Below are 115,343 nucleotides of genomic sequence, written 5' to 3'. Positions count from 1 at the left end.
GACCTTCCATCGGACGTTCAATAAAGGTCTGACGGATATCTCCGAAGCGCATCTCGTCTTTTTTGGCTTTCTGAATCAGCTTCTGAATAGCCTTAATTCGGCCTTCATAGCTCCCTTTGTAGTACATTACATAGTTTTGAGACGGGTTTACAGACCTAAAATTAAAGTTATTGTCAGACACTCCAATTTTCTTAGAAAGTGGAATTCCGAGGAAGTAGGAAACTTCTTTATCTTTGTAATTGTCTGCATCAGTCATCAGAACCGGATACCCGAATTCATCGTCTTTTTTGCCAAGGTCCATCGTCACAAAATTATAGACTTTATTATAATTCATCACGATATTTTTGTACAGCGCATCCTTTTTATTGGCGGTACTTACATTGATTCCCAACAACAATTGGTCTTCTTCATTTTCTACTATCAGGCTGTCATATTTAATCGCCGCCATCTGATTGTCTTTTTCAACCTTATTTCCCAGTGAATTTTTAAGATTAACCATACTCTTGTTGATATTTTCAGCAAAACGGTCTTCTGTCCAAAAATTTTCTACTCTTCTCCAAACAGATAGTTTCGGCGTATGTACATACCACGTTATTCTGGTCTTTTCAGCAGAAACAGGCTTAAATTTAACGTCAACCAATGTAGGATTTTCATTTTCATCCTCAAAAAGCTGATATTTTAAAGTTTTATTGAGATTCTCATAGCGAATGAACATTTCACCATCAGTGTCATTTTGTTTGTCTACATAGCTGATGGCACTTCCCTGTCCTTCATAAGGCGTATAATAATCTATGTCCATAGACTGTGAACTGGTAAAAAAGTTATTCCATCGCGTAAAATTCTGAAGATTATTAAACTGTGCAAACACTTTATCTACCGGATAATCAATCTCTTTCTCCACAGTGAAATTCTTACTTTCATCCACAAAATAATACATGGAAGCAGCATAAGCACCTCCCAAAAGAATAATAAGAACAGTTAGATATTTAAAAATACGCATCGCACAAAAGTAATACAAATAAAAAAAGTGACCAATATGCTGATCACTCTTGTTTTATGTTTAACAATAATTAACCTAGTGAAAGGTAGGAAGCGGGATGATGGAAGCTGGAAATTCCCGTTACTCCAATGGTTAATAAAGGTTTGTTCATTGAAGTCCTTCTTCTTTGAGGCTATATCAACAAAAAAGCCGGAAAATTCCAGCTCATTTTTTTAAATTTTTATTTCAATAGGAATTATTTCAGTCCAAAATTCTTTGATATTCCAACACCGATTTCTTTACCAAAAGAGAAATTGAATCTGTTATTCGTAACATCAGCTCCACTTTCTTTCAAATAGCCATATCGGATGCCTCCAATATTGAAATTTAAGCCAAAGCTGTTCTTAAAGTTGATAAACAATGCTGGTGTAAAATTGGCGTAGAACCCATTCATTTTTCTCTCGCTAGAAGTAGTAGCAATGGTGTAGGTATCTTTCATATTCTGATATCCTGCTCCTAAATCCCCATACACAGCAAAAGTTTGACTCAATGGAACTGCATAACGTACAAATGGTCCAATAGCAAAACTATTTTCCTTTAACTGCCCTATTTCATCAGGTTTTTTTCCTGAAGTAATAGTAGAATTGATTCCTATTGTCCAATAATCGTTAAACTGATATCCTACGGTTGGGGTAAAACTAAAGGACTCCACTTCGCTTTTTTTACCGGAAACACTGGTGTTATCACTACTATAACCGATATTTCCTCCTAATAGTAAAGTATTTTTCTGAGCGCTCATCATTCCGAAAGCAGCAATAGCTACAATGATCATTTTTTTTTTCATAATTCAAATGTTTTTTCGGTTTAAATATATACATAAATAATTAATCCCATAAAAGTGATTATTATTTTATGCAACATCTCAAAATTCATGTATGAATGGGTATAAAAACAATAAAAAAGCATTCCAATATGAAATGCTTTTTTAAATATTTAGTAAAATATTCTTAGCTCATCTGAGTTGAAAAAGTTTTTTTTCACCCAAATGAGCATTTATTTATCAATTTCCTTATCCGATATGGGTCCCGGGAGCGAGAACAGCTCCTTTCTTCACTACTACAATTCCATCCTGCACCGAATAGGTTCCATAGTCTCCGTCTGGAAGGTGTTTCCCACCAATAATCTTTACGTTATCTCCTATATAACAGTTTTTGTCAAGAATAGCTTTTTCAATATAGCAGTATTTTCCGATCCCCATATTCGGACGTCCTCCTCTGTCATTCAGAACGATTTCTGTAGTATTTTGATAGAAATCGGCTCCCATAACATAAGAATTGACGATGGTACTGCCTTTATCTATTCGTGTTCGGTTTCCAATCACGGAGTTTTCAATTTTATCCGCCATAATGATGCATCCATCTCCGAAAACAGCCTTACTTACATAAGAACCATTGATTTTTGATGGTGGAAGCATTCTTGCTCTTGTATAAATTGGAGAAGAGGAAAACAGGTTGAATTGCGGAAGATCCAGACAAAGATCCAGATTGGCTTCATAGAACGACTCTATAGTTCCTATATCTGTCCAATAGCCTTCATATTGATAACTTAATGTATTATATTTACCAATAGAATTGGGAATAATGTCTTTTCCAAAGTCGTCACCAGCTCCTTCATCAAACATCTTTTTTAAGATTGTCTTTGTAAAGATATAGATCCCCATAGAGGCCAGAAACTCCTTTCCTTTATGTTTATTCTCTTCCGAAACCTCAGATTTCAGCCCTTCCAGCATTTCATAATCTGGTTTTTCATAGAAAGAGGTAATATTTCCGTCATCATCGGATTTTAATATTCCAAAACCGGTAGCATCCTTAGCATTAACAGGAATGGTGGCAATGGTGAGGTCACCCCCATTTTCAATGTGAAAATCGAGCATTTCTCTGAAATCCATTTGATACAACTGGTCTCCTGAAAGGATTAAGATATAATCATAATCATATTTTTCAAGATGTTTCATTGACTGGCGTACGGCATCTGCAGTTCCTTGATACCAGCTGTCATTTTCCACATTCTGCTCTGCGGCCAGAATATCTACAAATCCTTTGCTGAAGATATCAAAATGGTAAGAATTCTTAATATGCGAGTTCAGCGACGCTGAATTAAACTGGGTCAGTACCAGAATTTTATTTAATCCTGAGTTCAGACAGTTTGAAATGGGAATATCCACCAGTCTGTATTTTCCAGCGATAGGAACTGCCGGCTTTGATCTGGTATACGTTAACGGGAATAATCTTGTTCCTCTGCCTCCGCCCAATACAATAGAGATTACATTTGGGTTCATAAATATATTGCGTTTTTTATTTTATTAAAATTACTGTTCTGTTTTTGGTGTCTACCTGCATGATACAGCAGATAATTTTTTTATAATTCATATCAATATCGTATACTGTCACTTCATATACTTCAGAATTCCTGATTTGCTTGATTTCTTTATTTACTCCGTCAATTTCTATACTACAATTTTTAAGCTTTTCACGAAATGCCTTATTAACAATCAAGATATCCATGATATCAACTTGCTTCATTACAAAAGCTTCGATATCCTTTTCATATCTTATGTCCCAATCTTTTCCATACCTCTTTTCTAATGCAGCATATGTTTTTTTATTTTCAGCTGCTACACTATCCATAAGTTCATGGGTTACCTCACATCCTGCTACATCTACATTTTTTATTTTCCATTTTTCTGAAATCCCCTCGACTAATCTCCTTCTTTCCATGTTAGGAAAGCCATAGGTTAATATTGTATAGTAAGTCTCCTGAGATTGCTTTTGTTCTTTTTCAGAAGTTCCATTTCTGCGCTTATCACAAGAAACAGCTGTTATTATCAATATCCCCAAAAGAAGATTCTTTATCATTAGGATCAGCTATTATATAAAGCTATATATTTTTCTGCAGATTTCTCCCATGCAAAATCAAAATTCATATTGGCATGAATAAGTTCTTCCATGATTCCTTTCTGATGATAGATTCCAAGTGCTCTGTTCATCGCATGTACAATATCATCCACGCTTGGATAGGTGAAGTTTAAACCTGCTCCGCCTGTTGAAATATCTTCTACAGTATCTCTCAATCCACCTGTATATCTTACTATAGCCACCGTTCCGTATCTCATGGAATACATTTGATTTAAACCACACGGTTCTACTCTTGATGGCATTAACAGGAAATCTGCCGAGGCATAGATCTTATGAGAAAGATGTTCTTTATAGCCTAAATCCAGCGCAAAATTGGTATAAGTATAATCATATTCTTTAAGCTTATTCTCAATATAGGTGTTTCCTGAACCCAGGATCATGATATTTAAAGCACCATAACTTTGTTTGATGCTTTTCCATACCACATCCGGTAAAAAATCTGCTCCTTTTTCAGTTGCAAATCTTCCGATGAATGCAAATAAAGGAAGTTCAGGTTTTAAACCATATTCTTTACAAAGTTTCTCTTTATTCTTTTTCTTTTGCGCTACTGCATTTTTGATATTAAAATTAAAATCCAGCATCGGATCGGTTTCCGGGTTCCAGACTTCAGTATCAATTCCGTTAATGATTCCATAGGCTTTTCCGAATTCCTGACGAACCAGACTTTCCAGTCCTCGGAAACTGATGAAAAGCTCTTCCAGATAACCTTCGGAAACCGTAGTAAAGGCATACGAACATTTGATCATACTTGCCAATGGATTCATCAGCCCGTTCCAATCCATTAATCCCCATTTATAGGCATCAAAAGAAGGCATATAATTCGCCATATTCCAGCTCATCATTCCCTGGTATTCTCCGTTATGAATCGTTCCTATGGTTTTTACCCCTTTTAAAAAACTAAATTCAGAACAGTGCTCTACCATAAAAGGAACCAAACCGGTATGATAATCATGACAGTGCAAGACATCAGGTCTGATTTCCATAGCACATAACCAATGCAGAACTCCATGCTGGAAAGCCAGAAACTGAAAGCTTTCATCTTGATAACCATAAGGATTATCTCTATCCAACAGCCCGGGAATTCTCACCATATAAAGCTCAAAACCCAGCGCATTTGTTTTTTCCTTCATAACCTGAACCTGCAGCATATTGCCTCCCTGATGAATGAATCCATCAAACACCACCTCAAATTCATGTTCACGAACAAAGGGTTTGTTATACCATGGCATTACTACCTTAGCCTCTATTCCTTTTATTTTATTCTGATATTTCGGAAGTGCTCCAACAACGTCTGCCAGCCCCCCTACTTTGGCAACAGGATAACATTCTGTGCTTAAATGATAGATAACCATTCTTTATCTTTTGTGTTTAATTCTGTGTAATTTATACTTTTTATCTTTATGTTGTCTCAAAATAATCCCCGCCAAAGGAGGTAACTTGATGGTCATAAACTTTTGATGCTCTGTTCCATCTTCATATTTCTCTTCCAGCACCTCGGATACGACTCCGCTTCCACTATATTCTTCATCATCAGAATTAAAAATAATGTCCCAATGAGTTCCGTTTGGAATCTTTATTCTGTAATCCAATACTTTTGGAGCCAGATTTAATACAGTCATCAAAATATCGTCTCTTCTTTTTCCTTTTCTGAGATAAACGTACACTGAGTTTTCCAGATCATCCGCCTCTATCCATTCAAAACCATTTTTATTGAACTGATTTTCATAGAATGCAGATTCTGATCTGTATAAATGATTAAGACGCTTCACTAAATCATGCAATCCCTTATGGACAGGATATTTCAGCAGATGCCAATCTAGGCTTCGGGTAAAGTTCCATTCACTGGTTTGCCCAAATTCATCACCCATAAAAAGCAATTTAGCTCCCGGATGGGTATACATATAAACATACAAGGTACGAAGATTGGCAAATTTCTGCCATTCATCACCTTTCATTTTATAGATCAGACTTGCTTTTCCATGTACCACTTCATCGTGTGACAAAGGCATCATATAATTTTCATTATACATATACATGGAAGCAAATGTAAGTTTATGATGATGAAACTTCCTGTTGACAAAATCTTCTTTGAAATAGTCCAGTGTATCATGCATCCAGCCCATCATCCATTTCATTCCAAAGCCTACGCCGCCATCATGAACGGGTTTGGTAAGCATTGGGAAATCCGAACTTTCTTCAGCAATAGTCATAATACTATTCCCGAATTCTTTGTAAACAGCAGTATTAAACTCCTGCAGAAAGGCTTTGGCTTCAAGATTTACGTTTCCACCATATATATTAGGTTCCCACTCGCCTTCATTTCTTGAATAATCCAGGTGAAGCATTGACGTTACCGCATCTACACGAAGTCCATCTGCATGATAACGATCCAGCCAGAACATTGCATTGGAAATAAGGAAAGACTTCACTTCATTTCTTCCATAATTGAAAATATGTGATTTCCAGTCTGGATGAAAACCCTTTCTTTCGTCCTCATGTTCATATAAATGGGACCCATCAAAACGATAAAGCCCATTGGCATCTCCCGGAAAATGCGATGGCACCCAATCCAGGATAACCCCTATATTGTTCTGATGCAATTGATCAATCAGAAACATCAAGTCCTGTGGTGATCCAAAACGTGAAGTAGCCGCATAAAATCCTGTGATCTGATATCCCCAGCTTGGGTCATAAGGATATTCCATGACAGGCATAAACTCTACGTGGGTGAACTCCATTTCTTTGATATAAGGAACGAGCTTTTCAGCGATATCACGGTAGTTCAAAAATCGGTCTGGACTATCTCCTTCTCTTACCCATGAGCCTAAATGTAATTCATAAACAGATATTGGTGCATCCAGGTTGTTTTTCTCCCAGCGTCCATCCATCCATTTTTTATCATTCCATTCATACCAGGTTGTGGAGACTAATGAAGCTGCCTGAATATTCTGTTCCCAGCTTAAAGCATAAGGATCACTTTTTTCCAGGATCTCTCCTCCTTTTGTTTCAACAGCATATTTATACAAAGTACCCCAAGGCAATTCTTCGATAAAACCTTCCCAGATACCGGATTCATCCCATCTTGGAAACAAAATATGATCCTTATGATTCCAATTATTAAAATCTCCTATCACAGAAACTTTCTTTGCATTAGGAGCCCAAACTGAGAAATAAACCCCTTTTACCCCATCTTTCTCTACAGAATGCGCTCCAAATTTACCATACAGCTTATAATGTCTACCTTCTTTGAAAAGATACACATCATGATCGGTGAAAAGCGTATAGGTTTTAACAGAATTCATCAAGATCAGTTTCTATTTATATTTTGCCTGAAACTACGAAAAATACTGACATTAGCGGTTAATTATTCGTCAAATAATTATCAAGTTAGCTTTCTTCTTTCGTTTCCTATCAAATATATCATTTTTTAATTCACTTTTTTATGATTCTAAAACAATCTTTTTTATAAATTTAGCAAACTAATATTAATTAAACACTTATGATGAGGTTTGAACTTTATACTGATGAAAAAGATGACAGGCCCGTATTTATCACCGGGAATTTCAACAATTGGAATCCAAAAGATTATAATTACCAACTCAAGCAATCAGATTCGCGCCATTATTTCATAGAAATTGAAAATGAGAAACTTGCGGATGAAATTGAGTACAAATTCACCAAAGGTGGCTGGGAAAATGTAGAACTGGATAAATATGGAAACATCACTCCTAACCGAAAAATAAAAAAATCACTACAGAAAGCATCTGATACGATAGAAAAATGGAGGTTAAACTGGGGACCCTTCAAAGAAGAGTTTTTCCCTACTGCTGAGGTAATTTCTGAAAAATTCTACATTCCACAACTGGATCGTTACCGTAAAATATGGGCCGTACTTCCTTATGATTATCATACTTCGGGTAAAAGCTATCCTGTTTTATATCTTCAGGATGCTCAAAACCTTTTTAACGAAGGAAGCGGTTTCGGAAACTGGGAAATTGATAAAAAGCTCTCCATCCTTGCAGAATACGGACGTGGTGATGTTATCATCATTGCCATAGAACATGGAAGCGAAGACCGGATTAAAGAATATATCTTTGATAATGACAACGTAGCCAATGGCTCTGAAGGAAAAAAATATATTCGCTTTATCACTGATACTTTAAAACCTTATGTGGATGAAAATTATCGTACAAAAAAAGACCGAGACAACACAGGAATCGGAGGCAGTTCGCTGGGTGCATTAATCAGTATCTACAGCGGCTTTCTTTATCCTGAAGTCTATTCCAAATTATTAATCTTCTCACCTTCTCTTTGGGTAGAACCGAATAATAACTTTCCGATGATGAACTTCCGGGTTCCATTTAAAACAAAAATATATTTATATGGTGGTGGGCAGGAAGGTTCCAAAATGGTAAAAAGAATTCATATTTTCGAAGAATATCTGAAAAGATGGGAAAAAAAGAATCTTTTCGACTTTGAATTCAGAACCAGCATCAATCCTGACGGAACTCACAGTGAATTTTACTGGTCACAGGAATTCCCAAGAGCTATTGAATGGCTATTTTATGACAATACCGAAAACCCTGTCGAAGTTAAACCACAACAACAAAGCGCTAAGAACTAAATTTTATGAAACTAATCAACAAAAAAAATAAAAATTACACCCAAATATTCCATTTATTCACTGAAGAGGAATGGACGAAAACAAGTAAAAATTTCAATAAAAATATTGCTACATTCTTCACAGGAAAGAAGCATGAAGTATTCATCAATGCCCACGAAGAAGGAATCACTTATTTTATCGGGCTCGGAACATCTGGTTTACAGAATTTCGAACTCCAGCAGGTTGCCGTGAAATTTTCTCAAACCCAAAAGGAAAAATTGCAGCCAGTTTCTACTTTATTATTAGCCGACTTCCTTCATGAAAAGCAGTTTGAAGAGTTTATAAAAGGGTTACTCATAGGAACCTACAACTATCCTTTCGAAAAAAACCACCCTTTCTGGAATGCCGGATTTGATCTTCATTTTGAGAATTTAAGCCAGAAAAAATTAGACCATATCGAACAGAAAGCCGAAGCATTAAGTAACGGACAGATTGCCTGCCAGGAATGGATGAATAAACCTGCTAACTTAAAAAGAGCTGAAACTTTCAGTCTATACCTTAAAAATCTGGCCAAAAAATATGAATTAAAATATACGGTATTCAATCGTAAAAAATGTGAAGAACTTGGTCTTGGAGCCTACCTTGCCGTCAACCAAGCAAGCGCTCATGATGCCGCCTTCACGATTTTAGAATACAAAACCACAGTTAAAAATGCCAAAACATTCGGATTGGTTGGAAAATGTGTGCTATTTGACACAGGAGGAATTTCATTGAAGCCTTTTACCAATATGCATTATATGAAATCTGACATGGGTGGGGCAACAGCTGTTTTAGGAACTTTAATCTATGCGGCAGAAATGGAACTACCAGTTAATATCATTGCAGTGCTTCCAATTACCGACAACGCGATTTCTGAAAAGGCGCTGCTTCCTAGCGACGTCATTACAGCGTACAATGGTAAAACTATTGAAGTTATGGATACGGATGCGGAAGGCAGACTCATCCTTGCTGACGGACTTTCCTATTTGGCTAAGAACTACAAAACAGATTTCCTTATTGACCTGGCAACTTTAACAGGAAGCTCTGTAAGAATGTTTGGCGATACTTGTGGAGCCCTATTTTCCAATAACGAAGAATTGAAAAACCTTTTAATAAAAACCGGAGACTATACCAATCAAAGACTTTGGAATCTTCCGTTATGGGATATCTGGAAAGATGATATACAATCTGATGTGGCCGATTTAAAAAACATGTCCCTAAAGCCTGTTGGAGATTGTATTATTGCTGCTAAATTCCTAGAGCAATTCACTGAAAGCCACCCTAAATGGGCACATTTGGACATTGCTGGCGTAGCCTTTGGAAATGTAGGATATGCTAAAGAAAAAGCAGCGACCGGGTATGGGGTTCAATTGCTCACGGATTTAATCGAAAATTATCACTAAAAATTAGTTTATTACAAAAATTCTCTGTATACTTGATTAGTGATTCAGAAAAGCGCATCATATTTTTATTTTTGATATTAATCAAATAATAAAGAATTGCTTTTATTTTTGAAAATTCACTAAAACCTAAAAAACATTATATGGAGGAGAAAATTATAGTATGTATTTCGTGCTATTACAAGGGCTATGACTTCATGGATGAAATGAAGAGGCTCGGTAATAAAATCATCTTAGTAACATCAGAGAATCTTAAAGAAAAAAACTGGCCCTGGCATGCCATTGATGAGGTATTTTATATGCCTGAAATCAAGCCGTCTGTATGGAACCTGGAACATCTGATCCAAGGATTTTCACATCTGATGAAAACCAGAAAAGTAGATGCTGTAGTAGCTCTTGATGACTTCGACGTGGAAAAGGCTGCCCTGATTCGGGAAACCTTTCGTATTCCAGGAATGGGACAGACTACCCACCGCTATTTCAGAGATAAATTAGCAATGCGTCAAAAAGCAAAAGATTCAGGCATTAATGTCCCGGAATTTACAGCTGTTTTCAATGATGATACAGTCAATGAATTTGTCGATAAAGTTCCAGCTCCCTGGGTACTAAAGCCCCGCTCAGAAGCTTCGGCATCGGGGATCAAAAAGATCACAACCAAAGAGCAGCTTCATGAGGCATTAGAAGTACTTGGTGAAGAACGTCATCTTTTCCTGCTGGAAAGCTTTAAACCAGGAGATGTATATCATGTGGACAGCCTTACATTCGATAAAAATATCGTATTTACTTCTGCTTCAAAATATCTTGCTCCACCCATGCAGGTCTCTCATGAAGGCGGTGTTTTCAGATCCAAAACTTTAGGAAGATATTCTGATGAATTCAAAGCATTGGAAGAGATCAATTCCAGAGTTCTTTCTAACTTCGGATTGCTTAACGGGGCTACTCATACAGAGTTCATCCGGGGAAAAGAGGATGGAAAGTGGTATTTTCTGGAAACATCTTCAAGAGTAGGCGGCGCTCACATTCCGGACCTGGTGGAAGCATCAAGCAGCATCAATATCTGGAGAGAATGGGCTAAAATCGAAGATGCTCTTTTAAGAAATAATGACTATAGCGTATCCCCTCCTACAGGATATTATGCAGGACTTATTGTGGCCCTTATTAAGGATAAAGAACCAGAATATAGCAAATTTGAATGTGAAGAGGTCGTAAAGTTCCTTCCCATAGATTATCATGTAGGAATTGTTTATAAATCCAGTGATGCATCTGTAATAGAAGAAAGGTTGGACAGTGCCGCAGAAATGATCAATGCAGAGATGCTTAACATTCTTCCACCTAAGACCAGTAAGTTAAGGAGTTAATTATACATAACCATTAAAGTAAGAAATTACATGCCTCATATAGAACATACAGATTATTATTCCAATATATTGGGAACAAGTCTTAAAGTAGAAGTGACCGGACATTACGGCCATCCTATCATTATGTTTCCCACCTCCCAAGGACAATATACGCAGAACCATGATTTTCATCTTAACGGAAGCATCAATTGGTTTGTAGAACAGGGAAAAGTAAAGCTTTATAATATTCAGACTATCGACGCCTGGAGTTTTTATGATGAAAAAATATCTCCGCAGCAAAGAATCAAAAACTATGAGCGCTATGTGCAGTTTTTGATTCTGGAATTTGTCCCATACATCCAAAAACTTCATAAAACTCATCGTGTAGCAGTGGCTGGAGCCAGTTTCGGAGGGTATCATGCAGCCAACTTTGCTTTCAGGTTTCCAGATGTAGTTTCTCATTTATTTTGTCTCTCGGGAGCCTTCAGTATAAGAAATTTCATGAATGGTTACTCAGATGACCTTGTATATTTCAACTGCCCAAGGGAATTTGTAAGAAATGATGATGCCTGGAAATACCAACATATGCATATTGTCTTGAGCACTTCCGATCAGGATATCTGTAAAGACAAAAATATTGAAATGGCTGAAATTTTAAGAATAAAAGGAATCGATTTTTGGTATGATGAAAGAAAATGGATTGGCCACGACTGGCCATTGTGGAGAATGGTTTTTCCAACTTTTATCGGAGCTTATTTTTCATAAAAGCATTCCAATAAAACAGTTTATAAAATAGCATAATATAACTTACTTAAGTGTTTTAAATAAAGATTTTTAAATTAAAAAGAGAATCAATGTTTAAGCGCTTAAGTTTTAAAAATATGAAGAATCGCAGATTCTTTAAGAAAGTAATATAGAATATACACCCTCATTTAAAAAACAAAAATTATGACAAAAAAAGTAGGAATTCTATTCGGTATGGAAGATACATTTCCTTGGGCATTTATAGACAAAGTCAATGAACTGGGCGGAGGAGATATTATAGCTGAACCTGTTACCATTGATAAGCTTGAACAAGGTGCCGATTATGAATATGCAGTAATCATCGACAGAATTTCGCAGGATGTTCCCTTTTACAGAGCGTATCTTAAAAACGCAGCACTTAATGGCACTTATGTAATCAATAACCCGTTTTGGTGGAGTGCTGATGAAAAGTTTTTCAACAATGCTCTGATGAGTAAGCTTGGGATTCCGTTACCGAAAACAGTATTGCTTCCGTCCCATGAAAGACCAAACGACACTTCGGAAACTTCGTTCAGGAACCTTAAATTTCCACATGATTGGGAATATATCTTCAATTATGTAGGATTTCCTGCTTATATGAAACCTCATGATGGCGGAGGCTGGAAAAATGTATACCGAGTAGAAAATCCGGATGATCTATGGAGCAAACTTGGAGAGACAGGACAATTGGTAATGATGGTTCAGGAAGAAATTATCTTTGACGATTATTACAGAGTATATTGTTTGGGAAGAAAATATGTTCACATCATGCCTTACGAGCCTAGAAACCCACATCATCTGAGATATGCAACAACTCACCAGACAGAAGGTAAAGAGCTTGAAAAATTATTGAAAACCATTCATGATTACACGATCAAAATGAATGAAGCACTAGGATATGATTTCAATACTGTAGAATTTGCGGTTAGAGACGGAATTCCTTATGCGATTGATTTCTGTAACCCGGCTCCGGATGCAGACAGAAATTCTGTAGGCGAAGAAAATTTTGCATGGATCATAGAACATGCAGCTAAACTGGCTATTGAAAAGGCCAAGGAATACGTTCCTGGGAAACCCAATATCACTTGGGGAACCTTCGTGAAAGATTCCATAAAATAATATTGAAAAACAATAAAAAAACACAAGACAATGCATCATCAGTTTACTATTGGAATCGAAGAAGAATATCAGATCATTGATGTGGAAAGTCGGGATCTGATTTCTCACGTTTCAAAAATCATTGAAGGCGGAAAAGCAGTATTGAGTGAAAATCTAAAGCACGAAATGCACGAGTCCATGATTGAAATGGAAACCGGAATCTGCCAGAATATCCAGGAAGCCAGAGCAGAATTAACCAATTTAAGAAGACATCTCATCAATACAGCTCATGAACAGGGGCTGCGTGTTTCCGGAGGCGGAACACACCCTTTTTCTCACTGGTCAGACAATAGTATCACCCAGGGAGAAAGATACATCAAAATTGTTGATGATATGGGAGATGTTGCCCGTGAGAACCTTATTTTCGGACTTCACGTACATATTGGAATTCCTAACCGTGAAGAAGGGGTAAGAATTCAGAATGTAATGCGTTATTTTCTGCCTCACGTCTATGCCCTTTCTACCAATTCTCCTTTCTGGATTGGAAGATATACAGGTTTTAAATCTTACAGACAGGAAATTTTCGTTAAATTTCCCAGAACCGGTATTCCCAGCTACTTCAATTCATTGGCAGAATTTGACAGCTATGTTGACCTTCTGGTAAAAACAGGAACCATCGACAATGCCAAGAAAATATGGTGGGATTTAAGGGTTCATCCTTTCTATCCTACTATTGAATTCAGGATCTGCGATATGCCATTAAGAATTGATGAAACCGTATGTCTTGCAGCCATTATGCAGAGTTTAGTGGCCAAAATTTATAAACTCCATCAGCAAAACCTTAGCTTTAGAAGCTACAGAAGACTGCTATTGAATGAAAATAAATGGCGTGCTTCCAAAAGCGGTATTGAGGCTCATCTGATCGATTTCGGAAAAGAAGAATCTGTTCCTTACCCTCTTTTACTAAAAGAACTTTTAGAGTTTATTGATGATGTGGTAGATGATTTAGGATGTAGGAATGAGGTTGAATATGCCTGGAAAATTCTTGAAAACGGAACAGGTGCTGATCGGCAGCTTCAGATCTTCAAAGAAACAGGCGATCTTACCAAGGTGGTGGATTATATGATTTCAGAAACTGAGTATGGCATAACACATGGCGAAGCTGCTTCATAATATTTTTGGTAACTTTACAAAAAATATGATGTAATGAAAGATATTCGAATTGCTCTGCTGGACATGAACAACAACCATGTCAATCAAGGCTTTAGAAACATTAAAGAAATTTCTGAAACATTTCAGCAAAACTCTGAAGAAAATGTAATCATCAAAACATTTGATGTGAGATTTAAAGATGAAATGCCGGAGATCGGAGATTTTGATATTTTCATTTCTTCGGGCGGGCCAGGTACTCCACACCGTGAAGGTTTAGAGTGGGAAAACAGGTTTGCTCATTTTTTAGATTCCGTTTTTGAACATAATAAATACAACGAAGATAAAAAGTATCTTTTCCTTATTTGTCATTCTTTTCAATGGGCAAGCATTCACTGGAAATTAGGAAATATCTGTAAAAGAAAATCCTATTCTTTTGGAGTAATGCCTATTCATAAAACAAAGGAAGGCAGAGAAGAGTTTTTATTTAAGAATCTTCAGGATCCTTTCTATGCCGTAGATTCCAGAGCATATCAGTTCATTGAGCCGGATCATGACCGCTTTGAAGAACTTGGAATGACGGTTATGGCTATTGAAAAGTTTCGTCCACACATCAACCTGGAAAGAGCTGTAATGGCGGTCCGTTTTTCTAATGAAATATTTGGAACCCAATTTCATCCGGAAGCAAGTCCCGAAGCTTTAATAGAAAATCTTAAAGACAATAAAAACAGAGAAGCGATGATTGAAAACTTCGGAATGGAAAAATATCTTGAAACCATGGATAGAATAGACGATGAAGATAAAATCATCCTGACTAGACACCAGATTCTTCCGAGATTTCTTCAGTTCGCAAAAAAAAACATTTTGAAGGAAGCTGAGTCTTTGGCTTAAAAAGTTGGGAAGTTGGAAGAAGGAGGCGGGAAGTTACTGACAGTGATTAAACTTCTGGTAAATTTTTGATTTTAATTAACTGTAAGTAGCGTTAATTTAAAGCCCAGTCTTCAAGTACTTCCCTCTTCCAGCTTCACAACCATAATAATCGAGCAAAAACGCTCGATTTTTTACCATCACAAAAGAAAAAATATGATCCCAAAATACAGAAAACAGTTCAATCAGGAGTTTTCAGATGAAAAATATAAAAAGCTGAAAGAAATTTTACGCCAAAAAGGCCAGGTAGAACCAGGTTTCAGAATTTCAGAAAGTCCGATTTTCCTTACCAAAGAATTTGAGGGTAAATTATTGGATGCCAGCGAGAGTATTATCAGCCAAATCAAAGCGCTACCAGCGGAAACTCTTCAAAAAGCCATTCCTGAAAACTGCAGGGTTCCCAATGATACAAACCAACCCCACTTTTTTACTATCGATTTTGGGGTCTGTAAAGGTGAAAACGGAGACATTGAGCCACAGCTGATCGAGCTTCAGGCTTTCCCTTCATTGTATGCCTTTCAAAAGATTTATGAAGATACGTTTTGTGAAGTTTATCCTTTCCTTTCAGAGATCCGCAACCCCATGCCTCAGGAGAATTTTAGACAGTATTTAAAAGATCTCATTATAGGTGATGAAAATCCGGAGAATGTCATTCTTCTTGAAATTTTTCCTGAAAAACAGAAAACAGCTATAGATTTTGCTTTAACCGAAAAGGTATTGGGAATTAAAACGGTATGCCTTACAAAGGTAAAGAAGGAAGGTAAAAAACTTTATTATGAAAATGATGGTAAGCTTGTTGAAATCAAAAGAATCTACAATCGTGTTATATTTGATGAACTGGACAGAATTCCTAATCTTAAAATTGAGTTTGATTTCCGCGAGGATGTGGATGTAAAATGGATTACTCATCCGAACTGGTTCTTTAAAATCTCTAAGTTTCTTTTACCATTATTAAAACATCAATTCGTCCCTAAAAGTTATTTTTTACATGAATTTCCTGAAAATGAAAAACTTGAGAATTTTGTATTAAAACCATTATTTTCATTTGCAGGAAGCGGAGTTAATCTTAATCCAACCCAAGAAATTACTGATGCTATTGAAGATAAAGAAAATTATATTTTACAAAGAAAGGTAACTTATGAACCTCTCTTTGAAGATATTAATGGGGAGTTTTCAAAAGCGGAGATCCGTCTATTATACATCTGGAAAGAAAATGATGAACGTCCTATTCTATTAGAAAACCTGGGAAGAATGACAAAAGCAGCTATGGTCAATGTGGACTTCAATAAAAAAGATGCCATTTGGATTGGAAGTTCTAATGCTTTTTTTGGGGAAGGATAAATGTGTGGAAGTTTTAACCACTCCTCCAGCGAAGGGGAATATAGCTACATACATTGAATAGTTAGTTATCCTGACAAACTACTATGTATTTGGTAGCCAACTTTAAACTTTAAACCTTAAACATTGAACTCTTGAATTTAGAAACCATTGAAGAACAGCTGTTTCATCCGCTCGGGTTAAGCTGTTCAAATATTGAAGAAGATTTAGAATGCAGGGAATATTCAGGTTTTAATTTTACTTTAAATACGTTGAAAATAAAGTTCCGGATCTCCAAAATAACGCCTACGAAAACAGGACAGTTTGTGACAATCTGGAAAAGGAATGAACAGAGAGTAACCTCTCCTTTCGATATTACAGATGATTTTGATTTTTATCTCATAGCTTCTTTTAAAGATCATCTTTCAGGAATATTTATTTTTCCTAAACATATTTTATTAGAAAAAGGAATTCTATCTGATGAACAAAAGATAGGAAAACGAGGGATAAGAGTTTATCCGGCCTGGGACAAAGCAGAAAGTAAGCAAGCTCAAAAAACACAGGATTGGCAAACTAAATACTTCCTGCTATTTTCCGAAGATCATAATGCAGTACTTCAACATGCAAAAATATTGCTGAAGATATAAATTAAAAAATTAATTCCCGCTGATTGTGTGGATTAATAAGCTATAAAAGCACCTGCAAAATCTGCGAGAAAATAAAACCATTTCAGGGTTAACAAAAACGGCTGTACTACAAAGCACAGCCATTTTTTATGTTAAATCTCTTTTCTACAAATTCTTATCGTCTTCCAGCAGTTCTCTTGCCTGATATTCCTGAACAAGATCAATAGCGTTGGAAATGACATCGCTTAAAGCCGTAATAAAAGTTCCGTCTTCAGCCATTCCCATTGCATGCTTCAATGCTTCAATTTCTTTAGGAATAATCTCGTAGCTGACATCTTTTCCTGAAGACTGCATTCCTTCAATAATCAATCCGTTGATTTCCTCTTCCGTTCTTCCACGAAGATGTTTTTCATTTCGGATGATGATATGATCAAACATTCTTCCTGCAATCTTTCCGCATTCTCTGATGTCATTATCTCTTCTGTCTCCAACACCGGAAATAATTCCTATTTTCTTTGTTGCCTCGACATTTTTCAGATAATCTTCTATTGCTTCATATCCGGATGGATTGTGGGCAAAATCGATCAGCACTTTAAAGCTCTTAAATTTAAAAACATTCAATCTTCCTGGAGTAAGCTGTGCACTTGGAATAAAGGTTCTTAACGAATTGGAAATATCTTCAATCCCAAATCCATGAAGATAACTTGCCAAACTAGCCGCTAATACATTTTCTATCATGAATCTGGCTTTTCCATCCATTGTAATCGGGAAATCTTTTGCTTTACCGATTCTGATCTTCCAGTCTCCTTTCTTAATGGTTACAAAACCTTCTTCATAAACACAGGTAATTCTTCCTTCTTTGGCAAATTTTACAATATGAGGATTATTCTCATCCATACTGAAAATCGCGACGTTACAATCAAGATTGCTAATGATTTTCATGGAGTATTCATTGTCTGCATTCAGTACGCTCCAGCCGGTTTTCTTTACACTATCTAATACAACCCGCTTCACTTTGGTAAGATCTTTCAGGCTGTGAATATCGTTCATTCCCAAATGATCTTCTTCAATATTAGTCAGAACCCCGATGTCACATTGTGAAAACCCTAACCCTGAACGAAGAATACCGCCTCTTGCCGTTTCAAGAACTGCAAATTCTACAGTAGGATCTTTTAAAATAAATTCTGCTGACAATGGTCCTGTAGTATCCCCTTTTGAAAGCATTGTATTTTGAATATAAATTCCGTCTGAAGTAGTAAATCCTACTCTGAATCCGTTGCTTTTTACAATATGGGAAATTAATCTGGTTGTAGTGGTTTTTCCGTTGGTACCCGTCACTGCAATAATTGGAATAGTAAAAGGCTTCCCTTGTGGATACAGCATATCTACAACGGGAGCGGCAACGTTTCTTGGTAACCCTTCGCTTGGAGCAAGATGCATTCTAAACCCTGGAGCAGCATTCACTTCTATGATAGCCCCGCCACTTTCTTTTAAAGGCTGGGTAAGATTTTCTGCCATAATATCAATACCACAGACATCCAAACCAATGATTTTAGAAATTCTCTCTGCCATTGTGATATTTTCCGGATGCACCATATCGGTAACATCTATTGATGTACCTCCTGTAGAAAGATTGGCTGTTGACTTCAAGTAAACCACTTCCCCTTTTTGTGGAATGGTTTCTAATGTATACTGAAGTTTCTCAAGCAATTCCATAGTATCTTTATCCACTTCAATTTCGGTAAGAACATTCTCATGGCCATACCCTCTTCGCGGGTCTTTATTTTCTTTATCAATAAGCTGCTGAATACTTAACTCACCGTCTCCAACAATATGGGCAGGAACTCTCCTTGCTGCGGCCACCATTTTATTATCGATGACCAGGACTCTGAAATCGTAACCTGTAATGTATTTTTCAACGATTACTTTTCGGGAGTATTTCTGAGCATGTTCCAATCCTATTTTAGCAGCCTCCCAATCATTGACGTTGATGGAAGAACCCTTGCCATGATTTCCATCCAAAGGTTTTAAAACAATAGGATAGTCTATTTTTTTAATGACATTATTCAAATCTTCTTCATCTACTACCAGATCTCCTATTGGTACCGGAATAGCTGCATCGTGAAGCATTCTTTTGGTTAATTCTTTATTGCAGGCAATATCTACTGCAATAGAACTTGTTTTCCCTGTAATGGTAGCCTGGAAACGCTGTTGATTAACTCCATATCCAAGCTGTACCAAAGAGTTTGTTCCTAATCGAATCCATGGTATTTTTCTGGAAACAGCTTCTTCTACAATACTTCCTGTAGATGGTCCGAGGCGGACGCGTTCTCTGATCTCTTTTAGCTTCTGAATGCAGGCATTCAGATTGTATTCTTTCCCTTCAATTAAAGCTTCTGCAATCTTTACCGCTTCTTCGGCTGCATAAATCCCTACATTTTCTTCCAGATAGTTAAATACTACATTATACACCCCCGGAGTCTTTGTTTCGCGGGTTCTTCCGAAGCCAACATCCATTCCCGCCAGGGTTTGTATTTCCAAGGCGATATGCTCAATGACATGCCCCATCCAGGTTCCTGTTTCTACTCTATGGAAAAAACCACCTTCCACTCCTTCTGAACACCTGTGGGTAATCAGTGATGGGATTAATTTTTCAATTCTTTCCCTGAATCCATCTATTTTATTGGTAGGATAATTCTCCATTTCCTCAAGGTCTAACCTCATCTGTATCAGCTTCTTTCTTCTAATACTCCAGATATTAGGACCGCGTAGTGCCTGAATCTTTTCGATTTTCATAGTCTATTGGCATTTTAACAGTTAATAATAACTTATTTTATAATCAAATATAGTATAAAACCCTAAACGAAACTATACCACACTTGAAGATTTATCAAAAAAGAATTAATTTTCATTCATATTTCTAAAACATTAAAAATCAACTAAAAATGGCACGAATTTCGCCAAACATGTTAATTATTTTTTAATTTTGTACCATGAGTAAACCTGTAGGAAAATTAATTGTTATCGGAGGTGCCGTAAATAAAGGAAGCTTTGCAGAAACCGATTACGATCAGAATATTGAAAAGAACCTTAACTTTTTTGAGCGTGGAATTTTGCGAAAGATCATCAACGAATCAAAAAATAAGGAAAATTCTGTAATTGAAGTGGTAACAACAGCTTCTCAAATTCCTCAGATCGTAGGTGCTGAATATAAAAAGGCATTTGAATTCCTAGGTGCTAAAAATGTAAATATTCTGGATATTCATAATCGTGAAGAGGCAAATTCTGACGCCATGGTAGCAAGAGCAAATGCTGCAGACGTCATGATGTTTACAGGCGGAGATCAGTTGAGACTTACTTCTATTCTTGGCGGAACAAGATTTCACGATACCATCCTATTAAAATACCAGGAACAGGATTTTATATATTCGGGGACTTCTGCAGGAGCAGCAGCTGCCTCTGAAAACATGATTTATCAGGGAAGCAGTTCTGAAGCTCTGTTAAAGGGAGAAATTAAAACAACACAAGGTTTAGGCTTAATTGATAATGTGATCATTGATACCCATTTTGTACAACGAGGCAGAATCGGACGTCTTTTTCAGGCGGTAGTCAATAATCCAAGAACTTTGGGCATCGGACTTGGAGAAGATACCGGGCTTTTCATTCATAATGATGTGATGACTGCTGTAGGTTCAGGACTTGTGATTCTGGTAGACGGAAGGTTTATTAAGGACACCAATCTGACCAATATCAATCTTGGAGAACCTATTTCTATTGATAATTTAACGGTTCATGTGATGTCTATGAATGATCATTATGATCTTACGACTAAGACTTTAACGATTGAGAACTCACAATTTAATCCTATTCCGCAGGATAAATAAACATATACAATTAAAAAAACGGGACTTCGGTTCCGTTTTTTTTTAATCCTAACCTAAATCAGAAGATGATAAAAATAAGTTTTTGGCTAAAGCCTGCGCCTATTAATGCTAATATCTGATAAACAATTGTTGTTTAGCAACAAGATCTTTTATCTTTTATCTTTTATCTTTTATCTTTTATCTTTTATTTATAAATTACCTTTGTAAAAATATTCATCAAGTCTCATTTATACTCAGTTATATGAAAATCATCATCCACGGAGGTTTTTTCTCGGAAAGTGACCAAAGCCATGAAGTAAAAACAGCGAAACAGAACTCTTTAAAAGAAATTGCCAAAAAAGCATTTCAATACCTTCAGACTCATTCTGCATTTGATTCGGTAGCGTATGCCGTTTCTTTACTGGAAGATGATCCTTTATACAACGCGGGAATAGGTTCGCAGATTCAAAGTGATGGGGTCATTCGTATGAGTGCAGCGATTATGAATGGTGAAACCCAGAAATTAAGTGGTGTGATCAATATTCAGGATGTAAAAAATCCCATTTTTGTTGCCAAGGACCTGATTGTAGAAGATGACAGGGTTTTAGGCGGGCAAGGTGCAAAAAGATATGCTGCAGAACATGGGTTTGAAAACTTCTCAACAGAAATTTCTCAAAGAAGAAAAGAATATGAAGCTAAACTCAATAACGGAGGGAAAGGAACGGTAGGCTGTGTGGCTATTGATAAGAATGGAAAACTAGCAGTTGCTACTTCTACAGGCGGAAAAGGATTCGAGATCCCTGGAAGAATTTCAGATTCTGCCACTGTGGCAGGAAATTATGCCAATGCATTCTGTGCAGTAAGTTGTACGGGTGTGGGAGAAGATATTGTAAGCAATGCTACTGCAGCAAAAATTGTAACTCGTGTTACAGATGGAATGAGCCTTGAAACAGCTTTCAGTAAAACTTTTGACGAGCTTAAAGCAATTGAAGGCTTTGCAGGAGCTATTGCCATTGATAAAGACGGAAATATCTATCACCAAGACTCTTACCCTACTATGGTTTTTGCTAGTTTTGATGGAGAAAATTTTGATATCTTCTCTTAATTTTAACATTTTTTTATAATCCTGCTTAATTTTTTGGCACGTATTTTACATATGTATTAATAACAAATTTTAATATTAATATCATTTAAAAAATAGAAATCATGGGAAACAAAACAAAAGGTTTATTAGCTTTACTAGGACTAGGTGCTTTAGCGTATTGGAAATATAAAAATTCAAGTCCTGAAGATCAACAAGCCGTAAAAGATAAACTTAATACAGCAAAAGATAATCTTAACAAGTGGGGAAATGACCTTAAAACTAAAGCCAATGATGTTGCTTCCCAGGTTCAGAATAAAGTAGACGAGGTGAAAACAAAAGCCGAAGATTCTTTAAACTAAAAAATAGACAGTAGTTTTTTTAACATTCATATATAGAAAAAGTCATCGTAGTAGTTTGCGATGACTTTTTGTTTTTTTAGAAATACTTTAAATTTATAGCTTATTTAAAAGGCTTTTCTTTTGTTCATTGAATTCTTCTTCACTCAAAATTCCGCTTTCTTTTAATCTTCCCAATTGTTCCAATTGATCTAAAGCGCTAGGCTCCGGCTTATGGAAATTTTCTTTAGGACGGGACATGAAGTCTCTTACTTTTTCGCAAAAAAGCTTTGCATCATATTTTCCTACGCCATCAATTTCAACCAGATCATCTGAAACCTGAATATCTATAGAAGCCAACATTACTGCAGTCTCATATTGTATAGAGCTTATTTTAGTATAAGAGTAATCTTCTACCGTTAACCCGTACATAAATTCCTTATCTACAAAGATCAGTCTTCTGTCTGTGGCAACTAAAATAATATGATGTTGTGTTATTTTATTTCTGCCTTCAACAAGGTAAACGATTCTCTCTTCTGTTGAAAGAATATCAGGCAGTGCACGAATCTCTTTTCTGGCAAAAATAGTAGGGTTGATGTCCAGTTTTTTGAGTTCTTCTTTTATTGCATCAAGTCTTGATTCCATAGTATTAGTTGATAAGTCTAAATTATTATTCCTTTTAATTCAATAAAAATATTAATCTTTAGATGAAATGACAATAGAGGAATGCAAAGCATACACTTTCCAGCCTAAATTTTCATATAATAGCTTCCCTTCTTCTGTTGCTACCAAAAGATTATTAGAAAACCCTTTCGATAGGGCTATTTTTTCAAGCTCTTTCAATAAAAAAGAGGCCAGGCCTTTCCTTTGATGATTTACTTCGGTAATAATCCTGTCATAAACAGCAACATCATCTATCAAAGAAACACGTCCTATAGAGGCCTGTTCCCTATTTTCGGCTACAATTCTGACCACAAATGTTGTATTGTATTCTGAAAATTCCAAATGATATCCGTCTGCCAAACTGATTTCGGGAAAAATCATCGGATGAAAACAGGTCATCAAATATCCTTGTGTCTGAAGTTCCCATTTTTCAGGAACGTTCTTTATAAACTGATCAGGAGAAGTACTTACTTTCAAGTAGACCCAGGGCTCATCAATAGACTGGGCAAGCTGAAAAAAATCTTCAGTAAGATCAGGAAACACATACCGTTCTTTTTGTTTTTCATCTCCTACGAATACATGAAATCCAGACTTATATTGAACAGGAAAGGGTACTTCTCTTGATAAGCACCATCCTTTCAGCCAGCTTTTTACAATTTCTGTTTTATCTTTCATGATCAGGTTTTAGAAGTTTTTATTTTAATTGTCCTAACAATTTTCTTTTTTGCTCTGTAAATTCAGCATCGGTAAGAATACCATTTTCTCTTAATTTTCCAAGCTTTTCTAACTGTTCAAGAATTTCAAGGGATAGTGTTGTATTTACAGCTGTGCCTGTATTATTATTTACAGGATTTACTTCCTGTTGAGGCTGGTTTACCGGATTGTTATAAATGGGGCTTATAATATCATAGAACTTTTCTGCATCTTCTTTATCCATAAAACATTCAAATTCTACCACTCTTTCATTAAGGTGAAGTTTAATAATGGGAGATCTCGGATTAGGTACAAAACTTACAGACCTAATCGTTTCATTAAGATAATCATTAATTATAGCTGCTCCAAACATTGCTTTTGAAACAGAAATCATTCTTTTGGAGGTAGCCACCAGTATCCCGGCAGCTAAAGTATTGACAAACTGAGCATCTGTAATACCCAAAATTTTCTCATCTTCGGAAATCAGATAAGGAAGCTCTTTGATCTCACCTTTAGTAAATACAGAAAGGTTGGCATTCAGCTTTTCAAGCTCTGTTTTTATTTTCTGTTTTCTCCTCTTGTATACGTCTTTAGAAATATTTTGTGGTTCTTCATCTATTGTCATAGGAAGATGATCTTGCATTACAGCAGGTGCATCCTGTTCTGTATTTTTATTTTGAATAATTCGGTGAATATCATCAATACTGAACTGATTCAGATTATACAATACTTCCTGATTGATGTAACTTATTTTATCTAAACATTTATTGCATAACACCCCGCCATCTGAAAGATTATTCTCTCCCAGAAGCTTATCCATAGATGTTAGTTCCGTATTGCACAACGAACAATTATTACTCATTTTTTACTTTTTATAATTTATCCAACAGTTTTTTCTTCTGCTCTGCAAATTCTTCTTCATTTAGAACCCCCATCTGTCTTAGTTTCCCTAGCTTTTCCAATTGCTCAAAAATATCTTCCGAAGATCCTTTCGAGACATTTGTAGTATTGGATGAACTTTGGGGTACCGGATTTTGAACATTCTGGAAAAATGATTGTGACTGCTGTACAGGCTGCTGATAGGATGTTTTTCCTGGTTCTCTGAGCTCCCCGTTTACAGTATCACAAAATGACCTTCCATCACTTTTATTATGCAGTTTAAACTCAACAGTACCTCCTTTTGTATTAACTCTTAAAACCGAATATAAAAGATTTTCAACCTGCTCCAGAGAGGTAATGTCTTTATGGGTATATTCATTTTTCACGACTCCACCTAGAAATTTTTTGTCCATGAAGATCACTCTCCATTGGGTTGAAAAAATAATTCCTTCTCTGTTATTATGAAGATTGATACATTCTGCAATCGCAATCAATCGTTCATTCGGATCTAAAACTTTATCCAATTCATTTACTTCTTCATTGGCTAAAACGCTCAACCGGGCTTTTAGAGCTACAATCTGGTCTTTTATTTCATCTAATCTGGTGGGAGCATCATATTCATAGCTACCCGCTCCTGAGGATAGAGAACTTCCCGGGCTTTGGCTTGCATCAATTTTACTTTTAAGGAACATTCCTGTGATTTCAGCAAAATAAAACTGGTCTAGATTATTGATAAGATCTCTATTGATCGTAATTGCCTTGTTAAAACATCCGGCACACAAATAACCGCCATCTGCAAGTTTATTTTTCCCAACAAGCATATCCATAGATGTCAACGGAGTTCCGCACAATGCACAAATTATATTCATTTGGTTTTTATGTTTAAAAGTTTTATAAAAAATAGAAAATTGATCTACTTTGTTTAATTAATTGACCCAAATTACAAATTCTAAACTGATTCTGGCGGGCAAAGTATTCAAAACTTATGATTAATTAAACAAATCAACCACAAAATGACTTTTGTGGTTGATATTATATTTGAGATTCTATAGTATTGAATCACTCATTTTCTTATTTAAGATCCTAAAAACTCATCTAAAGAAACCGTTTTCTGTTCTCCAGCTGCAAGATCTTTAAAGGTTACTGTGCCATTTTTTAGCTCTTCTTCCCCTAAGAAAACAAGGTTTTTAATTCCTTTTTTCTCAGCATAAGTAAACTGTTTATTGATTTTTGCGCTTTCAGGATATAGTTCTGCTGAAATCCCTTTTGATCTTAATTGCATGATTAATTTTAGAGCTTCTGTAGTTTCTTCACCTCCAAAATTGGCAAACAGATATTCTATTTTAGAAGAAGCTTCTTCAGGGAAAAGGTTTAGTTCTTCCATTACCAGATAAATTCTGTCTAATCCAAATGAAATACCTATTCCAGGGATATTTTTAACGCCAAATACTTCTGTAAGGTTATCATATCTACCACCACCACCGATAGAGCCCATTGCTACTTCATCTGCTTTCACTTCGAAAATAGCTCCGGTATAATAATCAAGGCCTCTTGCTAATGTAATGTTGAATACAAGATTCTGCATATCAACACCAAGGTTCAGAGATTGTGTAAGAACAAATTCTAATTCCTCTACTCCTTTCAATCCAATTTCGTTCCCTACGAATTTTTCTTTTAACTGAAGAAGGTTTTCCAACGCATCGTCAGATTGACTGAACAAAAAGTCTAATTTATCAATAGATTCCTGAGAGATTTCTCTTTCTAATAATTCTTTAACCACTCCATTTTTTCCGATTTTATCCAGCTTATCTAAAGCCACTGTAAAATCGATCAGTTTATCAGTAATTCCTGCATATTCAGCTAATCCGGAAAGAATCTTTCTGTTGTTCATGTGAATTGTCACAGGTACTTTCAGATCAGCAAACGATTTCAAATATAACTGAACTAAATCTACCTCTTGTAATAAGCTTTCACTTCCTACTACATCTGCGTCACACTGGTAAAATTCTCTGTATCTTCCCTTTTGAGGTCTGTCTGCTCTCCATACCGGCTGAATCTGGAAACGCTTGAATGGAAACGTTAATTTTCCATGATTCATTGCTACAAATCTTGCAAAAGGTACAGTAAGATCATAACGAAGAGCTTTATCGGTTAAACTTTCTGAGCTGAAAGGTTTCTCCAATGCTCTCTGAAAGTCATGAAGCATCTGATCTTTTTTATCATCTTTTGCTTCATTAATGCTTGAATTAAGAATTTTAAAAATCAATCGATCTCCCTCTTCTCCGTACTTTCCTGTTAAGGTAGAAAGATTTTCAAAGCTTGGTGTTTCCAAAGGTTGAAATCCGAATAATTCGAAATTATTCTGTAGAATATTAATAATATATTTTCTTCTGGAAACTTCCTGTGCTGTAAAATCTCTTGTTCCTTTTGCTAAACTTGGCTTCATTTATTGTATGTCATTTTGATAAGGACAAAAGTACGGAATTGCAAGGACTTTACACAGCATAAAAAAGCTGAAGAAGCAATCTTCTCCAGCTTTCAGAGTTAATAGGATCAATTATTCGAAAAATCAGACACTTTCAAGGATCTCCAGAATTTCTTCGCCATAATTTTCAATCTTATGCTTTCCGAATCCTTTGATCTCCAACAGTTCTTCTTTTTTGGCTGGTTTATACTTGGCTACAGACATCAGCTCTTTGTTGCTGGCAATGAAGTAGCTTGGCAGATTTTGTTCTCTCGCTTTCTCCGACCTCCAAAGTTTCAGGGCATCAAGAATCTTTTCTTCATCGGAATTAAGGAAATCATTTTCTGCAGAATATTTAACAACCTTTGGTTCTTTCACTGTATTTTTTACCAATTTTGGTTCTTCGAAATACAGAATCACAGACCAATAACACTCATCATTTACAAAAGCGGTCTCCACTTTTATAATTTCATTGCCTTCCAGAAAATCATCAAGCATTTTCTGATCTTTGTAGAGAAATTCTTCAGGAAGCCTGATCTTAAAAACTTTTACTTTCATCATTTGAGTTTTTAGGATTATTTACCTCCCAATAATAGGATTTCATCTACACGAATTTCCGTAATGTAACGCTTTACCCCATCCTTATCGTCATAAGATCTGTACGTAAGCTTACCTTCAATAGCAATCTCTTTTCCTTTGGGAACATACTTTTCCATAATTTCTGCTACTTTTCCGAAAGCAATCAGATTGTGCCATTGCGTCTCTTCTACCTTTTCACCTTTAGCGTTGGTGTAATGATCGCTTGTAGCTAAAGATACACTCGCTTTTACATTTCCGTTTTCGAAGTTTACCATTTCAACTTCTTTACCTGTGTAACCAATTAATGTTACTTTGTTTCTTAGTGACATAACTTTTAGATTTTAATGATTAATATTTCAGATAAGAGACGTTCACTGTTTTCTCAAATCTCTGTTGCAAAGTTTGCGATAACCCCAGAAGTCAGTCGGTTGTAAACTATTTAAATTCGTTTGTAATCGTTTGTGGTCGGATAAATAAAAATAAAAAAAACTGTAAAAATTGTTTTCTAAAGTAAAAAATGATGATTTAATTTAAAAAACAAAACTTATAAAGAAATTAGCCACTAATTCACGAATCTTTTTTATTAGTATATGAGTGGCGATTTTATTTAGATTTAAATTATTTTTGTATCCTCTTCCATACAAAATAAATACAACGGAAGTTTTTTGAATATAAATAATGAATAAATGAAGAAGCTGGAGATTAAAAAGAATATTCAAAAAGAAGAGGATAAAAATCTTTCTTTTCGGGTTTTTGATTTAACAAATGACTATTTGAAAGACTATGTTAAGCCGCATAAGAAAGATCATTTCTTCATTATCATTATTGAAGACGGAACTTTGCACCTGCATATTGAGGATAAGATTCATTCTTTGAAACCTGGGAAAATCTCTGTAGTATTTCCGGAGCAGATACATTTCATTTCTGATATTAGCAATGACCTGAAAGGGAAAATTATTTTATTTGAAGAGATATTATTCTGTTCAGACATTTTGAAAAACGAACTAAGTACTTATAATGTAAATCTTTCCACTCAACTTCATTGTACCATTTTATCTTCAGAAGACTTTCAGCAAAGTTTACATACAATCTCTATTATCCAGGCAGTTTATCAGCATCCAAGCCTTATTAAAAAGGAACAGGCAAGATTTCATATTAAAATTTTTCTACTGGGCTTAATTGAGTCTGTTCATGGCCTACATCCTATTTTACATAAAGAGACAGCCGACAAACCGATCTATGTTCGGTTTAAAAAATTGCTAAATGAACATTATAAACAATACAGAACCGTTCAATACTATGCGGATGAACTGGCTATTACAACCAAAAAATTAAATTCAATTACTAAAAGGCATTGTGGAGAAACGGCCATTCAAGCTATTCATAACCGAATCTTAATAGAGATTAAAAGACAATTGATGTTTTCAGATCTTTCACATAAAGAAATCGCCTTTGATCTTGGCTTCAATTCTCCTTCTGCTCTCAACAAGTTTGTAAAAGCTAAATTGAAGGAGACTCCTACTGCTCTTCAACAGGAATTGGCACAAATGTATAACACATAATCTTGTTTGTATAACATCGTCCGTCCGGGCTTCTATAATTTTGTCTCATTAAAATCAAACAAAAAAAATGAGCAAATTATTCATTGCAGGAGAGGTTTTCCATGGTGCCGGAAGTCTTTCAGAATTAGCAAATATTAAAGGTAAAAAAGCGGTAATTGTAACAGGAGGAAGCTCTATGAGAAAAAGCGGAACTCTTGACAAGGCTATTACTTATTTAACAGAAACGGGAATCGAAACTCAGATTTTCGAAGGTGTAGAGGAAGATCCATCATCAGCAACATGTCTGAAAGGAGCTGAAATGATGAAAACATTTGAGCCTGATTGGGTGATTGGTTTAGGTGGTTGTTCTGCCATTGATGCCGCAAAAATCATGTGGGTATTTTATGAATATCCTGATGCTGATTTCGATTCCATGATTAAGCCTTTTACAGTTCCTATTTTAAGAAACAAAGCAAAATTTATCGCGATTCCTTCTACAAGTGGTACGGGAACTGAAACAACAGGTCTTGCCGTGATTACAGACAGAGAAAAAGGAGTAAAATATCCTATCGTTTCTTATGAATTAACCCCGGATATTGCCATTGTAGATGGAGAAATCTGTGCTTCGATGCCTGCTCATGTGACTTCCAATACAGGTCTTGATGCATTGACGCACTGTGTGGAAGCTTTTGTATCCAATATTGATAATAATATTGCTGATGCGCTTTCAAAAGGAGGTCTTGAGATTGTTTTCAATAACTTAAAAGAGGCCGTAGAAAACCCAAACAATATTACAGCCCGTCAGAATATGCATGACGCTTCCTTTATGGCAGGTTTAGCTTTCAATAATGCTTGGTTGGGAATTGTGCACTCTTTATCTCACCAGGTTGGAGCATTGTATGGAATTCCTCACGGAGCATCTAACGCAATTTTCCTTCCAAACGTTATCCGTTATAATGCTCAGGCTACAGAGCGTTATCCTGATTTAGCCAGAGTAATTGGTAAAGAAACTGCTGAAGATCTTGCTGAGGCTATCGAGATATTACGTTCAGAAGTTAATAATCAATCTGCAATTAAAGAATTCGGAATTTTAAGAGAAGACTGGGATAAAAACATTGATTATATCACTGCTAATGCTCTTGCAGACCCATGTACAGGATTCAATCCAAGAATTCCTTCTTTAGATGAATTAAAAGCTATCTATAATGCTTGTTATGAAGGCCTTGTATATACTGAGGAATTGGTATTAGGATAATAATAAATTTTAGCATAAAAAAGCAGTAAGCCTAATAAACTTCCTGCTTTTTTTATTCATAGGGTTCTTCACCTAATTCGTTTTAGATTTTCTCACATTCAATGATGCTTTTCGCTTCTGTACCAATCTGAACAAGCCTGTTGAATTGTAACCCAGATTTTTCCAAAAGAACTTTAAATTCACTTAATGTCCTTTCTCTTCCGGTAAGACAAGCCAGCATTACGATATCCAAAAGTTTGGCAATATGAGGCTGATTCAAAGAGTCATCAGGAATAACAGCGTCTATAATCAATAGTTTTGATCCTTTTGGCATTGCATCATAGCAGATTTTTAAAATCTGAACACATTCATCATCGCTCCAATCATGGATAATCCATTTCATTGTATATAAATCTGCCCCTTCCGGAACTTTTTCAAAAAAACTACCAATGGCAACAGAACACCTTTCTTTTAAATCTTGGGGGATAAGTTCTTTGGTTTTTTCAATCACATTCTCTTCATCAAAGATAATTCCCGAGCTACCGGGTGCCGCATTCAGAATTGTATACATCATTACTCCATTTCCCCCACCTATATCTACTATTTTTTTATAAGGATTGAAATCATAGTTTTCTATAATTCCTTTTAATTCTATTCCTGACATTCCTGTCATTCCTTTTCCGAAATTCTCTCCTATTTCCGGATATTGTTTATAGTAATCCCAAAGAGGCATTCCGTGGATGTGATCAAAAGGAATCTTACCTGTCTGAACACCGTAAGTAAGTTCTCCATAAGTAGGAAAATGCTCGCTCATAATCGTAAGTACAAAATTCTTGGCTGTTCCTGGAACATCAGTCTGCAAAGCTGCCCCAAAATCATTTAAGCCAAATATTTGACTTTCCAATTCTTCAAAAATACCAACGCTACTTAATGCTCTCATGACTCGATACAATGCTTTTTCATTAGATTGAGTTTCTCTTGCTAATGAAGAGATTGTTTTGGGTCCCTCTGCAAGATAATCTGCAATATTTAATTCTGCAGCGGTCTTTACACAGCCAGCAAGCCACACACCTCCTAATACTTCAAACATTTTTAAAGTAAATTCCGGTTTTACGGGTTGTTTTTTCATAGTAATAATTTTTAATTTGGATTAAAGTTTATAATATCATGATTCAAAGTGAATGAAATTATATATTTTATTAATAACACAACAAGATATAGATTAAAAAAATAAACTAAATTAAAAATTAATATCCTGAATTTTATCATTAAAAGTTGATAATAAAACTCATATTTCCGATTTTATTCTTTATTCATCAAGATTATATTAACTTATTATAAAAAATTCACAAACATCAACTTCCATAAAAAGCTGTCCAAAAAATAATATACCTTAGTATTGTACAATTAAAATCTACCAGATATGCAGAATCATTTTAAAAACATAACAAAAGCAGGACTGCTTGTCTTATGTTCAGGTTTTTTGCAGGCTCAAAAAACTTATTCAACTGTTCCTCGGTCTCAATTTGATTTAAGTGGCTTTAACCTTCAAATTCCTATTGAGAAAAACAAATCCATTACCATCATTAAAGGGGCAGACATTGCTAAGTTTTCTTCGGAGAATTTTTATTTTTCACCAGAAGACATGAGCATCCGTCTTTTCTGTTCTTCTGATGGCAAAACTACTCAGGGATCACACTATCCCAGAACAGAACTCCGACAAGTTGATGAATGGCATTTTGAAAACCAACATCATTTGCAGGTTAAAATGGCTGTATTAAAGCAACCCAGTACCGGAAAAATTATTATTGGACAGATCCATGGTAATTCTAAAGGAACGGAAGCGGTAAAGATCTGGTGGAATAATGGAAACCTTCAGGTGGGTTTCAAAAAAGAGGTTGATGATAAGGAACAACGCATTACCCTTTTGAAAGATATTCCTTTAGGACAAGTATTTGATTATTCTATTCAGCAAAACAATTTAGATATTCAGGTTAAAATAAATCAACAGACAACTGCATTCAGCCTTGGAAACAGCTGGAAACAGCAATCTGTATACTTTAAAACCGGCAATTATCTGCAAGACAATAAAATTCCTGTGACCTCGGGTACTGTGGCTATTTATGAGATAAAAGCAAGTCAATAAACCCAAAAACAATTTCTGTCTTTGAAGCAATCTTGTTTTTTAATGATCTAAAAGTGTATGTCTTCAACACTATCCACTTACAAACGGATAATTCTGTATCTTTGTTCTATTATCAAAAAAGAAGACCCCTAACTCAATGAAGAAGACAATAAAAAGAACGTTCAGAGTCTCAAAATATGTAATCTATAAAGAAACCTTGATTGATTACAAGGAGCATTTCTGGTCATTCTTAGGTGCTTTTTTTGGAATTGGACTGATTGCTTTTATCCAATCCCATTCTCTAGCTGAGACAGAAAATATATTTCTAATCGGTTCTTTCGGGGCATCCAGTGTTTTGATTTATGGAGCCATCCAAAGTCCGCTGGCTCAACCTAGAAATTTAGTAGGCGGACATGTTCTTTCTGCATTAGTTGGTGTTACAGTCTATCAGTTTGTTCCTGATATTATCTGGCTTTCGGCTCCATTGGCTGTGGCTTTTTCAATTGTACTGATGCAGTATACAAAAACCCTGCACCCGCCAGGTGGAGCAACGGCTCTTATTGCGGTAAGTTCTACCGGAAAAATTCCGGAATTAGGATATTGGTATGTTATCTCCCCGGTTCTTTCGGGGTGTATTATCCTGTTGCTTGTGGCTTTATTTTTCAATAATATAACGCCCAATAGAAGTTATCCTTCACACAGCAGGTTGATGAGATTGCTAAGGAAAAAACATGCTCATGGGCACAAATTGAAAAAGTAAAAAAATGAATTGTCTGGAATGCGGCGAAAAAATCATCGGAAGGTCTGATAAAAAATTCTGCAATGATGCCTGCCGAAATGCCTATAATAATAAGCAGAATAAAGATTCTACAAATCTCATGCGGAATATCAATAATAAACTCCGCAAAAACTACCGCATTCTTGTAGAGACCAATATAGATGGTAAAACAAAAATTGCTAAATCCAAATTGGAAAGTCTGGGTTTTGATTTTGACTATTTCACTAACCTAAAGATTTATAAAAACGGTTCTGAATATAAGTTTATTTACGATTATGGCTATAAACTTTTAGAAGAAGACTTTGTTTTGATTGTCAAAAATCAGGCATAATCACACCTCACAAAATATATCAGTATGAAAGAAATTGTTTTGATTACCGGAGCAAACGGTTTGATTGCAAAAGAGCTGGCAAAAAAAATAGGGAATGAATATGAAGTAAGATTTCTGACCCGAAAAAAAAGACAAGCCAATGAATATGAATGGGATCTCAAAAAGAAAACTATTGATGAGGCAGCTTTCAATAATGTGTCTCATATCATTCATCTTGCCGGTGCCAATATTTCAGAAAAGCGCTGGACAGCAGAGAGAAAAAAAGAACTGATTGCCAGCAGAGTGGATTCTGCAGCATTGCTGCGAAATACTTTAAGAAAGAAGGAAATTAAACTCAAATCTTTTATTTCAGCTTCAGGAATCAATTTTTATGGAACAAAGACTACGGAAAAAATATTTTCAGAAAATGATCCGCCGGGACATGACTTCCTCAGTGAAGTGGTGGTGCTTTGGGAAAGAGCTGCTGATCATTTTAAAGAACACAACCTTGCAGACAGAATTGTAAAAATCCGTACTGCCGTTGTTCTTTCTGAGAAGGAAGGTGCTTTAAAGAAAATGCTTCCTCCCATACAATATGGTATTGGCTCAGCTTTGGGAAGCGGTAAGCAATATATGCCATGGATTCATATTGATGATATTTGCTCTATGTATGAGTTTGCTTTAAAAAATCATGATCTTCACGGCGCTTATAATGCTGTTTCACCTCAGCATGCCACCAATGCTGATCTGACAAAAAAGATCGCTGAGGTTCTTCATAAACCATTGTTTATGCCCAACGTTCCCGCTTTTGTTTTAAAAATGTTATTTGGTGAACTGGCCAATGCAATTTTGGAAGGTTCCAGAGCTTCGTCACAAAAAATTCAAGATGCAGGTTTTCAATTCAAACATCCTGATTTGTATGAATCATTGAATGATTTACTAAAAAAAGAGAACTGATCTTTTATGGAAAAGCACTTAATTCTAGAAAATATTTCCAGACATATTTCACTCAGCAACGAAGAAGTAACTTATTTCCTTTCTCTATTGGAAGAAAGAAAGATTCGGAAAAAAGAACTCATTATAAAACAGCAGCAACCCTGTAAACATATTAACTTTGTTGTATCAGGTGTTCTACGAGCATTTTATATGGATGCATCAGGAAAAGAATCTACCATTATGTTTGCCGTTTCTGACTGGTGGATCACGGATATGCATTGCTTTATTGATGAAAAGCCTGCTATGCTCAATATTGAAGCTCTCGAAGAAAGTTCAATTTTGCAACTTTCCAAAGATCATTTAGATGAACTTTACAGGAAGGTACCTAAGTTTGAAAGATTTTTCAGAATTATGATGCAAAATGCTTATATCAGAGAACAGCTTCGGATCATAGAAAATTTATCTCTTCCGGCAGAAGAGCGGTATTATAATTTCCTTAAGAAATACCCTTTGGCAGCAGAGCGTGTTACCCAAAAGCAGATTGCTTCTTATCTTGGAATTACTCCGGAGTTCTTAAGCATCATTAAAACAAATAAGCAAAAAAGTAACTGCTCTTAAACTATATTATTTTTTTTCTCTTATAAGTTCTGTTATTTTACTCAAAAAAAAATTATGCTTATACTTATTGCAGGTCCATATCGCAGTGGAACCAATGACGATCCTGAATTGATTCAGCAAAACCTTGATAATCTTGAAGCAGCAGCTTTACCTATTTTCAGAAAGGGACATATTCCTATTATCGGAGAATGGGTGGCCCTCCCTTTAATTAAGCTGGCTGGTTCCAGTCAAATTGGAGACCAAAAATGGCAGGAGATACAATATCCAGCAGCTCATCGTATTCTTGAAAAATGTGATGCTATTCTGCGAATTGAAGGCACTTCCAAAGGAGCAGATGAAGACGTAAGAATCGCCAGAGAAAAAGGTCTCAAAATTTATTATAACATCGAAGACATCCCCCATGCAAAATCCTAATATTACTATTTTAAAAACAGATATTTTATCTGACAACTGGTATACTTTAAACAAAGTTACTTTCACAGTCCGTAAAAAAGACGGAACTACAGAAACCCAAAGCAGAGAAGCTTACGACCGAGGAAACGGAGCTGTTATTTTGCTTTATAATAAAGCATCCAACACTGTTATTCTGACAAGACAGTTCAGATTGCCTACTTATATTAACGGGAATACTACCGGAATGCTTATTGAAGCTTGTGCGGGTCTTTTAGACGATGATAATCCTGAAGATTGTATCAAAAGAGAAACTGAAGAGGAAACAGGATATAAAATTTCTAAAGTTGAAAAGATATTTGAAGCCTATATGTCCCCTGGTTCCGTAACGGAAATCCTTCACTTTTTCATTGCTGAATATTCTAATGAAATGAAGGTTACTGATGGCGGCGGTCTTGAGGAGGAAGGAGAAAACATTGAAGTACTGGAATTGTCTTTTGAGGAGACTCTTTCTATGATTGATACGGGAGTAATTAAAGATGCAAAGACCATTATGCTGTTGCAGCACCTAAGAATGAAGGGATTTTTATAACACTTTTTGCAGATAGATTTCTGCCTACATGTAATTTTTTAATAACTATATTTAAAACATGAATAACTTATCAACTCTTGAACACATAAAGCTTGCTATCAATCCTATATTTCAGGATTGGGTATTGTTTAAAAATGACACCTATATTATTTTTGACGATATTACTACTGTAAAAGATGTAAGGGAGGAAGCAATCAAACTTATGAAAGAATTTGGACCTGTCTTTGCAGGAGGCCCTGCTGGAGATTTTAATGTCATTCATTTGAATTCTACAGAAGGTTGGCTTGTTTCCGGACATGGATATGGTATGTATACTTATGTACATCCGTCGGAACTGGATAATGAAACACCCAATGATTTGGAAATAGGACTCTTTGGAAGATCAAAACGAAATTTCGATGGCGAAAATCCTGAGATTGTACATATTAATAATAACTTATAGCCCGGATTTTAAATCCCCCAGCAGCTTTAATTCATAATTTCCAATCATGCTTCAAGATCATATTACCCTAAAGAACCGATATAAAGCTTTTATCCAAAAAGTAAGTGAAACAGAAACCGTATATGGTTTAAAAGACGATAAAGGATATGCTACCTCCTACTCTAATGATCAGGAATATGAAGATGGAGAACCGGTTCAACTCATTTGCTTCTGGTCAGATGCTGTAAGGGCTAAATCATGTGTAGACAAAGAATGGAATAGTTATGAAGTTACTTCTATTCCACTTCATGAATTTCTGGAAAACTGGTGTCTGGGAATGAACAGTGACGGTTTACTTGTAGGGATTAACTTTGACAGTAACCTTTTTGGATACGAAGCTGAACCTTTGGAACTTGTTCTCGACATCATTGAGGAGCTTAAGAATAACAAAAAAACGTTGATCCTAAGAAAATTTGACCATCTTGAAGATATGGAAAATCAGATCAGAGAGGTATTAAAAGACTAAAGAACAAGTTCATGATAAAATCATTGGGAATAAAGGCTGCTAAAATTACAGCAGTACTCTCGGTATTTATTTTCAGTATTCTAATGCTGAAAACGATCTCCCAATATACTACTCTTGATAAAACAGTAGGTTTTCTTGCCTTTAAACAGCAAGTAGTCAATACCCCTTATTGGATGACCTTTTTTTACATCCACATTTTTTCAATAACTCTATGTCTTTTGACTGGATTAACTCAGTTTTCTCCTCAATTCCTGAGAGAGAACAGAAGTTTGCATAAAATCATTGGAAAGGCTTATGTCTACAACATCCTAATTATCAACGTCCCAGCCTGTTTTGTATTGGGATTATTTTCGAATGGCGGATGGATAGGAATTACAGGATTTCTGATTCAGGATATGCTTTGGGCCTATTTTACAGTAGTTGCTGTAGCTTCTATTAGAAAAGGAAATATCATCAGGCATAAAAACTATATGATCTTAAGCTACGCTGTTACTACCACTGCCATCACCTTCAGAATTATTAAGAATCTATTTTATAATGAGGAACGGCATGATTATGAGCTGTTCTACGGTATTAATGTATGGCTGGCTCTTGTAATCAATCTACTCATTGCCTATTACTTTGTTAGAGGAAGTTTCCGCCCCTATCGCCCCAAATAGATATTCGTAAAGAAAATGTAAAGGCTGATACATACTATAAGAACAAATGATCCGATAAACATCAAAGTATCAAAAAGTACTTCATATTTGTACTTTCGAGTCCATCGATTACAAAAACGTACGATCACCTTAGAAATTGCGGCAAAAACAACAATTACAAAGATTAAAAACAGAATGATTATCAGGTAAATCCAATCAAAATCCATAGAATGTGATGTAAATAAAAAAGTTATTTAAAATTCAATTATTATCTGGATAAATCAAGATTTGCAATGAAAACATAAAGGCTAACAAATGATATAAGGAGAAATGATCCTATAAAAATCAAAGTATTAAGAAGAACTTCATATTGATTTTTTCTGGTCCATTGATTACAGAAACGCATGACCAGATAAGAAATCCCACCAAATAGAGCAATAATAAAAATGAGAAAAAGGTAGATCATAGTGTACTATTAATTCTTGTAAATCTATTATTTTAAAATTAAAAAAAGGATAGGAAACCTAAATATCCCCAATTTCAGCTATAAAATTGCATGCATTAACAGCCTGAAAATTCTGATATTTGTACCACTATTAATGTTCAAAAGCAAAAATCATGAGAATTAACCATATAGACCACATTGTATTAACTGTAGCCAATATCGATAAAACGATACAATTTTATACTCAGATCATGGGTTTTGAAGTAATAATATTTGGTGATAACCGGAAAGCACTCGCTTTTGGAAATCAAAAGATCAATCTCCATCAAAAGGGCCATGAGTTTGAGCCTAAAGCCGCAATACTTACCCCAGGTTCTGCAGATCTTTGTTTCATTGCCCAAACAGATATTCATGATGTATTGGAAGAACTGAAACAAAAAAACATTGAGATTATTGAGGGAATTGTAGATAGAACGGGTGCTGTAGGAAAAATAAAATCTGTCTATTTTCGTGATCCGGACCAAAACCTCATTGAAGTAAGCAACTATTTTTAGATACTAACCGCAAATACTACAGTAAAATAATTCTAAGTTAGACTATAAGTCTATGTTTCTAGGTTCACTCTTTTTTACCCCATAGAAAAACATAGATAATGATTGTTAGAACTTACGATCATATTTCCATTTCGTTATCCTCACCAAACTTTTTCCAATACTGGTACTTTTCTGAGTCTGCAAAGTCAGGATCTTCTTTATAAAAGTATAAGAGTCTTCTCAAAGCTGTAGTATAATATCCGTATTTCAAAGACTTCTCATAATACTTAATTGCTTTTTTTACACTTGTTTTTACACCTAATCCTTCGTCATACATAATTCCATAATAAATATCAGAATAAGTACCTTCTGTATCTTTTCTTAAATAACGCTGAAGATTGGCAAAATCACTTTTCTGATAATAGATTTCGGCCAATTTCTCATCATTATAATAGAATTTCTTTTCAGCCTGTTTATAATAGTCTAATGCAAGATCATAATCCTGTAATACATATTCACCATAAAAATACAGCAACCCAAGGTTCTGCAGAGCCAAACCATCTCCTAATTCGGCAGACTTTTTAAAACATTGTAAAGCTTTTTTAATATTCTGAGGATACCCTACCCCACTTTGATAATGATATCCCAGATTATTCCAGGCAATAGCATGATCCTTCGAAGCTGCTTTTTCATACAGAGCAAGTCCTTTGTCCAGATCATAATATTCAGGATACTCGTCATGAACATAAATATATCCGAGTTCCACCATCATATCTGTATTTCCACGTCGTATTCCTATTTCATACAGTCTTACAGCATTTTCAATTTTCCCTTCTTCAATGTATTTTTCAGCCATCGACATCAGGGTAGCATTATCAAAATGTTCCTCGTAGCCTGAACCTTTTCTTTCAGTCCATGCTTTATAAAAATCAAGGAAATACTTTTGATCTTTTCCACGCAGGTTGTTTCTTTTTTCGTACAAAGCTCCTAATTGATGATTGGAAACCAGATGAAGTTTTCTTTCGGTATCAAGGATCAACATATCATTTCCTTTATAAAGGCAAAGCATCTGTTCATTATAATCTATCCCTTCACCAATATAGTCGTAAATACCGCTTTGGGCACCTGTTTTCTCATCAAAATAAAACATACCACCTGAAATAGTCACACGGAAAATCTCCTCTCTGCATGATTCTATTTTTTCATACTCTTTAGAGGAAGGCAATAACCAACAATCTTCAGCAGCGTTATATAAGCCCCAGCCGTTTTCATTTGAAAGTAAGAATATATTTTTCATAAACTGGGTATACCAATCTCTATGAATAGTTTCAATGGTATATTCTTTTAACCTGTATTCACCGGATTTTATATCATAAATATACCATTGCTTAGCTTTTTTGTAGGCAAAAGAAGTATAATAATCAAGAATCATCATGGTATCTACTTCAGTATCCAGAAGAGTTCCGTCCGCTTTTATAATGCTGATTTTTTTCTGAAATTTATTAGGTTTAGCCCAATAATATCCTTCTCCAATTTCATTCAATACCTCTTCAGGATATTCGCCTAGAAAAACGCCATCAAATGTATAAAAAGCTTTTTTGGATGTTCCTTTCAGTGAACGATAAATCAATTCCGAATAATTAAGCTCAAAAGGTTCATCAAAACTTTCTTCAATGATGGATGTATTGGATGCGTCAATGAGGCGATACTTCCCTTCTTTTTTAGCATTAAAAAGACAGGCATGTCTTAACATTTCAAGCTCTTCATATTCACAAGGGATCACAATTTCGCTGGTAATAATATTGATGAGTCCGCATAGATGATCGATTTCTATAATTCCATAATGCTTATTATCTATAAAAAAAGAATCAAAAGCATCATCATAGATGCACTCAACAAGTACTTTACCATCGTTTCTCAGGTATCCGTACTTGCCGTTTTTCTGTGCTACCGCAATCCCCTCTTCACTAAAGACAAATATTTCTTCGTAAACAGGCGACGTTATGATATTTCCCTTTTTGTCTTTCAGTCCCCAAAGGCCATTCTCTTCAAAAATTTCTGAAATATCTTTATACAAATCTTCATTCCAATAGCCGAGACCGTAATCAACCCAATCTGTTTCCAACATTTCTAAAAAGGAGCCATATCCACTTCTGGCTACAATTTCTTTTTCCAACCATGCCAGATTTTGCTTAGCTATCGCTTTATCATACAGTCTGCTCTTTTCCTTGATCTCATCTACCCAATTTTTAGCCTGATCAGAATGTTTTTCTTCACTCATATTGAAAACATCCCATCCATTGATCATAAAGGAATCATAAGGAAGGTCATTCAACATCTCAAACATTTTGTTGACAGGTTCATAATAAGCTTTTTTGTAAAGCAACTGGTAATGTTCTCCCAACAACTGATAAAATGATTTCAGTCTTTCTACTCCATTGATTTTATCAAAATACAGAAGTTTTCCTTTTGCCCTTGGATCACAGGAAAATAGAGGAAAAAGCAATTCCGGAATTTCGTAATTCCACTCCCCCAGATAGTATTGGTATTGCTCTCCTGTTTTTGAATCTACATTGTATACGTAAAGACGGTGTGCCATTTTTCTATTCTTTAATGATTAAAATCCGAATTTAGAGAACAATCCCGGCTTTTTCCATGAAGCTTTATATTCATCAGCAATAGGATCATAATCTGCAACGGAACGTACCTGGTCCAAAATAGCATGCGCTTCTTTTATATTTCCAGCTTGGTACAAAACCACAGCTTTTGCAAGCTCAACACTTTCTACAAGGTCGTCATAGCCCCATTCTTCAGCATTGTAAATGGCAGTGAACCTATCGGCTAAGGCTAAAGTCTGATTTTTATTATTCAGCTTTTCATAAACCCTGATTCCATAGCTTAGCCAAAGTACATATTCTTCAGGATCCATGGCGTCTTCACTTTCAGCATCGTACTGGCTGAAAATGCTTAATGCTTCCTGGTAATTTCCCTGAAGAAAATCACTTTTAACAATCATATAAATGGTTTTCGCTTTATCAAAAGCGTCCAAAAGAAATTCTTTTTTATTTTCAAGATATCTTTTGGCTGCTAAAGCCACTTTTCCATAATTTTCTTCTTCATTATAAATCTGCATCAGGGCAAACTGAGGGTTAGCTTCCTGTGGAAAACGTGCTGCCATTCCTTCATAATGAGCTTTCCTGATATGAATATCCTGGCTGTCCAGATGGTGAAATAAAATACCTTCCAATTTATTTTTTGCTGCTTCCAGATCCCTGTAGTCATACTCATCAATTTCGGGATTTTCCATAGTATGCTGATAGGCATAGGTAAGAACTTCTTCCACTTCTTTATAAACATCATCAGCCCCCAGCAATTCATGAATCTGAACCTGAAGTGCCCTGTTATAAAGACTTTTATAAAAATAGTCTTCACATTCTCCATAAAGACTGAAGTAGTCATTCAGTGCTTTTTCTGTCCTTTCATAATTTCCTCCATTCATCAAAGCATCAATCAGAGTCAGGCGAAGTTCCATAAATTCTGAATATCTGAGTCCTTCGGAAGCGATCTCAATTGCTGCCTGATAATCTCCCAGCAATGAATGTTTAATGGCTAAATTATTACAGCACATTGCTCTGGTATGCAAATCATTATAATAATCACTCTCAAACTTACCTTCTTCAAAATACTTTCGAAATGCTTCATGCGCCTGCTCATATACAATACGGCCCACATTATGCCATTTCTGTTTATCACTTTCATCTTCTAATGCTTCTATACACTCGTTCAGTAAAACTCCTTCGTTGTAAATGTCTGCAGGGTAATCAGAAAATTCAGGAACTTCGGATAATACCGTTCCATTCAAAAGATATATGGAGTCTGCTTTTCTTCTCCAGGCCGTAGCATTGGATGATAATTGTACTGCTTTTTCCAATAAAGGAATCGCTTCAGCATAGCGCTCATTTTCATATAGGAATGTCCCTGCAAAATGATATCCTGAGAACAGTTCCGGGTAGGAATTGATAACTTCAAGCGCATGATGGTAGTAAAAATCCGTAGAAACCTTTAGAAGGTCATTATAATTTCGTTCAATAATCAACTGATAATAGTAAACATCAGGATTATTAAAGCCATTTCCAATGAGTTCTGCAAAGCGCTGATGCCATTCTACCAGTTTTTCATGAATGTGAAGTGCTGAATTTTCTCCTTTGATCGCCTTCATCATCATCTTCAGTGAAAGATCAGGTGCGTTATTTTCATAGGCTATATCAGCAAGATTGATAAAATCATATTCATTTCTACTTACAAAAAAAACATGTTCCTTATCGATAAGCGTGGTAAGCTCTTCTCCTGAAATCATTTTTGTACGGTCTAACAAATAGATCTTTTTGATCCAATAAAGCGAGGTGTTTTTGTCCCGGATCTCCCGGTTATCAGCATCTGCTTTTTTAGAATAATATATTGCGGCTTCAAGACTGTTCAAAAGCGCTTTATGTTCTTCCAGGGATTCATATATTTTAACCAAGAAATCATAGCCATACCTTACATAGTCCGGATCCTCCAACATTCTTTCCGCATAGCCTATAAACTCCATTTTATTTTCCTGTGTGATATGCTTTCTCGTTCTGGCGATCTGCATCAGGGTATATTCATTTCCTAAAGGGTAATCCAGAATATTGTATAGTGCTTTTTGATTGTTGGGGTTAATCTGCAGGATTCTGCGTAAGTAAGGAATAACATAATCTCTTATGGCATCATAAACGGCTTCATGTCCTTCGTAATAGACAATGTCGTGATAAGCTACTGCCATTAAAAATAATACTTCTTCATCCTCGGGATAAGATAACAAGTATTGTTCTCCTTCTATAATACACTGATCAAGGTCTCCTCTGTAAAACAGTTGTTCTAAATTGTCGTACATTATTAATATTTTGTTCTATAATTGAATCATTATATTCCCTTTCTGTCTCAGCAGAGATCAGAATTCATAATATAAGGGGTGCAAAATATAAAAAACAAGATGAAAAACAACTGACAGGCCCTATAAATCCCGGAAACCAGTGAGGAAATAATTTTGATTTATCACTGGAATTGAAGTTTTAAGTTTTAATTTTGATCCGGAATTCAAAAAATACAGATTTTCAACGATAATAAATATGAAAAAACTAATTACAGGGTTTGCCTTAGCATTATCCTTTTCTGCTTTAGCACAAAAAGCTTCTGTAAACAGCAATAAGTTTGTTCTTTACAGCTATCAGCCTTTTGGATGTTATAATAAAGGATACTTTGATCCTTCAAAATATAAGAAAGAAGAGATAGACGGCACTTACAAACTGTTATATCCTTTGAGCGGGTCTCCGTTTTCTTCACTCGTTGTATTTAATCCAGCCAAATTTGATATGGTACGCCACAATAATCAGCAGCTTTTACAACAGACAGAAAAAGAGTACCAAACAAGAAAAAAAGAACTTGCCAATCTCTCTGTAATAGATCTTCCTGTATGGAAAAAGAAACATGCTGAAGCAATTCAGCTGCTGGACAATGAATATCAGCTCAGAAAGGAAACTTTAATAGCATATTCAGATCCGAAATCTTTACGAAACAGCAAATTTTATAATACCTGCAAAGAAACCATTGATGCTATAACCTCTGATGATAAGCAGAAAATATATTCATACTGGAAAAATGCATTTGAAGAAAAATACAAGGATAATCCTCAGGCTAAAGAATCTTTTAATTTGAAATGGAATAATGAACGAAAAGATGATTTTGCAATGATTGATCTCATTAATATTTTTAATACTTGTGCCAATCATAGCTTCAGAAATACGATAGAAGATGATGATATTTTATTCAAAGCTTTTGATAAAATATTTGTAAAACTTAAAAGGGATTGTGATGAGCCATAGATCTATAATCTTCGTATACTCCATTGTTTAAAGCAAAAAATTAAAATTCTCATTAAATAATAAAAATAACTGTATAAAATTGGTTAAATTCTTTAGTTTTCAAATTTAAAGCCTTAATTTTGCATAGAAATTTTAGAAAATTCGGATTCTTTCTACAACTATGCGCATGGAAAAAATAATAGTCGGGCTCTCCCTGACTTTATCTGTTATTGTTTGGGGTCAAAAAGGCCCGGCAAAAGCCAATAATCTGACACCGTACAGCTATCAGACCTTCAATTGTGACAACAAAGGATATTTTGATGCTTCCAAATATGAAAAAGAGGAAATAGACGGGGTTAATAAACTTTTATATAAATTCAATGGGGTTCATTTTGATACGAATCCTATTTTTAAACTTTCCAGCCTGGAAGAAGTCCGCAAAAATAAAGATCAGCATCTTGAGAACCTGGAAAAACAATACCAGGAGAAAAAACAGGAACTTTACAATCTCAAAGTCATCAATCTGCCCGTTTGGAAAAAACTCCATGAAAATGCCATCCAAACGTTTGAAAATGAATATGAGCTGAACAAGGAAGAAATTATCGCTTTCTCCGATCCTACCACACTTAAAAACAGTAAATTTTATGAAACCTGCAGAGAGCCTATTGATGCCATATCTTCTCCCGATCGAGAGAAAATGTTTGCTTCATGGAAGGCTTACACAGAGATGAAAAGTAAAAACAACGCGGATCCACAAGGGGTGATGAACCGCTTCAATGCCAAGTTAAATGATCCCCAAAGTGAAGATTATGCATTGATTGATATGATTGGACTTAGCTTTCACAATTGTGCCAACAGCAGTTTCAGACAAAAAATTGATGAAGAAAGAAATATGTACAGGGATTTCGACAAAATCTTTACAAAACTAAAGAAGAATTGCGATGAACCTTAATATGGATTGAAAAAATTCAAAATAATCATAACAGTACTCATTTTGGGTACTGTTTTTTTTTATTTGCCTTATTACACTTAATTTTTAAAGCACCAGAACGTAGAGAACGGTTAAAGGAAGGTTAATGGAAGTCCTTTTCTTTGTAAAGATCATCAATAGATTTATTTTCGCTGTAATAATAACCTTTAGAATTTCTCTTTTATGCATTTTAAATACCTTTTCTTAGCTTCATGTATCAGCATAGCAGCATCAGCTCAAAAGTCCCCAACGCTTATCCCTTTTTCTCTGGAAAACAATTCCGTGTATCTGAATGGCAAAGTAAATAAAACTGAAAACATCAAATTTTTGTTTGATACCGGAGCAGATGGATCTGTCATCAATATCAACTCAAAGAAAAAAGTAGATTTGAAAATCGACGGAAAATCTCAAAACAAAGGATCGAATGGAGTAAACACCGTTGATTACAGCAGTCATAATACTGTTCAGTTTGGAGATATCCAGAAAACAGATGTTTCATTTACAATGATTCCTTATGGTGAGGTTAATTTTGATGGTGTTTTTGGAACAGACTTAATGAAAGGAAAGATCATAGAAATTGACTACCATAAAAATGTGATCAGGTTTTATGATGAAAATGATTCATCCATTGATTTCTCAGGATATGAAAAAATGAAACTTCATCTCATAGATAACTATCCAGCCGTGGAAAGTTCAATTACAGTGAATGGCAAAGAGTATTCCGGGTATTTTGGTCTTGACAGCGGTGCCGATGATGCCCTTACCATTGCTTCTCCTTACGCCAGAAAGAATTCTTTAGCGAATACGATGAAAACAATAGGAAAAGCTACCGCACAAGGTTCAGATGGTTCTGTTTATGAAATGCCTGTAGTACTTTGCCCATCTATTACTTTTGCCCATAAATTTCTTTACAATGTTCCCATTACACTGTCCAGTTCTACAGAAGGTATTGATGCTTCAGAGAAAATGGCCGGATTTTTTGGGAACGCTTTCTTAAAAAGATTCAATACGATTATTGATTTTAAAAACCAGTTCATTTATTTTAAGTTGAATAAAAATTTGTACTCGGAGTTTTAACAAAACGCCATTAGCATAGTGAATATCAATTAAAAACAGTCTAATCATATTATATAAGCGATATTTCAGATATTAATTGAAAATCTTCATTTTTAAATTAGTAAAATTAGCAATATACATTTTATTTGAAATTCTAATAAAAATCATTAGTTTGCCTGTAAAAAATTGATGATTAATTATTTTAATGAGATTTGTGAATTCCGGCAAAATTATCCTATCATACATGGAGAAACAATCAAAACTGATGACCCGCTCCTCAATAATGTAAAAGTGGCACTTAACAAGTTTAAATCTGAACTAGAAAAGAAATACGGTATATTCAATACCATACACTTAACAGTAAAAGAGTCTAAAGGTGCGACCAATTTTCCTCATATAACTCATGTATGTATCTTACCTCCTAATCAAAAGGTATCAAATGGAATATATGTAGCAATTTGCTTTGATAAAACAGGAAAAGGAGCTGTAGTGGGGTGTGCTGAGTCTAAAACTAACCCTAAAGGATTAAATATTAAAATAAGAAAATCTAAAAGTCTAGATCCTAAAATTGATGTTGATGGAGGTGGAAGTACAACTAAGTATAATAATGTTTTTGAAAATCCAAAAGAATTTTATTACAAATTAGAAAATGATTCAGACTTAGAAAACCATATTAAAAGGTCTTTAATATTATGTTTTTATAATCTTGGTTTAATAAAAGAATCCAATTATTTACAAACAACTGATTATTTGACTTCATCAATTAATGAGTCTGAAATAAGCGCTTTTAATATAGATAATATACAAGATGATAGGAAAAAAATTGCAATCCAAATTTATGCAAGAAGAGGACAAAAAAAGTTCAGAGAAAAACTTATCAATGCTTACAATAAAAAATGTGCGATTACTCAATGTGATATTATTGAAATGCTAGAAGCAGCACATATTTATTCTTTCAAAGGATCTGATACTAATAAAACTCCTAATGGTATCCTATTGCGTTCTGATATTCATACATTATTTGACCTTAGGTTAATTAGCATAAACCCAGAAAACTATACGGTCCACATCAGTAATAAAATCTCTCATGATGAATATTACTCTAAATTACACCAAACAAAAATTAATTTACCAGCAGAAATCAAAGACTACCCAAGCTCAGATTCTCTTAATTATCACTTTGAAAATATTTTTGATAAATAAAATCTAGGATTTTATCAGATTATTATTATTTACAAAAACAAATTAATAATGAACAAGTTACGATTATTCCAATTAATTTTCTTAATTTTGCACCCCGAAAATAAGAATTCAATTTATGAAACGAATAGGTGAACACAGAACCCTTCTTGGAGTTGATAAAAATGTAACTTTAAAAGAGTTAAAAACCATTTACAGAAATGTGATGAAAGATACACATCCTGATAAATTTATCAATGATGAGGCAGGAAAACTGGAAGCAGAAGCAAAAAGCAAGTCTGTGATTGAAGCCTATCATTTCCTGGTAAGCATTAACCCTGAAACTCAGGAAAAATATAAAGAAGAATATACAGAAACCATTACCCAATCTAATATTCAGGATTTTTATCTTGAAAAATCGATTTTAACAGTCCTTCATTTGAATGGTAAAACGTATGAATATATGGGTGTTCCAAGAAATACCTACATCAAAATGGTAAATGCTGATTCTCCAAGCCGTTTTGCAAGAAGACATATTTATGGAAACTTTGTCTTCAGAAAAGCTGGAGAAGCTATGGCTGACTAATTTTTTTCAGATATAATATATAAAGGCTTTCGGTGTAACCGGAAGCCTTTTTTAATAGCCACGAATGCACGAATAATTTCATTTACTCCTAAAATGTTGTTTAATAATTTTGAACCACATAGCTACATAGAATAGCGTTTTCTATCAATAAACTCTCAAAAAACTAAAGATTGTAAGAGAAATAATAAACTATTTTATTCTATTAAATAACAACATCAATAAAAAAATTCGTGCATTCGTGGCAAAACAAAAAAGCACCTCAGATGTTCTGAGGCGCTTTCGATTAATTAAAGGTATATGATATTTTATTTGTCTAAATGCTTAGGCGTAAATCCGTCTTCATTCAGTTCTCTGTGTACATATTCTGCCTTCATTTCAGCTTCGTAGTCTACTTTGGTATCTTTACCCATTCTTCTTAGGATAGAGTCAAATAGAGAGTATACTACTGGTACAATAATCAACGTAAGGAATAGGGACGATGTTAAACCACCGATTACTACCCATGCAAGACCTTTGTTCATTTCTGCTCCGGCTCCTGTTGCCAATGCGATTGGTAACATACCGAAGATCATCGCGATGGTTGTCATTAGGATCGGACGAAGACGGGCATGGTTAGCCTGGATCAATGCATCATGAGTTGTTGCTCCGGCTGCTTTTCTCGCATTCGTAAAGTCAACGATCATAATCGCATTCTTCGCAACAAGACCAATCAACATGATCATTCCCAGCATCGTAAAGATGTTCAATGAGTTAGCAGTCAAGGCAAGGATTACCATTACCCCAATCATCGCCAACGGAATAGAGAACAATACTACGAAAGGATATACGAAACTGTCATACAATGATACCATTACAAGATATACCAATACAATAGCCGCTAATAACGCGATTCCTAAGGTACCGAAACCTTCCTGCTGGTTTTCCATATCTCCACTCCAGATGTAGTCTACTCCAATAGGTTTTTTGTCATTCATGAACTTAGCAGCCCACTCGTTCGCTACGTCTCCTACTGGTCTACCTACTGCTTTAGCTCTTACTTTTACAGAAGGAGATTTATCTCTACGTTCAAGCAAACTTGGTCCTGAGCCCATTTTCACTTCAGCGAACTGGCTTAGACGAACCTGCTGGCCTTGAGGATTTGTAAACATTAGGTTTTTAACATCATCGATGGATTGTCTGTTCACATCTCCAAAACGGATGTTAATGTCATATTCATACTCTCCTGCTCTGAATTTCCCATCTGTATTACCGTTGAATGCTGTCTGCATTGTTTGTCCTACACTTGAAAGATTCAATCCTAGAGAAGCCATTTTATCTCTGTCGATAGATACCTGTACTTCCGGATTTCCAGAATCTGTAGATAATTCTGCATCTACTGCTCCGGGAACTTTTTTCAATAGCTCAAGGATTCTTGTTGCTTCTTTTACTGCTGTTGCATTATCCGGAGCGGTTACTACCATTTCAATAGGAGCATTTTCCGCACCCATGATCCCGATTGGAGCTGTTTTGAACTCAACTCCTGTAAATTTCTCTTCTAAGGCTCTTTTTACTTTTGCAGCCTTGATGTTCGTACTTTCAGAACGTTCAGACTTATCGGTAAGGTTTACCTGAACCTCAGATTGGTAAGTCGTTGCCTGAGCACCACCGAAACCTGTTGACTGCTGACCAACTGTGGTAATTAAGTCTACAACATCTTTATCATTTCTTAAAAATTTCTCAACATCTAATGTTAGCTGGTTCGTTTTTTCAACGGTTGCATCCTTAGAAAGCTCCATTTGTACCAAGAACTGACCACGGTCAATTGGTGGAAAGAATTCCCCTCCAATGAATCCAAAGATAACTAGTGAGAATGAACTGATTAAAATAATAAATGTAATAACAACTGTAGAAATTCTTCTTAAAGTTGTTTTCAGACACCACTCAAGAATATCGGTAATCCAATGAGTGAATCTGTCGATCAATCCTTCAAACCAAAGGATAAATTTTTCGAACCAGTTTTTACCTGTTAAATGCTCTAGTTTACCAAATCTTGATGATAACCAAGGAATAATGGTAAATGATGCCAGCAATGATAATAGGGTTGCAATAACGACCGTGACGCAGAACTGAGCAAGAATATTTGCTACAAGACCTGAACTCATCGCAATCGGTAAGAATACCACCACAATTACCAACGTAATTGCTGCTACGGTAAAACCAATTTCTGATGCTCCGTCATATGCCGCTCTGATCTTGCTTTTACCCATCTCCATGTGACGATAGATGTTTTCCAGTACTACAATCGCGTCATCCACCAGGATCCCTACCACCAGCGATAGTCCTAATAAACTCATTAAGTTCAATGTATAGCCCATCAAGTTCATCCCGATGAACGCTGCCACCAATGAAGCCGGAATGGATACCATTACGATGAATGCGTTTCTGATACTGTGAAGGAACAATAGCATTACAATTGCCACAAGGATAATCGCTAAGAATAAGTCGAAAATTACGTGGTTGGCAGACTCAAGGGTAAATTCTGTAGTATCATTTACTATTTTTACTTTTACGCCCTGAACTTTATATGCTTCTTCTACCGTTTTGATTGTTTTCTGAACGCTTTCAGATACAGCAACCGCATTCGCATCAGATTGCTTTTTCACCTGCATTAAGATGGTTGGAAACTGATTGAATCGGGCTACTTTTTCAACATCTTTCTGAGAGTCGAAAACCGTTGCAATATCAGATAAACGAACCTGTGCTCCATTTTTGTTGGACACTACAAGGTTGTTCATTTCTTCAATTGATTTATACTTTCCTGATAATCTAATGGTAGATTTTGTACTTCTTGTTTTTAAACTTCCTGTAGGGAAATCAAGATTTGATGAAAGAATTGCCTGTTGTACATCGCCTATTGAAAGTCCGTACCCCTGCAATTTTTTCTCATCAAGATTTACCTGAATCTCTCTTTCTTGTCCACCCACAAGATCTACCTGTGCAACACCGTTTACACGGGAGAAAATAGGTTCTATTTTTTTATCCAATAAGTCGTAAAGATCCTTACTGTTGAGTTTATCTGACGAAATACTCATCGTAATGATCGGAAGGTCATCTAAAGAGAATTTATTCAGTGACGGTGCCTTTACATCATCCGGAAGGTCTGCCAGAATAGCATTTACCTTTCTCTGTGCATCATTCAGGGCATAGTCTACATCAGCTCCATCGTTGAGCTGAACCATAATAACGGACAAACTTTCGTATGAAGAAGATTCTACTTTCTTTACGTTTTCCAAAGAACCTACGGCATCTTCAATCTTTCGGGTGACGGACGTTTCCACCTCTGCAGGTGAAGCTCCAGGATACACCGTGGAAATGGTTACCATGTTGGTTTCAAACTTCGGAATCAATTCGTATCCCATGAGCGTATAACTCAGGATACCTCCCAGCGTCAGAATTGTAAATAATACAATTACCAGCGAGGGTCTTTTAATCGATATTTCTGCTAACTTCATAGATCGTCTACTTTATAATGTTCACTTTAGATCCGTTGTCCAGGTTGATCTGTCCGCTGGTTACCACTTGCTCACCACCATTCAGACCGCTCAATACCTGTACTTTGTCTCCGTAAACTTTTCCAATGGTTACTTTGATCAACTTGGCAACTCCATTCTGAACAACGAATAATTGTCCTGAACTTACCCCGTTTACGAATGCTTCAGCAGGAACAGTCAGCATATTCTGAGTTTCAGCTCCGTTGTTTGTACTGAATTTAGCGGTTGCATACATACCAGCTTTTAGATTTCCTCTGTTCTGAACTTCAATTTCAACAGGGAAATTCAAAGAAGCATCACTTTTAGGAGCGATAAATGTAATTCTACCTACGAAAGAGTCTTCAGGCAAAACGTTAACTTTAATGGGAACTTCCTGACCTAACTGAATTTTTCCAATCTGGCTTTCATCCACTAAAACAGAAAGCTTTAAGCTGTTGATATTAACGATCTCAAACATGGCTGTCCCCGGAGAAACTACAGTTCCAGGCTCCACCATTTTTTTGTTGATGGTTCCGCTGATTCCAGCACGGATGCTTGTATCATTCACTTTAACCCCCTGAGCTTTTACTGCAGCCTGCATATTTTTCAGCTGCAATCTTGAGTTATCGAGCTGCTGTTTGGTAACACCCCCTGTTTTATATGCATTTTCATAACGTTGGTTATCAATAATTGCATTCTGTAAATTATTTTGAGCTTGGGTAACGTCAACTTCGATAGCATCTCTTTTAATTGTTGCTAACACCTGACCAGCTCCAACTCTTGAGCCTTCTTTTACCAAAACACTCACAATACGTCCTGAAATCTCAGAAGACTGGTTCATTTCCTGTTTAGGGATGAAGGTTCCGTTTGCAGAATAATCTGTATCTATATTTTCTCTCGCAACGGTTACGATATTAACATTGATTTTATCCACCTGCTTGGCAACCTCCTTTACTTCCTGAGTCTGTTTTTCTTTGTTACCAGCAATCTTGTAAGCTGCTAACCCTACGAGTACAGCTGCTACGATGATATATATTAAAGTTTTTTTCATTGTTTATTATGGGTTTTGTAATGTGTTTAACTCTCCTTTTGCTTTCATTAACTGAATTTCAGCCTGCTTGTAATCCAATAAGGCATTAGCGTAGTTTTGTTTTGCCTCTGTTAATGAATTATCTGTATCCAGTAGATCTGTAAGTGTTGCCAAACCGTATTGATAGTTGGATTGTGTATTAGCCTGTACTTTTTCTGCCAATGCCACATTATCCTTCATGCTCTGAATATTGATTAGAGCGTTTTCCATATTGGTCGTTGCATTCTTATAATCTAAATTCAAGCTCAACTGTGTATTTTCAATATCCTGATTTAAGTCCTGAATATCGATCTCAGCCTGTTGGATTTTAGATTTTGTAGCTCCACCCGTAAAAATCGGAATGTTTACATTTAATCCAACTGATGCTGCATCACTCCAGTTTACACCATTACTGATTCCGTTGAACCAAGGGAATTTTGTCCCCATTCCGTACCATCCGTAGTTAGCCTGTAGGCTTACTGTAGGGTAAAGAAATGCTTCAGTCGCTTTTTTATTAAACTGTAAAAGTTCCATTTGCTTTTTAAGCACTTTAACTTCAGATCTGTTATCTAAGTTTATTTGTCCGGCGATAAGCTCAGGTTTTGGCTCTATACTTTTTTCTTCAAGCTCAATCTGAGAATCTATTGGAATTCCCATATAGAACTTCAGAGCATTTTTAGACAATTCTACACCGTTGATAAGCTTTTGTTTATTAGAAGCGATATTGGTAAGCTGAACATTGGTTCTATCAAGATCAATTGGTTTTGCCAATCCATTGTCCACTAAGCTTTTAATAACATTTCTTACTTTTTCAGTATTAGAATAGCTTGTTTCTAAGGTTTTAAGATTTTCTTCCTGTACAAATACATTGTAATACGCTGTTGCTACATTCACAATGATCTGTTCATTAGTCAGCTGAGAGTTCAATACATAGAATTCTCTGGTAGATTTTGCTGCCTTTAGACCGATGAAAACTCTCTGATCAAACAGAGCCTGGTTCAATGAAGCGGAAATGTTCGAGTTCCATGGCTGGCCCATTTTGAAAATGTTTCGCTGGCCCATGATTTCCACTACTGTTTCCTGGATAATCGGATTATAAGAAACACCCCCGGCGACACTGATCTGTGGAAGAGCTCCGGCTTTAGCCTCATCAATCTTATATTCGGCTTTTTTAACCTGTAAGGCCGCTTTTTTAGCTTCTGCCTTATTCTGGAGTGCCTGTTTTATTGCTTCCTGCAGAGAAACCTGCTGCTGGGCAGACACCGATGAAAAACCGAAAATCATAAATGCTGCAGCTATCCCAATTTTTAGCTTTTTAGCAGTTATACGTTTTCTTTTCATAATTTTTATACTTCGTTTATTTTTTTAAGTTCTCTCCTATTTTTATTTCTAACTGACGAATCATTTTAAGAAATACTTTAGATTTTTTTAATTTTTAAATAACATATTGAGAATAATCCCTTTTCTCACGGAAATAATCTCATCATATTCTTCGTCATTAATTAATAAATTCTCCATGAATAGAGGCCTTACGGCACTTGGAAAAACTAATAATGAAACCATATTCAGAATAAACTGAACTGGGGCCATTTTCTCAATATTGCCTAGTTCCATTTCATGTTCAATATCCTTATACATGGTTTCAAGAATATCTTCTTCTATTTCTCTCTGATGACAGGTTCCTTTATTGATCTGCGACACAATGTAGGTTTCCAGATAAGGATATTGAAGACTTGTAGCAAGGCTGCTTTCTATAAACTGACTGATCTTCTCCTTAAATGGAAGATCTGAATTCTGAATAATCTTTGATTTTTCCTGCTCTACTTTCTGTGCTTCATCAAAGATGATCTGAATCAGTTTGTCTCTTGATCTAAAATAATAGTTAATAAGGGTTCTATTCACTCCTGCTTCATCGGCAATCTCCTGCGTAGTAGCATCAAATTTCCCTTTCACAAAGAATAATTTCTTCGCTGTCTCCTTGATCAATTCCTGTGTTTGGTCTTTTTTTGCTTGATTTGACATTTTTGTTAAACAAATTTGTGCAAATTTAAATCGAATTTTATTTTTGACAAAATTGTTAAACAAAAAAATTAAACTAAATTATTATGATATGCATCATGTTTTTGAAATAAAGTCTGAAATGATAAGAACGAAAAGTAAGGTGATAAATATTATGAAAACCTTAATGTAAAAGGATTGGAAATAGATAGGTACAAAAAAAGAGCAGAAAATTCTGCTCTTTTTAATTTATAATAATTTGATTTTGTCGTCCGAGATATCGATGATCTTATCTTTATACAATCCTCCGATGGCCTTCTTAAAATTCTTTTTACTCATCTGAAGCTCTTCCTTGATCTCTTCAGGAGAAGATTTATCTGACACATACAGCAGTCCGTAATTTTCTTCTAGTTTATCCAAAATCTTTTGTTTGAATTCATCAATGTTTTCAAATCCTTCCGGCTGTAAGGAAACATCAATTTTTCCATCTTCACGAATCGCTTTGATATACCCTTTTTCTTCTGATAATGGATATAACTTTTTGAAAACATCAGAAGTGTATATCAAACCAATATATTGCTTATTAATAACAACATTCCAGCCCAATTCACTTTCATTCATCATAATAAGATCTACCTTATCTCCCTTTTTGAAGGGAAGATCTTCATATTGTGGGTTTCTCTTAAATTTCGTAGTTCCTGTAATCAGCTCCATATCCTCATCTACATAAAGATAAACAAGATATCTTTTGCCTTCAATAATTTTGGTTTTCTGCTGTTTGTAAGGAATAAACAAATCTTTAATGATTCCCCAATCCATAAAAGCACCACTTGGCAGACTTTGTACACAGCTCATTACTGCAAATTCGCCTACTTCAGCCAAAGGAATTTCAGTAGTCGCTTTTAATTTATCATCGTCCTGGTATACAAAAACCTCAACATACTCTTCTACTTCCTGCTCTTCACGAATGAAGATTTTAGGAAGAAAAGCTTTTTCACCGGATTCTTCATCTATTAAGATCCATCCTGAATTGAGTTTTTCTGAAATTTGTAAAGTTTGAGTTTTTCCGAGTTGCATTGATGATAAAATTAGCTGACAAAGGTACGGAAATTTGAAGGTTATAACCTAGTGAATGCTTTTAAGAATTATTTTATCTTTAGAAAAGTCTTTAAAACCCCTACATTTGAACAAAAAAAAACTGAAAAACATGAAAAAACATTTTGCTGCAGTATTTCTCGTATCAATTATGATGATAAATGCTCAAATACTCGATAAAGCAGCTGTTAATTTAGCCTACCGCTATACGGGAAGAAATGTTTTGCAGGCTGGCCTTGAATTCAGATTGGGCGAATCTAGTTATAAATCTTTGATTATAGGACCTTCGATACTTTATACACGTTTTAATGAAAACAATAAATTTATTCCTGAGGCCAATATGTATTATATCAATAATGGTTTATTATACGGTACATCCATCAACCCATATGCAATAGAACCCAGAATTGGAATCTCATTGTTTAATGCTTTATTTCTCAATACCGGCTATGCTTTTCCCATACATACAGAAAAATATTTTAAAGGAATCACCTTCGGAATACAATTTAATATTACTCCCAAAAATTCGAAATTTTATGATAAAATGAAAGTGATGTAGATGAATGAGTGGTTTACGTGATGCTATTTTCACCTAAAATCTTTCTATTTCTTGTAACTTTCTTATTTTTCTGGTAGACACTAAGGCACAAAAGAGTTATAACACTAACTGCTTTAAGACGCAAGAGAATCAAAGGTTCTCAGCAAATAAAATACTTATTCATAGCCATAAATCTGCGTAATCAGCAAAATCTGCGAGAGCATTTATCCACATTCAATTTTATCTCAGATAGAATCCTTACCCCTTATATATCTACATTTTTAGCAAAAAAAAAGAGAAGTCAAAAAAAACTTCTCTCAGTGTATTATTTGGAAATATAATCCCTTAGCTCTCTTTTACTATTTTCAAAATCAAAGACATCATACACTACAAAATACTTATTCTTATCCACGCAGCTTGAATACATAGACTTTGCCAGCGCTAACTTGTTTTTATCAAAACTTAATGATTTCACCAAGTCTCTGATCTGTACAGCAGTAAACATAGAATTTCTCATCTGTTGATTAATCATGGCAACTTTTCCATCATCAAACTTTTCATTTTTCTGCAGCATTTCAAAAAACTGACGGAAAGTAGCCTTATCCATTACGTTTCCCTGATTATTCCAATTTCCGGACTGGTTCCCGTAAGGATTGTTCCAGAGATCATTCCAGTCATTAAATCCATATTGCCCTTGTACAGGATATGAGTCTAGCAGATATAAGCCTTCATTGGTGAAGAAATCTAACACCATTCTGCTATTATTTCGAAGCATTAGAGAGGTTCTGTAAATTAAAAAGCCATTTTCATAGATCGATATCGGTACTCTTCCAGATTGAAGATCAAAAAAACGATATTTTCCAGAGCCATTGGCAATCATCTGATCACCAACTTCAACGGTAAAAAAACCTTGTTCGGGAATTCTTAAAAAGACTTCAGCATATCTATAGTTGTTATTCCATTGGTAATTTGGATTTTTTATCCTGCCGCTTTCATTTTCTTGATTACGGTCAATGGTTTTACTTTTTGTATCAAATTTGGGTATTCTCATTTCTGTGGCTGACGCTTCATTCCTCAATAATTCACCAGCCTTCCCAGCCTCTTGAGCAAAAGAGCTGGCACCCATCACAAGCATTAAACCTATAAAAATTTTCTTCATATTTACTTTTTCAAAATCAGTCTCCATTTCTATGCCAAAAAGGCCTATGAATAAATCTTAATGTACTTCTATTTAAAAGTACATTCTACTATAACAATAAATAAATTGACTTGTTGGAATAAGCAAGGACGCTAGGAGCTCAAAAAGTATGATGTTTCTAAGACGCAAGAAAATCAAAGATTCTCAGCAATGAAAACTTTGCAGCTTTACGATTTCTAACCTATTTACAAAGTTGAGATGACTTCTCTTTGTCTGCAATGACAAAAATACTGGTAGAGATAAGACAAAACAAAAAGAGGAGCAACTGCTCCTCTTTTATTATTTAAATGATTAATTTTAATCAAATATTACATGTGGATAGATCTCTTCGCTGTAGCATCCAATGCAGCTTCTTTAATAGCTTCTGCATACGTTGGGTGAGCGTGAGAACTTCTTGCGATGTCTTCAGCACTTGCACGGAATTCCATAGCAATTACACCTTCAGCAATAAGGTCTGCTGCTCTTGCTCCAATGATATGCATTCCTAAAACCTCATCAGTTTTTTCGTCTGCAATAATTTTCACAAGACCATCAGTGTCACCACTTGCGCGGCTTCTTCCTAATGCTCTCATTGGGAAAGATCCTACTTTGTAAGCTACTCCTTCTGCTTTCAATTGCTCTTCAGTTTTACCTACTCCTGCAACTTCCGGCCAAGTATATACAACTCCTGGAATCAGGTTATAGTTAATGTGTGGTTTTTGACCAGCTAATATTTCAGCTACAAGCACACCTTCTTCTTCAGCTTTGTGAGCAAGCATTGCTCCTTTAATAACATCTCCGATAGCGTAGATGTTAGCCACGTTAGTCTGAAGGTGGTCGTTTGTTTTCACTCTTCCTCTTTCGTCTAGTTCTACTCCTGCTTTTTCAAGACCAAGACCGTCTGTATAAGGTCTTCTTCCTACAGAAACTAAACAATAATCTCCTTCTACAACTACCTCTTCTCCTTTTTTATCTTTAGCAGTAATTTTTACAGTATCTCCGTTTCTTTCCACTGCAGAAACTGCTGTAGAAAGCATAAACTTCATTCCTTGTTTTTTAAGAACTTTAGTTAATTCCTTACTTAAAGCTCCATCCATTCCAGGGATGATTTTATCCATAAACTCAACTACAGTTACCTGAGCTCCTAATCTTAAATATACAGATCCTAATTCAAGACCAATTACTCCACCACCAATTACTACTAAGTGCTTAGGAACCTCTTTAAGGTTTAATGCTTCAGTAGAAGTAATTACTCTTTCTTTATCAAGAGTGATAAAAGGAAGTGAAGATGGTTTAGATCCTGTTGCAATGATGGTATATTTAGATTCAATCGTTTCAGAAGAACCGTCATTCTTAGTAATTTTGATCTGAGTAGCAGATTCAAAGCTTCCCAATCCTTCAAAAACAGTGATCTTGTTTTTGTCCATCAAAAAGTTGATCCCTTTAGTCGTTTGATCTACCACTTCGTTTTTACGCTCGATCATTCTTGCGATATCCGCTTGTGGCTCGTTGATGATGATTCCGTGACCTGCAAAATTGTGTTTTGCATTCTCGAAATGCTCTGAGCTGTCTAGAAGCGCTTTTGACGGAATACATCCAACGTTAAGACAAGTTCCGCCTAAAGTTGAATATTTTTCAATAATTGCTGTTTTGAAACCTAACTGTGCTGCACGGATCGCAGCTACATAACCACCAGGACCAGAACCTATTACGGTAACATCGAATTGACTCATGTTATTTTATGAATTTGTTTATTATTATCTATCTTAAGTCTCACAAATTTACATATAAATTACCAAGCACCAAAGTGAGTTTTATCAATTTTGAGATCAAAAAATTTTAAATACCTTAACGCGGTGATCAATCCAGCTGTAATCTGCCTTTTCCGATAGTTCCGGTACTTTCAAAAAAAGAACCTCCATAAACATACCATTCAAGACTTTCGAGATACTCTACTGCGTTTTCCGGAGTAATCTGCGAACGGTCCTTTTTCGAAACTATTCCTTTATACCATCTTCCTGATTTGGAATAATGCTCATATTCAACAAAATAATGAATCCATATTCTCTGGCATAATTTACATTGCTGAATACTTACTTCTCCATATCTTCCGTTTGTATGATCTATTCCTAGTTCGGAACTTCTAAATTCGGTATAATTGTGGTCTGGTTTTTCACAAGCGCATCCTATTTTAGGAATCATTTTCATTATATTTCTTATTTGAAGTACAAAAATACTAAAAACCCATCAACCTGAAATTAAGATCAACCGCATACTTCAGGGAAAAGGTACCTTCTATAAACAAAACTTTTATTCACTCAGTCTGGTATTTTTTTTTAATCGGATATAAATTTTAATATTAAAAAAGATCATCATCAATGTCATGAACAAAGACGGAAGAATCTGGCTATAGGGTTTATAATCCGGTAAAAGAGTTCCTACAAATGCTGATAAAAGGGCTCCCATAGCACTTATCATTTTACTTGAATGTTCATAACGCCACAAATTACCATATCTTGATCTGGGAATACAATACCGAAAAACATCATAGGAAATCACCAACAAAAGATATCCTACTCCTGAATAGATCACCACTGGATTCCAAAGAAAGCCAATGAATTTGAGATAATACATAAATACCAAAGCAATCGCCAAGGCTCCCAACATCGCCAAAAGATCTTTTATATAAAAACGGTTTGACTTTTCTTTTAAGATTCTAAAACCTGAATACGTATTGTAGGCAGCCAAAATGGTAATCAATAGGAGAAACAGGTTTCTTTTAAATACAATTACTCCGAGAGCTCCAGTTGTTACCACAATGATCATACAGTACATAAAAAAATACCCAAGTTTTACATGCAGAGGAGTACCTTTTGTGTTTAACAGGATTAGAAATCCAACCATCAATGCAATAGTTCCGCTGATAACATGCACAATGATGTTGCTTGCATGAAGAAGTGTGTCCATAGTTTTTTTGATGACAAAAATCCCATAAAACACAAGCGCGATCGTCCTAAATGATCGGTTAGGACTCTTTTCTGATCGATTCGGACCTCTTAAATTCGGAGGGAGTCATCCCTGTTTCTTCCTTAAAGATCTTATTAAAAGTAGACTTTGAATTGAAACCTGATTCAAATGCAATTCCTAATATTGAATATTTTTCAAATGCTGAATCTCTCAGTTTTTTCTTGACCTCTTCTATTCTGTAGAGGTTTATAAACTTGTAAAAATTGGTATGGAGTCCCTGATTGATAGCCTGTGAAAGCTGATGGGTAGAAATCTCTAATAATAAGGCCAATTTCTGCAGATTCAGTTCTTCATCAAGATAGGGCTGATCTGTTTCCATGAACGCTAAAAGTTTTTGAGAAATAACATCAGAATTGTTTTTATGCTGAACACTGGGTTTCTCTTCTTGCTCAATGACCATGTCTACATCAAGAACTCCCTGTTGATTAAAGACAATGCTTTGTCTCAAACTAAAGAATACTATACAAAATAGATATCCGCTTTGCACTACTGCAACGATTTGAAAGATCTTATCAAAAGGAATCACAGTGGTCCGTGTTCCTAAAGTAATCATGATGAAAACTCCAATAAAAAGGATAATTAAGGAAGTAATAATATATTTCAGCCAGTTAAGGTTGATTTTTTCAAGAGCAGAATAATATTCGGGAAGTATTTTCTGGTATTTTCTTAAAGCCAAAAAACATAAAATAATATAAACCACTGGTACAACAGCCATTGGAAAGGTCAACAAATCCAAAACTTTGTTTGTATTCTTTTCAACAAAATAAGGAATACTGTTTGTAAACCCAATCCGGCTATAGAATGTTGAAATACCAATGAAAAATAAACTGTATCCAATAAAAAACACAGAGTGTCTTATCAAATAGCTTACACGAAATGGGATATTAAAAGTAATTGAAATAACATATAAATAAAGCATTCCCATACTCAGCACCGGAAGGGCAAAACCAAAGGGCTGAACAATTTCAGGAAGTAAAGATGGAAATAAATAATACGCGAGATTAGCAGCACCAATCAACAGCCAAACAATAAGATAATAATCAGAAGAAACTTGTTTCTTTTTGGAAAGTAGTAAAGCAATGCACATCAATGCAATAACGATCCCCGAAAAAGCAATGCCTTCCAATATCATAGATCTGCCAACATTATTTTCAACTTATTTATTAAAAAACTGTATGTTTTCTTCATGTCCTTCTTTCAAATACATTGCCGTAAAAACCAATGGCTTTTCTTTCGAGGCATTATCAAAATGAAGAATAGTAACATTTTTAGGCTCATAAAAGGCATCGCCTTCATGAAGAACCACACTCTCCTGTCCTTCTATCTGAAAAACAGCCGCACCAGACTTTATAATTCCTATGACCGGACATGGATGCAAATGTTTGGGAGCTGTCTGCCCTCCAGCCATTGTGATCTCCTGAACTTCAGCAGTAGTGATTTTTTGGTTCATTGAAGCTTTCAGCAATTCTTTTCTGGCTATCTGGCTTTTTTGAGCCGTCGCTGTTATAGATACCAGCATGAAAGCAATAAGTAGGATTGTTTTCGTCATAAGCCTTGAAAATATGGGTTATTTATGGATCAGGTCTAATAATACTTTTTCGTATTTATCTAAAATAATATTTTTTGAAAACCTGGATTTAATGGAGTTCTTTATAGCATCACGATTATAATTTTGATGCATTACTTTCATAATTTGCTGCGCAAAATCTTCATAGTTTTCAATATTGGCAATTTCTCCATTCACATTATGCTGAATGATCTCGTTAATTCCTCCCGGACAATTATTGGCCAGCGAATACGTTCCGCAAGCGCCCGCTTCCAAAAGTACATTGGGAAACCCTTCATATCTTGAAGAAAGGATAAACAGATCCGCATACTTTAAAAACTGGTAGGGATTCTCCTGTCTACCATGGAAAATAACATTTTTCAACCCTAAAAACTCTTTCATCTGGAGCAAAACATCTTTGTCTTTTCCATCCCCCAGAATATGAAGCATTATATTTTCATTTTTAAGCCTTGAAAAAACTTTCAGCAGATTATCAAATCCTTTTCTGGCTGATAAATTACCAATAGCAACTACATTCTTATAGTTGTATTTATACCCTTCAGGTTTTAAGGCAATTCTTAATTTTTCATCAATAAAATCAAAGTCTACCGGATTATTAATCTTAACAATCTTTTTCTTTTTGATATTAAAATTATCAATGAGGTCCTTCATCATATCATCACTCTGAGCAATGATTTTCTGATAGTTATTATAAAAATTATAGAAAAATTTGATCTCTTTTCTCGTCACATGCTGGGTCACTACATTCGTTTCTCTTGCAATAAATTTCGTTCTGGGAAAAAGCTTGATAAATAAAGATAAATAAGCATTCACTTCTCCAAAACCGGAAAATACAATATCGGGTTTTCTTCTGTAAATCTCTCCTAAAATAGGTTTTAAAGAATGTCTGATTCTTTCTGTATTGATATCGATGATTTCAACATCTTTTTTCAAAAAATCAAGATATCCGCCTTGTTTACGCAATAGCAAAATCTTAGGCTCAAAACGATCCCTGGAAAGATGATTTGCAATAGTAGTGACTATCCTTTCTGCGCCTCCGGTTTCTAAATCCGGCAGAATAAATATGACAGATATTTTTTTCATCAGTTAAAGTTACTAAAAAGTTTAATTACAAATCAAATATTCCTTTTACCATTGCTGGCAAAACAAAATAATCTAACTCTTAAATATGTGTTTATTAGAAAATTGCAAAACCGTTTTTTTAATATTTACCGCTATAAGACACAAAGATTTTATCTAGGATAAAATTGTATATTGTTGCAATCGGTCTTAGTTGTTATGAATAAATTTATTTGTAAAAATCTATGTCGCTATGTGGTTCAATATTTTTTAAACCACATAGCGACATAGAATATTATAACGTTATATGTAAGCTTTCAAAAAATGAGTTAGAAAATAGAGCAATCTTATTTATATTTTCTAAAACACAAAAAAAGTTCTTCCGAAGAAGAACTTTTATATTTTTTCATATTTCATTTCCTTAGTTGGCAACGTCACTGATAAATTTAATTCTCAGCATCCTTACCTCTTCATCAGATAATTCGTCTCCAAATTCATCCAATAAGATTTTCATACTGTCGCTTTCAGATTCATTCATAAACTCCATAAAACCATCTACAATATCTTCATCAAAATTATCTTCAATATAATAATCGATGTTTAATTTGGTTCCCTGGTACACGATTCTTTCCATTTCTTTCAGAAGTTCATCCATGGAAAGATTTTTGGCTCTTGCAATGTCTTCAAGATCGATCTTTTTATCAGTACTCTGGATAATGAAAACCTTGTGACTGGATTTATTCGCCACCTGTTTCAATACCATATCCTGAGTACGTTCTATATTATTGTCTTCAACATAAGTTTTAATGTAATCAGCGAATTCTTTGCCATATTTCTTGGCTTTTCCTTCTCCTACACCATAAATTTTGTTGATTTCATCTATCGTAATCGGATATTGAACCGTCATATCCTCCAAACTTGGATCCATAAATACCGTATAAGGCGGGATTCCATGTTTTTTGGCTACTTTTTTCCTTAGTTCCTTTAATAGGGTAAACAGTTTTTGATCTAAACCTCCGCCTGCTTGTTGTTGCAGCTGGTCACTATCTGCCTTAGCTTGTGTAAGATCAAATTCTCTGTCTTCAGCGATTAAGAAAACATCTTTAGATTTACCAGCCAATACATTCCTTCCTTTTTCTTCGATCTTTAAAACACCATAGGTTTCAATATCTTTCTGTAAGAAATTCTGAACGGTAGCCTGTCTCAAAATGGTTTTCCAATAGTTGTCTTTTTCTTCTTTTCCAAAACCGAAACGAGGGTTCTGCTCAAGTTTATAAGATTTGGTAACAGCCGTTTCTTTTCCAACAATAACAGAGATAAGATCTTTTGCTTTGAATTTTTCTCCTGTATCATTGATCAGTTCAAGAGCCTTCTTTAAATCAGAAGTAGCATCTTTCAGTTTCGGAGGATTGGATGAATTGTCACACATTTTAGCTCCATCACCTTTCACCGGATCAAAGCTTTCTCCAAAATAATAAAGAATATATTGTCTCCTGCTCATTGAAGTTTCAGCATAACCTACTACTTCATTTAGGAGCTGTAATCCGATTTCTCTTTCAGATACAGGCTTTTGAGCCAGGAATTTTTCCAGTTTTTCAATATCTTTAGGATCGTAAAAAGCCAGGCAATGCCCTTCTCCGCCATCTCTTCCTGCTCTTCCCGTTTCCTGATAGTAGCTTTCCAATGATTTTGGGAAATCATAGTGAATTACAAAACGTACATCTGGTTTATCAATTCCCATCCCAAAAGCGATGGTCGCTACAATGACATCTACTTCTTCCATCAGGAACTTATCCTGATTGGCAACTCTCACCTTCTGATCGAGTCCTGCATGGTAAGGCAGTGCATTAATTCCATTGACCTGCAAAAGCTGGGCAAATTCTTCCACCTTTCTTCTGCTCAGACAATAGACAATCCCTGATTTTCCTTTATGCTGATTGATAAATTTAACGATCTCTTTATCTATATTAATTTTAGGAATTACCTCATAATATAAGTTCGGACGGTTAAAACTTTCCTTAAAGACCAAAGCATTGGTCATCCCCAGTGTTTTCTGAATATCATCCTGCACCTTCGGCGTAGCTGTAGCCGTAAGAGCGATCACCGGTACATTGGCGATCTTATCAATAATCTGTTTAAGGTTCCTGTATTCTGGTCTGAAATCATGTCCCCACTCTGAAATACAGTGTGCCTCATCAATAGCAAAGAAAGAAATCTTAACTTCTTTCAAAAAGTCCAGATAATCATCCTTAATCAATGATTCGGGAGCTACATACAAAAGTTTGGTCTTTCCGCTTTTGATATCGTCAAAAACCTGCTTTGTCTGTGTCTTGTTTAATGATGAATTTAATACATGCGCTACTCCATCATCAGAAGAAAGCCCGTTGACGGCATCCACCTGATTCTTCATTAACGCTATTAAGGGTGAAACAACGATTGCCGTTCCCTCCGAAATAAGTGCCGGAAGCTGATAACATAATGATTTACCACCACCTGTAGGCATCAAAACAAATATATCCTTCCCATTCAGTAGGTTTTCTATGATCTGTTCCTGTTGTCCCTTAAATGTAGAAAACCCAAAATACTTTTTCAATTCGCCTGATAAATTGGCTTTTTTTGCGCTCATCTAATTTTCTATTGCTAAATTTGCATCTAACCCAAAGTTATAAAAATTCTGCTTAAAATAAAAGCGAACGAATTTATAAAAAATAAAATTTATATTAAATATTGTTTTTAAAATATAACGTTTTTTAGAAACTTTTTTGTATACCTTATCGTCATAAAATGGATAGAACCAGCATTATATCAATTGCCAAAAGCACTCTAGAAATTGAAATTTCAGAATTAGAAAAATTAAAAAACAGAATTGGTGACCCATTTGCCCAGGCTGTAGAAATTATTCACTCTGCCAAGGGGAAATTAATTGTTGTAGGAATCGGAAAATCAGCACATGTGGGTAATAAAATTGTTGCTACTCTGAATTCTACAGGTACTCCATCTCAATTCTTGCATGCTTCAGAAGCTATTCACGGAGATCTGGGCGTGATCCAGAAGCAGGATGTAGTGCTTTGTATCTCCAATTCCGGAAACTCTCCCGAAATAGCTAACCTTGTCCCTTATTTAAAGGATTATTCTTCCGCATTGATCGGAATGACAGGAAATAGAAGCAGTAAGCTGGCTGAGTTCTCAGAAATTATTCTGGATACCCATGTTGACGTAGAAGCTTGCCCTAATAAACTGGCTCCTACAAGTTCTACTACCATTCAAATGGCACTGGGAGACGCTCTTGCGGTTGCTTTAATGGAACTGAACGATTTCAAGGCGAATGATTTTGCCAAATTCCATCCTGGAGGAAGCTTAGGAAAAAACCTGACTTCTAAGGTTGAACAGTTTCTGTCTTCACAAAAACCTCAGGTATCCGAAGAGGCTACCATTAGAGATGTTATTATTTCCATTAGTGCATCAAGCCACGGGATTACTGTTGTTACCAATGAAGATCAGATCGTAGGAGTAATTACAGACGGGGATTTAAGAAGAATGCTGATGAAAGGAGAAGATATTACTAAAGTTCTGGCAAAAAACATAATGTCTGCCAACCCAAGAACGATTGAAAAGGATGCTCTTGCCAAAGAAGCAATGAAGGTTTTAAAAGAAAATAATATCGGTCAGCTTGTAGTGACTGAGAACGGAAAGTATTTTGGGATTATTGATCTGCATAAATTGCTTGATGAGGGTATCAACTAGACATTAAATTAAGATGCACCATTTTCTAAAAGAACATATTCAGGAAATTGTTACCCTTTCGGATGATGAATTTGAGATCGTTCAAAATCTTTTTGTAAAAAAGAGATTCCGGAAAAGACAGTTCCTGATACAGGAACATCAGCCTGTACATGAAATTTTTCTGATAGAGAAAGGTATTCTTAAAAGCAGTTTCATAGATCATACAGGAAAAGAACATATTCTTCAATTCGCAGCATCGAACTGGTGGATTTCAGATTTTGCAGGATTTTTCAAACAGGAAACCTCATCACTTGCGGTGGATTGCATTGAAGATACCGAAGTGTTTGCAATATCTTATGAAAATCTTAATATCCTTTGCTCAAAAGTGCCAGCCATAGAACATTTCTTTAGGGTGAAGTCTAATTTCGGGTATGTAGCTTTACAACAAAGAATTCTTTCTTTAATGAGTAAATCTGCCAAAGAACGCTATGAAGACTTTATAAAACAATATCCCGGTTTTATAGATCATATTCCGAAACAACTTATTGCAAGCTATCTAGGAGTCTCAAGAGAAACATTAAGTAGATTATATTAATAGAGATGTGACCTGTGTCACATCTTTTTTTTGAGGTATGTCCTTAGTAATGTTTTGCAAAAATTCCAACCTTTGATCTATCATTTTAAACAACAATACCAATGAATAAGAAAGCATTAATCGTAGTGACAAGTGTGGAAAAATATCCTAATATGGAAAGAGCAACAGGCTTATGGCTGGGGGAAGCTGTTCATTTTTATGAAAAACTGACAGAAAAAGGCTATGAAATTGATTTTGTAAGTCCGAAAGGAGGATATACCCCACTCGATCCCATTTCTCTCCAGATGTTTGTACAGTCTGTTGACTGGAAATATTATGCTGATGAGACCTTCAGAAATAAATTAGGTAACACTTTACAACCAAAAGATATTAATCCTGATGATTATAATGTCATTTATTATGCAGGCGGGCATGGTGTAGTTTGGGACTTTCCGGACAATATAGAATTACAGGAAATAGCCCGCAGTATTTATGAAAATGGAGGTATTGTATCTTCAGTATGTCATGGAGCTGTAGGACTTTTTAATATTAAACTTTCGAATGGAGAACTTCTGATTGAAGGAAAAACGGTAACCGGCTTTTCCAATGCAGAAGAAATTGCCGCTGAACTGGCTGACCATATGCCTTATCTCACAGAGGATGTACTGAAAAGCAAAGGAGCACATTATGTAAAAGCAGATCAGGATTTTGCCCCTTTTGCAGTGGCTGACGGACATCTGGTGACAGGACAAAATCCTCAATCCGGAGCAGTGGTAGCAGAAAAAGTATTGGAGATTCTAAAAAATTAATCTTTAACACAGAAATAAAACCTAACAGACAGCCTTTTAAGCTGTCTGTTATTATATATGAACAGGTCTTAAAAAATAGATCAACAATCTACAACATCAATCTGCACAAATTCCTGGCTAATAATTCTAAATACTGATTATTATTTCATAATTTCGCAGACTTAAACTGCTTACCTTTTGGTGTGCATTTTCTGACAGATTCTATTATATGGACAATAACAAAGACATGTCCTTTCTGGGACATATTGGAGAATTAAGAGGACATTTGGTCCGCTCAATTATTGCTATCATCGTTGCAGCCTTAGTGGTTGGTTTCAATATCAACTGGATTATGGACCATATCTTTTTTGGCCCCACAAGAAATGATTTCCCTACTTTCAAAATTGTTAATCATTTTTCAAGGATGATTTTAGGAGAAGACAGTATCCACCTTCCGAAGGATTTTCCTGTGCGTGTACAAAGATTGTATCAGCAGTTCAATGTGATGATGGCTGTTTCCGTTTTTGGTGGAATGGTGGCTGCATTTCCTTATATCGTTTGGGAGCTATGGAGATTTATCAGCCCAGCCTTACACCCTAATGAGAGAAAAAACTCAGTTTATATCATTAATGCGGTATGGATGCTTTTTATGACCGGAGTTTTATGCGGGTATTTTTTGATTCTACCTTTTGCGGTTAACTTTGGGGTACTTTTTAAAATTTCGGACATTATTGTTCCTCTCTATGATCTGAGTGATTATACCACATTATTTTTACAGGTAGTACTAGGTATGGGGGTTATTTTTCTATTTCCCATTCTGATCTATTTCCTTACCAGCATCGGAATTCTTACCCCTATGTTCATGAAAACTTACCGTCGCCATGCTATTGTATTAATTATGGTGGTTGCCGCAATTATTACACCGGCGGATGTATTAAGTATGCTGATGGCCGCTTTCCCATTACTGATCTTATATGAATTCAGTATCATGATGTGTACCTTCACTTATAAAAAAGTACAGAAAAACAATGGAACGCTTCCTGCTGTACAGAAGTAATAAGATAAATAGGCAATAGCTTTCATTAATAAAGATTTAAACAAAATCCGATCTACCATGGTAGATCGGATTTTATATTTTATTATATTTTCATCCTATTTCCATTTTTTTTCAATAATAAATCACTAAAACATAAGATAAAACCATATTCAACAATAACATAAAACCACCTTAAATTCAATTATAAACAAATAAAATTAATTTTATTTAACACAATATCCCAAATAAACCAAAACATTTATTAAATTTACACCCGTTAATTAAATTTACTAAAAAGTTATATGAAAAAGAAAATTATTCTTGTTTGCACTCTAGCTTTAAGCTTGACAGGTTTACAGGCACAACGCTGGATGCCAGTGTCTGAAAAAGTGACTCCTATAAGGAAAGAAGTCAAAATTGAATATGCTTATAAATTTGATCTTGCTTCCTTAAGAGAAACTTTAAAAAATGCTCCGGAGGCAGGAACGGGAGGAGCCCCAATAGTTGTTTCCTTACCTATGGCGAATGGAAAAATCGAAAAATTTTCTGTTTACAGCTCTCCAACAGTTGCTAAAACAATGGCAGAGAGATATGAATTGGGAGCTTATTCCGGAGTAGGAATAGACAATCCCAATAAGCAGATCAGATTTACTACAGCTCCTAATGATTTCCAATCGATGTTGTTTGATTCTAACACAGGGAAATATGAATTCATAGAGCCTATGAACAAAGAAAAGGATATCTATGGAGTATTCTATAAGTCAGACAGATCCAGTGAAGATCCTTTTGAATGTAAAGTTTCTGAGCCTGAAGCTTTAAAAAAGCAAATGAATAAACTGGCAAGTACAAAAAATGTGCTGAACGGTTTCAAAAATCCTAATAAAAATAACGAACAAAAATATAGAACCTACAGAATTGCAATCTCTGTAAACGGTGAATATACTCAACTTGCCGGAGGTGTTCCTCAGGCAGCAGCACGTATCAATGCTACAATGCACAGAGTAAATGGAGTATTTGAGAAAGATTTTGGAATTCACATGATTGTTCAGGATTTCCCTCAGGTAATATTTACAGATCCTGCTACAGACCCTTATTCTGATGTTATAGTAAATAATACAAACCCAGTTTCATACAGTGCTCCTGGAGCATGGAATTTACAGGTTCAGCAGACTCTTAGCAATACGGTAGGTATAGGAAATGATGCCTATGACATTGGACACTTCTTTGGCCACAGAGGTGGTGGTGGTAGCGCCGGTGATGTAGGTAATGTCTGCAGAAACCCCGAAGACAATGATGATGACACATCAAAAGGAGCAGGGATTACTTCTCCTAACATCATAGATCAGCCTTTTGGAGATACTTATGATATTGACTTTGTTGCTCATGAAATAGGACACCAGTTTGGGGCAGCTCACACCATGTCTATTGCTCTTCACGGAGCTCATATGGAACCAGGTTCAGGTTCTACCATTATGGGATATGCAGGGATCACGAACTATAATGTTCAAATGAATTCTGATGCTTATTTCCACACGAAGAATATTGAAGAGGTTGCTGAATATACTAATTTTGTAACTTGTGGTACCATTACTCCTGTTGCCAATACACCACCTGTAATACAGCCAATGGCGAGCAGAATGATTCCAAAAGGGACACCTTTTCTTTTAACTGCTTCTGCAACAGATGCACAAAACGATCCTATAACCTATACATGGGAACAGTATGATCTTACAGCAAGTGCATTTGGACCTGTAAATGCTTCTAGAAATAACGGGGCTAATTTCAGATCAATCATGCCTACTTCTTCCCCTACACGTTATTTCCCTAAGTTATCAAATGTTCTTAACAATACTCCAAGCAGCACATCTTGGGAAACGGTATCCAATGTACCAAGAACCTTAAATTTCAAAGTAACAGCAAGAGATAATAATCCTAATTTCGATCAGCAACAGACACAAAGCAGCCTGATGAAAGTAGATGTAGGAAACGAAGGCCCTTTTAGAGTAACTTCAACTACAGTTTATAAAAATACTCCGGCAGCGATCACTTGGGATGTAGTGAATACCAATAATGCACCATACAACGTACAGAATGTTAAAATAGATTATACTACTGACAATGGTGCTACATGGAATGTTATTACTCCTTCCACTCCAAATGACGGAGCTGAGCCTTTTGCATTTAATTCATTAGCAACCGGAACTTCTGTAAAGATCAGAGTAAGTGCTATTGATCATATATTTTATGCTCTAGGTACTGCTACAGTTGCTGATGCTTCAGCAGCTTGTAGTACAGCAGCTCCAACAGGAATTACAGTAACAGGGATTACAAGAAACTCTGCAAGTGTAAAATGGAATGCATTACAAGATGCTACATACTCTTTACAATACAGACCAACAGGAACAGCAACATGGACTACAGTTCCTGTAACTACAAACTCTTATAATATATCTAACCTGACTGAGGCCACTCAATATGAAGTACAAATAGCGACTAAATGTGGTGTAGTACCTGGAGACTTCTCAGCATCTTCACCATTTACAACAGCTTCTCTTACTAAGTGTACTCCTACAGTAGCTGGAAATAATGGAGCAGGTGGAAACTTTAACCTTGCTGGATTCATCTCCAATGTTACAGTAACCGGTGCAGGAATGAACCCTGTTTCAAATACTTCTGCTGCGTCTATATATACTGATTACACGGCAGATCCTACCAAGTTGATTACCCTTAAAGCAGGAACTGCTGGAAACTCAATCAGCATCACTAAATCATGGCCTACAGCTAGTCAATATTATAGTGGAGTAACGGCATGGATAGATTTCAACAGAGATGGGTTCTTCTCTTCTACTGAAATGATCTATTCTAGTGAAGCTAATTCACTTCCTCTTGCATCCGGAACATTCCCAGTACCAGCAGATGCTTATACTGGAGGAAATGTAATGATGAGAGTTGCCTATTCATATGCTCAAGCGCCAAGCAGTGCATGTAGCAATGTTCAGTATGGTGAATTTGAAGATTACCCTGTAAATATTCAGGCACAGCTTTCTACAAATGATGTAGTAAAAGACAAAGCTTCTATCCAGATCTATCCTAACCCGGTAACTGATGTATTGAATGTAACTCAGATTTCTTCTAAAGCTACATTTAGCATTACGAATATGGTAGGTCAGAAAGTAATGAGCGGCCAGATCTCAGATAATAAGATCTCCGTTTCAAGACTGAGCACTGGAGCTTACATTATTTCAATTGAAGATAAGGGAACTACTTCAAATCTGAAATTCGTTAAAAAATAAAACGTTCCACATTTATATTACAGCCCGGCCAATGCCGGGCTTTTTTATACAGTTCAGGATAATTTCGTCAGTATTTTCATACCATCATCATCCCGCTGTTAATTTAATTTTATACTTTTGAAAAGATTATTAATTTAATTTTACATGAAAAAACTGTCATACACGCTTTTACTGGTTTCGGGACTTGCTTTTGGGCAATTCTTTGAAAGAGATAAAGTGTATACTAAACAAGATACATTAAAGGGTTCCAATACTCCATTCAGAGATTTTTGGGATGTTAAAAAATATGATTTCTCTGTAGAACCTGATTTTGAACAGAAAAGCGTTAAAGGAACCAATAAAATAAGCCTGGAAATCATAAAAGATGTTACCAATCCTATCTTCCAGATTGATCTTCAACAACCGATGAAAGCCGGGAAAATTACTGCAAGTTTTCCTATTGCGAGTTCTAAACAGGATGGAGATTTCATATTCATCACCACCAAGAAAAAATTCAAAAAAGGTGAAAAATATACCATTGATGTTGACTATTCCGGAAATCCTCAGATTGCAAAGAACGCTCCCTGGGAAGGCGGATGGGTTTTCACCAAAGATAAAAACGGAAACCCATGGATGAGTCCGGCAGTTCAGGGAATAGGGTCTTCTATCTGGCTTCCGACTAAAGATATCTGGAGTGATGAACCAGACAACGGAATCATTATGAAAATTATTACTCCCAACGATCTTGTAGGGGTAGGAAACGGAAGGTTAATCGATAAAAAGACCACCGGAAATAAGACTACATATACCTGGGAAGTAAAAAATCCTATCAATGACTACTCTATCATCCCAAACATTGGTAAATATGTCAATTTTAAAGATACTTATGATGGTGAAAAAGGGAAATTGGATCTGGATTACTGGGTACTTGACTATAATTTAGAAAAAGCAAAAAAGCAGTTTGAGCAGGTAAAGCCAATGCTTTCTGCATTTGAACACTGGTTTGGTCCTTATCCTTTCTATGAAGACTCGTACAAATTGGTAGATTCCCCTTATTTGGGAATGGAACACCAAAGTAACGTAGCCTATGGAAATGATTATCAAAATGGTTACCGTGGAAAAGACCTTTCAGGAACAGGGATTGGTTTAAAATGGGATTATATCATCATTCACGAAAGCGGGCACGAATGGTTTGCCAATAATATTACCGCAAAGGATGAAGCAGATATGTGGATCCATGAAAGTTTCACCATGTATTCTGAAGTTCTTTTTACAGAAAATTATCTCGATAAAAAATCTGCTGACCTTTACATGATAGGCCTTAGAAGAAAGATCGAGAATGACGTTCCTATTATTGGACAGTATGGCGTAAGAAATGAAGGCAGTGGTGATATGTACCCTAAAGGGGCCAATATGATTCATACCATAAGACAAGTCATTAATAATGATGAAAAATTCAGACAGATTTTAAGAGGATTAGGTAAAGAATTCTACCACCAGACGGTTACTACAAAACAGATTGAAGATTATATATCATCAAAAGCAGGTATTGACTTCTCTACTGTATTTGATCAGTATCTCAGAACCATTAAGATTCCTACTCTTGAATATAATCAAAAGGGAGACAGTTTGAAATTCAGATATACGAATGTCGTGAAAGGCCTGAAACTTCCGATCATAATCAACGGGGACCAAACAATTAACCCCACTGAAGAATGGCAGACAGTCAAGCTAAAGAAGAGCACTCCGGTGGAATTAAACAATAATTATTATATTAATTATCTGAGCGTTCAGTAAGCAAAAAAAGCAAATTTGTACATCCGCAAGTTTGCTTTTTTTATTATTATTTAAAATTTTTAAGAAAAGTTTAATACTTGATCCAGTAACAAAATGGGAAAATAAACAACTATTTAACTATAAATTTAAACCTAATGAGAAAAACAGCACTTAGCTTAGGCCTTTTTGCCGCTTTTTTAGCGAATGCCCAATCTATAAAAACTACCATTGACCTCGTTAATGTAAAAGATGATAAAGTAGCCGTTACCATGGAATTTCCAAAAATGAAATCGGGAGATATCAAATTCCATTTTCCGAAAACAGTTCCGGGAACTTATTCTGTGGATGATTACGGAAGATTTGTGGAGGGCATCAAGTTTTATGACAATAAAGGAAAAGAACTCGCCTTCACAAAGGTTAATGACAATAGCTATTCATTAAAAAACGCTCAAAATCTCAGTAAAATCTCCTATCTTGTGAATGATAGTTTTGATGAGGAAATGGACACTTCAAAACATAAAGCCGTATTTTCTCCTTCAGGAACTGATATTGAGGCAGGGAAAGTTTATATGATCAATACCCATGGCTTTATTGGATACATTGAAAATATGCAGGATGTCCCTTATCAACTTGTCATTCAAAAACCGACTGATTTCTACGGAACCACAGCATTGGTAGATCAGGATAAATCCGAATCTACAGACACCTATACTCTTGCCAATTATGCAAAGGTGACAGATTCTCCGCTTATGTACACCAAACCGGATTATATTACCTTCAATGCAGGAGGAATGGATCTTGTGTTGGGAGTTTACTCTCCTACCGGAAAATACAAGGCAGCAGATTTCAAGGATAATCTTGAAAAAATGGTGGTGGCCCAAAAGAAATTCCTAGGGGATATGAACACCAATAAGAAGTATGCCATTATGCTGTATCTATCTGGTGGTGATGGTCCTATGGTAAAAGGTTTTGGAGCATTAGAGCACCATGAATCTACCAGTGTAGTACTTCCTGAAGCCATGCCTAAGGACGCTATTGACCAAACGATTACAGATGTGGTTTCCCATGAATTCTTCCATACGGTGAATCCTTTGAAGACCCATTCTGAAGAAATCCATTATTTTAATTATGCGGATCCGAAAATGTCTCAGCATCTATGGATGTATGAAGGCGGAACTGAATATTTTGCCAATTTATTTCAGATTCAGGAAGGGCTTATCAACAAGGATGAGTTTCTTAAAAGAATCGGAGAAAAGATTACCAACTCCAAGAATTACAATGATACCATGCCGTTTACGGTAATGAGTAAAAATGTACTGCAGGATGCCTACAAAGATCAATACAGAAATGTATATGAAAAAGGAGCTCTTTTAGCCATGTGCATGGATATTGAATTGAGAAAATTGTCCAATGGAGAAATGGGTTACCGTGATATGATCAGAAAACTGTCTCAAAGATTCGGGGAAAACAAACCATTCAAGGATGATAAGCTGATTGATGAGCTGGTAACCGTAACAGGATATCCTCAGATAAAGGATTTTTATAATAAATATATTGCCGGAAACCAGCCTACACCTTATGCAGAATATCTGAAAATGGTAGGTGTAGATGTTCACAAACAGGAAACCGCTCCTATCTTCTGGCTTATTAAAGATCCGAATCAGACAGGATATGATGATAAAAATAAAGCCCTTGCTTTCGATGAAAATTCTACTTTATCTCCATTTGCCAAAAGTATAGGATTTAAAATTACCGATCAGGTGCTTGCATTAGATGGAAAGACCATTGATATTCAAAAAATCCAGGACTTTATCGGGTATACCAGAACGATCAAGGATGGACAGGAAGTTACGGTAACTATTTTAAGAGATAATGCTGGCAAAAAAGAAAAAATGACTCTTAAAGGCAAAGCGATCCTGGATAAATTAAGTGTGGAAACACTTCAATTTAAAGCTGATCCAAGCCCCGAAGAACTGAAACTACAAACTCAGTGGCTTACAGGTAAAAAATAAATATAAAAGCGGGGAAATGATCCTCGCTTTTGTTTTTTATTAGCAGCTATCTTAAAAAAGTTCTAATCCTATGATTTAGAATTCCCAATTACCCCTTTTTAATCGTAATTCTGAAAGTCGTCCCTTTTCCAACTTCTGTCTGGGAAATCTTAATATCTCCGTTATGATATTCATGAATGACCCTTTGAGCCAATGACAATCCTAGTCCCCAGCCTCTTTTCTTGGTAGAATATCCAGGTTTAAAGGCATTCCTGGCCTGTTGGTTTGTCATCCCGCTGCCGTTGTCTTTTACTTCAATCAGTATGTTTTTATTTCTTTCAAAAACTGACATCACAATCACACCTTCTCCTTTCATTGCATCCACCGCATTTTTCACAAGGTTTTCAATTACCCAGCTCATCAGGATTTTATTGTGTGGAACCAAAACCTTATAAGCAGGGAGGTGAAGGGTAAAATCAACTTTTCTTGAAATTCTTGTTTTTAAATAATCATAATTCTCCTGGATCGTTTCATTGAAATTCATATCATTCAGTTCAGGAACTGAGCCTATTTTTGAGAAACGTTCAGAAATAGTTCTTAGCCTTTCTATATCTTTTTCAATCTCTTTTACCCCATCGGAATCCGGATTTTCCAACTTCATGATTTCCATCCAGCCAATCATAGAAGATAACGGAGTTCCGATCTGATGGGCAGTTTCCTTAGCCAATCCAGCCCAAAGATAACCTTCATCCGTCTTTTTAATGGTTTTAAAAAACCAGAAAGTAAACCCGAAATACAAGAGGATAAACAATCCTAAAATATAAGGCGAATACCGCAGATTATTCAGCAAACGTGAATTATCATAATATACAAACTGATTGTTTCCATCCGGTACTTTAATTTCAATCGGATTATAGTTTTTCTCCATATTCATAATCAGATTATGAAGCTTTTCCGGATTTTTGATGGTACTTTCAGGAATATTTCGATAATACCCAAGATCAAGAATGGGATTTTTATACTTATCCGTCACAATGAACGGAATGGTATTATTGATATTCAAAATCTCAGGCAGCAGATCCAGAACATCCGTGTCAGGACTTTTTACTTCCTGCTGGATTCTGATGGCTTTGGAAAGGAGATTAATCCTTTTAATTTCCTCTTTTCTCAGGAAATTAATCAATATGGTAGAAGATACTACAATGGAAATTACCAAAGTAGTCATGACCACAAAAATGATCCAGTTATTCAGTCTGGTTAATATAGATTTCCTCAAGGTTATTTATTTTAAAATAGTAAGAATCTTCTGCAGCTCTGCACTTCCACTTCCCTGATAATTATTGATGATGATTGAAAACACATATTTTTTTCCATCTTTTGCGGTGTGATAGCCTGCAAAAGACTTGGTATCCCTCATCGTTCCACTTTTCATTTTCATTCCATTCTCCTGAACCGGAAATCCATCATAGTAAGCATCAAACCAGGATTGTTTTTTTGCATATAAAAGTGCCTGTACTTCAGCTTTTGCTGCAACATAATTCTGAGGAGAAAGGCCGCTTCCATCAGCGAAATTAATCATATTCGTGTTGATTCCTTTTGATTTCCAGAAATCCTTTAAATAAGCTACTCCGCTTTTAAAACTAGGATTTCCTTTTTTCTCTTTTCCTAACGTTTTAATCAGCGTTTCTCCATACAGATTGACACTTTTTCTCAAAAACCAATACACAATTTTATCCAGTGTTGGAGATTGGTATGCTAGGATGATATTATTTTTAGGAGCTTCCAATGCCTGCTTGCCTTCCAACTCTAGCTGTGAATTGGTAACTGCTTTTCCGGTAATTTCAATACCAGATTCTTTCAGCCATTGCTTCACTTCTGATGCCAGCTGTACAGGTGGATTAGGAGTAGAACCGGAAACAGTTACTGTTTTCCCCCCCGGAAGCATTCCATTGATTAACGCTACATTAGAATGAGGTGCTGTAAAAATTAAACTTTGATCAGAACTTCCTCCTGCTTTCAGGTCATTAAGCCATTTTACATTTTCCAAAGGATAAGAAAAACTTTTAAAATCTGTCCCATTAATATTGATATCAAACTGATTTTCTCTCCAGTTGATTCCCCAGACTCCTGCTCCATAATAGTTCCCAAGATCATCCCAGGGCCATCCCCCTGGAATGGTCTGATGGTCAAAATAAGAATCATCAATTATCAGATCACCTGAAATTTTGGTAATTCCGGAATTCTTAATGGCATCCATCAGTTTCTTTTTAAAACTTTCGGGTTTATACGCTTCATACCTCCAGCTTCCTAAGGTTGGATCACCATTGGAACTGATGAAAAGATTTCCATTCAGAGTGCCGCCGGATATGTTTCCGGAATAACTTGAAGTTGTGGTATAAGTATAGTTTTTCCCTAGTATCTCTAATGCCGCTCCTGCTGTAAATATTTTTTGAGTAGAGGCTGTAGAAAGACCTTTACTCCCTTGGTATTCGTAAATAAAATTGCCACTTTCATCAGACACATAGAATGATAAACTGGAGGCCACTGCTCCCGAAGAGTCCATAAGGTCTTTGGTTGCTTTATCTAATTTCTGGGCTATATTCTGGGCCGAAACCATCTGTACAGAAAGTGTGAGAACTGCAAGTGTTTTTTTCATTGCATTGTTGTTTTATGCTAAACGTTGACTAGTGATTCTAAATCAAATATAGTTAAAATAAAAGCTTTTTATAATCTTCAAGATCATCGGGTGTGAAAAGAATCTGATGATCAGGTACTTTCTCAAATGAACGGTCATATTTAAAGTATTCTTCATAGCCATCCTCATCTATAAAAATATCCATTTGATATTCTTTTATATATTCTGACTTTCCTTCATACTCTTCTTCATGGTATTCGCTGGTACCCCAAGGCTCATTATGGCAGCGTAAACAGGATTTATGATATACAGCAATATGTCCGCATATCTCGCAGTCCTGGAGATTTTGGAACAGATCTGAAATTCTGCTTTGCAGATCTTCCGGAAATAAGTACTTCGGAATAGTCTTCAAAAGCAGGTAATAATTCGGTTCATAGCAGGAAAAAGAGAAATATTCATCGGTATTGTTATGCTTTTTTGTGTAAAGTTCCAATTTTTTCAAATCGAATTCCACTTCAGCTTCTATAATATCCATCACATTCAGAATAGATTTCTTCTTATAAGTAATATTCTGCTTATCATCAATTTCCATGATGGGCTTCTGATCAACAAAGTGGTTAAGGCATAAGGTAGTTTCCCATGAATCAATCATCCTCAGTTTCCCTTCATTGCCACAAATTTCACAGACCTTTTGAGACAGCTGAGAATATTTATTAGTGATCTTTCTCAGATGGGTATTCAATTCTTCATTTTCAGAATAAATATAGCATCGCAACCCTCCGAATTTTTCTTTTCCAAAAACATCATGTTCCATATTCCATCCTGCAATAACAAACTCAGACAGCATTTCTCCGATCAGATCATTCCAGCCGGTACTGTTCACTGAAAAATTCTTCAGATTGCGTTCGATAAAACAATTGATGTCTTCCTGATTCATTATAATATGCTTCCCGATTCTATTTCGTAAGGTTCTTTTCCTTTTTCAAAGATTCTGGTCAATTCATTCCCCTCTACGGTAATTTTATCATTGATTCTTCTGATCCAGTTTCCTTCTCTGAGACCTACGACTTTAAGATCATTTTGGGTAAGGAATTCCATGATTCGGGTTTCCCTTGTTTCTCCGTTATGTTTTAAGTCCGGATTCGGATCAAGGTAATGTGGGTTAAGATTGAACGGGACCAATCCCATACAATCAAAACTTGGTGGATAAACGATCGGCATATCGTTCGTTGTTTTCATATTTTGTCCTCCAATATTGCTTCCTGCACTGCATCCAAGATACGGTTTCCCACTAGTTACATTTTCTTTTAAAACAGACATCAACCCTTCCTCATGAAGTGTTTTCACCAATAAAAATGTGTTTCCACCTCCTGTAAAAAATCCTTTTGCCTGATTTAAAGCTTCAATTTTATTTTCAAATTCGTGGAGACCTTTTACTTTGATATTAATCGTTTCAAAAAATGAACGGGCCTTTGCTGTATAATCTTCGTGGGAAATACCTCCCGGCCTTGCAAAAGGGACAAAAATGATCTCGTCAATTCCTCTATATAACTGAATTAATTCTTCTCTTAAATATTCCAGATATTCTCCACCAAACAGTGTGGATGTGGAAGCTAATATGATATTCATGCGATATATTGATTACTTTGATTATAAAAATAGACTTACAAAGATAGGTTCAAACATCAACGAATCAAAAATTAAACTAAAAAAAACGCAAATCCCGTTAATATTTTCTAAAAAAACTTAAAGCCTCTAAAAATTGAGCTTTTATGGAATTATTCTTGAATTTTAGTTGTAAGAATTATAAAATATAAGATTATGAAAATGCCGAAAATGAACATCAAAAACCTATTTGCAGGTTTAATTCTTGTAGGAAGCGCTGGTTTTGTAAGTGCTCAAACAACTCAAACAGATAGTGCCAACACTACAGCTAACCAAGCTGCTGTGGCCACTCAATCCACTAACCCTACTATAGATGGTCTTAAAAAGCAAATTGAAGCTAACCCAAAAGATACGGAAGCCTTAGCAAAGTTGGCCACTGCTTACCAGGAGGCATCAGATTGGACCAATGCAATTGATACCTGGAAAAAAATCTCTGTTTTATTACCTGATTGGGCTCCGTCTTATTACAGCCAGGCTTACGCTTATCAATCTGCCAAAGATGATGCCAATGCAAAAGCTGCCTATGAAAAGTATATTGCAGCTGTAAAACCGGAAGAAGTGGAACAAAATAAAAAGAATCTGGCTTATGCCTACTTTTATATTGCTTTCGCAGAACAGCAAAGTGATCCTAATAAAGCAAAAGAACACATTGCAAAATCACTAAAATATGATCCTAATAATCAGGACGCTATTAAACTTAGCAAAACTTTAAATTCATAAATACTAAAAAGCAAAAACCGGAACATGTTCCGGTTTTTGCTTTTTCATTTTATTATCATCCCTTCTGTAAAGTTTTGATTTCTTACTCAATCTTCTTTCCAAAGAAATCTGTTTCTCCATGCAAATGCCTGATAATTTTCTCAATATTACGCTGAATACTTGCTTCAGTTTTCAGGTTATTGATGTAACGAATTAATTCATGGCGTCTTGACGGAATCAGTTTTTCAAAATTATTTGCAGCCAACGTGCTGTCTTTTATCGCTTGCTCCAATTGAGGATGGATAGAAATACTTCTGTCCGCATGATCGTATTCCAGCATCACTTCAATAGTTTCGCCAATTCTCTTGGGGGAATTTTTCAGCATCATTAGATTGACATACAGTCTCCATTCACCCAGATATTTCATCAGATTTTGCTGAAATTCCTTTCCATTCACGGTTCCTTTCACCGGAATTGGACTTTTATTTTTTGCTGATGCTTCAAAAATAGTCTCCAGAACTTCTTCGGGAATAAAAACAAAAGGATTGATTCCTATAATTTCCAACGTGGCTGTAAAAGTGGTGTTTTTCATTGGATATGAGTGTTAAAGCAAAAGTAAGTATTAGATTTTATATTAGCTGTATTTTTTTATGTCCGCCATTATTACTTATTATTGATTGCTTATTATTCGTGGTAAACTAACCTTCTTTTTGCTTTGCAAAAAAGCCACCCTTTCAGAGAAAGAGAATGTAAGATATACTTAGTCAATATATTCAACGTTGTTTCCTCAGTGTTTTATTTACTTTTCCTAATTGCTCTCCGTAGACCCTACAACCCTCCCACTCAAATTCAAGTCTGAAAAAATCATATCCCAGAACTCGATTAAATGACTTATCTTTGCAGTAATAAATCTATTTAACAAAATGAAATTTTTTATTGACACAGCTAATTTAGAGCAAATCAAGGAAGCTAAAGATCTTGGAATCTTAGATGGTGTAACGACCAACCCTTCATTAATGGCTAAAGAAGGTATTCAGGGAGCTGAAGCGATCAAAAACCATTATAAAACGATCTGCGAGCTTGTAGACGGAGATATTTCTGCTGAAGTACTTTCTACAACTTATGAAGAAATGATTAAAGAAGGAGACGAATTGGCTGCAATCCACCCTAATATCGTTGTAAAAATTCCAATGATCAAGGATGGTATCAAAGCATTAAAATATTTTTCTGACAAAGGAATCAAAACTAACTGTACTTTGATCTTCTCTCCGGGGCAAGCTCTTTTGGCAGCTAAGGCAGGTGCAACTTATGTTTCTCCATTCCTTGGGAGATTAGATGATATCTCTACAGACGGATTAAACCTTATCCAGGAGATCAGATTAATTTTCGATAACTATATGTTCGAAACTGAAATCTTGGCAGCTTCTATCCGCCACTCAATGCACATTATCGACTGTGCTAAAATTGGAGCTGATGTAATTACATCTCCACTTCCTCCAATCTTGAGCTTATTAAAGCACCCATTAACAGACAGCGGATTGGCTCAGTTTATTGCTGATTCTCAGAAATTATCTTAATTTCTGACTGTTTTTTAAGATATATAATATCCCGGAACGAGTTCCGGGATTTTTATTTTATTCATTTCCTTCGATAGTTTTCACTACTTTACAGGGATTTCCTACAGCAACGACATTCTCCGGAATATCTTTATTCACTACACTTCCCGCTCCTATTACACTGTTATTTCCAATTGTCACGCCAGGAAGCACTACTACATTTCCACCTAACCATACATTATCACCTACAGTAATCGGATGCGCATATTCCAATCCTTCATTTCGTTGTTTTACATCAAGCGGATGTCCTGCTGTATAAAAACTACAGTTAGGCCCAATAAAGACATTATCACCAAACTTAACCTTAGCACAATCTAAAACTACAAGGTTATGATTGGAATAAAAGTTTTCCCCTACTTCCATATTATAGCCGTAATCACACCAAAAAGAAGGTTCAATACATAAGTTTTCTTTGGTACTTCCCAGAATTCTTTTAAGCAGCCGTCTTCTTTCTTCTGTATCAGAATTCTTCAACCCATTATATTCTAAACACAGATCTTTACAAGCGATACGTTCACGGATGAGCTCTCCATCATAATTAGCATTATATAAAAGTCCAGCTTCACATTTTTCTTTTTCTGTCATAGAGGTTTAAAGTTTAAAGTTGTTAAAAATAGAAATATTTTCTATAAGTATAGCCCAACCTATTACCTATTACCTATTACCTAACAACAAAAAACAGAACAACCCTTGGGTTATTCTGCTCAGTAGAAAATAATAATTTTAGTTCACCAGATCCGGTTCTATCGGATTGTTGTCTTTTTGAAGCATCTCTTTTGTCCGTTTTTCCATTTCTTTGAATACCTGATTGGGGTCTGAGAATTCTTTCCCGTCTGCTGTTTTTACTTTAAATGCGACTTTTCCTCCAGCTTCACCACCATTTCTCATCATCATTTCCCTCATATTCTTTGTAGGATCATTCACATAAGCTTTCCATGCTTTTTTAAACTGATCTTTGGTCACTTCAATATCTTTACCATCCAGCCCCAATACTTTTACATTTCCAGGAAGCTCAAGGTCTGCCTGCTTCTCCCGGGCTTGTATATTTTTATTGCCTATGAGCTGCATACTGTGAGAACCTGTAGCATCTTCAAGTTTTACAATAAGTCCCGGAAGTCCATAGAATACATAAGGACCATCCTGAATAGGGATATCCGTAGTAAACCATGCGGTCCAGTCTCTTCCGCCAAAACTTGTGGTTGCTTTTTGAGCATTATATTCTCCAATTTTTTGTTTTTCAGGCAAAATTTTCCATTCCGGTTTTTTATCTTCTTTAATTTTGTATTTATCCATGGAAATACTTCTGAAAAGATAAGTTGTATAATCAGGATATTGTTTTGTTACTCTATAAGAAACCATTCCCGGTCTATCTCTTCTATTCACACTTATACTTCCGCTTCCGGACTTCAGCTGTTTTTCAAGATCTGCCCGCCCGGTAGAATCTGCCACAAACTTATCATGACTGTAATAGTTAGACCCGGTTTTATCAATATCCAACAGCATCATTTCCTTCTTCACCTCTTCTTTATTATTAATATCAGGAATAAATTTGTATTCATAAAAGAACCTGTTGATCTGGGCATTGGTCAGAATTCCCAGAAACATAAAAAATAGAACTTTATTTTTCATAATGGATGATAAAAAAGGCTTTGACAATATGATATTGTCAAAGCCTGGTTGAACTTTATTTCTTTGTCTGAATTCTTATTTCATTCTGAGTTCCTCGTACTACATTTTCCTTAATAATATTGACCATTGCAATATTCTCAGGTTTTATAGCGAGAGCTTCTTCCTTGGAAACTTCGTTTCCGTTTACAAAGTATTTGATATTATCCCAACCTTTCATATCATACTTCTTCACTCCATTCATGGTAATATTCCCATTTCCATCTTTTTTAATGAAGTCTGCCTGCATCACCATTACTTTAGGAGAGCCTGTTAGTGTTACAACTCTTGGGCTTGCCGCTATATTTTCCGCTTCCTGTCTGGTCTTCTCAATTTCAATTTTTGCCTTCTCGATTTCTATCTTAGCTTTCCCAGCTTCAATTTTTGCCTTGTCACTTTCAACTCTGGCTTGTTCTGCTGCGGCTTTTCCTATTCTTGCAGCTTCTCTTCCTGCTTTTTCAGCTTCTCTTCCAATTTTCTGAGCTTCTATCGCTGCTTTACTGGCTTCTTTAGCTGCTTTTTGAGCATCTCTTTTAATTTTGCGAAGTTCTTTTTTATCCAGAGGATCCATATTTTCAAGATCCTTCATCTGCTGTTTCCATTCTGCAGAGTTGAAATACTCTTCTACTCGTTTGCTAGATTCGTCTGTAATCTCAGTCATAGCAGAAACTAAATCATCTATTTCTTCCATCTTTTTGTCAAAAGCATGGCTTTCAGGATCAAGCTTACTTAGCTCTTTCTGCTTTTCTTCCATCTTTTTTTGAAGTTCGGCCAATTTTGCCTCATCTTCAGGAGAAGTAGCTACAGGTCCTGTAATTTTTCCTTGTTCTGATTTTTCAGGTTTTACTGTATCTTTTTTGATTTCTGAAACTGCTTTTTTAATAGAAAGGTTTGTTTCTTCAATTTCTCTGTTCTTAGCGTTTACCAGATAAGCAAAAGCTACTGTAAATAAAACCGGCAACGCAAGGATTCTACGCGCATACCCGAATTTGGTTTTTGGTTTTTGTAACATCTTAAGTCTTTTTTTAAGGTTTGAACTTAGAAACGGACTGGCAGCAGGCAACTGGGTTCCGGAAAAGTGGCTTGCTAAAAGCATCTGCGCAAATGCTTTGGTGTCCGAATGCTTTACGGCTTTTTTATCAGCCAGATATTCGTGAATTAAACTAATTTCTTTTTTAATAATATGAAAAAACGGATTGAACCAGAAAACAGCTGTCACTACTTCAATAAGAATCTTATCGAAGGAATGTTTCTGTTCAATATGTACCATCTCATGCTTTAAAATCTGTCTGCCGATCTCAGAATCCAGGGTAATGGTATTCTTCCAGAAAAGATTTTTAAAATATGAAAACGGAGCTTCGGTCAGGTTTGTCCGGTAAAAATTGATCCCGTCAAAACTTTCTTTCTGAAACTGTTCCTTAAACTGCTGAATCTTGAAGATCCCGTAGATAAGCGTCCCTAAAAAATAGAGAGAAACCAGTCCCAGAGCTGAAAAAATAATGCTAAAATAAAGGTTACCATTGCTTACATTTTTTTGTGTGTTGAAATTCTGAATCTTACCAAGAAGCACATACAGCTCATTACTTACTTCTATGGTAAAGTCCTCTATTCTGACCAGGGGCAGCAGCAGCGATATCAAAATGGCAGACAAAAGATAGAATCTGTTGTAATGATGAAATGTCTTGTCTTTTAAAGACAACTGATAATACAGAAACATTACACCTGAACATAAAATTACTTTTCCAAAGTACAAAAGCAGAGTCTCCATGGTTATTAGTCTTTGTTTTTAAGTTCGTTAAGCAACATCTCAAGGTCTTCTACAGTCATTTCATTTTTTTCTACCAAAAAAGAAACAGCACTTTTATATGACCCTTTGAAATAGTTCTTCACAAGGCTTTTCATCGTTTTTCCTGAGTACTGTTCTTTTGTTACCAACGGAAAATATTCATGCTGTCTTCCGTGTATATTATAGTCTACGAATTCCTTATCCTTTAATACTTTTAAAATAGTGGAAACGGTATTGGTATGCGGTTTTGGTTCAGGAAAGAGATCAAGAATATCTTTTAGAAATCCTTTTTCCAGTTTCCATACGTACTGCATTACCTGTTCTTCTGCTTTTGTTAAAGTCTGATTTTTCATATCTTTCATTGATCATTAAGGTGATATAGAATAAGCAACCCTATATCACTAAGAAATTAGTTATACAAATGTAGAAATAAAATTGATTCTAACAACTATTTTTTTAGTGATAAAAGCAAAATAAATATAATGCGTTGATAATCAATTTAATAAATTTAAATCAAATATATTAATTTTTTAACAGAGTGAAATTATCACCTGCTTAATCAATAGAAAAAAATGTATTTCCGGCTGAAATTCTTAAAACTTGTTAATTTTTATTAAATAAAATTAAAATGAATTTGTTAAAACCGGGAAATTATATTTATTTTAGTGCCTTAAAAATTTCTCATGAAAAGATATAATTTACTGATTGTACTACTACTGCTCATTTTTAACGTTACTACAGCGCAAAAGAAAAAATCTCCTGCTGCTGACCTTAGCATACTAAAGGATACAAAATCAAAAATCGAAGCTACAGTTCCATTGGTCATTCAACATCTTCAGACCATTGCTACAAAAGAAGGTGACAATAATATCGTGATCAACGGAAAAACTGCACTTGGAAAAGAATATGGCATTTTAGAATCTGAATGGTTCTTATACAGAAACAATATGAAAAACTGTATTATGAACAATTCTTCCAAGAAAGCTAAAAAATGTATGGAATATCATACTCAGTATCTTAGAAATACATTCATTAATTATAGCAACTATATTTCTAACCTTACCAGAAAGAATGGTTATTTAGGAGTAGATGGCGACACAAAATTCGAGTTTAAACCTGCGGACATTGCAACCAAACTAACTGAAGCTTACTTTAACGCCAATGATGCTGCGGGAAGAATGAAGGCAGACCAAAAAAGAGAATTCCTGGGAACAACTATGAGTGATGACAATAAACTTACTCCTTACGCTCAGCTAGCTCCATAATTAAAATACATTAATAGTATATAAAAAGAGAACTGTTTTGCAGTTCTCTTTTTTTGCAGCAAAAAATCCCCGCCCAAAAGCAGTTTTGTGGTACTAATCATAAAACCTGGGGAAAAAGTAGAAATAAGGCGGAGATAATTTGCATAAACTCTATAGAATCAACTGTCCTACCCTTGATCTATAAGAGCTGTACAAAAATAGGACTATGCCTTATAGCTGTAAAAGAATAGCTGTAGAATTAAATGTCGGTAATTGTAGAAATAATACTACTCCTTATTAAGTATAAATAACTAATAACAGAAAGAATTATCATCCCATCCAAATTCCATTTATGATCTATTTCCACCAATGGTAGTAATTATGAAGTCCATCATATTCAAATCCACAACGAGGATACAATGTATTTCCAATGTCGTTTGTTTTTTCGGTTTCAAGCATCAGTCCGCAAGCTCCTGTTTCTTCACACCATTGTTTGCTGCGGTCAATCAATGCCACAGAAAGTCCTTTTCCTCTATAATCAGGATGTACAAACAAATCGCTCAATAACCATTGCTTTTGTAGTTTTGTATAATGGAATAATTTATAAAGCTGTACAAAACCCACTGCTTTGCCATCAAGCCAGACTAAGAAAATATCAGATTCACTGTTCAGGAATCTTTCTTTAAGAAAAGCTTTTCCTTTTTCCAGATCAGATTCTTGTCTGTAAAAAATTCGGTAAAGATTAAATAACTCTGCCGTTTCATTAAGATCCTCAAGGCTTGCTTTTTTAATTGTGTAATTCATTGTTGTCTATTTTTTAATTAACACTGCAAAAGTATCTTTAAACAGGACCGGAGTTACCATCCAGATTAAAGTTATACAGCTAGTCCAGAAAGACTTTACATAATGATCATCATCCAAAATACAGCACGTTTCGGATTTTGTATACGTTCTTAACTTCAGATCTTTGTTCTGTAAAAACAAAACAATGAAAGATCTACTCCAAAGAATTGAAAATACGGACTGGCCAGCCATTACGGAATCTATGCATCAAAACGGCTATGCTATTGTTCCCAGTCTATTAATGGATAATGAATGTGACCAGCTGATCTCAGGTTATGATCAACCGGAATTCTTCCGTAAAACAGTTATCATGGCAAGACATCGTTTCGGATTAGGTGAGTATAAATACTTCAATTATCCTTTACCAGAGATACTTCAAACCCTGCGTACTCATATCTATCCACATCTTGCAGTTATTGCCAATACCTGGTTTAAAGCCCTAAATATTGAAACATCTTTTCCATTGGAACACGAGAACTTTCTCCAGCAATGTCATTTCAACAATCAACAAAAAGCGACTGCTTTGATTTTGAAATATGGTAAAGGCGGCTTCAATACTTTGCATCAGGACTTATATGGTGATATTTATTTTCCTATTCAGATTGTCTTGATGCTGAGCGAACCTGAACAGGATTTTAGAGGTGGTGAATTTGTCCTTACCCAACAAGTTCCAAGAGCCCAGTCTAAGGCCATTGTTTTAAAACCTCAGAAAGGAGACCTTTTAATATTCACCACTCATTTTAAACCTGAAAAAGGAGTAAAAGGATATTATAGAGTGAATATGAAACATGGGGTAAGTGAAGTAAAAACCGGAAAACGGTATGCCTTGGGAATTATTTTCCATGATGCAGAAAAGTGATAGGTTAAAAGGCTGGAGGCTGGAAGCAGGAGGTACTGTTAACTATAAAGCAATGATTATTCTTCTACTGGGAAAAAATAGTAAACTAATAAAAGACATTTAAGCTTCAGACCTGCAAAAAAAGTTCCTCTTCCAGCTTTCAACCTGCATGCTAACAACAAATACCTAAATTCATTGATTAAAACATGTCTCTATCCAAACTCCAGGCTGCAAGAGTTTCCTTCTTCCAGCCTTCAGCTCCCTACTAAAATATGATACTCCATTCACAACTTTCTGCTTCTGAGCTAAGAAGTAAAATCCGGAAGCAGAAAATTCTTCTGGGTGGTAACAAAATATTGAGAATCTATGGATTACTTACCTGTAAATCAGGAAAAAGAATGAAAAAAGAAAACAGAGTTTTCTTTACTGATCCAGCAGATGCCTTACAAAATGGCTACCGCCCCTGTGGTCATTGTATGAGAAAAGAGTATCAACAATGGAAGTTGCGGTAAATCTAATATTTAAAGTAAATGATAAATTTTATGTAAATTAGTAACCTTTTAACAAAAACTAATTACAAAATGCCCCCAGAGAATAACTATATAGAGATCAACAAAAACTCATGGAATAAGAGAACAGAAACTCACTTACATTCTGAATTTTATGATGTAGAAGGATTTTTGAATGGAAACAGTTCCTTAAATGATATTGAATTGGAACTGTTGGGAGATCTAAAGGGAAAATCAATCCTACATCTACAATGTCATTTTGGACAGGACACTATTTCATTAAGCAGGCTTGGAGCCGACGTTACAGGTATTGATTTATCAGATAAAGCCATTGAAAGCGCAAAAAAACTGGCACATGATACCCATTCAAGTGCCCAATTTATCTGTAGCGACGTTTACGATCTTCCTAATCATCTTGATAAACAGTTTGATATTGTTTTTACCAGCTATGGAACCATTGGCTGGCTGCCAGATCTAGACAAATGGGCTAAAGTTATTTCTCACTTTTTAAAACCTAATGGAAAATTTGTATTTGTTGAATTTCATCCAGTAGTCTGGATGTTTGATGATAACTTTGAAACTATAGGATACAGGTATTTTAATTCGGGGGCTATCGTAGAAACTGTAAATGGAACTTATGCAGACAGAAATGCAGACATCATCGAATCTACTGTAACCTGGAATCATGGATTAAGTGAAGTAATGAATAGCCTGATCAAAAACGGGCTTGAAATCAACAGTTTTGATGAATTTGATTATTCCCCTTACAACTGTTTCAATGGCACGGTTGAAGTTGAACCTAAAAAGTACAGGATAGCTCATTTGGAAGATAAAATTCCTATGGTTTATTCTCTAGTGGCTACAAAGAAAAGTCTTTAATATTTCCGCAGATCTCATCAGGATTTTTGAAGCTGGAAACAGCTATCATATTTTTACCACGAATATACGAATAACATAATTATTCTATTCGTGGCAATTATAAAATATCAAAGATTTAGTTCATCTTTCTAAAGGAATCAGCATAAACAGTAAAGACTACAAAAGCTTTTTCAAGTTTGAAAATACAAAAAAGTAAACAGATTACTGCCTTCAATGTTTCTAAGACTCAAAAGAATCAAAGATTCCCCAGACTTACAAATTATCTTTTCATTACAAAATTCTATGTTCCTATGAGGTTAATCCTCATATTTATAGCCAAAATAGGTAGAATTATTCGAGCCCTCATAGCCATTAAATATTATCTCAGGTACTTCGCAATCAGCAGAATTTACAAGAATATTCTACTATAATTAATTTTATCAGAGATAAGACTCTCCTGCCTTACCAGGTAGCTATTCAAGAAAACGCTTAACCTCCTATCGTATTCCAACATCCTCCGATGCAATATTACTCAATGATAAAGTATAAAATCATTTATCCGTTACATACTCTACATAAAGCTTATACTTATATATAAAAAAACTAACATTCTACGATTTAGCACGTTACAAATAAAGAAAAAGGAAAAAAAAAAAGAAAAAATTGTTCTTCACAAGTGGAAATAAATCCAAAAAAGAGAAAATATACTTCTTTTTTACTTCGCGAATTTATTCAGTTTACCAGAGATCAAAAAGTGAAATAAAAAAAATATAATCTGTATTGAAGAGGATTTTAAAGTATTTCACACAATAGTTATATATAACATATTTAAACAAATATCAAATAATAATTGTTTATAATTGAAAAATTTAAAATAATAAAGACATTATTCCAAAAAAAATATATATTTACTTCAACATCAAACCAAACACATTAGTTATGAACCATGAAAATTTTAATACACTTGAGCTACTTCGTAAACAGTTCAAGTACCCGTTCCCTACATTAAAAAACCCTAATGCAGAACAACTGCAAGAGATTACTGAGAGTCAGTGGATCGATGGAGAATACTTATGGCTTTATGCGCAGAATCCTGATCTCCGCAAAAAGTACAAAAAAACTAAAACGGCTCATATTGCTGCTCAATGGTTTCCAACTGCGTCACCTGAACGTTTCAAACCCATCTGTAGATTAATGTTATGGACACTATATAATGACGATCTTTATGAGGAGAGTGATCCCAATGAAATAGGATATGTACACACTCAATCAGTGGCCATATTAAACGGTGAGATCACCGCCGAAGAATCAGGAATCCCTTTAGGAGCTATGCTTGCTTCCCTTAGAGAAGAATTGCTGCAGTTTATCCCAAAAGAATCACTTACCCGTTTTACCCAAATGATCAGCAGGTATTTTAATGGACTAGAAAATGAATTGAAGTATAAGAAAAACAAAATATATCCTAGCGTAACGGAATGTATTACTTTACGAGAAGACTCCATCTGCCTCTATCCCTTCCTCCAGCTGACAGAAGTGGAAACGGGTGTTGTCCTTCCTCCTGAAATACATGAACATCCGGTGATTCAGCGACTACAGGCATTAGCATGCCATTTGGTTACTTTTTTCAACGAAGTACAATCGGTAATAAAAGATGAAGCCACAGACAGCATCTATTACAATATTGTAAAAGTAATTCAACACCAAAACCAGATGTCTCTGAAAGAAGCCTGCCTTGAAGACCTTCGTTTGCACAATGAAGATCTAAAGGAATTTTTAGATCTCCAGGCTTCCCTTCCGGATTTCGGGATATGGCATGATGGTGTTGTCAATTGGGTACATTATATGAGCATGGTTCTTAGTGGATGGAAAAATATCTCCACCAATCTGGATCGTTACACTCAAACAGAGTTTCCAGATGCAGCAGAGCTTAAAGCAAAGCTGAATCAGTTATAAAACAGGACAAAAATTATAAATCAATACTTTAAATTCAAAATAATGAGACCAGAAGAATATCAATCAAAGGACTACCTTCCCTTAAACTATTATCCTTGGCCTAATCTTATAAATCCTCATGTAGAACAGATGGGAAAGGATATGGATTCATGGATTGATAATGACTATACATTTTTAACTGACCTGCAAAAAATAAAATATAAAAAAATGCGTCTGCATGCCTGTACAGCTTGCATGTGGCCTCATTTGACTTATGAGCAGGCTATGCCCTGCAATAGATTTATGCTTCAGTATGTTGTACTTGATGATCAAGTAGAAGATTCATCTCCCGAAGAAGTTGAGCACTTGCGGACCCGTTGTACAGAAATACTTCGGGGAGCTGAGCCAACTCAAGAAGAAAATGCATTGTATCAACACATGGCATTTATCAGGGACGAGTTTAATGCTTTTATGCCTAAAGTCTGGATGGACCGCTTTATTGACTCTTTTTATACGACTGTCAGATATGGAATTGAGCTTGAGCATCCTTATAAAATCACCAATCGACCACCTTCGCTTGCCCTTTTTAAAGTTCTTCGGGAATATTCCGTTTTAATGTTCCCATATCTTACATTTGGAGAAATAGAATCTGGGCTTATTTTACCCAACCACATTCTGGAACATCCTGTAGTAAAAAGAATGATCAGTTTATTAGTTAGGGTTATTGCATGGCAAAATGATATTCACTCTCTACCAAAAGAACTGGCAAAAGGGACAGAAATTTTCAATTTGATTCTTGTATTGAAGCAGGAACAAAATCTTTCATTGGAAGAAGCCAGCGCAGAAGCACTTCGCATCCATAACGAAGATTTGGATGAATTGCTTCTTTTACAGAAAGAATACCGTGAGTTTGGTGAGTATCAGGAACACGTAGATAAGTTTATCTATTATTCCGGAATTGGAATTCAGGGAGTTAACACCTTTTATTTGCAAGAGACAGAGAGATATCGTCATGGCGGAGTAGGATTTGCCTGGCCAGAGACTGCAATTAAATTATAAATTTATTGGTAGAGTTCATTTAACAAGATTAAAACGGACACTTACATATAATTAATAAAATAACAAGAGGAGCAATGTTACATTGCTCCTCTTGTTTAGTAGCGGGAACCGGACTCGAACCGATGACCTTCGGGTTATGAGCCCGACGAGCTACCTACTGCTCCATCCCGCGGTGTATTTTTAGAGTGTTTACCGAAAACACTTGTTTAGTAGCGGGAACCGGACTCGAACCGATGACCTTCGGGTTATGAGCCCGACGAGCTACCTACTGCTCCATCCCGCGGTGTATTTTTAGAGTGCTTACCGAAAGCACTTGCTTAGTAGCGGGAACCGGACTCGAACCGATGACCTTCGGGTTATGAGCCCGACGAGCTACCTACTGCTCCATCCCGCGGTGTATTTTTAGAGTGCTTACCGAAAGCACTTACTTAGTAGCGGGAACCGGACTCGAACCGATGACCTTCGGGTTATGAGCCCGACGAGCTACCTACTGCTCCATCCCGCGGTGTATTTTTAGAGTGCTTACCGAAAGCACTTAACTTAGTAGCGGGAACCGGACTCGAACCGATGACCTTCGGGTTATGAGCCCGACGAGCTACCTACTGCTCCATCCCGCGGTGTATTTTTAGAGTGTTTACCGAAAACACTTGCTTAGTAGCGGGAACCGGACTCGAACCGATGACCTTCGGGTTATGAGCCCGACGAGCTACCTACTGCTCCATCCCGCGATATTGGATTGCAAAGGTACGAATATTTTTCACAATTCCTAATTTTTCTTTTAAATAAAGGACTTTTATGAAAACTATTTTATTATTTGTATCTTTGTTTTATGGCAAAAATATTAAAAATTTATCCCGACAACCCACAGGAAAATCTTGTGAATGAAGTCATTAAAACATTAAATAATGGCGGATTGATTATCTATCCTTCCGATACAATTTATGCGCTTGGCTGTAATATTTTTGATATAAAAGCCATGGAAAAGTTGGCTCAATTGAAAAAATTGAAGCTTGAAAAATCAAAGTTCTCCATAATCTGTAATGATCTGAGTCACCTTTCTGACTTTACCAGACCTATTGATACTTCGGTTTTCAGGTTTCTGAAAAGTCACCTTCCCGGACCGTTCACTTTTATTCTTGATGCAAACAAAAGTTTACCTTTAGCGTATAAAGGGCATAAAACAATCGGTATCCGTGTTCCAGACCACCCGATTCCACAGCTTATCGTTGAAAAATTAGGACACCCAATCGCTTCAACCTCTATCAGAGATGATGATGAAATTATCGAATACTCTACAGACCCAGAACTGATCGCTGAAAAATATGATCATTTGGTGGATATTGTAATTGATTCGGGATATGGAGATAATGTAGCATCAACGATTGTGGACCTTACTTCTGGTGAACCTGAAATCATCCGTCAGGGAAAAGGAATTATTTAATTCAAGGTTTTGACGCTTAAAGTTCTAGGTTAAGATTTAGCATAAGAATTACGGTTGACAGGTTATATGGGGCTTAATGGAAAATATTCTATAGGAATTCTACTCACATTTGTACTTTTAGGCATCGTGATGCTTTATGTTTTCCCTGTTATCAGTATGATTACAGGAGTAAAATACGTTACAGGAGACACTTTCTCTATTAGCAGAATTGCTATATGGACCGTTTTACTTATTGTATTTTTATACAGCTTTTTTATTGAAAAGGGTTCTTTTTTGCTTACAACGGAAAAAAAGTACCCTACTGCATTCAATATAAAGGCGGTCATCTGTTTATATCTGATTTGTGTCTTTGGGGGAGCCATTCTGAATGGATTGATCCAGTTTTTGATCCATAAAGAAGAAAGTAATAAAATTTTACAATTCACCACCCTCTTTAAAAATGATTATTTTTTAATTATTTTTACATGCCTTACCGCGGGCGCTGTTGAAGAACTTCTCATGCGGGGGTATATCCAGCCCAGAATTGAGAAAATATATAACAGTCCTGTTTTAGGAATCTTAGTCTCCGCAGCTTTATTCGGAATTCTGCACAGCACTTACGGAACCGTTGGCCAGGTCGTAGTACCTTTCTTTATTGGAGTCGTTTTTGCTATGTTTTATAAAAAATATTCAAACATTAAAATTCTTATTGTTTGTCACTTTATGATTGATTTTATCACTCTGATGGCAATGAATTTTATTGATTTTAAACATTTATCTGTATTTTAACATTATGAAAATTGTAACATCCCCTGCCAAATTAATGAATGTAGAAAACTCAACAGATCTGTTGAAAACTACTACTCCTAAATTCATTGAAGATGCAGCTTTTATACAAACTTATCTAAAAGAAAAATCACCCAAATATCTTTCCGAGCTGATGGAGATCTCGCCAAAACTGGCTGATGAAAACTGGGAAAGAAATCAAAAATGGAAAGCAAAACCTACTGCTAAAGAATCTGCACCCGCTATGTTTGCTTTCACAGGAGAAGTCTACAGAGGTCTGGATGCCAAAACACTTGACAAAGATGCTGTAGATTATCTTCAAAAAAACTACAGAATGCTTTCCGGATTATACGGTTTGCTAAAACCTTCTGATAAAGTAATGCTTTACAGGCTGGAAATGGGGCGTCATTTCGAATTTGATCAGTACAAAAATCTGTATGAGTTCTGGAGAGAAAAGATTACAGAACAGCTGAATACTGAAATGAAAAAAGGAGAAGTTCTTCTTCATCTAGCCAGCAATGAGTATGGAAAAGTGATTGACAGAAAAAAATTAAATCATAAAGTGATTGATTTTGATTTTTACGAGCTAAAAGACGGCAAACTGAAAACCATTGTAGTCTACACCAAACATGCCAGAGGACTCGTGGTAAGATTCTGTGCAGAAACCAATGCTAAAACGCTGGATGATGTAAAAGCTTTCAATTATGAAGGATACAGAATTAATGAAGAAAAATCTACAGATACTAAATTGGTTTTCACAAGATAAATGACAATATCAGCATTTAAAAAATATTTCAAAGCAGAACTTTCCGACCTTTATACAGAGTCGGAAAGCACTTTTTTGATCTCCATATTGATTCAGAAAATTGTAGGCTTTGATTCTTTTGAACAGAGAAGATTTTCAGAACAGGAACTTCTGACAGATGATGAACAAAAGCTTCACGAACTAGTTTCTGTTTTAAAGACCGGAAAACCTTACCAGCAAATCCTAGGCGAAACAGAGTTTTATGGGATGATATTTCTTATAGATGAGCATGTTTTGATTCCACGTCCTGAAACAGAAGAATTGTTAGAAATAGCGATCCGGGAGATTCAAAATGCAAAAAATAATGGTTCGAAATTAAAAATTCTAGATATTGGTACCGGAAGCGGAGTGATTCCTTTGGTTCTAAAGAAGCATTTTCCCACTGCAGAAGTTTCTTCTATAGATTTTTCTGAAAAAGCTTTAGAAACAGCCAAACGAAATGCAGCTTATCATCAACTTGATATTCAATTCATCCATGCAGATTATCTGAATACCAAGCTTATTGATCAATATGATATTATCATTTCAAACCCACCGTATATAGGCATTGAAGAAGAAACAGAAATTGAGAATTCTGTAAAAGGATTTGAACCTACCATGGCTCTTTTCTCCCCTACTTCTGATGCTTTAATTTTTTATAGAAAGATTGCAGAGGATTGCAGAGAACATCTGAGGGATGGTGGATTTTTATTTTTGGAAATTAATCAAAAACTAGGTCCTGAAACATTAGAATTATACGATTGCTTCCCCAATGTACAGTTAATAAAAGACTTATCTGAAAATGACCGGTTTATTTATGGAAGAAAATAAGTAATTTTATCCTTCATAAAACATAACCATACATCCCAAACATCATGGATATCAAGCCACACCATACCGGAGATATAAAAATTGCTGAAGTCACTTCGGATCACATTATTATTCAATCTGCAGAAGACGGATTGGACCTTATGGGAAACATCTATTATCAGGGATTTGATAAAGTCATTCTCTATGAAAAAAATATCACCCCCAGTTTCTTTGATCTTAAAACCAAAATTGCAGGAGAAATTCTGCAAAAGTTTTCCAATTACCGTATGGGATTGACTATTATTGGGGATTTCAGTAAGTATGAAAGTAAAAGTATGAAAGACTTTATCTTTGAAAGTAATAAAACCAGGCACGTTAATTTTGTAGAAACATTGGCAGAAGCCCTCGAAAATTTTTCAAAATAACAAAAACTGTGATAAGATCTCTGTTAACAACAGCATCTTTTATTCTTGTTAAAAATCTCTTTGAAAACAATTTCTAGATTATAAGATACCCTGTAAGACTATTTACAGGGTTTATTTTTCAACCCACTCATTGAAAATCAACATATTCCCAATATCAAGCTGCGCAAAAATAATCTACAAAAATTATTCTTTTGTATAAAAATACTAATGATAAATTGATTTTTAATTTAAAAATTAAATCAAAACAAAATTAATCACCATAAAACAGGCAAATAAAATGAATTATTCATATATTTGCATAAAACACAAGGGTTATGAATTATACTTTTTTAGTAGTCATTCAACATATTACGGCTATTTAAATCATTCTATTTTTTGAATTGTCTTTACAGAATAAAGAAACATTCCCGGCTATAGGGTTTGTAATTTATATCTTGTATTGATCTTCAAGAAATTTCCATATTCAAGCTTATTTAATGACATATCAACTCCAAGGAGTTGTTATACAACTTTTGCGGACATCGCTGAAGCTAAACGAAAAATCTAATAAGATTGCCCTTTAAAAAATAACTATAAAAACACAATTAAAAAGAGTATTAACGCTTAAAACAAACAAATTAACGTACCATAAATACACTTACATGAAAAATTATTTCGTATCAATTATTTTATTTTCAATGAGTTCGTTTGCTTATGCACAAGTTGGGATTAACACACCCAATCCGGATCCAAGCGCTGCATTAGAAGTTTACAGCCAAAATAAAGGAATGTTGATTCCCAGGCTTACAACAGCTAAAAGGGATGCAATTCCCAATCCAGCCAATTCACTTCTCATTTATGACACAGACAAAAAGTGTCTAAGTCAAAACATCGGAACTCCTTCCAGCCCGGATTGGCTATGCATCAGTGGGAATGCTGTAAAAATGTTTTATATGCCAAGTGTATCTTTTGATACTTCTCAAAACGCCACTGCTCAAACCAAAGATCTCTATACCTTGTATAAGAATCAATTTGGTACTCCAAAAGCAAAAAGCACAAGTGCTCCTGCTTCTATTCCTTTCTTCCCTTCAAGTAAAGATCTTTACTATTATGTAACGGATGCTGATCCTAATGTATTCAGAAATATTTCTATTTCGGATTCCGGAGTCATGACGTATGATGTGAGAGCTGCGGCTACAGATTGTTCATTTATTAATATCGTTTTCGTTGTAAAATAGTGGAGTTATGAACAGAAATAGTATAATCTTACATTTTCAAAAAATTCTGTTTATTGCGTCCTTGTTTATTTTCTCACAACATATTACTGCCCAAAATCAACAAGGTACGGGTTATCCTTATTTTGTAAATTTTACCCAGGGGCTACAACCTCAGGAAGCATATAAGGTAGCAACAAGCGGAGTTCAAAATGATGCAACTTTTACTACGGAAGGGTTAAGACTCACCCGTAATGTAACTAACATATCTGGAGGTGTTATCCTTGCGGACAAAAAATTCACCAGTGATCAAGGAATTAAATTCGAATTTGAATATGTTATCTATGGCGGAAATACCAATGGAGGTGACGGGATTTCTATATTTTTGGTAGACGGATCCATTCCCAAAGATCAGCTTAATCTTGGCTACTTTGGTGGAGGGTTAGGCTATACTTTTGTGATGAGAAATCCAAGACAAGGAGGAAATCTGGAAGGTTTAAGAGGCGCTTATTTGGGAATCGGTCTTGATGAATTCGGAAACTTTAAAACCAGATTTCGTCAAGGAGACAGAACCAGAAACGGGCTTACCGACGTATCTATTGCCGATGGCCGGAATAATGTAACTTTAAGAGGTAAACGCGGGAATCAGTATCTTTCGTCTTCTGAACCTGCCGGATACAATGGTTATCCACTGCTTTACAGTACGGCAACCAATGCTTCTCCTTCAAGCAGCAACCGTTCAGTATACTTAAATACTCAGACCGGAAAGCATATTGCCACTCAAAACTCAACTTTTAGCCAGTTTACTATGGAAAACGGAGGAAATTCAATTCCCCAGAATGATTCTGATGCCAGATTCCGTAAGGTATATGTCACTCTAGTTCCTAATCCTGCGGGAGGCTATAATATTACGTTAGAGATCCAGCATGGCAATGTTAAGGAAAAAGTTATTGATAATTATTATTATCCAACATCTTTAAAGTATACAGAGAATGCAATGCAAAATAACCAAGTCAGAACACTGGATACTTCCCCTCCTTCCACTTTCAGAATTGGATTTGCGGCTTCAACCGGAGATGCTAAAAATATACACCTTCTAAAAAATCTGGGAGTTACCAAGCCTTATGCCGCTGAAGTTACCGATGATCTGTTTGCAGGATGTCCGGGGATAAAATCCATATATTCTCCTCTTCTGAACGATGCAGCTTACACCTCAAGAAATGGTCAAAATCCACCTGTCGCTTCCTATGATAATATTGATTTTAATTCATTCCGGTTTCTAGATATCAATGGTGCTGTTATTCCTAATATAACCGGTGGTGTTTATACTAATAGCGAAGGTACATGGACGTATTATCCGGCAACCGGAAAATTAGCCTTTAAACCGGCTAACGGATTTATCGGAGTCGCCAAAATAAGATATGACATCAAAGGCGGAGGAAGGAATGGCTCTGAAGTCCCTTATAACCAAGAAGACTATCGATCTATGCCAGGATTAATACAAGTTAATATTTCCAATACAAACAATTGTAGTAAAGCTTGTGTGATTTCCAATAAAAATGTCACTCAACAAATACAAATCAATCCATAGCAGGAAATGCCATAAAATTTAAAAACCGACTTTTGTCGGTTTTTTTATGTTTACAGGTGAAAGGCTTGAAACCTATGGAACCATTGTAAAAGATCAATTCATTAGAAATCAGCTCTTCATTTCTTTAGATTTAAAATAGTTAACAGCATCTTCTATCGCTTTGTCTATTGGTTTGTAATGAATATCCAGATCTTCTGCTGATTTTTGGTTAGCGTAATAGTTATGAACCTGAAGCGCCTTCATATTAAAAGAACAGAGATTCGTCTTTATGTTTAATCCTCTCAAAACATCTCCTGTCCAGCCTAAAATATTCAGGAATATAGTAGGAATAGGAATCATAAAAGGACTTTGATTTGTAATTCTATTTACTTTTTTGAAAAACTGTTTGTAGCTTAGATTCTCATTAGCCAATAAGTATTTTTCTCCATTCTTTCCGCGCTCCAATGCATGGATCACTCCATTGGCAGCATCTTCAGCGTGAACAAAGTTTTTTCCTCCTTTCGGATAAAAGATCAACTTCTTTTTCCAAGCCCAGAAAATTAATCTACCTGAACTTGGTTTGGTATCATAAGCTCCGATCATAAAAGTAGGATTCAGAATGATAAGTTCTGTATGCTTACGATTTCGTAAAAGATAATTTTCAGCATTCAGTTTACTTTGAGCATAAAAAGAATCTGTAAAAGGGTATTTCTGAACGTTATCTTCATTTCCGGGATATTCCTCACTCCCATATCCGATGGTATTGGCTGAGCTTATAAACAAAAACCTTTTGACTCCACAAACTTCCGCCTGAGAGAAAAGGTGTGCAGTAACATCATAGTTTACTTTTTTATAATCCTCATACCGGATCAGATTCTGGCTTGTTTCTGCGGCGATATGAATGATGCAGTCAACATTTACCAGATATTGTGAAAGATCAGAGGTCAGATACCCCTCAATCAATTTGAGGTTTTTATTTTTTTCGCCCAGATACTTGCTTTTCTGGCGCACCAAAGCAATAACAGAATAACCATTTTGTAATAATTTAATGATAACATTGGTTCCCAGAAGCCCTGTAGCTCCGGTTACAAAAACTTTTTTCATGCTTCGATCTCTCTTTTTATAGCTTGAGTCATCAGGGGAAGCTTAATCCATATGGGAAGAATCTTCATCACCAGCCAGCTTATTGGATTAACCATAATTACGGAATCTTTTTTAAATAACCGCTGAATGGATCGAGCTGCTACTTTATCCGGATTTAAAAGTGTCAACCTACCCCAAAAACCCTGTTTTTCAATTCTTTTACAAACATCGGTATTCGTTTTCATGGCTCCGGGATTCACAACACTTACAAAAACATTGGTATCTTTTAATTCTTCATGCAGCCCTCTTGAAAAGGAATGAATAAAACTTTTGGAGGCAGGATATACCGTTTTAAATCCTATCGGGGAGAATGCGGCCATGCTTGAAACGTTTAAAATATAGGCTTTAGGCTGTTTTAAAAGATTCGGCAGCAATTGATGGGTCATAAGCGAAGTGGCAGTGACATTGACCTGTAAAATGGTGTTGATATAATCCGAAGTGGCCTCAGTAAACTTCTTTGTTCCTCCAAGGCCTGCATTATTGATCAGAATATGGATATTAAAAGACGAATTAAGCCATTCTGTAAGCTTCATCACGTTTTCATTAATGGAAAGATCCACTTCATAACAATGCGCTTTTATATGATACTCTTCTTCAAGTTTCAGTGAAAGTTCTTGTAAATTCTGACCAGGAAGACTGACCAAAATAAGATTGATATTTTTCCTTGCCAGATTTTCAGCAAAAGATTTTCCCAATCCCTGGCTTGCTCCTGTGACTACAGCGTATGATTCTTTGGTATCCATAAGATTAAATTTTACAGGACAAAGCTATCATAGAAATACCCTCTAAATGTTCCGGATTATCTGAGCGAACCTATTTGCTTAGCAAAAGTAAAAACAACACAAAATACTGTATAACAGCAAATTAATCACATTCAAAAAGTAAAAGTTTATAAATCTGAACTTATTTTTTGAACTCAGAAGGAGTTTGCCCGGTCACTTTTTTGAAGGTTGTATTGAAGGAAGTCTTGGAATTGAATCCTGACTCATAAGCGATTCCCAGTATAGATAACTTGCTTCCTGAGTCTTTAAGAAGCTGTTTGGCATATTCAACCCTGAACTCGTTCACATATTGGAAAAAGTTCTTTTGAAAACCTGTATTAATTACATAAGATAAATGATGGGTAGAAACCGAAAGCATTTCTGCCAGTTTAATCAGGTTCAGCTCACTATCCAGATAAGGTTTCTGGATGTTCATTATGTTTTCAAGCTGGGCTTTAATTCTTATCAGTTCTTCATCCGGCATCAGCTTTCTTTTTACCTCTTCAGAATCAGAATCATCTTGAATAGAGATTAATTCCTCCCGTTGTTTTTCTTCTAATGGATAAATTTCTTTTTGCTTTAAAGAATAATATCCAACGCAGTAAATAACTACAAGGAATACAGCATTGATAAAGAAATTTAATGATTTAGGATCATAAAACAGGTTGTATACTACATAGATAATGTTAACAGCAAGAATAACCAGGATAATATATTCCAGCCAATTCAGGTTGATTCCTTCGGTATTGGAAGAGAACTGCTGAATCTTTCGTTGATGTTTTCTGATGGTAATGTAAGACAGTATTGTGTAAAATAATGCCTGAATCAAAATAAGGATAATACTTAAAGGCTCGAAAGGGCTGGTATATCCTATTCTAGCCAATACAAGGCATATTACAAATGCTGCTGGCAGCAACAGATACTTTAGATCTGCAATTTTAAACCTAAAAGAAGGATTGGTATGAAATAATACGCTGAAATAAAAAAAGATAGGGGTCAGATATTGTATAATCCGGACCCAAAAAAGAGAATGAAATTCTATTGCTGACCCTGTTATGAGAAAAAGAATTTCATCCAGCCAGAAAGTAGACCAAAGAAAAAGAAAGATTCCGAACCAGAAATTGGCTTTCCGGTTAACTTTTAAAGGGTTTGCAATATTCAGTAGAGAAAGCAAAACCAATGAACCATAGATAAGTATCACGATGAAACTGTTGAATTCTGATGTGTTCATTGGGTTTGATATTTTAGATTAAAAATAGTCTCTTTATCTTATTCGTTTCCTTACAAAAATCTGATATCCCAGATAAATTAATGGCAGCGACATGACTCCAAGATATAAAATATTACTCATTGCCAGCTGAGGATGCAATACAATAGAATATACCAGTCCGAAAAAGGCTCCTCCAAGGTGGGCAGCATGTCCCAGATTATCCCATTGTTTAGGATTCAGCATCATGTATACAGAATATCCAAAATACAATGTTCCGAATAACCATCCTGGTAAGAAATTCACACTGATTTCATTCGGGGCCATAGCTATTGAAGCAAAAATAATTCCCGAAACAGCTCCTGAGGCTCCGATTGCCGAATACCACGGCTGTTTCTGATAAATCTGTAAACTAAACAGATTTCCAAGGATCATGGATCCAAAGTAGATAATTAAAAACCCAATTTCTCCAAAGAAATGAACCACCACTCCCTGAAAGAAGTACAAGGAAAGCATATTAAAGAACAGGTGCATAAAATCTGCGTGTAAAAATGCAGAACTTATCAGTCTTATATATTCTTTACGGTTAGCAATTGCTCCAACATTGAATTTATATTTTTCAAATAAGAGCGTATTGTTGAAACCCATGTAACTGAATACACAAGTAACCGCAATAATGATCAAAACAATTATATCCATCTGATATTTTTTATTGATTGTTAAGTAAAAACAATGATCTCCCTACTCTGTTTCATTTCCTTCTTCAGCTTGAAACAGATCTCCGATAATCCCACCATCTTCATCCATATCTCCTGTGGGTTCCGGATCTTCATATACTTCCGGTTCTTCTTCTACAGGTTCTGGAATGGTAATATTAATAGCTTTTACTTTAAATTTCGTAAACTGATTGCCTATCGCTTTTATTCCTTTTACCGCAATAAACTCGTCGATATTGATAGTTTCCGGATCACGATCTTTGCCTTTATCTTTTGCAAAAATAATTTCTGCGGTTACATCATTGGCAACGATTACATTTTCAATGAATGAGTTCGGATGCTCAGATGGCATAAAGGTTTGTACGTTTACGGTATTTTCCAGCAGGAATCGCTTGATAAAATAGATCTGCTTTTCCCCGTCATAATAAATACAGGTAATAGGCTGCTCAGGTTTCCACTTTTCCAATACCAGATATTCATCATCAAAACGGTTTCCTAAATCAAAAGAAACCAATTTTACTTCACCATTGGTATTGATTGTTAAAATTTTATCATCACCTTTGAAGCTTCCCAGCAAAGTACCTCTTGCATCAGCATTCAATCTTCTTACCGTATCGTCAAACCAGATTCTTCTTGGCGCCAGTGTAGAAACCCCTTCTTCTTTAAGGTCTACTTTCTTCACTGCATATTTCGTCACCAGATTTCCTTTTGAATCTCTTCCTTTAATAGCCAGATCGGAGAAATTGATCTCCATTTTATTCTTCCTGATTCTAGGGTTTGGCTTTAAAAGCACCGAAACGGTTTCTGCTTCTCCATTTGGGTTGGCTGAGAAATATAACGTTTCCGAACCCTTTTTGTCTGATGCTAATGGATAATCTGTATTTCTTGTGACTCCGGTTACAGAGAAACGTTTCATATAATAAGGTCCTTCTCTTCCTTCACGGTAGATCATGTTGTACACGGTTCTCTTATCATTTTTCTTCCATACAGCAACGTGGAGAATATCTTTTCCGATAAACGTTTTAGCTTCCACTTTTACCACTTTCATGCTGCCATCTTTTCTGAAAGTAATGATATCATCAATATCCGAGCAGTCAAACATATACTGATCTTTCTTCAATGAAGTTCCGATAAAGCCTTCTTCAAAATTGGCATAGAACTTTTCATTGGCTACAGCTACTTTAGTGGCATCAATGGTATCAAAGATTCTCAGTTCTGTTTTTCTCTGCTTGTCTTTCCCGTATTTCTTCTGAATATTTAAGTAATAATCTATAGCATACGTTATCAGGTTGGCAAGGTGATGTTTTACCTGCTCTATTTTACCTTCAAGAGAAGCTATATTTTCTTTAAACTTATCTAAATCAAATCTTGAAATTCTCTTGATTCTGATCTCCGTCAATTTTAGAATATCTTCTTCAGTTACTGCTCTCAAAAGATGCTTGGTATGAGGCTTTAATCCTTTATCAATGGTTATTAAGACGTCTTCCCAGCTCTTCACTTCTTCAATATCGTGATAAATTCTGTTTTCGATGAAGATTCTTTCCAGGGAAGAGAAATGCCAGCTTTCCTGAAGCTCATGAAGTTCTATTTCAAGTTCTTTTTTCAATAACGAAACTGTATGATCCGTATTCATTTTCAGAATATCGGAAACATTCATGAACATTGGTTTATCACCAACAATCACACAGGCATTCGGAGAAATTGTTACCTGGCAGTCTGTAAAGGCATACAGGGCATCAATCGTCTTATCCGGAGAAACATCATTATGAATATGAATCAGGATTTCGACTTTATCAGAAGTATTATCTTCAATTTTCTTGATCTTGATCTTCCCTTTTTCATTAGCTTTCAAGATAGAATCAATAAGATCGCTTGTCGTTTTGGAGTAAGGAAGTTCAGAAATCACCAGCGTATGTTTATCTGTCTGGGTGATTTTGGCTCTGGCTCTTACTTTCCCGCCTCTATGACCATCATTATATTCTGATACATCCAGATAACCGGCTGTTAAAAAATCCGGATAGATTTCAAATTTCTTTCCTTTTAAATAGGCTACAGATGCATTGATAAGCTCATTAAAATTATGCGGAAGGATCTTTGTGGAAAGCCCTACTCCAATTCCTTCCACTCCTTGTGTAAGAAGCAGTGGAAATTTTACCGGAAGATCAATGGGCTCATTATTTCTACCATCATAGGATTTTGTCCATTCTGTAGTTTTAGGATTAAAGACTACTTCCAGGGCAAAAGGGGTCAGTCTGGCTTCAATATACCTCGCTGCTGCTGCAGAATCCCCTGTATAGATATTTCCCCAGTTACCCTGAGTATCTATCAGCAATTCTTTCTGCCCGATCTGCACCATGGCGTCTGTAATGGAAGCATCACCATGAGGGTGATATTTCATGGTGTTTCCCACGATATTAGCCACTTTATTGTAACGGCCATCTTCCAGTTCCCGCATAGAGTGCATAATTCTTCGCTGAACAGGTTTTAACCCATCAAATATCGAAGGAATGGCTCTATCCAAAATCACATAGGAAGCATAATCTAGAAACCAGTCTTTGTAGAGACCGGAAACCTTCTTCAGGCTTTCTCCCTCATGCGAATATTCTTCTGTCGTCATCTGTTATATTAATCTTTTTTCTCTTTATTAGCTTTTACCACTTTATTTAGAGAGAGTTTTAAATCGTTTATTTCTTTTCTGGTCAAGTAAGAAACCTGGTACTTCAGAATGGTAGATCCATTATTCTTACTTGAGACGGTAATATATAATCTTTTGATAAAGAAAATATTAATTACGTCATATTTTATCAGTTTATATTTCGGAAACTCATCATGGAGAGGTTTGCTCAAAAAAGGAATGATATTCCTGTTTTTAAAATGCAGTGCTTCTCCATCACTGTCATATTCAAAAATCTGCCGTCCGTTAAGATGAAAGATTATTAATAATACTATGGGAACAATTATCATCAAATAGCTTTCAACCCCTAATACATTAAATCTGTATTCATTGGCTAAAAACCCAACTATTCCAAACACTGCAATCATTATCAACAGTGTATTAATAAAGTTATAAAATGATGTTTTACTACGGTTACTTAATCTCATTGTGATTCTTATATGGTGTTCATCAGTTGTTAGCTGCTTACTTCATCAAGAATGTGTTTTTTATCAATTTCAGAATCGTCTTCCACTACCAAGTTCTCAAGAATGAAAGTCTGTCTGTCAGGTGTATTTTTACCCATGTAAAATTCTAATAGCTGCTCTATGGTTTGATCTTTTCCAACCACTACCGGCTCTAAACGGATATCTTTTCCGATGAAATGCTTAAACTCATCCGGAGAAATCTCCCCTAATCCCTTAAATCGGGTGATTTCAGGATTTTTTCCAAGATCATTCAATGCTTTTACCCGTTCCGCTTCTGAATAACAATATCGAGTCTCTTTTTTATTTCTCACCCTAAATAATGGGGTTTGAAGAATATAAAGGTGTCCATTTTTAATCAGATCCGGGAAGAATTGCAGGAAGAATGTAATCATCAACAGACGGATGTGCATTCCATCCACATCGGCATCGGTGGCAATAATTACCTGATTGTATCTCAGGTCTTCTAAGCTTTCTTCAATATTTAAAGCGGCCTGAAGAAGGTTAAACTCTTCATTCTCGTACACTACTTTCTTTGTCAATCCATAGCAGTTCAAAGGTTTTCCTTTTAACGAGAATACCGCCTGGGTTTCTACATCTCTTGACTTGGTGATAGATCCTGATGCAGAGTCTCCCTCTGTGATAAAGATCTGCGTATCTCCTTTTCGCTCAGCTTTCTGATCGTTATAATGCTGTCTGCAGTCACGCAGTTTCTTATTGTGAAGAGATACTTTTTTAGCTCTTTCTCTGGCCAGCTTCTGGATTCCGGAAAGTTCTTTTCTCTCTCTCTCAGAGATCAGAATCTTTCTTTGAATGGCTTCAGCTATTTCAGGGTTTTTATGCAGGAAATTATCCAGTTTACTTTTTAGAAAATCAATGATAAAGGTTCTTACAGTAGGTCCATTTGGTCCCATATCATTAGATCCCAGTTTCGTTTTGGTCTGAGATTCGAAAACCGGCTCTTCTACATTGATGGAAATTGCGGCAATGATTGATTTTCTGATATCAGAAGCATCAAAACTTTTATTGAAAAACTCACGGATTGTTTTTACATACGCTTCACGGAAAGCATTCAGGTGAGTACCTCCCTGTGTTGTATTTTGTCCGTTAACGAATGAGAAATAAGTTTCCGTTTGTGATTTATCAGAATGGGTAATGGCAACTTCAATATCTTCATCCTTTAAATGAACAATCGGATAAAGGATATCGCTTTCCAGTTCTTCTTCCAAAAGATCTTTCAGACCGTTTTCAGAAAAATAGGTTTCTCCATTGAATAGTATTTTCAATCCCGGATTCAGATACGCGTAGTTGCGTAGCATTCTTTCGATATACTCTTTTCTGTATTTGAAATGTTGGAAGATTTCTCCATCAGGAATAAAAGAAATTTCAGTTCCATTTCTGTCTGAAGTTTCTTTTTCATCAAAGTTTTCTTTGATCATACCGCGGGAGAATTCTGCTGCTTTCATTCTTCCATCACGGAAAGAGCGCACTCTAAAGTAGTCTGAAAGGGCATTTACAGCTTTTGTACCCACCCCATTCAGTCCGACAGATTTTTTGAACGCTTTACTGTCGTATTTACCTCCGGTATTCATTTTAGAAACGGCATCTACCATCTTCCCCAGTGGAATTCCACGTCCAAAGTCACGAATGGTAACTTTGCCGTCATCCAGCTTTATTTCAATTCTTTTTCCGGCTCTCATCCTGAACTCATCAATGGAGTTATCCAGGATTTCTTTAAGCAAAATGTAAATACCATCATCGGCAGAGGATCCGTCACCCAGTTTCCCGATGTACATGCCGGGACGCAGACGGATATGTTCCTGCCAATCGAGGGTTCTGATATTCTCTTCGGAGTAGGTTGGATTTATTTCTTGTGACATATATAATTTCAGCAAACATACAAAAGTACGAAATTGTCCAAAATTATCCGAATTTTTTCAATCTGTTTTTTTAGTATTTCTCTCGTATTTTGTATTATTATCTTTCAAACTATATCTTTACATTATTATTCATAAAGATGTGAAAATATTATTTATTTTTCTGATAACTTCTTATATTTTTCTTTCATCGTCACTATTTTTTGCCCAAATCCCCGGATTGGTAAATTATAGCGAAGAGCAAGGACTAAATAGTTCATATACTTACACACTAAGCCAGGATCTCAAAGGCTTTATTTGGATTGGAAGTGATAATGGATTATTTCGGTTTGATGGAAAAGAATTCAAACAATACAATAAAAAAAACGGTTTAAAAAACATTGAAGTATTATCCTGCCACCAGTTATCGAATGGAGAAATTTTCATTTTATCTTTTCTGAATGATTTTGCTTATTTGAAAAATGGCAGAATTATTAATTCAGACTCCAATAAAGAACTCAATAAAATGCATTTTGAACATAATCCCAGTATTTATATTCATCAAGATGCAGTCTATATGTATGCGTCCGGCAATCCAGAAAATATTTATATGTACAGGAGCGGAAAAGTTAATACAATCCCATTGTTCATCAACAGAGGCAAGCTTTCAAACACCAACTATGCAATTTCATTCGATCTTGCTAATCATTTACTTTATTTGTCTGATAAAAATTCAACAAAAAATATTGAAGCCTATAATATTGTTACCAAAAAAACTACAAGCTGTAATATTCCATTAGGAAAAAGAGTTACAGTCTATAGAAAAGATGACTTTTATATCTTCAGAAGCAAAGGAAAGATTGAAATTTATAAATTACAGGATAAATTTAATTTTAAAAAGATCCAGAGCTACTCCATTAACGAAAATATTCAGCAAATATTTATAGATAAAAATTACGGGATATGGTTAAGCTTAGAAAATGGAGGTGTATTGCATTTCAAACAAACCTTACTGGATAACAAGAAGCTTACTGATCCTATAAAATTCCTGGACAAATACGTCATCCACAGCATTCTGGTAGATAAGGATAATAATATCTGGTTTTCTACTCAAAACAACGGGATTTTTTTTATTACCGACAAGTTTTTTAAGAGTTATATGCATCTGCCTATCAAGAATAATTCATCCTATATCACAGCTATTGCAGGAAACAAAAATGGGATTTTTTTAGGATACAACGAGGCAAAAAGTGGCATATATCGTTCTCATACAATAAAGGATCTTATTTTTGAAGAGAATAGGAAAATACAGCATAAAGCCATATTTTCAGAGGGAAATACGATAATCTTTGGTCTAAGCAGAAGTCTCATTCAATACAACACCGTTACTCATCAAAAATATATTTTAAACTCAACGGATTACAATCCAAAAAATGTTCTGCCTTACACTAAAGGATCTGCATTAATCTGCTCAAATATAGGTTTAACCGCCTATAATTACACTACCCATACCTATACCCCAATATTACAACAGGAAAGAATATATACTGCTTTACTCTATGATAAAGACAGCTTGTTGGCAGGAACCTTTAAAGACCTCTATAAACTAAATGTAAAAACAAAAAAGAAAACCTTGTTCCTGGAAGGTTATTATTTTACAGACCTTAAAAAATTAAAACAAAATGTATATGTAGGTGCTACCAATTTAAATGGCATCATTCTTTTCAGTAACAACAAAGTCTTAAAAATAATAACGCAAAGCAATGGCCTTATAACCAACCAAATCAAAAAAATAGAGATTGAAAATGATAATGTTTTCTGGGCAAGCACTAATTCTGGTATTAGTAGAGTTGAAATTCTGGGCAAGGCTCTGAAAATTAACAATTTTACACAAACGGATGGTTTACCTTCAAATATTATAGCAGGATGTGTTATAAAAGGAGATACGCTTTTTGCAGGAACCTCAAAAGGATTAGGAATACTTTCAATCAGGAATTTATTAACACAACAAAAATTCATTAATAAAAAAGTTATCATTAATTCTATTACTATTGGCAATCAGGAATTTTTTAATCTCAACCAAAAATTTACAACTAAGACTCCCAATAATAACATCACATTTAACCTGAGCTTTCCGGATTATGCTTCACAAGGGAAAATAAGCTATAAATATAAAATTGAGGGCTTGAATGATAACTGGGAAATCAGCAATTCTTCCCAAATTATATTAAATGCTATTCCCCCCGGAATCTACACTTTTAAAGTTTTTGGATTGGGCTATAACGGAAAACAATCCTATTATTCTTCAGATGTTAATTTTGAAATCAAACCTAAATTCTGGCAGACATGGTGGTTTAAGCTTCTTATAATCGCTTTGGGGGCAGCTATATTATTTATTTTTATCACTTTATATTTTCATAAAAAGAGAAACAAGAAACTGGAAAACCTTTATTATGAAAAGAAGATTGCAGAGCTTGAGCTACAAGCAATAAAGGCACAGATAAATCCTCATTTTATTTACAACTGCCTTAATTCTATCCAGTTTTTACTCTATAAAAAAGATTATGCAGAAACAGAGAATTACCTGAATACTTTCTCACAAATGATCAGAAAAACACTTCATTATTCTGAGAAAACCTTTATGCCTATCCGGGAAGAAGCTGAATACCTGTCTCTGTATCTCAATATGGAGAAACTTCGTTTGAAAGAACAATTTGATTATTCAATACATATATCGGAAACAGTAGACAAAAACTGGACTATTCCTTCCTTGCTGGTACAGCCTTTTGTAGAAAATGCGATAAAACATGGCATTTCAACATTAACGGATCGAAAGGGTAAAATAGACATCCGGTTTGATTATAATGGTACATCTCTTTGTATAACGATTGAGGATAATGGAACCGGAATAAGCAATAAAGATCAGACCACGATAAAATCAGGTTCTTTTGGGGTAAAATTATCCCAAAAGAGAATTGAAACATTTAAGCAGCTTTTTGAGACTAATATTACTTTAGTCATTAAAAATCTTTCTGAGCCAGGATCAGAACAAAAACAAGGAACACAAATTAAACTTTATATTACACCTCATGAGAACTAAAATACAGGCCTGCATCATTGATGATGAACAAGACGGAAGAGATTATATTGCTTTACTGCTGCAAAATGAATTTCCGGAAATTCAGACTATATTTCAAGCATCAAGTGTAGAGGAAGCTTATATTTATCTTTCAAAAAATTTACCTGATATTCTTTTCTTGGATATTCAGCTGAAGGACGGTACTGCTTTCGACCTGTTATCAAAATTCAGATCGATAGATGCTCAGATTATTTTCATAACAGCTTATGAAAATTTTGCTATCCAAGCCATTAAAAATGGCGCCACAGATTATCTTCTAAAGCCGATTAAGAAAATAGATTTTATTATGGCCGTTCATAAAACATTAGAAAATATCAAAAAAAATAAAACAGTTCCTGTGGGTCCTTTGAAAAAAAATAAAATCAGCCTTCCAACTCTGCAGGGTTTTAAATTAACAGACATCAATGATATTATACGATGTGAGGCCGATTCTAGCTATACCACATTTTACCTTGTAGATAAAACTAAAATTATTGTATCCAAGACCCTTCATGAATTTGAAGAATTCCTTACAGAGTATAATTTTTTCAGGATACACCATAAACACCTCATTAATCTTTCCCATCTTAAAGAATACATCAAAGGAAAAGGAGGCCAGGTGATTATGACAGACCGCTCTGTACTCGATGTTTCTGTTCGTAAAAAAATTGATTTTTTATCGAAAATAGAACACATGGAATAATAACAAATCTTTCTTATTATAGCTGTACATTATCATCAAATACAGAAATTGACAATCCATACATAATAAAAAAAAATCTATCCATTTTCCAGCTTACCTATTATATTTTTAAGCATAGCCGGAACAATAAGCTTATGAAATGGCCTTACCGGTAAAAAATACAATACCCCCAACCAGTTATGGAATTTTACAGTTGTAGAAATTGTTAAAGAATTTTCATCCTGTCCGCCCTGGTTTTTATCAAACAACAGAGAGACTCTGAAATTCAAATGTTTGTCATCTTCACCAAGAATGATCTCATTAGTGGTTTTATCAAAAACTTTAAAAAGACCTATACGATCACCTACTTCACAGGTAAAACCCTCATCTTCTCTCTTTGGATCTTTCTGGGTACCGGTTTTCAATCCGAATATCCCTACCATTTTATTTCTGAACGCAAACATTGTTTTCCCCCATTTTGGGCCGCTTGTAAAAAAGGCCTTCCCAATTTGCGTCATATCGAAATTCTGTCCATTTCCTACCAGTCCGCCTTCAAAACTATCTGCATAATCAAACTTTTCATTTCCCTGAGACAAAATGGATCTTGCCGGAAATTCAATCTTCTTAATTTTCATTGTCATTGGTTTTATATTATTTTTAGCATAACAAATGTAAGCATCACTCAGCATATTTAAAAGTAAAAAAACGCATTTTTCAAACAACTGTTTAAATTGCTTTTGCAGATAAAAAATGAACAGTGATTTGTTGGGTGACCGAAAAGTCACGAAAATTTCTTTAATACCTCCTGCTAAAAGGCGCAAACATTTTATCTCCGATAAAATTGTATACTGCTGATAATGGCCACAAATGCACGAATAATTATATTTATGTACAAAGACTATGTGCCCTTTAGTTTGTAAAAAGAAATTAAGTTTACAAAATAAAAGCATTCACAAGAAACAGGGTGAACCATTATGTGTCCAAGGATTCGAGACCTATACATAGATTATGAACCCTGTTTCTTTGAGAATAAGGTCATTATAGAAATTTAGGCTTTGGACCTATTATCAAGGGCTTAGACACGATTCTCAATGTGAATGATAACCTCAAAAAAGTTATGAGACAAAAGTACGTTATCGGCATTGATATTTCCAAATCAAAATTAGATTGTGCTATAATGGATTCTGAGTATAAGATCCAATGTGAGCAGATCATTCCCAACACAGAGAAAGGAATATCTTCATTTTTGAAAGGTATTTTAAAGCTTCTGAAAATAACCAAAGAAGACCTTTTGATTTGCTGTGAAAATACTGGAATTTATAACCGACCATTAGAGAAGTTTTGTTCAAAATCAGAGTATCTGCTTTGGGTGGAACATCCGGTAAAAATCAAAAAGGCGGCCAGTGATTTAAGAGGAAAAGATGATCGAAAAGATGCCAGAAGAATTGCAGAATACGCTGTTCGCTATCACGATAAAATAATGCCTTATGAGGAACCAGAGGAAGTTATACAACGAATGAACGTGCTGGCTAAATCCCGTGATACTTTACTATTGCAAAAAACGGCTTTGGAAAATCAATTAAGGGAAGCCAAAAGTCACGATGTGTATGTGTTTAAGCTATTGACCCAA

104 protein-coding genes and 6 tRNA genes (1 of these 110 running past the window's edge) are annotated in these 115,343 nt (G+C 35.4%); 56 read left to right on the top strand and 54 right to left on the bottom strand.

The window, feature by feature from the left end:
• The 6 genes from AC3HD6_RS09030 to glgB form a co-directional block, all read right to left on the bottom strand.
• A protein-coding gene (locus tag AC3HD6_RS09030) for an SRPBCC domain-containing protein (RefSeq protein ID WP_488896040.1) crosses the window boundary here: on the bottom strand, positions 1–1,000 show its 5' portion. Its footprint begins 41 nt before the window's first position; 1,000 of the gene's 1,041 nt are visible here — the first part of the coding sequence; its start codon is at positions 998–1,000; its stop codon lies off the left edge, out of view.
• A 235-nt stretch (positions 1,001–1,235) separates the two neighbouring features.
• Positions 1,236–1,823, bottom strand: coding sequence for an outer membrane beta-barrel protein (locus AC3HD6_RS09025; RefSeq protein ID WP_488896039.1), 588 nt, complete (start codon positions 1,821–1,823; stop codon positions 1,236–1,238).
• Between the two features lie 225 nt (positions 1,824–2,048).
• A complete protein-coding gene (locus AC3HD6_RS09020; protein ID WP_488896038.1) occupies positions 2,049–3,317 on the bottom strand; it encodes a glucose-1-phosphate adenylyltransferase in 1,269 nt (422 codons plus the stop codon).
• 16 nt (positions 3,318–3,333) lie between these two features.
• Positions 3,334–3,894 (bottom strand): FEKKY domain-containing protein, encoded by a 561-nt coding sequence (locus tag AC3HD6_RS09015; RefSeq protein WP_488896037.1) that lies wholly within the window; start codon positions 3,892–3,894, stop codon positions 3,334–3,336.
• Between the two features lie 5 nt (positions 3,895–3,899).
• Positions 3,900–5,306 carry a glycogen synthase gene (locus tag AC3HD6_RS09010; RefSeq protein ID WP_488896036.1) on the bottom strand — a complete coding sequence of 469 codons (1,407 nt, stop codon included), beginning with the start codon at positions 5,304–5,306 and terminating at the stop codon, positions 3,900–3,902.
• A 3-nt stretch (positions 5,307–5,309) separates the two neighbouring features.
• Positions 5,310–7,256 (bottom strand): 1,4-alpha-glucan branching protein GlgB, encoded by a 1,947-nt coding sequence (gene glgB / locus AC3HD6_RS09005; RefSeq protein ID WP_488896035.1) that lies wholly within the window; start codon positions 7,254–7,256, stop codon positions 5,310–5,312.
• Positions 7,257–7,453: 197 nt separating this feature from the next.
• On the opposite strand from glgB, the gene AC3HD6_RS09000 reads away from it, so the two are divergent.
• The 9 genes from AC3HD6_RS09000 (at position 7,454) to AC3HD6_RS08960 (ending at position 17,254) form a co-directional block, all read left to right on the top strand.
• Complete coding sequence (locus AC3HD6_RS09000; RefSeq protein ID WP_488896034.1) at positions 7,454–8,578, top strand: alpha/beta hydrolase-fold protein; 1,125 nt, start codon at positions 7,454–7,456, stop codon at positions 8,576–8,578.
• Between the two features lie 5 nt (positions 8,579–8,583).
• Positions 8,584–9,999: a leucyl aminopeptidase family protein gene (locus tag AC3HD6_RS08995; protein ID WP_488896033.1), complete on the top strand. Its 1,416-nt coding sequence runs from the start codon at positions 8,584–8,586 to the stop codon at positions 9,997–9,999.
• Between the two features lie 140 nt (positions 10,000–10,139).
• Positions 10,140–11,354, top strand: coding sequence for an ATP-grasp domain-containing protein (locus AC3HD6_RS08990; protein WP_488896032.1), 1,215 nt, complete (start codon positions 10,140–10,142; stop codon positions 11,352–11,354).
• Between the two features lie 30 nt (positions 11,355–11,384).
• Positions 11,385–12,098: an alpha/beta hydrolase-fold protein gene (locus AC3HD6_RS08985; RefSeq protein WP_488896031.1), complete on the top strand. Its 714-nt coding sequence runs from the start codon at positions 11,385–11,387 to the stop codon at positions 12,096–12,098.
• Positions 12,099–12,281: 183 nt separating this feature from the next.
• Positions 12,282–13,235 (top strand): ATP-grasp domain-containing protein, encoded by a 954-nt coding sequence (locus AC3HD6_RS08980; RefSeq protein WP_488896030.1) that lies wholly within the window; start codon positions 12,282–12,284, stop codon positions 13,233–13,235.
• A 30-nt stretch (positions 13,236–13,265) separates the two neighbouring features.
• Complete coding sequence (locus AC3HD6_RS08975) at positions 13,266–14,387, top strand: carboxylate-amine ligase (protein ID WP_068943553.1); 1,122 nt, start codon at positions 13,266–13,268, stop codon at positions 14,385–14,387.
• 33 nt (positions 14,388–14,420) lie between these two features.
• The gene (locus tag AC3HD6_RS08970) at positions 14,421–15,254 is read left to right on the top strand and encodes a type 1 glutamine amidotransferase (protein WP_488896029.1); all 834 of its coding nucleotides are present in this window, start codon (positions 14,421–14,423) and stop codon (positions 15,252–15,254) included.
• Between the two features lie 192 nt (positions 15,255–15,446).
• Complete coding sequence (locus AC3HD6_RS08965; protein ID WP_488896028.1) at positions 15,447–16,631, top strand: hypothetical protein; 1,185 nt, start codon at positions 15,447–15,449, stop codon at positions 16,629–16,631.
• 131 nt (positions 16,632–16,762) lie between these two features.
• Positions 16,763–17,254 (top strand): MepB family protein, encoded by a 492-nt coding sequence (locus AC3HD6_RS08960; RefSeq protein WP_488896027.1) that lies wholly within the window; start codon positions 16,763–16,765, stop codon positions 17,252–17,254.
• Positions 17,255–17,398: 144 nt separating this feature from the next.
• Here AC3HD6_RS08960 and cphA read toward each other — a convergent pair whose 3' ends face one another.
• Entirely contained in the window at positions 17,399–20,029 is a 2,631-nt protein-coding gene (cphA, locus tag AC3HD6_RS08955) for a cyanophycin synthetase (protein ID WP_488896026.1), read from the bottom strand.
• A 197-nt stretch (positions 20,030–20,226) separates the two neighbouring features.
• On the opposite strand from cphA, the gene AC3HD6_RS08950 reads away from it, so the two are divergent.
• The 3 genes from AC3HD6_RS08950 (at position 20,227) to AC3HD6_RS08940 (ending at position 22,539) form a co-directional block, all read left to right on the top strand.
• Entirely contained in the window at positions 20,227–21,117 is an 891-nt protein-coding gene (locus AC3HD6_RS08950) for a cyanophycinase (RefSeq protein WP_068943558.1), read from the top strand.
• A 241-nt stretch (positions 21,118–21,358) separates the two neighbouring features.
• Positions 21,359–22,201 (top strand): isoaspartyl peptidase/L-asparaginase, encoded by an 843-nt coding sequence (locus AC3HD6_RS08945; protein ID WP_488896025.1) that lies wholly within the window; start codon positions 21,359–21,361, stop codon positions 22,199–22,201.
• Between the two features lie 101 nt (positions 22,202–22,302).
• Entirely contained in the window at positions 22,303–22,539 is a 237-nt protein-coding gene (locus tag AC3HD6_RS08940; RefSeq protein WP_068943561.1) for a YtxH domain-containing protein, read from the top strand.
• 93 nt (positions 22,540–22,632) lie between these two features.
• On the opposite strand, the gene AC3HD6_RS08935 is transcribed toward AC3HD6_RS08940, so the two are convergent.
• The 7 genes from AC3HD6_RS08935 to AC3HD6_RS08905 form a co-directional block, all read right to left on the bottom strand.
• Complete coding sequence (locus tag AC3HD6_RS08935; protein ID WP_488896024.1) at positions 22,633–23,160, bottom strand: PH domain-containing protein; 528 nt, start codon at positions 23,158–23,160, stop codon at positions 22,633–22,635.
• Between the two features lie 51 nt (positions 23,161–23,211).
• Entirely contained in the window at positions 23,212–23,853 is a 642-nt protein-coding gene (locus AC3HD6_RS08930) for a GNAT family N-acetyltransferase (protein WP_488896023.1), read from the bottom strand.
• Positions 23,854–23,872: 19 nt separating this feature from the next.
• Positions 23,873–24,733, bottom strand: coding sequence for a PH domain-containing protein (locus AC3HD6_RS08925; protein ID WP_488896022.1), 861 nt, complete (start codon positions 24,731–24,733; stop codon positions 23,873–23,875).
• A gap of 10 nt (positions 24,734–24,743) precedes the next feature.
• Positions 24,744–25,619, bottom strand: coding sequence for a PH domain-containing protein (locus AC3HD6_RS08920; protein ID WP_488896021.1), 876 nt, complete (start codon positions 25,617–25,619; stop codon positions 24,744–24,746).
• Between the two features lie 206 nt (positions 25,620–25,825).
• Positions 25,826–27,196 (bottom strand): histidine--tRNA ligase, encoded by a 1,371-nt coding sequence (gene hisS, locus AC3HD6_RS08915; RefSeq protein ID WP_488896020.1) that lies wholly within the window; start codon positions 27,194–27,196, stop codon positions 25,826–25,828.
• A gap of 123 nt (positions 27,197–27,319) precedes the next feature.
• Positions 27,320–27,772, bottom strand: coding sequence for an HRDC domain-containing protein (locus tag AC3HD6_RS08910; protein ID WP_488896019.1), 453 nt, complete (start codon positions 27,770–27,772; stop codon positions 27,320–27,322).
• 17 nt (positions 27,773–27,789) lie between these two features.
• Positions 27,790–28,122, bottom strand: a complete 333-nt coding sequence (locus tag AC3HD6_RS08905; RefSeq protein WP_045497669.1) for a single-stranded DNA-binding protein — start codon at positions 28,120–28,122, stop codon at positions 27,790–27,792.
• 357 nt (positions 28,123–28,479) lie between these two features.
• Between AC3HD6_RS08905 and AC3HD6_RS08900 the strand changes: the two genes are divergently transcribed.
• Positions 28,480–29,355: an AraC family transcriptional regulator gene (locus tag AC3HD6_RS08900; protein ID WP_488896018.1), complete on the top strand. Its 876-nt coding sequence runs from the start codon at positions 28,480–28,482 to the stop codon at positions 29,353–29,355.
• A 67-nt stretch (positions 29,356–29,422) separates the two neighbouring features.
• Positions 29,423–30,589 carry an iron-containing alcohol dehydrogenase gene (locus AC3HD6_RS08895; RefSeq protein WP_488896017.1) on the top strand — a complete coding sequence of 389 codons (1,167 nt, stop codon included), beginning with the start codon at positions 29,423–29,425 and terminating at the stop codon, positions 30,587–30,589.
• An 82-nt stretch (positions 30,590–30,671) separates the two neighbouring features.
• On the opposite strand, the gene AC3HD6_RS08890 is transcribed toward AC3HD6_RS08895, so the two are convergent.
• Positions 30,672–31,697 carry a methyltransferase gene (locus AC3HD6_RS08890; RefSeq protein WP_488896016.1) on the bottom strand — a complete coding sequence of 342 codons (1,026 nt, stop codon included), beginning with the start codon at positions 31,695–31,697 and terminating at the stop codon, positions 30,672–30,674.
• A gap of 294 nt (positions 31,698–31,991) precedes the next feature.
• On the opposite strand from AC3HD6_RS08890, the gene AC3HD6_RS08885 reads away from it, so the two are divergent.
• The 11 genes from AC3HD6_RS08885 to AC3HD6_RS08835 all read left to right on the top strand — a co-directional run bounded on the left by AC3HD6_RS08885 (position 31,992) and on the right by AC3HD6_RS08835 (position 38,901).
• The gene (locus AC3HD6_RS08885; protein ID WP_488896015.1) at positions 31,992–32,714 is read left to right on the top strand and encodes a polysaccharide lyase family 7 protein; all 723 of its coding nucleotides are present in this window, start codon (positions 31,992–31,994) and stop codon (positions 32,712–32,714) included.
• 136 nt (positions 32,715–32,850) lie between these two features.
• Positions 32,851–33,453, top strand: coding sequence for an HPP family protein (locus tag AC3HD6_RS08880; RefSeq protein ID WP_488896014.1), 603 nt, complete (start codon positions 32,851–32,853; stop codon positions 33,451–33,453).
• Between the two features lie 4 nt (positions 33,454–33,457).
• Complete coding sequence (locus tag AC3HD6_RS08875) at positions 33,458–33,802, top strand: hypothetical protein (RefSeq protein WP_488896013.1); 345 nt, start codon at positions 33,458–33,460, stop codon at positions 33,800–33,802.
• Between the two features lie 24 nt (positions 33,803–33,826).
• Positions 33,827–34,738: a TIGR01777 family oxidoreductase gene (locus tag AC3HD6_RS08870; RefSeq protein WP_488896012.1), complete on the top strand. Its 912-nt coding sequence runs from the start codon at positions 33,827–33,829 to the stop codon at positions 34,736–34,738.
• Between the two features lie 6 nt (positions 34,739–34,744).
• Positions 34,745–35,335 carry a Crp/Fnr family transcriptional regulator gene (locus AC3HD6_RS08865; protein WP_488896011.1) on the top strand — a complete coding sequence of 197 codons (591 nt, stop codon included), beginning with the start codon at positions 34,745–34,747 and terminating at the stop codon, positions 35,333–35,335.
• Between the two features lie 54 nt (positions 35,336–35,389).
• Positions 35,390–35,749 carry a DUF4406 domain-containing protein gene (locus AC3HD6_RS08860; protein ID WP_488896010.1) on the top strand — a complete coding sequence of 120 codons (360 nt, stop codon included), beginning with the start codon at positions 35,390–35,392 and terminating at the stop codon, positions 35,747–35,749.
• Entirely contained in the window at positions 35,736–36,317 is a 582-nt protein-coding gene (gene nudK / locus AC3HD6_RS08855) for a GDP-mannose pyrophosphatase NudK (protein WP_488896009.1), read from the top strand. Before AC3HD6_RS08860 ends, nudK begins: the two co-directional genes overlap by 14 nt.
• Positions 36,318–36,375: 58 nt before the next feature.
• The gene (locus tag AC3HD6_RS08850) at positions 36,376–36,759 is read left to right on the top strand and encodes a hypothetical protein (RefSeq protein ID WP_488896008.1); all 384 of its coding nucleotides are present in this window, start codon (positions 36,376–36,378) and stop codon (positions 36,757–36,759) included.
• Between the two features lie 46 nt (positions 36,760–36,805).
• On the top strand, positions 36,806–37,264 hold the full coding sequence (locus tag AC3HD6_RS08845; RefSeq protein ID WP_488896007.1) for a DUF2750 domain-containing protein: 459 nt from the start codon (positions 36,806–36,808) through the stop codon (positions 37,262–37,264).
• Between the two features lie 11 nt (positions 37,265–37,275).
• Positions 37,276–37,923, top strand: a complete 648-nt coding sequence (locus AC3HD6_RS08840) for a DUF2306 domain-containing protein (RefSeq protein ID WP_488896006.1) — start codon at positions 37,276–37,278, stop codon at positions 37,921–37,923.
• A 597-nt stretch (positions 37,924–38,520) separates the two neighbouring features.
• Positions 38,521–38,901, top strand: a complete 381-nt coding sequence (locus AC3HD6_RS08835; RefSeq protein ID WP_488896005.1) for a VOC family protein — start codon at positions 38,521–38,523, stop codon at positions 38,899–38,901.
• Positions 38,902–39,019: 118 nt separating this feature from the next.
• On the opposite strand, the gene AC3HD6_RS08830 is transcribed toward AC3HD6_RS08835, so the two are convergent.
• Together AC3HD6_RS08830 and AC3HD6_RS08825 are read right to left on the bottom strand one after the other, a co-directional pair.
• Positions 39,020–41,479: an SEL1-like repeat protein gene (locus tag AC3HD6_RS08830; protein ID WP_488896004.1), complete on the bottom strand. Its 2,460-nt coding sequence runs from the start codon at positions 41,477–41,479 to the stop codon at positions 39,020–39,022.
• Positions 41,480–41,497: 18 nt separating this feature from the next.
• Positions 41,498–43,798: a tetratricopeptide repeat protein gene (locus tag AC3HD6_RS08825; protein WP_488896003.1), complete on the bottom strand. Its 2,301-nt coding sequence runs from the start codon at positions 43,796–43,798 to the stop codon at positions 41,498–41,500.
• 235 nt (positions 43,799–44,033) lie between these two features.
• Here AC3HD6_RS08825 and AC3HD6_RS08820 point away from each other — a divergent pair, with 235 nt between their 5' ends.
• The 5 genes from AC3HD6_RS08820 (at position 44,034) to AC3HD6_RS08800 (ending at position 48,556) form a co-directional block, all read left to right on the top strand.
• The gene (locus tag AC3HD6_RS08820; RefSeq protein ID WP_488896002.1) at positions 44,034–44,786 is read left to right on the top strand and encodes a hypothetical protein; all 753 of its coding nucleotides are present in this window, start codon (positions 44,034–44,036) and stop codon (positions 44,784–44,786) included.
• A gap of 166 nt (positions 44,787–44,952) precedes the next feature.
• The gene (locus AC3HD6_RS08815) at positions 44,953–45,717 is read left to right on the top strand and encodes a hypothetical protein (protein ID WP_488896001.1); all 765 of its coding nucleotides are present in this window, start codon (positions 44,953–44,955) and stop codon (positions 45,715–45,717) included.
• A 201-nt stretch (positions 45,718–45,918) separates the two neighbouring features.
• On the top strand, positions 45,919–46,812 hold the full coding sequence (locus AC3HD6_RS08810; protein WP_488896000.1) for a retropepsin-like aspartic protease: 894 nt from the start codon (positions 45,919–45,921) through the stop codon (positions 46,810–46,812).
• 168 nt (positions 46,813–46,980) lie between these two features.
• Positions 46,981–47,994, top strand: coding sequence for an HNH endonuclease (locus AC3HD6_RS08805; protein ID WP_488895999.1), 1,014 nt, complete (start codon positions 46,981–46,983; stop codon positions 47,992–47,994).
• A 115-nt stretch (positions 47,995–48,109) separates the two neighbouring features.
• The gene (locus AC3HD6_RS08800) at positions 48,110–48,556 is read left to right on the top strand and encodes a KTSC domain-containing protein (protein WP_068943585.1); all 447 of its coding nucleotides are present in this window, start codon (positions 48,110–48,112) and stop codon (positions 48,554–48,556) included.
• Positions 48,557–48,861: 305 nt separating this feature from the next.
• Here AC3HD6_RS08800 and AC3HD6_RS08795 read toward each other — a convergent pair whose 3' ends face one another.
• The 5 genes from AC3HD6_RS08795 to AC3HD6_RS08775 form a co-directional block, all read right to left on the bottom strand.
• Complete coding sequence (locus tag AC3HD6_RS08795) at positions 48,862–52,047, bottom strand: efflux RND transporter permease subunit (RefSeq protein WP_488895998.1); 3,186 nt, start codon at positions 52,045–52,047, stop codon at positions 48,862–48,864.
• A gap of 7 nt (positions 52,048–52,054) precedes the next feature.
• Complete coding sequence (locus AC3HD6_RS08790) at positions 52,055–53,116, bottom strand: efflux RND transporter periplasmic adaptor subunit (RefSeq protein WP_068943587.1); 1,062 nt, start codon at positions 53,114–53,116, stop codon at positions 52,055–52,057.
• 6 nt (positions 53,117–53,122) lie between these two features.
• Positions 53,123–54,475, bottom strand: a complete 1,353-nt coding sequence (locus tag AC3HD6_RS08785) for a TolC family protein (protein ID WP_488895997.1) — start codon at positions 54,473–54,475, stop codon at positions 53,123–53,125.
• Between the two features lie 87 nt (positions 54,476–54,562).
• Positions 54,563–55,156 carry a TetR/AcrR family transcriptional regulator gene (locus AC3HD6_RS08780; protein WP_488895996.1) on the bottom strand — a complete coding sequence of 198 codons (594 nt, stop codon included), beginning with the start codon at positions 55,154–55,156 and terminating at the stop codon, positions 54,563–54,565.
• Positions 55,157–55,381: 225 nt separating this feature from the next.
• On the bottom strand, positions 55,382–56,209 hold the full coding sequence (locus AC3HD6_RS08775; protein ID WP_488895995.1) for a CvfB family protein: 828 nt from the start codon (positions 56,207–56,209) through the stop codon (positions 55,382–55,384).
• Between the two features lie 130 nt (positions 56,210–56,339).
• Here AC3HD6_RS08775 and AC3HD6_RS08770 point away from each other — a divergent pair, with 130 nt between their 5' ends.
• Positions 56,340–56,786, top strand: coding sequence for a hypothetical protein (locus AC3HD6_RS08770; protein ID WP_488895994.1), 447 nt, complete (start codon positions 56,340–56,342; stop codon positions 56,784–56,786).
• Positions 56,787–57,090: 304 nt separating this feature from the next.
• Here the strand turns inward: AC3HD6_RS08770 and AC3HD6_RS08765 are convergent, their stop codons facing one another.
• From AC3HD6_RS08765 to recQ, 8 genes are all read right to left on the bottom strand, one after another.
• Complete coding sequence (locus AC3HD6_RS08765) at positions 57,091–57,924, bottom strand: proline and serine-rich protein 1 family protein (RefSeq protein ID WP_488895993.1); 834 nt, start codon at positions 57,922–57,924, stop codon at positions 57,091–57,093.
• A 347-nt stretch (positions 57,925–58,271) separates the two neighbouring features.
• Entirely contained in the window at positions 58,272–59,675 is a 1,404-nt protein-coding gene (gene lpdA / locus AC3HD6_RS08760; protein ID WP_488895992.1) for a dihydrolipoyl dehydrogenase, read from the bottom strand.
• A 127-nt stretch (positions 59,676–59,802) separates the two neighbouring features.
• The gene (locus tag AC3HD6_RS08755) at positions 59,803–60,150 is read right to left on the bottom strand and encodes a hypothetical protein (RefSeq protein ID WP_488895991.1); all 348 of its coding nucleotides are present in this window, start codon (positions 60,148–60,150) and stop codon (positions 59,803–59,805) included.
• A gap of 102 nt (positions 60,151–60,252) precedes the next feature.
• Entirely contained in the window at positions 60,253–60,909 is a 657-nt protein-coding gene (locus tag AC3HD6_RS08750; RefSeq protein WP_488895990.1) for a hypothetical protein, read from the bottom strand.
• A 58-nt stretch (positions 60,910–60,967) separates the two neighbouring features.
• Entirely contained in the window at positions 60,968–62,101 is a 1,134-nt protein-coding gene (locus tag AC3HD6_RS08745; protein ID WP_488895989.1) for a helix-turn-helix domain-containing protein, read from the bottom strand.
• Between the two features lie 24 nt (positions 62,102–62,125).
• On the bottom strand, positions 62,126–62,518 hold the full coding sequence (locus tag AC3HD6_RS08740; RefSeq protein ID WP_488895988.1) for a cupin domain-containing protein: 393 nt from the start codon (positions 62,516–62,518) through the stop codon (positions 62,126–62,128).
• An 18-nt stretch (positions 62,519–62,536) separates the two neighbouring features.
• Positions 62,537–63,619, bottom strand: a complete 1,083-nt coding sequence (locus tag AC3HD6_RS08735) for a glycosyltransferase (RefSeq protein WP_488895987.1) — start codon at positions 63,617–63,619, stop codon at positions 62,537–62,539.
• Between the two features lie 397 nt (positions 63,620–64,016).
• Positions 64,017–66,221, bottom strand: a complete 2,205-nt coding sequence (gene recQ / locus AC3HD6_RS08730; protein WP_488895986.1) for a DNA helicase RecQ — start codon at positions 66,219–66,221, stop codon at positions 64,017–64,019.
• Between the two features lie 158 nt (positions 66,222–66,379).
• On the opposite strand from recQ, the gene AC3HD6_RS08725 reads away from it, so the two are divergent.
• The 7 genes from AC3HD6_RS08725 to AC3HD6_RS08695 all read left to right on the top strand — a co-directional run bounded on the left by AC3HD6_RS08725 (position 66,380) and on the right by AC3HD6_RS08695 (position 76,776).
• A complete protein-coding gene (locus tag AC3HD6_RS08725; RefSeq protein ID WP_488895985.1) occupies positions 66,380–67,339 on the top strand; it encodes a KpsF/GutQ family sugar-phosphate isomerase in 960 nt (319 codons plus the stop codon).
• Positions 67,340–67,352: 13 nt separating this feature from the next.
• On the top strand, positions 67,353–67,913 hold the full coding sequence (locus AC3HD6_RS08720; protein WP_488895984.1) for a Crp/Fnr family transcriptional regulator: 561 nt from the start codon (positions 67,353–67,355) through the stop codon (positions 67,911–67,913).
• Positions 67,914–68,014: 101 nt separating this feature from the next.
• Complete coding sequence (locus tag AC3HD6_RS08715; protein WP_488895983.1) at positions 68,015–68,701, top strand: type 1 glutamine amidotransferase domain-containing protein; 687 nt, start codon at positions 68,015–68,017, stop codon at positions 68,699–68,701.
• Positions 68,702–68,909: 208 nt separating this feature from the next.
• A complete protein-coding gene (tatC, locus tag AC3HD6_RS08710; protein WP_068943600.1) occupies positions 68,910–69,737 on the top strand; it encodes a twin-arginine translocase subunit TatC in 828 nt (275 codons plus the stop codon).
• A gap of 281 nt (positions 69,738–70,018) precedes the next feature.
• Positions 70,019–73,009: a reprolysin-like metallopeptidase gene (locus tag AC3HD6_RS08705; RefSeq protein WP_488895982.1), complete on the top strand. Its 2,991-nt coding sequence runs from the start codon at positions 70,019–70,021 to the stop codon at positions 73,007–73,009.
• Between the two features lie 144 nt (positions 73,010–73,153).
• The gene (locus tag AC3HD6_RS08700; protein WP_488895981.1) at positions 73,154–74,785 is read left to right on the top strand and encodes a M1 family metallopeptidase; all 1,632 of its coding nucleotides are present in this window, start codon (positions 73,154–73,156) and stop codon (positions 74,783–74,785) included.
• A gap of 134 nt (positions 74,786–74,919) precedes the next feature.
• Positions 74,920–76,776 carry a M61 family metallopeptidase gene (locus tag AC3HD6_RS08695; protein ID WP_488895980.1) on the top strand — a complete coding sequence of 619 codons (1,857 nt, stop codon included), beginning with the start codon at positions 74,920–74,922 and terminating at the stop codon, positions 76,774–76,776.
• A gap of 88 nt (positions 76,777–76,864) precedes the next feature.
• On the opposite strand, the gene AC3HD6_RS08690 is transcribed toward AC3HD6_RS08695, so the two are convergent.
• Genes AC3HD6_RS08690 through pepE form a run of 4 tightly spaced genes read right to left on the bottom strand, consistent with a single transcriptional unit; the run spans position 76,865 to position 81,019 of the window.
• Positions 76,865–78,031 (bottom strand): sensor histidine kinase, encoded by a 1,167-nt coding sequence (locus tag AC3HD6_RS08690; protein ID WP_488895979.1) that lies wholly within the window; start codon positions 78,029–78,031, stop codon positions 76,865–76,867.
• A 6-nt stretch (positions 78,032–78,037) separates the two neighbouring features.
• Positions 78,038–79,411, bottom strand: a complete 1,374-nt coding sequence (gene dacB, locus AC3HD6_RS08685) for a D-alanyl-D-alanine carboxypeptidase/D-alanyl-D-alanine endopeptidase (protein ID WP_488895978.1) — start codon at positions 79,409–79,411, stop codon at positions 78,038–78,040.
• Between the two features lie 52 nt (positions 79,412–79,463).
• Positions 79,464–80,327, bottom strand: a complete 864-nt coding sequence (locus AC3HD6_RS08680) for a hypothetical protein (RefSeq protein ID WP_488895977.1) — start codon at positions 80,325–80,327, stop codon at positions 79,464–79,466.
• Complete coding sequence (gene pepE / locus AC3HD6_RS08675) at positions 80,327–81,019, bottom strand: dipeptidase PepE (protein ID WP_488895976.1); 693 nt, start codon at positions 81,017–81,019, stop codon at positions 80,327–80,329. Before pepE ends, AC3HD6_RS08680 begins: the two co-directional genes overlap by 1 nt.
• Before the next feature lie 192 nt (positions 81,020–81,211).
• Between pepE and AC3HD6_RS08670 the strand changes: the two genes are divergently transcribed.
• Positions 81,212–81,775, top strand: a complete 564-nt coding sequence (locus AC3HD6_RS08670; RefSeq protein ID WP_488895975.1) for a tetratricopeptide repeat protein — start codon at positions 81,212–81,214, stop codon at positions 81,773–81,775.
• Positions 81,776–81,857: 82 nt separating this feature from the next.
• Here the strand turns inward: AC3HD6_RS08670 and AC3HD6_RS08665 are convergent, their stop codons facing one another.
• On the bottom strand, positions 81,858–82,346 hold the full coding sequence (locus AC3HD6_RS08665) for a YdeI/OmpD-associated family protein (protein ID WP_488895974.1): 489 nt from the start codon (positions 82,344–82,346) through the stop codon (positions 81,858–81,860).
• 331 nt (positions 82,347–82,677) lie between these two features.
• Between AC3HD6_RS08665 and fsa the strand changes: the two genes are divergently transcribed.
• Entirely contained in the window at positions 82,678–83,331 is a 654-nt protein-coding gene (fsa, locus tag AC3HD6_RS08660) for a fructose-6-phosphate aldolase (protein ID WP_066700362.1), read from the top strand.
• Positions 83,332–83,388: 57 nt separating this feature from the next.
• On the opposite strand, the gene AC3HD6_RS08655 is transcribed toward fsa, so the two are convergent.
• The 4 genes from AC3HD6_RS08655 to AC3HD6_RS08640 form a co-directional block, all read right to left on the bottom strand.
• Positions 83,389–83,955, bottom strand: coding sequence for a sugar O-acetyltransferase (locus AC3HD6_RS08655; protein WP_488895973.1), 567 nt, complete (start codon positions 83,953–83,955; stop codon positions 83,389–83,391).
• Between the two features lie 138 nt (positions 83,956–84,093).
• A complete protein-coding gene (locus tag AC3HD6_RS08650; protein WP_488895972.1) occupies positions 84,094–84,999 on the bottom strand; it encodes a GLPGLI family protein in 906 nt (301 codons plus the stop codon).
• Between the two features lie 55 nt (positions 85,000–85,054).
• Positions 85,055–86,803 (bottom strand): M56 family metallopeptidase, encoded by a 1,749-nt coding sequence (locus AC3HD6_RS08645; RefSeq protein WP_488895971.1) that lies wholly within the window; start codon positions 86,801–86,803, stop codon positions 85,055–85,057.
• 5 nt (positions 86,804–86,808) lie between these two features.
• Positions 86,809–87,174 (bottom strand): BlaI/MecI/CopY family transcriptional regulator, encoded by a 366-nt coding sequence (locus tag AC3HD6_RS08640; RefSeq protein ID WP_347216444.1) that lies wholly within the window; start codon positions 87,172–87,174, stop codon positions 86,809–86,811.
• Between the two features lie 330 nt (positions 87,175–87,504).
• Here AC3HD6_RS08640 and AC3HD6_RS08635 point away from each other — a divergent pair, with 330 nt between their 5' ends.
• Complete coding sequence (locus tag AC3HD6_RS08635; protein WP_488895970.1) at positions 87,505–88,086, top strand: hypothetical protein; 582 nt, start codon at positions 87,505–87,507, stop codon at positions 88,084–88,086.
• Between the two features lie 336 nt (positions 88,087–88,422).
• Here AC3HD6_RS08635 and AC3HD6_RS08630 read toward each other — a convergent pair whose 3' ends face one another.
• On the bottom strand, positions 88,423–88,869 hold the full coding sequence (locus AC3HD6_RS08630) for a GNAT family N-acetyltransferase (RefSeq protein ID WP_488895969.1): 447 nt from the start codon (positions 88,867–88,869) through the stop codon (positions 88,423–88,425).
• Between the two features lie 184 nt (positions 88,870–89,053).
• On the opposite strand from AC3HD6_RS08630, the gene AC3HD6_RS08625 reads away from it, so the two are divergent.
• From AC3HD6_RS08625 to AC3HD6_RS08605, 5 genes are all read left to right on the top strand, one after another.
• Complete coding sequence (locus tag AC3HD6_RS08625; RefSeq protein ID WP_488895968.1) at positions 89,054–89,767, top strand: 2OG-Fe(II) oxygenase; 714 nt, start codon at positions 89,054–89,056, stop codon at positions 89,765–89,767.
• Between the two features lie 251 nt (positions 89,768–90,018).
• A complete protein-coding gene (locus AC3HD6_RS08620; RefSeq protein WP_488895967.1) occupies positions 90,019–90,258 on the top strand; it encodes an Ada metal-binding domain-containing protein in 240 nt (79 codons plus the stop codon).
• 69 nt (positions 90,259–90,327) lie between these two features.
• On the top strand, positions 90,328–91,134 hold the full coding sequence (locus AC3HD6_RS08615; RefSeq protein ID WP_488895966.1) for a class I SAM-dependent methyltransferase: 807 nt from the start codon (positions 90,328–90,330) through the stop codon (positions 91,132–91,134).
• A gap of 918 nt (positions 91,135–92,052) precedes the next feature.
• The gene (locus tag AC3HD6_RS08610; protein WP_488895965.1) at positions 92,053–93,066 is read left to right on the top strand and encodes a terpene synthase family protein; all 1,014 of its coding nucleotides are present in this window, start codon (positions 92,053–92,055) and stop codon (positions 93,064–93,066) included.
• Positions 93,067–93,108: 42 nt separating this feature from the next.
• On the top strand, positions 93,109–94,104 hold the full coding sequence (locus tag AC3HD6_RS08605) for a terpene synthase family protein (protein ID WP_488895964.1): 996 nt from the start codon (positions 93,109–93,111) through the stop codon (positions 94,102–94,104).
• Between the two features lie 99 nt (positions 94,105–94,203).
• On the opposite strand, the gene AC3HD6_RS08600 is transcribed toward AC3HD6_RS08605, so the two are convergent.
• The 6 genes from AC3HD6_RS08600 to AC3HD6_RS08575 all read right to left on the bottom strand — a co-directional run bounded on the left by AC3HD6_RS08600 (position 94,204) and on the right by AC3HD6_RS08575 (position 94,832).
• Positions 94,204–94,276 (bottom strand) — tRNA-Met (locus AC3HD6_RS08600).
• A 38-nt stretch (positions 94,277–94,314) separates the two neighbouring features.
• Positions 94,315–94,387 (bottom strand) — tRNA-Met (locus tag AC3HD6_RS08595).
• A 38-nt stretch (positions 94,388–94,425) separates the two neighbouring features.
• Positions 94,426–94,498 (bottom strand) — tRNA-Met (locus AC3HD6_RS08590).
• Between the two features lie 38 nt (positions 94,499–94,536).
• Positions 94,537–94,609 (bottom strand) — tRNA-Met (locus AC3HD6_RS08585).
• Between the two features lie 39 nt (positions 94,610–94,648).
• Positions 94,649–94,721, bottom strand: a tRNA-Met gene (locus tag AC3HD6_RS08580).
• A 38-nt stretch (positions 94,722–94,759) separates the two neighbouring features.
• A tRNA-Met gene (locus AC3HD6_RS08575) sits at positions 94,760–94,832 on the bottom strand.
• A gap of 101 nt (positions 94,833–94,933) precedes the next feature.
• Here AC3HD6_RS08575 and AC3HD6_RS08570 point away from each other — a divergent pair.
• From AC3HD6_RS08570 to AC3HD6_RS08540, 7 genes are all read left to right on the top strand, one after another.
• Positions 94,934–95,545, top strand: coding sequence for an L-threonylcarbamoyladenylate synthase (locus tag AC3HD6_RS08570; protein ID WP_488895963.1), 612 nt, complete (start codon positions 94,934–94,936; stop codon positions 95,543–95,545).
• 54 nt (positions 95,546–95,599) lie between these two features.
• On the top strand, positions 95,600–96,313 hold the full coding sequence (locus AC3HD6_RS08565; RefSeq protein ID WP_488895962.1) for a CPBP family intramembrane glutamic endopeptidase: 714 nt from the start codon (positions 95,600–95,602) through the stop codon (positions 96,311–96,313).
• Between the two features lie 4 nt (positions 96,314–96,317).
• Positions 96,318–97,076, top strand: a complete 759-nt coding sequence (yaaA, locus tag AC3HD6_RS08560; RefSeq protein WP_488895961.1) for a peroxide stress protein YaaA — start codon at positions 96,318–96,320, stop codon at positions 97,074–97,076.
• A complete protein-coding gene (gene prmC / locus AC3HD6_RS08555; protein WP_488895960.1) occupies positions 97,077–97,925 on the top strand; it encodes a peptide chain release factor N(5)-glutamine methyltransferase in 849 nt (282 codons plus the stop codon).
• A gap of 44 nt (positions 97,926–97,969) precedes the next feature.
• Positions 97,970–98,329 (top strand): DUF4180 domain-containing protein, encoded by a 360-nt coding sequence (locus tag AC3HD6_RS08550; protein WP_488895959.1) that lies wholly within the window; start codon positions 97,970–97,972, stop codon positions 98,327–98,329.
• 641 nt (positions 98,330–98,970) lie between these two features.
• Positions 98,971–99,546 carry a hypothetical protein gene (locus tag AC3HD6_RS08545; protein WP_488895958.1) on the top strand — a complete coding sequence of 192 codons (576 nt, stop codon included), beginning with the start codon at positions 98,971–98,973 and terminating at the stop codon, positions 99,544–99,546.
• Between the two features lie 7 nt (positions 99,547–99,553).
• Positions 99,554–101,113: an L-type lectin family protein gene (locus AC3HD6_RS08540; RefSeq protein ID WP_488895957.1), complete on the top strand. Its 1,560-nt coding sequence runs from the start codon at positions 99,554–99,556 to the stop codon at positions 101,111–101,113.
• 108 nt (positions 101,114–101,221) lie between these two features.
• Here the strand turns inward: AC3HD6_RS08540 and AC3HD6_RS08535 are convergent, their stop codons facing one another.
• The 7 genes from AC3HD6_RS08535 to AC3HD6_RS08505 all read right to left on the bottom strand — a co-directional run bounded on the left by AC3HD6_RS08535 (position 101,222) and on the right by AC3HD6_RS08505 (position 109,937).
• The gene (locus AC3HD6_RS08535) at positions 101,222–102,196 is read right to left on the bottom strand and encodes an NAD-dependent epimerase/dehydratase family protein (RefSeq protein WP_488895956.1); all 975 of its coding nucleotides are present in this window, start codon (positions 102,194–102,196) and stop codon (positions 101,222–101,224) included.
• Positions 102,193–102,978 carry an SDR family NAD(P)-dependent oxidoreductase gene (locus AC3HD6_RS08530; protein ID WP_488895955.1) on the bottom strand — a complete coding sequence of 262 codons (786 nt, stop codon included), beginning with the start codon at positions 102,976–102,978 and terminating at the stop codon, positions 102,193–102,195. Before AC3HD6_RS08530 ends, AC3HD6_RS08535 begins: the two co-directional genes overlap by 4 nt.
• 160 nt (positions 102,979–103,138) lie before the next feature.
• Positions 103,139–104,227, bottom strand: a complete 1,089-nt coding sequence (locus tag AC3HD6_RS08525; RefSeq protein WP_488895954.1) for a helix-turn-helix domain-containing protein — start codon at positions 104,225–104,227, stop codon at positions 103,139–103,141.
• A gap of 33 nt (positions 104,228–104,260) precedes the next feature.
• Positions 104,261–104,902, bottom strand: coding sequence for a rhomboid family intramembrane serine protease (locus AC3HD6_RS08520; protein ID WP_488895953.1), 642 nt, complete (start codon positions 104,900–104,902; stop codon positions 104,261–104,263).
• A 42-nt stretch (positions 104,903–104,944) separates the two neighbouring features.
• Complete coding sequence (locus AC3HD6_RS08515) at positions 104,945–107,536, bottom strand: DNA gyrase/topoisomerase IV subunit A (RefSeq protein WP_068943629.1); 2,592 nt, start codon at positions 107,534–107,536, stop codon at positions 104,945–104,947.
• A gap of 8 nt (positions 107,537–107,544) precedes the next feature.
• Positions 107,545–107,961, bottom strand: coding sequence for a hypothetical protein (locus AC3HD6_RS08510; RefSeq protein ID WP_488895952.1), 417 nt, complete (start codon positions 107,959–107,961; stop codon positions 107,545–107,547).
• Positions 107,962–108,050: 89 nt separating this feature from the next.
• Complete coding sequence (locus tag AC3HD6_RS08505) at positions 108,051–109,937, bottom strand: DNA topoisomerase IV subunit B (RefSeq protein ID WP_488895951.1); 1,887 nt, start codon at positions 109,935–109,937, stop codon at positions 108,051–108,053.
• 217 nt (positions 109,938–110,154) lie between these two features.
• Here AC3HD6_RS08505 and AC3HD6_RS08500 point away from each other — a divergent pair, with 217 nt between their 5' ends.
• Positions 110,155–113,013, top strand: coding sequence for a sensor histidine kinase (locus tag AC3HD6_RS08500; protein WP_488895950.1), 2,859 nt, complete (start codon positions 110,155–110,157; stop codon positions 113,011–113,013).
• On the top strand, positions 113,003–113,734 hold the full coding sequence (locus tag AC3HD6_RS08495; protein WP_488895949.1) for a LytR/AlgR family response regulator transcription factor: 732 nt from the start codon (positions 113,003–113,005) through the stop codon (positions 113,732–113,734). Before AC3HD6_RS08500 ends, AC3HD6_RS08495 begins: the two co-directional genes overlap by 11 nt.
• Before the next feature lie 77 nt (positions 113,735–113,811).
• Here the strand turns inward: AC3HD6_RS08495 and AC3HD6_RS08490 are convergent, their stop codons facing one another.
• Positions 113,812–114,348, bottom strand: coding sequence for a DUF2867 domain-containing protein (locus AC3HD6_RS08490; protein ID WP_488895948.1), 537 nt, complete (start codon positions 114,346–114,348; stop codon positions 113,812–113,814).
• Positions 114,349–114,830: 482 nt separating this feature from the next.
• Here AC3HD6_RS08490 and AC3HD6_RS08485 point away from each other — a divergent pair.
• Positions 114,831–115,343: IS110 family transposase (locus tag AC3HD6_RS08485; protein ID WP_488895947.1), on the top strand; the 513-nt coding region annotated here is incomplete at its 3' end.

The organism is Chryseobacterium sp. II3a (genome assembly GCF_057815135.1).
Note: the sequence above shows the minus strand (reverse complement) of the source record. Positions and strands in the feature narration are given on the sequence as shown.

What these genes read in the sequence shown, in the direction of transcription:
- AC3HD6_RS08645 (WP_488895971.1), bottom strand. Translation starts at nt 86,803, where the DNA reads ATGGAGACTCTGCTTTTGTACTTTGGAAAAGTAATTTTATGTTCAGGT.
- AC3HD6_RS08705 (WP_488895982.1), top strand. Translation starts at nt 70,019, where the DNA reads ATGAAAAAGAAAATTATTCTTGTTTGCACTCTAGCTTTAAGCTTGACA.
- AC3HD6_RS08890 (WP_488896016.1), bottom strand. Translation starts at nt 31,697, where the DNA reads ATGAAAAAACAACCCGTAAAACCGGAATTTACTTTAAAAATGTTTGAA.
- AC3HD6_RS08860 (WP_488896010.1), top strand. Translation starts at nt 35,390, where the DNA reads ATGCTTATACTTATTGCAGGTCCATATCGCAGTGGAACCAATGACGAT.
- AC3HD6_RS08845 (WP_488896007.1), top strand. Translation starts at nt 36,806, where the DNA reads ATGCTTCAAGATCATATTACCCTAAAGAACCGATATAAAGCTTTTATC.
- AC3HD6_RS08540 (WP_488895957.1), top strand. Translation starts at nt 99,554, where the DNA reads ATGAACAGAAATAGTATAATCTTACATTTTCAAAAAATTCTGTTTATT.
- AC3HD6_RS08695 (WP_488895980.1), top strand. Translation starts at nt 74,920, where the DNA reads ATGAGAAAAACAGCACTTAGCTTAGGCCTTTTTGCCGCTTTTTTAGCG.
- AC3HD6_RS09010 (WP_488896036.1), bottom strand. Translation starts at nt 5,306, where the DNA reads ATGGTTATCTATCATTTAAGCACAGAATGTTATCCTGTTGCCAAAGTA.
- AC3HD6_RS08920 (WP_488896021.1), bottom strand. Translation starts at nt 25,619, where the DNA reads ATGAATATAATTTGTGCATTGTGCGGAACTCCGTTGACATCTATGGAT.
- fsa (WP_066700362.1), top strand. Translation starts at nt 82,678, where the DNA reads ATGAAATTTTTTATTGACACAGCTAATTTAGAGCAAATCAAGGAAGCT.
- yaaA (WP_488895961.1), top strand. Translation starts at nt 96,318, where the DNA reads ATGAAAATTGTAACATCCCCTGCCAAATTAATGAATGTAGAAAACTCA.
- AC3HD6_RS08635 (WP_488895970.1), top strand. Translation starts at nt 87,505, where the DNA reads ATGAAAAGATATAATTTACTGATTGTACTACTACTGCTCATTTTTAAC.
- recQ (WP_488895986.1), bottom strand. Translation starts at nt 66,221, where the DNA reads ATGAGCGCAAAAAAAGCCAATTTATCAGGCGAATTGAAAAAGTATTTT.
- glgB (WP_488896035.1), bottom strand. Translation starts at nt 7,256, where the DNA reads ATGAATTCTGTTAAAACCTATACGCTTTTCACCGATCATGATGTGTAT.
- AC3HD6_RS08945 (WP_488896025.1), top strand. Translation starts at nt 21,359, where the DNA reads ATGAAAATCATCATCCACGGAGGTTTTTTCTCGGAAAGTGACCAAAGC.
- AC3HD6_RS08850 (WP_488896008.1), top strand. Translation starts at nt 36,376, where the DNA reads ATGAATAACTTATCAACTCTTGAACACATAAAGCTTGCTATCAATCCT.
- AC3HD6_RS08640 (WP_347216444.1), bottom strand. Translation starts at nt 87,174, where the DNA reads ATGAAAAATCAGACTTTAACAAAAGCAGAAGAACAGGTAATGCAGTAC.
- AC3HD6_RS08735 (WP_488895987.1), bottom strand. Translation starts at nt 63,619, where the DNA reads ATGAAAAAAATATCTGTCATATTTATTCTGCCGGATTTAGAAACCGGA.
- AC3HD6_RS08670 (WP_488895975.1), top strand. Translation starts at nt 81,212, where the DNA reads ATGAAAATGCCGAAAATGAACATCAAAAACCTATTTGCAGGTTTAATT.
- AC3HD6_RS08750 (WP_488895990.1), bottom strand. Translation starts at nt 60,909, where the DNA reads ATGGACACACTTCTTCATGCAAGCAACATCATTGTGCATGTTATCAGC.
- AC3HD6_RS08520 (WP_488895953.1), bottom strand. Translation starts at nt 104,902, where the DNA reads ATGGATATAATTGTTTTGATCATTATTGCGGTTACTTGTGTATTCAGT.
- AC3HD6_RS08815 (WP_488896001.1), top strand. Translation starts at nt 44,953, where the DNA reads ATGGAAAAAATAATAGTCGGGCTCTCCCTGACTTTATCTGTTATTGTT.
- AC3HD6_RS08780 (WP_488895996.1), bottom strand. Translation starts at nt 55,156, where the DNA reads ATGTCAAATCAAGCAAAAAAAGACCAAACACAGGAATTGATCAAGGAG.
- lpdA (WP_488895992.1), bottom strand. Translation starts at nt 59,675, where the DNA reads ATGAGTCAATTCGATGTTACCGTAATAGGTTCTGGTCCTGGTGGTTAT.
- AC3HD6_RS08765 (WP_488895993.1), bottom strand. Translation starts at nt 57,924, where the DNA reads ATGAAGAAAATTTTTATAGGTTTAATGCTTGTGATGGGTGCCAGCTCT.
- AC3HD6_RS08835 (WP_488896005.1), top strand. Translation starts at nt 38,521, where the DNA reads ATGAGAATTAACCATATAGACCACATTGTATTAACTGTAGCCAATATC.
- AC3HD6_RS08630 (WP_488895969.1), bottom strand. Translation starts at nt 88,869, where the DNA reads ATGAATTACACAATTAAAAAAGCAAGCCTTGAGGATCTTAATGAAACG.
- prmC (WP_488895960.1), top strand. Translation starts at nt 97,077, where the DNA reads ATGACAATATCAGCATTTAAAAAATATTTCAAAGCAGAACTTTCCGAC.
- AC3HD6_RS08905 (WP_045497669.1), bottom strand. Translation starts at nt 28,122, where the DNA reads ATGTCACTAAGAAACAAAGTAACATTAATTGGTTACACAGGTAAAGAA.
- AC3HD6_RS08970 (WP_488896029.1), top strand. Translation starts at nt 14,421, where the DNA reads ATGAAAGATATTCGAATTGCTCTGCTGGACATGAACAACAACCATGTC.
- AC3HD6_RS08605 (WP_488895964.1), top strand. Translation starts at nt 93,109, where the DNA reads ATGAGACCAGAAGAATATCAATCAAAGGACTACCTTCCCTTAAACTAT.
- AC3HD6_RS08805 (WP_488895999.1), top strand. Translation starts at nt 46,981, where the DNA reads ATGATTAATTATTTTAATGAGATTTGTGAATTCCGGCAAAATTATCCT.
- AC3HD6_RS08755 (WP_488895991.1), bottom strand. Translation starts at nt 60,150, where the DNA reads ATGAAAATGATTCCTAAAATAGGATGCGCTTGTGAAAAACCAGACCAC.
- AC3HD6_RS08665 (WP_488895974.1), bottom strand. Translation starts at nt 82,346, where the DNA reads ATGAAAAACACCACTTTTACAGCCACGTTGGAAATTATAGGAATCAAT.
- AC3HD6_RS08880 (WP_488896014.1), top strand. Translation starts at nt 32,851, where the DNA reads ATGAAGAAGACAATAAAAAGAACGTTCAGAGTCTCAAAATATGTAATC.
- AC3HD6_RS08545 (WP_488895958.1), top strand. Translation starts at nt 98,971, where the DNA reads ATGAAAAATTATTTCGTATCAATTATTTTATTTTCAATGAGTTCGTTT.
- AC3HD6_RS08530 (WP_488895955.1), bottom strand. Translation starts at nt 102,978, where the DNA reads ATGGATACCAAAGAATCATACGCTGTAGTCACAGGAGCAAGCCAGGGA.
- AC3HD6_RS08795 (WP_488895998.1), bottom strand. Translation starts at nt 52,047, where the DNA reads ATGAAGTTAGCAGAAATATCGATTAAAAGACCCTCGCTGGTAATTGTA.
- AC3HD6_RS08985 (WP_488896031.1), top strand. Translation starts at nt 11,385, where the DNA reads ATGCCTCATATAGAACATACAGATTATTATTCCAATATATTGGGAACA.
- AC3HD6_RS08910 (WP_488896019.1), bottom strand. Translation starts at nt 27,772, where the DNA reads ATGAAAGTAAAAGTTTTTAAGATCAGGCTTCCTGAAGAATTTCTCTAC.
- AC3HD6_RS08490 (WP_488895948.1), bottom strand. Translation starts at nt 114,348, where the DNA reads ATGAAAATTAAGAAGATTGAATTTCCGGCAAGATCCATTTTGTCTCAG.
- AC3HD6_RS08925 (WP_488896022.1), bottom strand. Translation starts at nt 24,733, where the DNA reads ATGAGTAATAATTGTTCGTTGTGCAATACGGAACTAACATCTATGGAT.
- AC3HD6_RS08725 (WP_488895985.1), top strand. Translation starts at nt 66,380, where the DNA reads ATGGATAGAACCAGCATTATATCAATTGCCAAAAGCACTCTAGAAATT.
- pepE (WP_488895976.1), bottom strand. Translation starts at nt 81,019, where the DNA reads ATGAATATCATATTAGCTTCCACATCCACACTGTTTGGTGGAGAATAT.
- AC3HD6_RS08625 (WP_488895968.1), top strand. Translation starts at nt 89,054, where the DNA reads ATGAAAGATCTACTCCAAAGAATTGAAAATACGGACTGGCCAGCCATT.
- dacB (WP_488895978.1), bottom strand. Translation starts at nt 79,411, where the DNA reads ATGAAAAAAACACTTGCAGTTCTCACACTTTCTGTACAGATGGTTTCG.
- AC3HD6_RS08965 (WP_488896028.1), top strand. Translation starts at nt 15,447, where the DNA reads ATGATCCCAAAATACAGAAAACAGTTCAATCAGGAGTTTTCAGATGAA.
- hisS (WP_488896020.1), bottom strand. Translation starts at nt 27,196, where the DNA reads ATGAAGCCAAGTTTAGCAAAAGGAACAAGAGATTTTACAGCACAGGAA.
- AC3HD6_RS08525 (WP_488895954.1), bottom strand. Translation starts at nt 104,227, where the DNA reads ATGAACACATCAGAATTCAACAGTTTCATCGTGATACTTATCTATGGT.
- AC3HD6_RS09020 (WP_488896038.1), bottom strand. Translation starts at nt 3,317, where the DNA reads ATGAACCCAAATGTAATCTCTATTGTATTGGGCGGAGGCAGAGGAACA.
- AC3HD6_RS08655 (WP_488895973.1), bottom strand. Translation starts at nt 83,955, where the DNA reads ATGACAGAAAAAGAAAAATGTGAAGCTGGACTTTTATATAATGCTAAT.
- nudK (WP_488896009.1), top strand. Translation starts at nt 35,736, where the DNA reads ATGCAAAATCCTAATATTACTATTTTAAAAACAGATATTTTATCTGAC.
- tatC (WP_068943600.1), top strand. Translation starts at nt 68,910, where the DNA reads ATGGACAATAACAAAGACATGTCCTTTCTGGGACATATTGGAGAATTA.
- AC3HD6_RS08515 (WP_068943629.1), bottom strand. Translation starts at nt 107,536, where the DNA reads ATGACGACAGAAGAATATTCGCATGAGGGAGAAAGCCTGAAGAAGGTT.
- AC3HD6_RS09025 (WP_488896039.1), bottom strand. Translation starts at nt 1,823, where the DNA reads ATGAAAAAAAAAATGATCATTGTAGCTATTGCTGCTTTCGGAATGATG.
- AC3HD6_RS08620 (WP_488895967.1), top strand. Translation starts at nt 90,019, where the DNA reads ATGATACTCCATTCACAACTTTCTGCTTCTGAGCTAAGAAGTAAAATC.
- AC3HD6_RS08825 (WP_488896003.1), bottom strand. Translation starts at nt 43,798, where the DNA reads ATGTACGACAATTTAGAACAACTGTTTTACAGAGGAGACCTTGATCAG.
- AC3HD6_RS08740 (WP_488895988.1), bottom strand. Translation starts at nt 62,518, where the DNA reads ATGACGAAAACAATCCTACTTATTGCTTTCATGCTGGTATCTATAACA.
- AC3HD6_RS08510 (WP_488895952.1), bottom strand. Translation starts at nt 107,961, where the DNA reads ATGATTGCAGTGTTTGGAATAGTTGGGTTTTTAGCCAATGAATACAGA.
- AC3HD6_RS08790 (WP_068943587.1), bottom strand. Translation starts at nt 53,116, where the DNA reads ATGAAAAAAACTTTAATATATATCATCGTAGCAGCTGTACTCGTAGGG.
- AC3HD6_RS08535 (WP_488895956.1), bottom strand. Translation starts at nt 102,196, where the DNA reads ATGAAAAAAGTTTTTGTAACCGGAGCTACAGGGCTTCTGGGAACCAAT.
- AC3HD6_RS08930 (WP_488896023.1), bottom strand. Translation starts at nt 23,853, where the DNA reads ATGAAAGATAAAACAGAAATTGTAAAAAGCTGGCTGAAAGGATGGTGC.
- AC3HD6_RS08810 (WP_488896000.1), top strand. Translation starts at nt 45,919, where the DNA reads ATGCATTTTAAATACCTTTTCTTAGCTTCATGTATCAGCATAGCAGCA.
- AC3HD6_RS08950 (WP_068943558.1), top strand. Translation starts at nt 20,227, where the DNA reads ATGAGTAAACCTGTAGGAAAATTAATTGTTATCGGAGGTGCCGTAAAT.
- AC3HD6_RS08940 (WP_068943561.1), top strand. Translation starts at nt 22,303, where the DNA reads ATGGGAAACAAAACAAAAGGTTTATTAGCTTTACTAGGACTAGGTGCT.
- AC3HD6_RS08840 (WP_488896006.1), top strand. Translation starts at nt 37,276, where the DNA reads ATGATAAAATCATTGGGAATAAAGGCTGCTAAAATTACAGCAGTACTC.
- AC3HD6_RS09015 (WP_488896037.1), bottom strand. Translation starts at nt 3,894, where the DNA reads ATGATAAAGAATCTTCTTTTGGGGATATTGATAATAACAGCTGTTTCT.
- AC3HD6_RS08680 (WP_488895977.1), bottom strand. Translation starts at nt 80,327, where the DNA reads ATGAATCAGGAAGACATCAATTGTTTTATCGAACGCAATCTGAAGAAT.
- AC3HD6_RS08980 (WP_488896030.1), top strand. Translation starts at nt 12,282, where the DNA reads ATGACAAAAAAAGTAGGAATTCTATTCGGTATGGAAGATACATTTCCT.
- AC3HD6_RS08610 (WP_488895965.1), top strand. Translation starts at nt 92,053, where the DNA reads ATGAACCATGAAAATTTTAATACACTTGAGCTACTTCGTAAACAGTTC.
- AC3HD6_RS08865 (WP_488896011.1), top strand. Translation starts at nt 34,745, where the DNA reads ATGGAAAAGCACTTAATTCTAGAAAATATTTCCAGACATATTTCACTC.
- AC3HD6_RS08775 (WP_488895995.1), bottom strand. Translation starts at nt 56,209, where the DNA reads ATGCAACTCGGAAAAACTCAAACTTTACAAATTTCAGAAAAACTCAAT.
- AC3HD6_RS08885 (WP_488896015.1), top strand. Translation starts at nt 31,992, where the DNA reads ATGCAGAATCATTTTAAAAACATAACAAAAGCAGGACTGCTTGTCTTA.
- AC3HD6_RS08770 (WP_488895994.1), top strand. Translation starts at nt 56,340, where the DNA reads ATGAAAAAACATTTTGCTGCAGTATTTCTCGTATCAATTATGATGATA.
- AC3HD6_RS08875 (WP_488896013.1), top strand. Translation starts at nt 33,458, where the DNA reads ATGAATTGTCTGGAATGCGGCGAAAAAATCATCGGAAGGTCTGATAAA.
- AC3HD6_RS08900 (WP_488896018.1), top strand. Translation starts at nt 28,480, where the DNA reads ATGAAGAAGCTGGAGATTAAAAAGAATATTCAAAAAGAAGAGGATAAA.
- AC3HD6_RS08650 (WP_488895972.1), bottom strand. Translation starts at nt 84,999, where the DNA reads ATGAAAAATAAAGTTCTATTTTTTATGTTTCTGGGAATTCTGACCAAT.
- cphA (WP_488896026.1), bottom strand. Translation starts at nt 20,029, where the DNA reads ATGAAAATCGAAAAGATTCAGGCACTACGCGGTCCTAATATCTGGAGT.
- AC3HD6_RS08800 (WP_068943585.1), top strand. Translation starts at nt 48,110, where the DNA reads ATGAAACGAATAGGTGAACACAGAACCCTTCTTGGAGTTGATAAAAAT.
- AC3HD6_RS08895 (WP_488896017.1), top strand. Translation starts at nt 29,423, where the DNA reads ATGAGCAAATTATTCATTGCAGGAGAGGTTTTCCATGGTGCCGGAAGT.
- AC3HD6_RS08975 (WP_068943553.1), top strand. Translation starts at nt 13,266, where the DNA reads ATGCATCATCAGTTTACTATTGGAATCGAAGAAGAATATCAGATCATT.
- AC3HD6_RS08615 (WP_488895966.1), top strand. Translation starts at nt 90,328, where the DNA reads ATGCCCCCAGAGAATAACTATATAGAGATCAACAAAAACTCATGGAAT.
- AC3HD6_RS08720 (WP_488895984.1), top strand. Translation starts at nt 67,353, where the DNA reads ATGCACCATTTTCTAAAAGAACATATTCAGGAAATTGTTACCCTTTCG.
- AC3HD6_RS08995 (WP_488896033.1), top strand. Translation starts at nt 8,584, where the DNA reads ATGAAACTAATCAACAAAAAAAATAAAAATTACACCCAAATATTCCAT.
- AC3HD6_RS08785 (WP_488895997.1), bottom strand. Translation starts at nt 54,475, where the DNA reads ATGAAAAGAAAACGTATAACTGCTAAAAAGCTAAAAATTGGGATAGCT.
- AC3HD6_RS08715 (WP_488895983.1), top strand. Translation starts at nt 68,015, where the DNA reads ATGAATAAGAAAGCATTAATCGTAGTGACAAGTGTGGAAAAATATCCT.
- AC3HD6_RS08990 (WP_488896032.1), top strand. Translation starts at nt 10,140, where the DNA reads ATGGAGGAGAAAATTATAGTATGTATTTCGTGCTATTACAAGGGCTAT.
- AC3HD6_RS08820 (WP_488896002.1), top strand. Translation starts at nt 44,034, where the DNA reads ATGAAAAAACTAATTACAGGGTTTGCCTTAGCATTATCCTTTTCTGCT.
- AC3HD6_RS08700 (WP_488895981.1), top strand. Translation starts at nt 73,154, where the DNA reads ATGAAAAAACTGTCATACACGCTTTTACTGGTTTCGGGACTTGCTTTT.
- AC3HD6_RS08550 (WP_488895959.1), top strand. Translation starts at nt 97,970, where the DNA reads ATGGATATCAAGCCACACCATACCGGAGATATAAAAATTGCTGAAGTC.
- AC3HD6_RS08745 (WP_488895989.1), bottom strand. Translation starts at nt 62,101, where the DNA reads ATGATATTGGAAGGCATTGCTTTTTCGGGGATCGTTATTGCATTGATG.
- AC3HD6_RS08830 (WP_488896004.1), bottom strand. Translation starts at nt 41,479, where the DNA reads ATGGCACACCGTCTTTACGTATACAATGTAGATTCAAAAACAGGAGAG.
- AC3HD6_RS08870 (WP_488896012.1), top strand. Translation starts at nt 33,827, where the DNA reads ATGAAAGAAATTGTTTTGATTACCGGAGCAAACGGTTTGATTGCAAAA.
- AC3HD6_RS08495 (WP_488895949.1), top strand. Translation starts at nt 113,003, where the DNA reads ATGAGAACTAAAATACAGGCCTGCATCATTGATGATGAACAAGACGGA.
- AC3HD6_RS08935 (WP_488896024.1), bottom strand. Translation starts at nt 23,160, where the DNA reads ATGGAATCAAGACTTGATGCAATAAAAGAAGAACTCAAAAAACTGGAC.
- AC3HD6_RS09000 (WP_488896034.1), top strand. Translation starts at nt 7,454, where the DNA reads ATGATGAGGTTTGAACTTTATACTGATGAAAAAGATGACAGGCCCGTA.
- AC3HD6_RS08570 (WP_488895963.1), top strand. Translation starts at nt 94,934, where the DNA reads ATGGCAAAAATATTAAAAATTTATCCCGACAACCCACAGGAAAATCTT.
- AC3HD6_RS08505 (WP_488895951.1), bottom strand. Translation starts at nt 109,937, where the DNA reads ATGTCACAAGAAATAAATCCAACCTACTCCGAAGAGAATATCAGAACC.